The following is a 92,889-nucleotide window of genomic DNA, read 5'->3' as shown; positions in this document are numbered from 1 at the left end:
CGTCCGCAATGAAATGGTGCAACTGGTCGTAGTTGCTCGTGGCAAGGCGTTCCGCCATCGGCTGAACGCTCTTGCGATCGCCCGGACCGATCAATCCCGCAACATACAGAGGACACATCCGCTGCCGGGTCTTATGACCCAGCCGGTCCAAGAACGGCATCAGCCAGCGTTCGAGTTCGTCTTCCCATCCGGGCATGGTCAGCCCTCCCAGAGCCGACCACCCATGAATCATTGAAAAATTGATTCGGGAATCCTATAAAACGCGGCAAAATCAACAATCTGCCAAAGTAGTGCTAGGACGCTGCCCCAGGCCCTGAACTTCTCATGATCGTCGAACGATGGCGGAAACACCTCGGTTGCAGTGTCCGTTCGCAGATCGAGGAAGGTAGGTCCTCCGGTAAGCGTTCCGCTCTTGCTGAAGCGCCACATGAATCCAGTCTGCGGATCGCCCTGCACGCTGCTCGCATTGATGCAATAGTCATTGGTCGCGGAGCGATAGCCGTCGAAGCCCAGATGGATTCGGTCCGCGGCGACCGCGACGTTGCCGGAAACGAGCGACGCCGCGGTCCCCAATAAGAAGGGACGAACTCGCGTCTGCCAGTATCGCTCCGTCGGAGCGGAACATGCGTGCTGTCGGTTGGATCCTACCGAGGCTTCGGTTGGCATCGTTGATGGAATCAAGGCCGAACGAGTTCGCGGTGCATCCATCCGCGGTCTCCACAAATCAGCCCCACTGCACGCTAGCGCTTGGGGATGAAATATTCAGTCACATAATTGCGGCGTGATGAATTGCTACCTGAAATAGTTTCTTGATGTTGCCGCGTGGCAACGATTCACTACAATTTCCACGATAGTTCCTCGCAACCTCGCGCGATCGGCGCCGAACTCTCCGCATCGTCGCGCAAGCTATGGCACAAACTGCACCTTGCTCCCGTGGGCCGCACAACGATCGCGTTCGCGATCCGACTCCAGTTTGTTCGCGAAGAACGAATCGGAATCAGGAAAATCGGCGCGATCCAGATGTTAACAACGCACATACATCGACCGCATCCGAACAATCGATGTTGTATCATGATGGGATTATTGCTCTCGGCGTGCAACACCGCGGCGCATCTCAGGCACACTGCGTTCTCCCGCATCACTGATCGATCGACGAGTCGCACCACGGCCACGTTCCCGATCCGACTCCAGTTTGTTCGCGAGGAACGAATCGGAATCGAAAAATCGACGCAAAACGATTCTTAACAAGACGTTTGCGCGCTCTATACCGCGGCACTTTGTATGGCGGATGAGCGCAAGCGTAATCGGACATCCATCGACGACATCACTGCGTCGGGTTACTCCGCGCCCATTATCGGCCGCGCCTTGCGCGGTCCGGTCGGGTCGCCCGCCCCGCACGCTGCGCAAGCCGCCAGCTCTTGAGGTGAAGCCAGAGCGCTTCGGCGACCGGTCCGTGCGAATGCTGGCGATGGCGGACTGCCGCAAGATTTTCCTCGCGGCCCGGAAAATTCGGTCCGGCGATGCTGATCAGCCTGCCGTCCCGCAGTTCATCCTCGATCAGCCATGCGGGCAGATGGCCCCAGGCGAGACGATGCAGGATCAGTTCCTTCTTCATCATCTGGTCCGGCACGCTACACTGGTGCGCACCTTCGATCAGGAAAAAGTTTTCCGACGACGCTCGCTGCGCCGTGTCGCGGATGACGCACTGCGTGAAGGGGCGCATCTGCTCCGGCGTGATCCGCTTCGTCCACGCAAACGGCAGAAAGCCGGGAGCGACGACCGGCACCATGGTCGTGCTCGAGAGCTTGATCTGTTCGAAGCGCGGATCGGACAGTTCCGCGCGATGAAACACCAGATCGGCGTCATCATCGATCAGGCGCTCGAGCGGCCCGCCGACTGCCTCATATTCCAGGTGCAGGCGCGTGTTGGGATAGCGGGCAAAGAACGCCGAGAGCATCTGCAGCACCAGCGGCCGCGGGCACAGGTCGCCGATGACGACGCGCAGGACGACCTCTTCTCCGCCGGCAAGCTGCTCCGCATAGCTCTGCAGCAGATCGAGCTCGCGCAGCGTCACCTGCGCGCGTGCGTGAAACGTCCGGCCGGCGTCCGTCAGCCCGATACGGTATCCGCTGCGATCGAACAGCGTGAGGCCGAGCTGCTGCTCGAGCCGGGCGACCGCCGCAAACACCGACGGGTGCGACCGGTTCAGCGCCGTGCCGGCGGCCTGAAAGCTTCCCTTGGTCGCGACAGCGTCAAAGCAGCGCAAATCGTGCAGCTTGATCCGATCCATTATCCATAAAACCTACAGAGATTGATCAATCTTAGTAATTTTTCTTCGGAGGTGCGAGTCCTAGCCTGGTTCGACGCGAAGCCTGCCGGCTTTCACCAGCACAAGGGATTGACGAGATGAGCAGCGATCGACACTTCACCACGGCGGATGGCTGCCGGATTGCGTACCGTATCGACGGCCTCGACGATCGGCCGGTGCTCGCGCTGTCGAACTCGATCGCCACCAATCTGCACATGTGGGATCGTTCGATGCCGGCCCTCAGCCGGTCGTTTCGGGTGCTCCGCTACGAAACCCGCGGTCACGGCGGGTCGGACGCACCGGTGGGCGCCTACTCGATCGACCGGCTCGGCCGCGACGTGGTCGAACTGCTCGACGCCCTCGGCATCGATCGCGCGCATTTCCTCGGCCTGTCGCTCGGCGGCTTCGTCGGGCAATGGCTCGGCATCTTCGCGCCTGACCGCATCAACCGCCTGATCCTCTCGAACACCTCGTCCTATCTGGCGTCCGAACTGCCGTTCGACGAGCAGATCCGCGCGGTGCTCGCGGCCAAGGACATGAATGGAATCGCGGACGGCTTCATGCGCAACTGGTTTCCGGCGGCGATGCTGGCCGCGCCGAACGAGATCGTCGACGAATTCCGCAACATGGTGCTGACCACACCGCCGCGCGGTCTCGCCGGATGTTACGCCGCACTGCGCGACGTCGATCTCCGCCGCGTCATCTCGCTGATTGCGGCGCCGACCCTGGTGATCGGCGGCGAGAGCGACACCGTCACGCGGGCCCGTCATAGCGCTGATATCGCCGCGACAATCACCGATGCCAAGCTCGTTCTGCTGCCCGGCGTTCATATCCTCAATATTGAGCAGGCGGATCGATTCAACAGCGAGGTCGTGAGCTTCCTGGCGCTCTCCGCCACATGACTGCGTAGCCCGGATGAGCGAAGCGACATCCGGGACCGCTCCAAGAATACGTGATCGGGCCCCGCATATCGCTTCGCTCATGCGGGCTACATGGATCACGCACCACATGTTCCCCATTCGACTCCATTTTGTTCGCAAAGAACGAATCGGAATCGAACAAATCAGCGCGGAGCGATTCTTAACAACAGGTTTGCGGACCCAATGCCGATCGGCTCTGTGGAGCGAATTAGCGCAAGCGTAATCCGCTCTCTGCCGCCTTGAGACAGCGCCGGGTTACACGGAGCTGACCCGTCCGTGCCGTCCAACGTCGTATCCAAGCTCCGGCCGCAACGCGCGCATCTTCTCCGCCAGCCTTTGGCTCGCCGTCTCCTGCGCCCGCGCAAGGCGATTGACCAGCGCGACATAGTCCGCATCGCTCTTGTGCTGGTTGAGCTTTGACTGGCCCTCGATCTCGTCGACGACGATGTCGATCACCCTGATCCCCGCCAGCATCGCTTCGCGCTTGCCGGGCTCCATCTGCGTCAGGTCCCAGGGCTGCTTTTGCAACCGCGCCTCGGAGACCGCGAGCAGCGCGTCGCCATGGCCGCGGTTCTCGCCGTGATCGCGCAGATGCGCGACGCCGGACAAATGCACCGCCTCGTAGAGCCAGGTCGAAACGTTGTCGGGTGAGACATACCAGTCGTTCGAGATGTAGGCGTCATCGCCGGAGACGATCAGGAGGAAGCGCCTGACACCGTCAGCGAGCTCGACCAGCGGATTCTTCGCGGTGAGATGGATCTGCACGATCACGCGATCGTCGCGCCGCTCGATCACGAACGGCACGTGGGACGCGCGCGGGCCTCGTGCATCGGCGGCGACGATGGCGCCGAAGCCGCGCGCCGCCGCAAAGGCGAGCGCGCGGTCTTGCTCGATGCGAAACTGGGGACGGAGGATGTGCATGGCGGCGGCGCTCGCGAGCTGGAGGGAGACGACCCAGCAAGGCTAGCGCAACTTTCGCCGGAGATCACCGCCATGCACGATCCGGCTCAGCAGATCATGGCATTGTCGCCGTGATCGCAGACGCCGCCGGGCTGGTCGCGAGGCAGCGCCTCGGACTCGCCGAAATGCGGGACTGCCATGCGCGGCGGACCGCCGCTCCAGCGGCCGGCGGCGGCATGGATCTTCGCGAACGCGGATGGGCCCGCCGCCGGCACTTCGTGTGCCATGGCCGACCCCGTCAGCATGGCGAGCGCGGTCAGCGCGGCCGCAACCTGGTTGATCCTGGACATCAGTTGCTCCTGTTGGATTCGGCACGCCGGCACATTGTTCGCCGCCCGCCGATCGGTTCGCGCTCACATCATGATCGATTGCTCTGCCGTCTTATTCCGACGCCATGAGGCAAGCGTTTGGATGCAGGACAGTCCACCCGCGCATCTTCTTCCACGTCGATCCGACACGATCGCTTGATCGCAGCGTGACAGACGAGTCCCGACGCGAACCCGCAAATCAAACCGGGCTCCGCCGCCTGCGACAAAACAGCCCGACGGGCAACTCAGCAAAACCTGTCGATATCAGAATAAGAAAATATTCCGCTTACTGCCCTTTGCTCGCGGCCCTGGGTGCGATCAGACAAAACATGTCGCGAGAATGCGGATATATGACTCGCAGCGAACCACACATTCGATGTCGTCCCGGCGAATGGAGAAAGATGCGCGCACCGACTCCATCACCGTCGTGCCGGCAGCAGAGGCGAAGGCTTTGCCCGGGAATGATCGAGCTTAGCAATGCCGCGGAATTCCAATCCGCCGTTGAACTGACGGCAACTAGCAGGTTACGCTGCCTTCACGCTCACGCCCTCCCGCTGGAAGGATTCCCCATGAACGGCAATCGATATTATGGCGTCCGCGTCGAGGGCGCGAAATACGGCGTGGGGTTCGGCTCGGCGCTGGCGATCGCGATCTCTTACACCAAGAACCATTCGATCCTGTGGGCCATCATCCACGGTATCCTGGGCTGGCTCTACGTCATCTACGCCGCACTGTTCGGGTGATGCGCACAAGATGACGGTCATCTCAATCCAGTCACAGGTCGCCTGGGGCCATGTCGGCAACAGCGCCGCCAGCTTTCCGATCCAGCTGCACGGCATCGATGTCGTCGCCGTGCCGACCACGCTGCTCAGCAATCGGCCGGGCTATCCGACCATCCGCGGCCGGGTGCTCGACGTGCAGCTGGTCGCTGACCTGCTGCGCGGCATCGAGGAGCGCGGCGCGGTCGAGGCCGCGCGGCTGATCCTGTCGGGCTATCTCGGCTCGGCCGACATCGCGATGGACGTGGCCGACTTCGTCGAGCGCGCGAAGGCGACGAACCCGGCCCTGCTCTATTGCTGCGATCCCGTGCTCGGCGACCGCGACCGCGGCATGTTCGTGCGATCGGACATTCCGCCGCTGGTGCGCGACCAGCTCTGCCCGCTCGCCGACATCATCACGCCCAACCATTTCGAGTTCGAATTCCTCTGCGGCGCGCGCGTGACGACGATCGATGACGTCGTCGCGCAGGCGAGCGCGCTGATGGCGCAGGGACCTGCGACCGTCGTCATCACCAGCGCCGAGCTGGCCGGCACGCCGCACAGCGAGATCGAGACGCTGGCGATCGAGCGCACTCAATCCGACAAGACTTGCGCCTGGTGCGTGCGCACGCCACGGATTCCGATCAGCCCGTCCGGCACCGGAGACCTGTTCGCCGCGCTGTTCGTCGCCGCCCGCGCGCGCGGCCTTGCGACGCCGGATGCGCTCAGCCACGCTGCGTCAGGCATCTACGGCGTGCTGGAGCGCACCGCGCAGAGCGGAACCGAGGAAATGCGCATTGTCGAAAGCGCCGGCGTGATGCTTGATCCGAAGCCACGCTTCGCGGCGGTTACCATCGCCGCATCCTGACATCCGAGACAGGTCTTCATGATCGACATCACCACCCTCCTCACCTACGCCGCCGTCGTGCTCGGCCTGTTCCTGATCCCCGGGCCGGCGGTGCTGCTGGTGCTCGCGCGCTCGGTCACCGGCGGAGCGCGCGTCGGCGTCGCGACCGGGTTCGGTATCGCGCTCGGCGATCTCGTCCACACCGCGATGGCGACATTCGGCCTCTCGGCCGTGCTGATGACCTCGGCGCTGGCGTTCTCCGTCGTAAAATATGCCGGCGTGATCTACCTGATCGTGCTCGGCGTCCGGGCCCTGTTCGAGAAGAACGACGACCTGGATTTGCCGGCGGCGCAGCCGGTCGATCCGCGCCGCGCGTTCCGGCAGGCGATCTGGGCGGAAATGCTCAATCCGAAGACCGCGCTGTTCTTCCTCGCCTTCCTGCCGCAGTTCGTGCACCCCGGCCACGGCTCGGCGGTGGCGCAGTTCGCGACCCTCGGCCTGATCTTCGTCGTCATGAGCGCGGTCTACACCTCGCTGCTGGCGCTCGCCGCCGGCCAGATCAGCCCGTGGATCAGGCGGCATCGCCGCATCGGGCAGTGGCAGGGCCGCGTGGTCGGCACGATCTATATCGCGCTCGGCGTCCGCCTTGCGTTCCAGGAGCGCTGATGTCTCCGCTCAAGCCGCAGGCCAGCTACGACGACTTCGCCCGCCTCGATATCCGGATCGGCAAGGTCGTCGAGGTGCAGCCGTTTCCGCGCGCCCGCAATCCGTCTTACAAGGTCGGCGTCGACGTCGGCGCCGGGCGGATCATGTGGTCGAGCGCGCAGATCACGAATTACGAGCCGGCGGCGCTGGTCGGCTCGCTGGTCGTGTGCATCTGCAATCTCGGGCCGAAGAACATCGCGGGTTTCACCTCGGAACTCCTGATCCTCGGCGCCAAGGACGCCAGCGGCGAGGTGATCGTGCTCGGCCCGCGCAGCGAGGTTGCGATCGGCGAGCCGATCTTCTGACGTCGGGCTGATCACGGCCGCGTGATTCAAATCGTCTGGATTCCCCGTAGTTTACCGATGGGGGATCACCCGGATTCTCAGTGCCCGCGCGCGCTGCTATTGCAGCGCGCGAGAATCGCTTCGGCATGGGAATCGGAAGAATGTCCGCAGTTTTCTTTCACTGCTCCGACGACAAGCACGTCATCCTGGATCGCACCGGCGCCGCGATGGATCTGGCGGAGGCGCGCGTGTATGCGGAGCAACTGGCGCGCAGCTTTGTCATGACACCGAGCGTGGAGGACTGGCGCAACTGGGCGGTCCACGTCACCGACGACATCGGAACCGAGATCTTCGAGCTGCCGTTCACCGCCATCCTCGGCGAGCTGCACTGAGGGCATGCCATGAATTCGATGGAACTTGCCCTGCAGCCGTTGCGGCGCCACCTCGCCCGCCTCGTCGCGCGCTGCGTCACGCTGATCGATGGCATCATCAATCCCTATCGTCCCGAACTGTATTACATGCGCGGACCCGGCCCGAAATGCCGCGCCCGGCGGCAGGCTGCCCTGCGCGACTAGCTTCGCGGCATCCACAACGAGAAAAGGCCGGCGGGCGTTACGCCACCGGCCTTCTCCTGCAGCTGCCGGTTCCCGGAGTCCGGTTCCGCTGCGATTCCACTTGGTCCTGAGCTTGCGACGACTGTTTTAATCAAATCTTAACGGCATGGCGGTGAGCTGGTTCAAAAGACTCCTTCGCCGTGCGGCGTGGCTTGGTTCGTTCGTCGTGCTTGATGCGCTGCACATCGTTTTTGCGCCGATCGCACGCCGATTGTGCGCCACGCATCTTAGGGAATGCTCGACTCAGTGTTACCCTGTGATGCAAACCGAAACGGAGACTTCGGAATGCCGTACTACACCTTCGATCTCGTGGTGGGGGACGAGTTCCGCAATCAAGGAACCATCATCCTCGAAGACATCAGCCTCGCCTCCGACCGCGCCGACCAGCTCGCCAACGAGTTGTCGCAGGTCAAGCCGGAGCTGAAGGCGCGCGGCTGCGCCGTGCGCGTCACCGACATCGACCGGCGCGAGCTCTATCGCACGCCGCTCGATCCCGTGCCGCGGTGGCGCCGGGCGGGCTAGCGTCGGCCGGTTAGATCTGCGGCGACCGCGCTCGCGCGGTCCCTGTGTCGTTGCGCGACGGTGGGGTCGTCTGGCCTGCCCGCCGTCAGCTCTGATGCGGTCCGCGCATCATCTTCAGCGCGTCCTCGATATGGCGCCAGTCGCGCGCGTCGTCGGTCTCGCCCTTGCTCTCGCAGGCCACGGCGTTCTGCGCGGCCTGGGCGATCGCCTCCGGACCGTGCTTCAACAGCATCTGCCGCGCGATGGTGTGGATTTGCATCTCGGCTAACATGGCGCTCTCCTCGGCTGTCGACTGCTGACATCAGAAACCACTGAGCGCCGCGTCTGGTTCCAGCAGCGCGCCGGGCACGACACAATCAGCGGTTCCCACACGGTGCGGCGGCGGTTACAGAAAGAGCCATGGCGCAGAACATCTATGACGATCCCGGCTTCTTCGCCGGCTACAGCCAGTTGCCGCGGCAGGTCCGCGGACTGCTCGGCGCGCCGGAATGGCCGGCGATCCGCGCCATGCTGCCCGATGTCGCGGGCAAGCGCGTGGTCGATCTCGGCTGCGGCTTCGGCTGGATGTCGCGCTGGATGCGCGAGCAAGGCGCCTCCGACGTGCTCGGCATCGACCTCTCGCAGAACATGATCGGCCGCGCCACCGCCATGACGCAGGATGCGGCGATCACCTACGAGATCGCCGACCTCGAGACGCTGGAGCTGCCGAAATCGACATTCGATCTCGCCTACTCCGCTCTCGCCTTCCACTACATCAGGGATTTCGATCGCTTGGCGCGTATGCTGTATCGCGCGCTGGTCCCGGAGGGGCATCTGGTCTTCACCGTCGAGCATCCGGTCTACATGGCGGCGGCCCATCCGGACTGGGGGCAGGACGAAGCGGGCCGCAAGACCTGGCCGGTCAACCGCTATTTCATTGAAGGCGAACGCCGGACCGACTGGTATGTGAAGGGCGTGCTGAAATATCACCGCACCATCGGCACCACGCTCAACGCGTTGATCGCCGCCGGCTTCACGCTGCGCCATGTCGAGGAGTTCTGCCCGACGCGGGAGCAGATCAAGGCCGCGCCCGAACTGGCCGACGAGCTCGAACGGCCGATGATGCTGCTGGTGTCAGCGCAACGCTAAAGCATGATCCGGAAAAGTGCGAAGCGGCTTTCCGAAGAGATCATGCTCTAACTGAAGAGCTAAAGCGCGATGAAGCTTCAATCCGAACTCATCGCACTTTGGCGTCAAGCCGCGAGCAGCTTGTCGAACTCCTCGGGCGGGTATGATTTCCCGTCCTTGTCGGTGATGACCACCTGCCACCCTTCGCTCGCCCAGACCTTGGCCTTGGCGATGATGATGAAGGTGCTCTCGCGCTCGATCCTGACCGTTTCGTTCTCGCGTTCTGCGATCATCTTGTAGGCCAACGCTTGTCCCTCGCCGACTTGCTCCATCCGGCGTTTGTTGGCAGCGGCTTTGGGCCGGATTTCGCTGGGACTGTGACAATTTGGTGGAACCGCCGGCGCAGGATCCGCCAGCGCGCAACGTTCGGTCGCGCCTATGCGAGCTTTCCCATCAAGGTCGGCATATCCAGCGCCAATGAGTTGACGCTGCGCGCGAATCGCGTCTGCGGCCCCTCGAAGGTGCAGGTCACGGTGTCGCGAAACGCCGATTCCACGCAGGTCCAGGTCATCACGAACGTGCGCAGGTCGCGCCAGCTGCCGCTCGCGACCACGCGCATCACGTCGGGCTGGTACTCGTGATGCACCTTGTTGCCGGTCATCGTCGCGGTGCCCTCGCGCGGCGCATCGAGGCCGACCTCGATCCGGTGCGTGCCTCTGCCGTCCTCGAGCGTGCGAAGCCGTCAGTTTCTTGATTGTTGTTTGGCATGGCCGCCCTCCAAAGCAGGACGGAGGTTATGGCGCCGGCTCGCCCTGTCAACGCATGCGGCGCGCATGGCGGCCACAAGAAAAACCCCGCCCTGGAGGGACACCAAGGCGGGGAAGGTTCATTGGGTAGAAATCCACGCGCCTGGAAATGGAGAGCGCGGGGAAGTAGCGGCAACAATTCTATTTGCCGCCGTCGTTCGGACAACAGGATTAAAGCGCGCGCAGCGCCGGGACTTTTTCCCGATCCAGCTGGCAAAAATCCCGGACCTCGCCCGTGCAGCGCGATTCACTGCACCACGTCGAGCCTGACATTCGTGATGCCCTTGCCAATCATGCCGAGCGATTGCGCCGCAGAATGAGAGACGTCGACGATGCGCCCGGGGACGTAGGGTCCGCGGTCATTGACGCGCACGGTGACCGAACGACCGCTCTTGACGTCGGTCACGCGCAGCCTGGTGCCGAATGGCAATGTCGGATGCGCGGCGGTCAGTTCGCGCCCGTCGAACTTCTCGCCGCTCGCGGTCGGCTGCTCCTCGCTGTAGAAGCTCGCGACGCCCTGCGACGCAATCTTGGTGTGGCCGGTTCTGCGCGAGGCATACGGCGTATGCTTGCGCGCCGTGGCGACACGTGTGCGTGTCGCAGATGACGCAGCCCGCGTCGGTTCGATCGATGCTGGCCGGCTCGCGAGCGCCTGCGAGCGCTGGCTGACGACGGAGGACTGCGCGCACGCCGCGAGCGACGCCGCGCCGATCATCACGGCAAGCAGCCGGAGCGGCTTTCGGGCATGCGCAAACGGGATCGGGGCCGCAGCACCATGCGCGCTGCATTTGACGCCGACGTACGAGTTGACTGCATCGTCGCGTGACATGTTGCACCCCCAACTTGCGCCCCCAGCCCAAGCCGAAAATCCAACGGCCTATCAGCCGAATCCAATCGGGGCGGAACGGTGGCGGAGCGCGGTCAGACCTGCCGCACGCGATGCGATTTCCCCTCGGATGTGGTGGATGCGCCACACAACCCGGACGCTTCACCCGGAAATGCCGGCTTGAAGCGCCGCACTCGGGCCGTGGATGGCCACGCCCCCTCGCCCCCGGGTTTCGGTTCCCCAAACTCCCCAACCTCTCCACCCTCTCGCCTTGCTTTGGTCAAACCGGACTGGAGTCGTGGGGACAGGGTCAGGGGTCAATACAGAGCGTAAATTTGCCGGCCGCCCATTTGCGGTTGACCTTGGAATGAAACGGGGACCGCCATGCAATCGACACTGAAAGACGCAGATCCACACGATATTTTCGCGATCGAACCGAGCTTCGCTCCGGTACGCCCGGACAACGCCGCAGCGCCTGCCGGAAGGGCAGCGCCGGGGCAGCGCGAGCCCTATTTCGGCTCGAGCCTCGCGCCTACGTCCACACCCCCGGTCGCGGCCGTCGCCTCGGTGCCGCCGGTCACGCCAATGTCAGTGGCGGCCGAGCCGGCCTATAGCGCGCCAAGCCATGACGGCCGACTGGACGACATCAGATTGGACCGCGCGCCGCGCCCCACCAGCAAATGGGCGATCCGCGCCTTCTGGTTCTGCTTCGCGATCGCTGGCGCCATGGGCACCGCGGCGTGGCAGCACTACGGCGATCGCGCCAAGCAGATCGCCGCCGAGTGGGCGCCTCAGATCGCTGCACTGACTTCGCTGATCCCAGGCAAAGCAGCCTCCGCCTCGGATCAGGCGAGTGCGCCGCCAGCACCGGCGGCCACAACCGATCAGGCGGCAGCTGAAGCTGCACCGGCCACTCCGCCACAGGACGTCGCTACGGCCGTGCCCGCCACGGCCGCGCCGGCGCCCGCCCCTGCCGCGGCGCCGGCTGCCGCAGGAGCGCCGGTTGCGCCCGCTACCGCGGCGGCACCAGCCGCAGCGGCACCCGACCAGACGCAATTGCTGCAATCGATGGCGCGCGATCTCGCGTCGATGGGACAGCAGATCGAGCAGTTGAAGACCAGCATCGATCAGCTCAAGGCCGGCCAGGATCAGTTGGCACAGCGCGTCGCGAAGACGACCGAGACCAGGGCCGTCGAGCCGCGGCCGGTCGCTCCGCCGCGCCCACGCGCCGCGGTCACGCCACAGGCGGCGCCGCATGCCGCCGTTGCGCCGCCGCCGGTGCGCCGACCGGCGCAGGCCTATATCCCGCCGCCTCCACCGCCCGCATCAGCAGCGCCGCTGCCGGCTCCCGCCGCCGCGCCACAGGCGGTTGCGGCACCGCGGCCGGTGCAGCAGCAGTCCTCGGTTGTTGATGCGGATGATGGCGGGCCGGTGGTTCGGCCGCCGATGCCGCTGCGCTGAAGCCTGACTGACCGGTAAAAAAAAAGCGTGCGGCCGATCGCGATGACGCGATCGGCCGCAATACACTTCGTATTCGAATTACGCGCTCTGTCCCGGCGGCAGCACGACCACGGTCGCGCCCGGCTTGACCCGCTGATAAAGGTCGATCACGTCGCCATTGGTCATGCGAATGCAGCCCGACGAGATCGCCTGACCGATATATTCGGGCTGGTTGGTGCCATGGATGCGATACAGCGTGTCCTTGTTGCCCTGGTAGAGGTAGATGCCGCGGGCGCCGAGCGGATTGGCCGGTCCACCGGCGACACGCTTCGGATACGGCCCGAGCCGCTCCTGGATATCCTGGGTCGGAACCCAATCCGGCCATTCGGCCAGGCGGCCGACCGTGGCGACGCCGGAGAAGGCCATCGCCTCCTCGCCGACGGCGACGCCGTAACGGATCGCCTTGCCGCCGGGCAGCACGTAATAGAGGTAGCGCGCGTCGGTATCGACCAGGATCGAGCCCGGCTGCTCCCGACGGGTGTACTCGACAATGTGCCGCTGGAACTGCTGCGGGATCTTGGCATCCGCATAGGGCGGATGCGCCAGCAATTGCCGATCGCGCGACGTCATCGCGACATCCGTCGCCGGCGACAGTGTCGCCTGCATGCAGCCGCCAAGCGCAAGCGATCCCACCAGCACCGCAGCAAGCCCCAACTTTGACACGATCATTCTCCCCTGCGTCAACTTGTGCCACATGCTGCCGAAATCGTGCTCAAATCGTGGCAGCGCAGGTTGGAACACGTCCGTTTGATCGGTTCTTTCCGTGAGTGTGTCCTGGCGGTTGCACTCGGTTCCCTTGGACGCTAGCTTCAAAAAAAACGTCCAAAACCTCCGGAGGAAATTCATGCGTTACGCCCTGCTGATCGGCGGCCTGATTGTCGCAGCAACCCCTGCCCATGCCGATCCGCGCGCGGCCTATGTCACGATGGTGCTGCAGGCCTTTGCCGCCAAGGTCGAGTGCCCCGGCACCGATCTGGTTTATCAGGACCTCGTGCAGCGGGCGCAGGACATGCATCTGCCCGACGGCACCACCGAGAAGGTGCGCAAGGCGATCGCCTTCATGCATACCGGCGGCAAGATGGGCGAGAAGCAGGCCGACGACCTGATGACGGAAGTCGCGATCGCAACCCAGACCACCGACCTCGATCAGCGCCGCGCCGGCAGCATGACGACCTGGTGCCAGGACCAGAAGACGCGGCTTGCGGGTTACATCAGGACGAAGGAATAGAAAGCGTTTTCGAGCGAAGCCTGTCCCGCACTTGATGCGGGATGGGCACCGGTTCGCGTGAAGAAAACGCGTCAGACAAGAATCCTCAATCGAGCTCCGGCGGCGCGAACCAGTTGGTCAGCGACAGGCCGCCATCGACCACGATCGACGCCCCGGTGACGTAACCGGAGAGCTTGTGCGAGAGCACGGCAAGCGCCATCGGCGCGAGATCGTCCGCCTGGCCAAGCCGTCCGAGCGGAATATGCTTTGCCAGCGCGGGATCGGCGACGAAGCCGCCGGCCGCGATCGCGCCGGGCACCAGCGCATTGACGCGGATGCCATAGCGGCCCCAGCTCTTGGCAAGCTCCTTCACCAGCATCGCCATGCCGGCCTTCGTGGTCGAGTAGTGCGGCAGGTTGCGCGGCGTGCCGGCATGCAGCGAGGTGAGCAGCAGGAACGAGCCCGGCATCTTCGCTGCGATCAGCCTGCGCGCCAGTTCGCGCGACAAATGAAAGCCGGCATCGAGATTGACCGCATGCATCTGCCGCCAGGTCTCTTCGTCGACGGCCATCGCATGATCGGCTTCGCGGCGCGGCGGCGAAGCACTGTGGACGAAATGGGTCACCTGTCCGAGCGAGGCTTGCGCATGCGCCAGCAGGGCGTCGCACGCCGCGCGCTGCGCGAGATCGCCGACCCAGCCGACCGCGAGTTCGGGACGCGGCGCGGCCTTGATCGCCGCCAGAACCCTGTCCTCATGCAGATCGGCAAACACCGTCCGCACACCTTCGCCGACCAGGGCCTGCGCGATGGCGCGGCCGATTCCGTTGCCCGCGCCGGTCACCAGGGCTGTCTCCCGCGCGGGATCGAACGGCGATGTGAAGAGGCTCATGATCGCGAAACTCCCGGGATTGGCAGACCTGCGCTCAGTATGGCGGCGCCTTGCGCGCCCGCTGTGCCTTGGCGGCTTCGATCCACCAGGAAAAATCCTCGGCAAAGCGCGGAAAGGCGCGTTCGAGCGCCTTGCCGCCTTCGCCGATCGGCTTGCCCTCGGCCGACAGCGTCTGCGCGATCGGCCCCGCACCGATCGTGCTCGATACCACCACCATGCCCATCTCGGACAGCGTGCCGTGCCAGGCGGTCGCGGCGCGCACGCCGGCGAACCGCCCGGCCGAATAGCTTGCGATCGCCGCGGGACGCCAGAACCATTCCTCGAGGAAATGGTCAGTCAGGTTCTTCAGCCCGGGCTGGATGCCCCAATTATATTCGCCGGTGACGAACAGGAAGCCGTCGGCGTCGCGGATTTTTCCGGCGAGCGTTTCGAGCACGGCCGGTGCCTGCCCCTTGGGATGTTCCTTGTACATCCGGTCGAGCATCGGCAGGCCGACCTCCTTGGCATCGATCAACTCGACATCGTCGCCGCGGGCGCGAAGGCCGTCGACGACGAAGTGTGCCAGCCGGATGCCCATGCGATCCGAGCGATAGGAGCCGTAGAACACGAGAATGCGGTGGGTCATGACAAGCCGATCCTAGCACGGTGCGGCAACAGCGTCCTGCGGCGCGGCGCGCGCAAGTGTTAACCGGCATTCCGGCTCGCTTCGCCGGCATTAAGCAATTCGTCGCAGGCCCTTCGCCGTGGCCAAAAATCGCCAGATTTGTTTTCTGGATATGTTTTCGCTTCGAGAAGGAGGAACCGACATGCGGATCGCAAAGCTGGCCTTCGCAGGCTCGCTCGCAGCCGTCGCTGCCGTTGCCACGCCTGCGCTGGCGAAGAGTACCGAGCGGCAGAAGGCCGACGAAAAATCCACGACCACCACCACCTCGTCCGGCTGCCAGGCCTATCAGCAGGCCGCCGATGGCACCTGGAACCAGCTCCCCTGCGGCGAAGCGGGCTCGAACGGCGCCACGCAGCACCGCCCTGCGGCCAAGGGCGCTGACGACGACGAGCACTGACGTGTCACGCCCCGCCGCCCCACGCGGCCGGGCGATGCGGCGCCTTCGACTTTCGGACCAAACTGCTAGGACCGTTGCGGCGGCTCCCGCATCATAAACCCAAGCTTAATGCACGCCCGCTACGGTTGAGGCCTCCCCCCTCTCGTCAAGAATGGCGCGCATCCCATGAAAATCGGTACTCTCCTGACGGCCGCGATCGTCTCATTGTCCGCGGTCGGCGGCGGACTGGCGGCCTATGTCGCGGTGACCAAGTACCAGACCATGGACAAGGTCTCGACCGCGCAAAGCCGGCTCGAAATCGTCCGCGCCGTCGGCGACATCCCGCGCTACATGAATTCCGAGCGCGGCATGTCCACCAACCTCTTGTTCAGTACCGGCGCGATCGACCAGAAGCAGATCGCCGATCTCGACAAACTGCGCAAGCTGACCGACGGCGCGCTCGCCAAGGTCAATCAGGTCCGCGCCACGCTGCCCGGCTCGCTCGACGACGGCGAAGCGGTTGCGAGCGCGATCGATGCGCTGAAGGCCAAGTTCGCCGCGCTCCGCGACGCGATCGAGAAAGCGATCGCAGGTCCGCTCGACGCCCGCCGTCCGGCGGCAACCAAGATTGTCGCCGACAACTCCGTCTTCAACGCCGGCGTCACCGTGCTGCTCGACGAGCAGGTGCGCCGCCTCGCCGGCCTTGACGGCAACGCCTACCGCCAGGCCAGCTACGCCAATGTCGCCTGGACGCTGCGCGACACCGGCGGCCTCAATGCCAGCCTGCACAAGGCGCTGGTCGGCGCCAAGCGTGTCGCGACCGAACAGGAGAAGCTGGAGCTGTTCCGCAGCACCGGCCGCACCGAGCAGATCCTCTCGACGCTGCAGGAGTTGCGCAACAATCCGGCGACATCAGCCAAGGTCCTGACGGCGCTGGGCAAGATGCAGGCCGACTATGTCGAGCGTTTCGGCAAGGCCCTGAAGCTCGCCAAGGAAGGCGCGATCTCCGGCAAGTATGAGCAGGACGTCGAGACCTACTATGCCGAGTCCCAGATCGGGCTCGCCTCCATCATCACCGTGCGCGACGCATTCTACGAGAATGCCGAGCAAGGCCTTGCGGGCGCCTATTCGTCGGCGCGCTTCAGCTTCGTGGTGGCGCTGATCGGGCTGCTCGCGGTCGTTGCCGTCAGCGCCGGCCTGATCGTCATGGTCCGCCGCCGCATCCTCAACCCGATCGCGGCCCTCACCGGCCGGATGTCGCGTCTTGCCGCGGGCGAAGTTGCCGAGACGATCCCGGGCGCCGCGCGCAAGGATGAGATCGGCGCCATGGCCGCCGCCGTGCAGGTGTTCAAGGACAACAAGATCGAAGCCGATCGCCTCGCTGCCGAGAAGGAAGCCGAGAACGACGTCAAGATGCGCCGCGCCCGCGTGCTCGACGACCTGACCCGCACCTTCGAAGCCAAGGTCACCGAGTTGGTCGGCGGATTGTCCGCGGCGTCCTCGGTGATGGAGGACACGGCGCAATCGATGTCGGACACCGCCGCCGCCACCAACCGCCAGGCCGCCGTCGTCGCAGCGGCGTCCGATCAGACCTCGACCAACGTGCAGACGGTGGCGAGCGCCACCGAGGAGCTGACTTCCTCGATCTCGGAGATCGCCCGCCAGGTCGCGACCTCGACCGAGATCGCCGCGCGCGCGGTCGATCATGCCCGGCGCACCGGCGACACCGCGCGCTCGCTGGCCGAGGGCGCGCAGAAGATCGGCGACGTCGTGACGCTGATCCAGAGCATCGCGGCACAGACCAATTTGCTGGCGCTCAACGCCACCATCGAGGCGGCCCGCGCCGGCGAGGCCGGCCGCGGCTTTGCCGTGGTCGCGTCCGAGGTGAAGTCGCTGGCCGGCCAGACCGCGAAGGCAACCACGGAGATCTCCGAGCAAATCACCGCGATCCAGACCGCGAGCGACGAGACCGTGACGGCGATCCGCAGCGTCATCGACGTCATCACCGAGATCGACCAGATCGGCACCGCGATCGCCGCTGCGATCGAGGAACAGGGCTCGGCGACCAAGGAGATCTCACGCAGTGTTCAGGAAGCCGCGCGCGGCACGCAGGAGGTCAATTCCAACATCTCCGGCGTGCAGCGCGCCGCGGACGACACCGGCGGCGCCGCGAACCAGGTGCTCGGCGCAGCCGAACAGCTCTCGACGCAGTCCAAGGACCTCGCCGGCCAGGTCAATCGCTTCCTGTCCGACGTGCGGGCGGCGTAACCGAAAGCACGTGGTGACCACGTGGCAGGTTTTCTCCTCGTCATTGCGAGGAGCGACAGCGACGAAGCAATCCATGTCTCCACTGCGGCACGATGGATTGCTTCGCTTGCGCTCGCAATGACGGGTTTGCCTGAGGGCCGCGCGCCCTGCTAGCCGCCGCGCAGGCCGAGCACGCGGCGGGCGATCGCCTGGCGATGCACCTCGCTCGGGCCTTCGTAGACCCGCATCAGGCGCGCCTTCTGCCACAGCGCGTTGAGCGGCAATTCCAGCGTCACGCCGAGCGCGCCGAGCGTCTGCATGGCGTGGTCGCAGGCGTCATAGGCCATCTCGGTTGCGAACACCTTGATCATCGAAGCCTCGTGGCGGATGTCCTCGCCGCGGTCGGTCTTGTCGGCGGCCTCGCGCACCATCAGCCGGCACGCATGCATGCGCGTGGAGATATCGGCGATCCACCACTGGATCGCCTGGCGCTCGGCGAGCTTGACGCCGAACGTCTCGCGCTGCCTGGCGTGCTCGCACATCATGTCGAGCGCACGCTTGGTGATGCCGACGCAGGTCGATCCCATCTCGAGCCGCCGCGTGCGCAGCCGCAGCTGCATCGGCGCGTAGCCCTTGCCGACCTCGCCCAGCACGGAGTCCTTCGGGATGCGGCAGTCCTCGAACACGATCTCGTAGGTCGAGCCGCCGCCGACCATCGGAATCTCGCGCTCGATGATGAAGCCCGCCGTGCCCTTCTCGACGATGAAGGAGGTGATGCCGCCCTGGCGCTGATCGTTGCCGACCCGCGCCATCACGATGATGAAGTCGGCGGCGCGCGCATTGCTGATCCAGATCTTGCGGCCGTTGAGCACCCACTGTTCGCCTTCGAGCACCGCGCGCGTCTTCATGCCCGCGGGATCGCCGCCGGCTCCGGGCTCGGAGATCGCGATCGCCGAGGCCATCCGACCCTCGATATAGGGCTGCAGATACTTCTTCTTCTGCGCGTCGGTACCGACCGCCTGCAGCATGCGCAGGTTCGGCGAGTCCGGCGGCAGCACGAATGGCACGCAGCTGCGGCCGAGTTCTTCGTGCACCGCAGCCATCGTGCGCGTCGGCAGGTCGTGGCCACCGAGATCCTCGGGCGCATCGAGGCCCCAGAGGCCGAGCTCCTTCGAAACGTCGCGCAGCCGCTTGCGCTGTTCCGACGTGAGCTCGGGGTGATCGCTGCCGGGCAGCTTCGATTTCAGATAGTGCGGCTCAAGCGGGATCAGTTCGCGATCGACGAATCTCGCGACGGTTTCGCGGATCATGGCTGTCTGTTCATCGTCGCTCATCTGAGATTCCTCGCCTGCGCTGTTGTGCTTCAAAAAACCAGTAGCGCATTTTTTACCGGCGGGAATAGCGGAAACGCGCAGCCGCGCTCACGCTCGCGCGATGGTTTCACGGCGCGGAATTCAATATCCCGCGGCGTGGTCGGTGCGTACGCAAATGCGCCGGACACGCCCGTGCATCGCGCAGCCGATCGCGCCGCACGAGGTTGTTGCCCCCGAGCAAGCGAACGACGCCGCGCTAATCGGCAAAGCCGACGTAGCGGACAAAATCGTTGTTGGCCTCGCGGTCGGAGCGTACCGCATTGGCGGCAAAGCCGTCGTCGGCATAGCCCATCGCGACGCAGGTCATGATCACCTCGTCTTCCGGGATGTCGGCGACCTCGCGCACGATGTCGGAGCGCATGATGCCCTGGCCGTTGATCACGCTGCCAAGGCCGCGATCCCAGGCTGCCAGCACGATGCCGTAGCAGAGCGCGCCGAGATCGAAATGGCAGACCGCGCCCGGATCGAGGATCCGGTCGTAGGTCAGGACCAGCGACACCGGGGCGTCGAACTGGCGGAAGCCGCGCAGCACCCAATCCTGCCGCATCGGCTTGTCGTCGCGGGCGATCCCCATCGCGCCGAACAGCTTCTTGGCGATGTCGACCTGGCGGCCGCGATGCACGCCCTGGTACTCGCCGTGGCTGACGATGTCGCGCTTCACCTTGGCGCCGGCGACCATCTCTTCCATGTTGCGGCGGCGCACTTCCTCCAGCGGCGCCCCGGTCAGGACGTGAACGTGCCAGGGCTGGGTGTTCATCGAGGACGGCGCGCGCTTGGCCACCTCGATGATCTCCTCGACCGTCGCCCGCGACACCGGCTGCTTCTTGAACCCGCGCACGCTTTTGCGTGACTGTACCAGCGTCTCGAATTCCATTCCGCGCTTCCCCGATTTTGTTCCGCGCTGCACGCGGAATTTCCTTGATCTGATCGGGGTATTTTATCGACAAAATCGGCCATGGGAACTTGATCGGGCCAAGAATCCCGTATCCAATCCGGCCACTGGTTTGGTTTAGGGAGAACCCAGATGAAGCGGATTTTCTTGGCGGCCGTGATCGCGACCTTTGCCGCCGGTTCGGCATTTGCACAGGACGCCTCCTGCGAGACGAAAGCCGTCGGCAAGGATGGCAAGCCGCTGGCCGGCGCGGCCAAGACCTCGTTCATGAAGAAGTGCACGACGGATGCCTGCGAGACCAAGGCGGTCGGCTCCGACGGCAAGAAGCTCGCCGGCGCGGCCAAAACCTCGTTCATGAAGAAGTGCCAGAGCGGCGCCTGAGCCCCTCGCCGACGCCTTTTCACCCGTCATCGGGACAGACTTCAATCGGGACAAACCATCGGGTCGCGCAGGGCGCGGCCCGAAACGCTATTGGCCGGTGAATCGCCCCTGATCGGCGGGCGCCCTCAGAACGAGACGCCGACCCGCACGCCCCTGCTCCAGACCCGCCGGCAACGCTTCCTGGTGTTGCCGTGAAACATTTCGAAACGCTCCGGCAATTGGGTCGGCTTGGCAAATTCCAGGCACGCTCCGCCGGCGGAATAGTCCACCAGCCGGCATTCGATCAGCGGCGCCTTCGGTTCAAGCTGGAGCTTGACCACGCTGGATACGCATCCGCTCGGACGAACACGCGCAAATCTCCGGGGATGCATCAGGCCGCCTCTGGTGAAATCGTACCCACAGGCTCGTCGGCGGCCGTTAAGATTCCGTTCAGATCGATGGTTACGAACCGTGTCTGCGGGACGGATCGGCGCGGGTGGCGCCCGGACGGCGCGAGGCGGCCAGTGTCTCCGATGGCGCTTCTCCGAACTGCGACCGATAGCTGCGCGAAAAATCGCTTAAGTGCCAAAATCCGTAGGCCAGCGCGCACGTCTTGACGCTCGGCGCACCGGCCAGCAGTTGCTGGCGCACCAGCCAGAGCCGGCGCAACCGCAAATAGCGATGCAGGCTGACGCCCCGGTAGCGCTGGATGGCGTCATGCAGCGTGCGCACCGACACGCCGATCTGCCTGGCGAGTTCGCCGCTGTAGATCGGGTGCGCCACGTCGCCTGCCAGAATTGCGCGCGCGTCGTTGAAGACCTTGAACTGGCGCGTCGTGTTGGCCCGCGTCGTCCACTTGGCCGGTACGATCTCGGCGAAGGCGTTGTCGATCGCCGCAAGCAGCGTCTCCTTGATCGACTCGCCGCTGGCGAACGGGGCATCATCGGTCGGCTGCGAGGTCACGAGCAGGATATGCCTTACCACTTCACGCAGCCGATCCTGCGCGGGTTGAGAAATTTCGTGAATGCTGAAATGAAGACCCGCCTGCGGCCAGCCACGGTCGACAATCTCCGGCGTAAACATCACCGAGGCATATTGGCGGGGCGTCTCCTCCACCGACGAGTAGAACGCGCCGCCGCCACCGAGCACAATGACCGCGCGATCGCGCTCGACGCCGTTGAAGCGGATCGGGACCCCGTCATCCATCGTGAAGCCGACCGCAGTGGTGTGCGGCGCAAGCTGTGCGTCGACGATCCGCGGAAAGGACTGCGTGTAGTTGAGCTCGCATCCCGGCAAACTCAGGATGACCTGCTCGGCCGAAATCTTCCGCGCAAGTGGCGTGAAATCAACATCCAGATTTCGGATCGAACTCCGGAATGCATCAACATCGTCAAAACGAAAGACTCTCGGCACCGGTAATGGCGCCGTCAAATGACCGCTCCCGTGAAATGCTCTTGAAAAATTGCGCGCGACGCGGCGCCTTGCGCGCCGGCCGCATCAATAAATTCCATGCACAAAATGCGAATCGTCCAATAGGTTCAATCAGGAAAAATGCGGTCCGTTCGTCGAACCGGACAATCCGGCAATGTAACGCGGCTGCCGAATTTCGATAGTCTTTGGCGGGATATCCACCGCCGCGATCGGCCCTCCCCATCAATTTCTATACCCCTATTAAAGATTCGAGGAGCAAATTGGCATCGGGAACGATGATGTTCCTCGTCGCGGACCATTTTAGAGACCGCAATGACAGTTATTGCCTCGCCCGATCTTATTGCCAAACTCGACCATGTCTTGAAAGCTGGCTCGCCCGACCTCCGCACGCGCATGCTGCAGGAGGTGACCGGGTTGTTTCTCGAAGACGCTCACCGCCTCAGCGCGCACCACGTCGAGATGTTCGACGGCATCCTGGTTCGCCTGACCGAGAGCGTCGAACTGCGGACCCTGACCACGCTCAGCCGCTCGCTTGCCGATTTGCGCCTGGTGCCGCGGGAACTCGCGCGCCGCCTGGCCAACCACGACGACGCCGACGTCGCCGCTCCGATCTTGCGCAAATGCGAATGCCTCCCCGATGCCGACCTGATCGACATCGCCTGGATGCGGGCCGAGGGACACCTCTGCGCGATTGCAGGACGCAAGGCCGTCAATGCGGAGCTCACGGACATTCTCCTGATGCGCGGCGACAGCAGCGTGCTTCGAGTCCTCGCGCGCAATCCCGGCGCTGATATGACCAGCGCAGGCCTCGCCATGATGGTCGATGCCGCCGAGCGCGACGACGACATCGCCGACGCGCTGATATCGCGCAGCGACCTGCCCCATCGCGTTCTTGTCGACCTCGTGATGCGATCAACGCCGCGCCAACAGGCCCGGCTGCTCAAACGCGCACGCCCCGACATTCAGGACGCGATCCGCGCTGCGATCGATGCCAGCGCAGCCCGCGCCTCCGCAACCCCACCAGCCACAATCGACTATGCGGAGGCGCGGGCCACCGTGCTGGCCTTGAACAGAACGGGGCAGTTGAACGATTCCAGCGTCAACCGTTTCGCGATCAGGCGAGAGGTCCGCAACGTCGTTGCGGCGCTGGCGCAGCTCGCAACCGTTCCGATCGAGACGATCGCACCGCTGATAGAAGCCGCCGACATCAGCGGACTCGTGATCGCCTGCCGCGCATCGCGACTGAACTGGAACACGACGGCTGCCATCGTCAGCTACCGGAAGGCCGGGCTGACGGTTGCACCCGATGAGCTGCAGCGCGCACGGGACATGTTTGAAGGACTGGCGCTATCCAACGCGCAGCGCACGATCCGGTTTGGTTCGCTTAGCGAGCTGACCGCGAAGCGCTCCCAGGCAGTGTGAGTGATGCAATGACGTATGGTGACCGCAGGGCGGAACGCGTGAGGCTCGAGACGCGCTATCCCGTCAACCTCATGGGTGTCGACGGCACATGGCGGCGGAGTTGCATCCTGCTCGACGTCTCGCAGAGCGGGGCCCGGCTCGAGGTCGACGGATCGCTCGATGTGCTGAAGGCCCAGGAGTTCTTCCTGGTGCTGTCCTCGCGTGGACTGGCCTTCCGCCGCTGCGAGCTGGTTCGCGTCGACGGTGCCGAGATCGGCGTGAGGTTCATCGAAGAGAGACGGCGAAAGGGACGCCCCGTCATTCCAAGGTGAGGATTGCAAAATGAGGATTGGCGCAACCGGCCCGAAGGGAAGTTGACGACATGACCGTACAGAGAGCGACCAACATCAGGGTATCGACCGCCTCCGCCTCACCGTTGCGCGGGACCATCGAGATCGACTGCGCCGGCACCGTCGCGACGTTTGCGATCGACGAGGAAATGGCGCATCGCCTGTGCGCCGATCTGGAACGGTTTCTGACCCAGGTCCCGCGCCGGACCCGCGCAGCGCGGTGACCTTGAGCTACCGACTGTCGCGCGCCTACTCCCGCTTGAAGCGATAGTCGAAGCGATCGCCATCCGCCTTGATCAGGCCGACCGTCGGGGCCGGAAAATGGATCGGCAGGATCAGCGTGTCGGTTTCGGCAACGGACGCAAAAAACTTCCGCCGCGATAGTGCCGACTGCTTAGGGTCCCAATCGGGCTTGGCCGACCATTCCGGTTCGCGGCACTGGATCGCATGGTGCATCAGGTCGCCCGCGACCACCGCGCGCTGCCCCTTCGAGAAGATGTTGACGCAGCAATGGCAGGGCGAATGGCCCGGGGTCGGCGTCAGTGTCACGGTGTCGTCGAGCGCGTAGTCGTCATCGACCAGGAGCGCCTGCCCGGCCTCGACGATCGGCAGGCAATTGTCGCGGAACACCGTGCCGGGCGGATTGGCGCCCTTGGCGTTCTCGGCCTCCCAAGCCGCATACTCGCCCTTGTGGAAGACGTATTTCGCGTTCGGGAAGGTCGGCACCCAGCGCCCGTCGCGCAGCGTCGTGTTCCAGCCGGTGTGGTCGATGTGCAGATGGGTGCAGAACACATAATCGATCTGCTCATAGGAGATGCCGAGCGCGAACAGCTCGTTGCGCCAGCGCTCCTTGCCCGGGAAGTCGAACGGCGGCGGGTGGCCCTTGTCCTCGCCGGTGCAGGTATCGACCAGGATGGTGTAGCGCGGCGTCCGCACCACGAAGGTCTGATAGGTGATCACCATCCTGCCGCGCGCGGCATCGAAGACCTCCGGCTCCATCGTCTTCAGATGATGCTTGAACACATCGTCGTTGTAAGTCGGGAAGAAATCCTGCGGCCGCCGCCACGGTCCTTCGCGCTCGATCACCGCGTCGATCGTGATGTCGCCGATCCTGATCTGCTTCATGGTTGTTTCGCTCCCGGTTTTTTGTAAAGCGTAGCGGGCGGCACCCGGCCTCACAAGCCGAGCGCCGTGCAGCGCGCCATGCGGCTTTGCATTGCTGGAAGGAAACAACCATGCCGCAATTCATCCGAAATCCTGCTCATGCTGCGGGAATGACCCATTGCGCGATTCCGATCGTCCTCCTGATGCTCACGACATTGCCGACAGCGGCGGCAGCCGCGCCCGACACCGTTTTCTTTCCGAGCGCCGACGGCAAGACCGAGATCGTCGGCTACCTGTTCAGGTCGCAAACACCGGGTCCGCACCCCGCGATCGTGCTGCTGCACGGCCGCGGCGGCCCCTATTCGATCAACGTCAACAAGGACTGCACGCTGGTGTCGCGGACCAATCCGTCGGCGGCCTGCAATGCCGGCAGCCTGTCCAAGCGCCACGCGATGTGGGGACAGTATTGGGCCGACCACGGCTATTTCGCGCTGCTGCCGGACAGTTTTGGGCCGCGCGGCAAGGCGCACGGCTTCGGCCGCTTCACGCATGACGATCCTGATCGCAGCGACGTCAATGAAAGGACCGTGCGGCCGCTCGACGCCGAGGGCGCGCTGAGCTGGCTGCGCAGCCAGCAGGAGATCAGCGGCAACCGCATCTTCCTGCAGGGATGGTCGAACGGCGGCAGCACCGCGCTGAACGTGATGCAGCGGCAAGGCGCGACGTCGGGCTATCGCGCCGCGCTCGTGTTCTATCCGGGCTGCGGGCCGGCCGCGCTGCTGGCGCAGACGCTCAGCTCGGCAGCACCGATCACGATGTTGCTCGGCACGGACGACGAGGAAGTATCGCCCGACCGCTGCCGGGACGTCGCCAGCCGCTCCGTTGCTGCCGGCAGCAAGATCGACGTCGTGGTTTATCCGGGTGCCACCCACGATTTCGACGATCCCGGCCGTCGCCGCCAGTCGAATCCCGCCAACAGCGCGGCGCTCCAGGACGCGATGGTGCGGGCGATTGCCGCAATCGACGGCTTGAAGGATTAGGCCGCCGCAAATCGACCAGAAAGCACCCCTACCCGGGCCGGCGATCCAGCAAGGAACCGAGTCGCTTGGGCAGGAAACTGAAATACGCGGCAGCGGCGATCGTTGCCGTCGCCGCCGCAATCTACCTCAACAACACGAGCCTTCTCGCAACGCATGCCGGCGGCAAGCCGGTGCTGCTCGCCCATCGCGGCATGGCGCAGCGCTTCGACGAGCGCGACCTCAAGAACGACACCTGCACCGCGGCGCGCATGCTGCCGCCGACCCATGACTATCTCGAGAACACGATCCGCTCGATGCGGGCGAGCTTCGAGCGCGGCGCCGATATCGTCGAGCTCGACGTCCATCCGACGACCGACGGCGAGTTCGCGGTGTTTCACGACTGGACCGTCGATTGCCGCACCGATGGCCAGGGCGTCACCCGCGAACAGCCGATGGCGCGGCTGAAGATGCTCGATATCGGCTATGGCTACACGGCCGATGGCGGCAAGACCTTCCCGTTCCGCGGCAAGGGCATCGGCCTGATGCCGTCGCTGGACGAGGTGCTTAAGACCTTTCCGGATCGCCGGCTCCTGATCAACGTCAAGAGCCGCGATCCCTCCGAAGGCGAGAAGCTCGCAACGGTCTTGAACCGGCTCGCCGCCGAACGGCGCAAGCTGATCATGGTTTATGGCGGCGACGAGCCGATCGAGACGATCCGGCGGCTTGCGCCGGAGACCCGAACCATTTCGCGCGCGACGCTCAAGAGATGCCTCGTCCGCTATATCGGCTATGGCTGGACCGGCATCGTGCCTGATGCCTGCCGCAACGCCATCGTGCTGGTGCCGATCAACTACGCGCCCTGGCTATGGGGATGGCCGGACCGCTTCCTCAACCGCATGGCCGCGGCCAACAGCGCGGTCTTCGTGCTCGGGCCTTATCAGGGCGGCGAATTCTCGACCGGGGTCGACGATGCCGACCTGTTCCGGCGCCTGCCCGAAAGCTATTCCGGCGGGATCTGGACCAACGAAATCGAGACCATCGCCCGCCTCGCCGGGCGTTAGATCCGGCCTCCTCCTGTCATCTCTCCGTCATAGAAATTGTGCGACTGAAGCGGCTCGTCGCATCGAGGACAACGCTATGAACGCACCGAGCCTGACCCGCCCCAAGATCGCCGAAACCGTCATCGAGCCGACGGTCAAGCTGCGCGAGGTCAGGGTCGGACGTTGCTGTGAGGTTCTCGGCGACACCGCGATCGAATACACCGAGCTTGGCGACTACTCCTATCTCGGCAGCGGCTGCATCGTCGCCGACGCCGTGATCGGCCGCTTCTGCGCGATCGCGGCGCAGGTCCGGATCGGCGCGCCCAATCATCCGCTCGAGCGCCCCTCCCAGCATCGCTTCACCTATTGTCCGGAATATTACACCGCCTCAGCCGAGCGCGATCATGACTTCTTCAGGAGCCGACGCGCGGATCGCGTCGTGATCGGTAACGACGTCTGGATCGGCCACGGCGTGATCGTGCTGCCCGGCGTCACCGTCGGAGACGGCGCGGTGCTGGCGGCCGGCGCCGTGGTCTCGCGCGATGTCGCGCCCTACACCATCGTCGGCGGCGTGCCGGCCCGGCCGATCAAGGAGCGGTTCAACCGCAAGATCGCAGCCGAGCTATTGCAGATCGCCTGGTGGAACTGGCCGCCTGAGACCATCTGGGAGCGCCTGCCGGAATTCCAATCGGGCGATGTCGAGGCGTTTTGCGCGCGGTGGAGAGCTTGAGCTAGCTCCGCAGTCCCGGCGCTTCCTGGCCGGTACGCGCGACATATTCAGTGTAGCCGCCGCCATATTGGTGGATGCCGTCGGGGGTCAGCTCCAGCACGCGGTTGGAAAGCGCGGCGAGGAAATGCCGGTCGTGCGAGACGAACAGCATCGTGCCCTCGAACTCGGAGAGCGCTGATATCAGCATCTCCTTGGTGGCGAGATCGAGATGGTTAGTCGGCTCGTCGAGCACCAGGAAGTTCGGCGGATCGAACAGCATCTTCGCCATGACGAGCCGCGCCTTCTCGCCGCCCGAGAGCACCCGGCACTTCTTCTCGACGTCGTCGCCGGAGAAGCCGAAGCAGCCGGCCAGCGCGCGAAGGCTGCCCTGCCCAGCCTGCGGAAACGCGTCCTCCAGCGACTGGAACACGGTGCGCTCGCCATCGAGCAGATCCATCGCATGCTGGGCGAAATAGCCCATCTTGACGCTGCCGCCGACCGCGACCGCGCCGTCGTCGGGCTCGGTTGAACCGGCGACCAGCTTCAGGAGCGTCGACTTGCCGGCACCGTTGATGCCCATCACGCACCAGCGCTCCTTGCGACGGATCATGAAGTCGAGGCCGTCATAAATGCGCTTGCTGCCATAGGCCTTGTGGACATTCTTCAGGCTGACGACATCCTCGCCCGAGCGCGGCGCCGACTGGAATTCGAACGCTACGGTCTGCCGTCGCCGCGGCGGCTCGACCCGCTCGATCTTGTCGAGCTTCTTCACCCGGCTCTGCACCTGGGCCGCGTGCGAGGCGCGCGCCTTGAAGCGCTCGATGAACTTGATCTCCTTGGCGAGCATCGCCTGCTGCCGCTCGAACTGCGCCTGCTGCTGCTTGTCGGAGAGCGCGCGCTGCTGTTCGTAGAACTCGTAATTGCCGGAATAGGTGGTGAGCTGGCCGGCGTCGATCTCGACCACCTTGTTGATGATCCGGTTGATGAACTCGCGGTCATGCGAGGTCATCAAGAGCGCGCCCTCATAACCCTTCAGGAACTGCTCGAGCCAGATCAGGCTTTCGAGATCGAGATGGTTGCTCGGCTCGTCGAGCAGCATGACGTCCGGACGCATCAAGAGGATGCGCGCCAGCGCCACCCGCATCTTCCAGCCGCCGGAGAGTTTGCCGACGTCACCGTCCATCATCTCCTGGCTGAAGCCGAGACCCGCCAGCGCCTCGCGCGCGCGGCCGTCGAGCGCGTAGCCGTCGAGCTCCTCGAACTGATGCTGCACCTCGCCATAGCGCGCGATGATGTCATCCATCTCGTCGGCCTTGTCGGGGTCGGCCATTGCGGCCTCGAGTTCCCTGAGCTCGGCCGCGACCACGCTGACGGGCCCTGCCCCATCCATCACCTCGGCGACCGCGCTGCGGCCGGACATCTCGCCGACATCCTGGCTGAAATAGCCGATCGAAATGCCGCGATCGAGCGAGACCTGGCCCTCGTCCGGGATTTCCCGGCCCGAGATCATCCGGAACAGCGTGGTCTTGCCGGCGCCGTTCGGCCCGACGAGGCCGATCTTCTCGCCCTTCTGGAGCGCAGCGGAAGCTTCGATGAAGAGGATCTGGTGGCCGACTTGCTTGGAGACGTTATCGAGGCGGATCATGCTCTAATACTGGGGAACTGAGGGTTTGCGGCCTCTTATTCGATCTGGGACGTGGGTGGAAGCCCATTCCGCAGGTTCGTGCCGCGTTTCGTGCATGCCACGATCGTTCCCAATCGAATATGACATGAAGCGGTTCGACGATCGGTTTTGGGGCATCTTATGCAAGTCTGGTTTCTCTATCTGCTCGCGCTCGGCGCCGGCATCTGCGTCGCCGTTCAGCAGGTCCTGAACGGCAATCTCAGGTCCGCCCTCAACTCGCCGGCCTGGGCCGGGCTCGTCAGCTATCTCGGCGGGCTCGTGGCGATGGCGGTCGTGCTGGTCGCGACGCGGGAGCCGGTGCCGTCCTGGAAGCTGGTGACGGCTGTGCCGTGGTGGGCCTGGAGCGGCGGCGTCCTCGGCGGCATCTTCATCCTGCTGATGATCCTGCTGCTGCCGCCGCTCGGCGCCGCGACCCTGCTGGCACTGGTGGTTGCGGGTCAAATGCTCGCGGGCATCGCGATGGACCATTTTGGCCTGTTCGGGCTGGCGCAGCACCCCGTGTCGGTTTCACGGCTGGCCGGCATCGCGCTGATCATCGGCGGCGTGCTTCTGATCAAGGATTGACGGGCTCTCGTCAGGCGCGGCGCATCAGCCGCAATTCGGCGGACAGTCGAAGGCTGCGCTTGCCGGCCAGCGCGATGCCTTCGAGTTCGGCACCGTCCGCACGGCACGAACCGGCAAAACCGATGCCGACTTCATAACCGCCGAACACCGGGTACTCGCCCTTCGCCGGCGTATGCTCCTGGTTGACGATCTCGCCTCGCCAGCGGCCATCGGCTGACGAATACGAACCGAGATAGTAGAAGAACGCATCGCCGCCGAGGATGCGGCCGTCCATCAGCAGCATGACCCCGGTGAGCCCGGCATCGACACCGTCGAGCGCGCGCAGATGGATCGAGTACAGTCCGTTGACGATGCCGCCGGGACCGACCGCCCCGCGCGGCGGCAAGGCCTCGTCGTCGAGCGGCGCCAAATTCGCCCAGAACACGCCGTCCGGCATGGCGTCGGCCTTGCCCTCGAGCAGGATGGTGGAACCCTCGCTCCTACCGCGCACCTTGATGACGGTGACGTCGGCGCCCATCAGCGGCTTGAAATTCGGATCGTCATTGTGGCGCTCGGTGATCACCTCGGCGGCGATCTCGCCTTCCGTCACCTGATAGGTGCCGAGATGGGCAAAGGCCGAATTGCCGCCCAGCATCTTGCCGTCATGCATGCACATGATGCTGCGGCCGAATGCGCCGTTGATGCCGTACTCGACCTTGTAAAGTCCGTTGAGCACGCAAAAATCCAAAAAATAAAATTGATTCTGTTCGCCACATAGCACCAGGCCGAACGCCGCACCATTGCGTCTTTTGGCGCAGGCAAGCCCGCAATGTCCGGGTGTGGACAGCGGCCGATTCGTCGCTTAGCTGTAGGCACCGCCCGCGTCGTGCCGCGTCACGCGGGATCCGGTCTGCAGATTCTCTACTCTCCCAGTTCATTGCGTCCAGCATTTGCGCATTCCGCCAATGGTCGCGCGGCCGCACCCGGCCTCGACACAGGCGAGGCTTCGAGGAGCATCACATGATCAATCGCTTTGGCCTGGCCGCCGCGCTGGCGCTGCTGCTCGGCAGCGGCGGCACAGCCCTGGCGCAGTCGCTGCCCGCCGATCTCCGGTAAGACCTTATCAACGCCGGCCGATGTCGCGACCAAGGACGTGCTCGCGCTCAACACCGGCATGTTCGAGCTCTACGGCGATGCGGCGCGGATTTTCCAGAAGAACATCCTCGACAAACACCCTGTGATCCTCGGGCTGTTCTCCGGCGCCGGCGGCCGCCTGATCCTGTACCGGCCGGGCAAGCCGCCGACCGAAGCGCCGCAGGTGCCGATCGTCTATCAGCTGCTGAAGTCGGTCGGCCACAGCACGATGGCGCTGGCCGAGGTGGTCGGCCCCTATGTCAACAATCCCGCCGACAAGGCATGGCGCGGGTCGATGCAGGCCTATCGCAGCCGGATGCAATCGGCGCTCGACGGGCTCGATGCCACGCCGATGCAGGCGGACTGGCGCGACAACAACCGTGCCATCCTCAAGAACAACATCGCCTTCATGGATGAATGCCTCACCGCCGGCGCAATCCCCTTCGCGACGCTCGAGGCGTTCGGCAAGAAGCAGGCGCCGCTGCTCGCCAGGAACGTCGCCTGGGCCGCGCAGACCCAGGTAGCGCACTGGATGACGGTCATGGCCGACTGGAAATCCCAGCTCGGCGCCGACTGGGACAAGACCTACGGCGCGAGCAACACGATCTATGTGGCGCGGCAGAACAACGTGATCTTCAGCGTGCTGGCGCAGTTCTTCGGACCTGACGCCATCAACGGCCGCCTGATGCTGATCGAGACGATCTCCTTCACCACCACGCCGTCGGACATGCTGGAGTCGCTGACCCGGATCATCGCGGACCGCTCGGTCGGCGCGCTGTTTTTCGGCAGCTATCACCTGATGGACTATGAGCTGATGGGGGGCGATGCGCGCGAGGCGATCATCGCCGAGACCAAGAAGCGCGGCATGACGGCCTTCCTGCCGCCGCTGGTGCCGTTCGGTTCCAAGCAGTGGCCGACGCTGATCACGCCGGGTCCGGGACCGGCCACCATCGCCGACCTGAAGTGAGACCAAAGCTACAAGTGAGGCAGCTACGACCTATTGCGGCGTTGCGGTTGCGCTCGCTTTGCCGCAATACCTTCGCGTGTATTGCACCAATTGTTAAACCCCGGCGCGATATGCCGTCGTCGAGGTGTCGATGAAAGATCAGACCATGCGGCCTTCGCGACGCGAATTCGTGAAGTGGTTGTCGGCAGGCGGCATCTCGGTCAGCCTGTCGCATCTGGCGCTGGCGAAGGAACCGGCTTTCGCGACCCGCGAGACGCTGCCCGGCCGCGGCCATTTCAACCCGGCGGAAAAGGGCGCCGGCCGTGTCGACGGCGTCGCCAAGGTCACCGGCGCAAAACTCTACGCGTCCGACTTCCGCGCCGCCGACATGCCGGGCTGGCCCGCGACCACCGCGCACGCCATCCTGGTCCGCGCCGATGACGCGACGCATGTCTATGCCGGCATCGACCTCGCCCGTCTCGATGGTCCGGCAAAGCCGTCGGTTATCGTAACCGCTGCCGATCTCGACCGGATCGGCACGCGGGTCCCGGAGTTCTACACCGGCGACCTGTTCTGCCCGGTCGGCAAGACGCCGCTCTATCTCGGACAACCGGTCGCGCTGTTGATCTTCGAGCAGTTCGACGCCTTCGACCGCGCGCGCCTCGCGCTGCGCGACGGCGGCTTCGTCAAATTCGGCGACGAGACCGGGCCGGTCATCCTGCCGAACTACGGCGCGTATCGCTTCACGCGCGTGGCGGGCGCCTCGCCTGATGCGCCCGACGTCTATTCGCCGATCCAGGCCGGTTGGGTTTCGCCGAGCCGCATCCAGAACGCGGCGCTGCCGGTCTGGCTGCCGCTCGCCAAGGAGACCAAGGCCGACTACGCCAAGGCCGCAACCCATGGCGAAGCGATCCGCGCCCAACTCGCCAAGGACGATCCGACACAGCTCGTGCTCGACCGCGAGTTCGAGACCCAGTCGGTCGATCCGATGTTCCTCGAGCCGGAGAGCGGGCTCGCCTGGTACAGCGACAACAGCGGCAATCTCGAACTGGTGCTCGGCGTGCAGTCGCCCTATGAGGCGACCGAGTCGATCGCCTTCATGCTCGGCAAGGCCCGCGCGCCGTTCCGGCCCACGCACATCAACGCGCAGTTCGCCCATGTCGGCGGCGGCTTCGGCGGCCGCGACCATACACCATTCGTGCTCTACGTTGCGCTGGCGGCGATGTTCTTCCCCGGCCGGCCGGTGCGGCTGGCACAGGACCGCTACCAGCAATTCCAGGGCGGCATCAAACGCCACCCGATCAAGATGCGCTCGCGGATCGGCATCGATCGCGCCAGCGGCAAGATCACGGCATTTGCCGCCGACCATGTGCTCGACGGCGGCGGGCTCGCCAACTTCTCGGCCAATGTCGCGGTCGTTGCCGCGACCGCTGCGATCGGTATCTACGACATCCCGAAAGTCGACGTCACCACCGTGGCGCTGCATTCGCGCGGCGTCACCGCAGGCTCGATGCGCGGCTACGGCACGCTGCAGACCATGACCGCGCTCGAAGTCCTGATCGACGAGGCGGCGAGCGAGCTCAAGGTCGATCCGATCGCATTCCGGCGCAACAATGCGCTGAAGCAGAACGGCCGCACCATGACCGGCAATCCCTACATCGTGTCGGTGCGCACATCAGACATCCTCGACAAGCTCGAGAAGCATCCGATCTGGCGGCAGCGCGCTGACTTCAAGCAGAAGGCGCCGGAGGGGCGGCTGGTCGGCACCGGCGTCGCCTGCGTCACCAAGGATTACGGCTCGGGCGCGGATTGCTCGCTCGGCCGGGTCGAGATCGATGCCGAAGGACGGATCGCGATTCACTGCGACCATGTCGAGATGGGTAATGGCGTCGGCACCGCGCTCGCCAACCGGGTCGCGAGCCATCTCGGCGCCGTCGCCGATGAGGTCGCGGTCTCCCGCGTCGACAGCTATGACGCGCTTGGCCTCGTTACCTCGGGCGATCCCTACACGATGGATCAGAAGACCCAGGATATCGCCGAGAGGAACCCGCGCTGGGTGCCCGCGATCAGCTCGGCGACCAGCGCGTCGATCGGCGCCCATGTCGGCACGCACTCGTCGGCCGAGGCGGCCCGCGTCATCTTCCGCTTCGGCCTGTGGCCGGCGGCGCTCGAGCTTTGGCACATCGCCAAGGCCGATCCCCGTGCTCGCCAATGGGACAAGGCACACTGGAAGGATGGCCAGCTGGTGCTCGACGATCTCGCACCGCTGCCCTTGCCGAAGCTTGCCGCGACCGCGCATGCGCGCGGCTTCGTCACCGGCGCCGTCGCGCACAGCTTCTCGCGCTGGGCCTGGTCGCGCGCCCGCTTCCCTCTGTTCGGCGAACAGTATCGCGCCGAGATCGACGCGCTCGCTGTTCGTCGCGGGCGAAGCCAGTTCGAGCGGATCGACCGAACAAGCGTGAAATTCCCGCCGACCGACAACAACCGGATCGGCACCGCCTACACCTCGATGTGCGGCACGCTGGTCCGCGTCGAGATCGAGCGCGCGACCGGAATCCTGCGCATCGCCAAGGCCTACAGCGTGTTCGAATGCGGCCAGGCGCTGGTGCCTGAAGTGGTGCTCGGCCAGTCGCATGGCGGGTTCGCGATGGGCGTCGGCTACGCCCTGCTGGAAACCCTGCCGCCGTTCGAAGGCGGCCCCGGCAACGGGCAGTGGAATCTCGGCCAGTACCTGATCGCGCGCGGCTCCGACCTGCCGCTGCACGATCTCGAGATCGAGATGCTGCCGCCGCTGACGCCGGACGAGCCGCCGAAGGGCATGGCCGAGGTGGTGATGATCCCGATCGTGCCGGCGCTGCTCAACGCCATCAACGACGCCACCGGTCACCGCTTCCGCTCACTGCCGGTGACAACAAGCCTGCTCAAGGGAGCGCTGGCGTGACGACGCTCAACCTTACCATCAACGGCCAGAAGCACGGCCCGATCGAGGTCCGCGACGACCTCTCGATGAACGATTTCCTTCGGGAAATGCTCGGGATGACCGGCACCAAGTTCGGCTGCGGCGCCGCGCAATGCCTGAGCTGTGCCGTCATCATCGATAATCCCGACGGCACGAGCTACACCACCCCGACCTGCGTGGTGCCGGCCGCGAATTTCGACGGCAAGGCGATCCGCACCATCGAGGGCCACGCCAGGGACGGCGAACTCTCGGCGTTGCAGCGCGCCTTCATCGACCACTTCGCGTTCCAGTGCGGCTATTGCACGGCCGGCTTCCTCAACGAAGGCCAGGTGCTGCTCGAACGGCTGGCGAAGACGCCTGTGGCGCGGGACCAGCTCGAGAGCGTCATTGCGGAGGCGCTCGACGGCCATCTGTGCCGCTGCACCGGCTACATCAAGTATCATCAGGCGGTGCGCGACGTGATCCTCGCCGATTCCAAACGCTATCTGACCGCCAGCAAGTGAGCGCGCGAGCAATGCCATCGGAAACGCGGTTTCGGATCGTTGCGGTGCTGACGGCGCTCGCGACCAGCCTGTGCGCGGGCTACGCGGCGTCGGAAAGCGCGAGCCACGCCCTCGCCTCGCCGGAAAGCTTTGCCGGCATCGAGAATGTCGAGCAGCGCTCGGCGGCGATCTTCACCGAGCTCGGCAAGGTGTTGACGCATCCGCGCTGCACCAATTGCCATCCCGCCGGCGACAGCCCGCGGCAGGGCGACATCAGCCGCATGCATCAGCCGCCGGTGACGCGCGGTGCGGACGGCCACGGCAAGGACGCCATGCGCTGCTCGATCTGTCACCAGCACGCCAATTTCGACCCCGGTCGGGTGCCGGGCCATCCGGAATGGCACCTTGCGCCGCGCGAGATGGCATGGGCCGGCAAGACCGTCGGCGAGATTTGCGCGCAAATCCGCGACCCCGCACGCAATGGCGGCCGCAAGGTCGAGGAGCTGGTCGAGCATATCGGCAAGGACACGCTGGTGGGCTGGGCGTGGCACCCCGGCTTCGGCCGCGCACCGGCACCGGGCACGCAGGCGCAGGCCGGCGCGCTGGTCGAGGCCTGGGTGAAGACCGGCGCGGCCTGCCCAGTGCCTTAAGTCGCGCAACTCCGAACTAGTGGCGCTTGAAATACTGCACGTCGCGCTCGTGCTTCTCCGCCGCCGCGCGCGACTTGAAGGTGCCGAGATTGCGGCGCTTGCCGGTCTTCGGATTGACCTTGCGGGAATAGAGCCGGTACTCGCCGGAACTTAGTTTGCGGATCATCGCAGCACCTCGCCAATGCCTTTCGCATGTCAACGACATGCCGCGGCGAGCGTTCCAGTTCAGTTAGAAGCAGAGATTGGTCACGGTATTGCCGCGCTTGTCCTTGATGACATAAGGACAGCGGGCCCGCTCCAGCGCCTTCTTGGCATCCTCGTCGCCGAGCGCCGCCGCCCGCTCGTAATAGGCTTTCGCGGCATCGCTGTCCTTCGGCCCGCCGCGACCGGCCTGCGCGAAGGCGCCCATCCGCTCCAGCGCGCCCGGATGGTTCTGCGCAGCGGCCTTCTCGAACAGCGCCCGCGCGCCGGCATCGTCCTGCGCGCCGCCCTGGCCTTCGGCCAGCATCATGCCGAGCTGGTACTGCGCTTCGGCATTGGTCTCGGCGGATTTGGCGAGCAATTCGCGCGCGCGTGCCGGATCAGCTGCCGCGCCGCCGCCGCCGAGCGCGGCGAGATTGCTGACGCCGCGCGCGTTGCCGGCCTGCGCCGCGCGCTCGAACAATTTGCGCGCCTGCGCCTCGTCTTTGGCAACGCCGGTGCCGTTGCCGTAGAGCACGCCGAGTTCGACCATCGCCGAGGTCGAGCCCTTGTCGGCCGCCTTGCGCCACGCGCTTGCGGCTTCCGCCGTCTGCCGGTTGGCGGCATAGGCCCGGCCGAGCTGGTACATCGCGCGGCGCGACGATCTTGCGGCCACCGCGCAGTACTTGATCGCGGTCGCAATGTCGGCCGACGCGATGTCGGGCACGCCCTTCACGTCGGCCGGCTTGTCGGGATCGGTGGGATCGGCGGCAAGCCGGTCGCACAGCACGAGGTCGGCCGATTGCGCGTGGGCAAGCACGGGCGCGGCCAGCGCCGCAGCTAAGACAATCGCATGAAGTGGTTTGAACATGACCAGCAGGTTGCGTCGCGGTGCGGGCGAATTCAAGGCTCGAGCCCGGTCTCGCGCAGCACTGGCGCGACATCAGCCGACGACAGATAGCGCAGCAGATGATCGGCGGCCGCTGCGCGCTGCGAGGCTGCCATGCGGCCGGCGGAAAACACCGCCGGGGTCTGCAAATCCAGCGGAATCGGCCCGACGACCTCGATGCCCTCGATCTGCTTCAACTCACTGATCTGCTGGATTGCGAGATCGGCGTCGCCGCTGACGAGCTTTACCGCGGTGAAGCCGCTCGGAATGATCACCGCCCGCGCGTTAATCGCCGCCACAATGCCGAGACGCGCGATCAGCTGCGCGAACAGGATGCCGCTGGCGCCGAGCCGCGAATAGGCCACCGCCCGCGCACCGAGCAGCGCCGCACGCAGCGCGGCTTCAGTTGCGATGTCGGGATGCGCCGCCCCCGCCTTCACCGCGACGCCGACATGGGAACGCGCAAGATCCACTGCGCTCTCCCGCGCAACGCGGCCCTCGCCGATCATCTCATCGAGGCCTTCGCGGGTCAGGATCACGAGGTCGGCGCCCTCGCCGCCGCGCAGGCGTTCGAGCAGCGCCAGCGTCGGGGCGAAATCGGCGTCGATCGCAACGCCGCTCGCCGCCTGATAGGCGGCGGCAAGCCGCGCGACCGCACCCTTGAGCGCCAGCGTCGAAAGCACACGAACCGAACCGCTCATATCGCCTATGCCCGCCGCATCAGCTTGAGCGCGGCCGTGAGGCGCAGGCTGCGCTTGCCGGCAAGCGCGGTCGCCTCCAGCACGGCGCCCTCGGCGTCGCAGGTGCCGGCAAAGCCGATGCCGACCTCGTGGCCGCCAAAGATCGGGTTCTCGCCCATCGCCGAAGTGTGCTCCTGATTGAGGATCTGGCCCTTCCAGCGGCCCTTCTCGGAAGTGTAGGTGCCGAGATAGTAGAAGAAGGCGTCGCCGCCGAGGATGCGGCCGTTATTCAGCAGCATCACGCCGGTGAGGCCGCCGTCGACCCCGTCGAGCACGCGGATGTGGACCGAATAGAGCCCGTTGATGACGCCACCCTCGCCGACCCCGCCGGCGATGGGGATGTCCTCCCCGGTGATCGGCGTCATCACCGACTGGAACGGCACGCCGGGCAACTCCTTCAGCTCGCCCTTGAAGCGGTAGAGGTCGCCGTCCGGCCGGCCTTTGGCAATCAGCGTGGCGTCATCGGTACCGGCCATCGCGCGGTAGTTTGGATCGGGGTTGTGGCGGACGGTCTGGATCTCGACTGCGACCTCGTCGCCGGCTTTCTGGTAGGTGCCGATATGGGCGAACGCCGAATTGCCGCCCAGCATCTTGCCATCGCCGACATACATCACGCTGCGGCCGACGGCGCCGCCGAGTTCGAACCGGACCTTGTAAAACCCCTCAAACAAGCGCCGCGTCCCCGGCAGCCAAGATGCACCCGTTATCTAGCGCGGTTCATAACGCAGCGAAACCGGTTTCGGCGGAACGCCGCCTGCAAAGGGTATCGCTAAATAGCGAAGGTCCGCCAAGGCTGTCGCCCTAGCGGACCCGATTTGCGGTACCGGATGGCTCCATCCGGGTCCGATAGCAGCTTAGGCCGCAGCCTTGGCGCCGGTCGGAACCTCGGAGATCGTCTTCAGGATCTGCGAAGCGATCTGGTAGGGGTCGCCTTGCGAGTTCGGGCGACGGTCTTCCAGATAGCCCTTGTAGCCGTTGTTGACGAAGGAGTGCGGAACGCGGATCGAGGCACCACGGTCAGCCACGCCGTAGCTGAACTTGTTCCACGGCGCGGTCTCGTGCTTGCCGGTCAGGCGCTTGTCGTTGTCCGGACCGTAGACGGCGATGTGATCCATCAGGTTCTTGTCGAAGGCCTTCATCAGGCTCTCGAAGTACTCCTTGCCGCCGACTTCGCGCATGTACTTGGTCGAGAAGTTGGCGTGCATGCCCGAGCCGTTCCAGTCGGTGTCGCCGAGCGGCTTGCAATGGAATTCGATATCGATGCCGTAACTCTCGGTGAGGCGCAGCATCAGGTAGCGGGCCATCCACATCTGGTCAGCGGCGGTCTTGGAGCCCTTGCCGAAGATCTGGAATTCCCACTGGCCCTTCGCCACTTCGGCGTTGATGCCTTCGTGGTTGATGCCGGCGGCGAGGCAGAGATTGAGATGCTCTTCGACGATCTTGCGGGCGACGCTGCCGACGTTCTTGTAGCCGACGCCGGTGTAGTACGGGCCCTGCGGCGCCGGATAACCCTCTTCCGGAAAGCCGAGCGGACGGCCGTCCTTGTAGAAGAAGTATTCCTGCTCGAAGCCGAACCAGGCGCCTTCGTCATCCAGAACGGTGGCGCGCTTGTTCGAGACATGCGGCGTCTTGCCGTCGGGCATCATGACTTCGCACATCACCAGCACGCCGTTCTCGCGCGCGGCGTCGGGATAGCAGGCGACCGGCTTCAGCACGCAGTCAGAGCTGTGGCCTTCAGCCTGCTGGGTGGACGAACCGTCAAAGCCCCACAGCGGAAGCTGTTCGAGGGTCGGGAACGACGCGAATTCCTTGATCTGCGTCTTACCGCGCAGGCTCGGCGTCGGCGTATATCCGTCGAGCCAGATATACTCGAGCTTGTACTTGGTCATTGAACCTCTCTGTTGATGATGCAAAACCGTGAGGAACCGAAAGCCAGTCGGCCGCCGCACGCGTACCCGGCCACCATCGGCCGGCTCTTACTAAGCAATTAAAATGCCAGTCGCTGCACTGCGGCGCCCGCCCGGCCGCGGATGTCCACAGCGGAGATCGCATTTTTTTCTGCGACATAGCAGCGCGGCTGGCATGCGCCGCGGTCAGTCAAAATCTTCTCCCAGCGCCCTCCGCCGCCCGTTTCTGCAGCAAATTCGGCTACGGCATCGCCTGCCGCTTAATGCGGCGGCAGCGCCATGTGACAGTTCGTGTCCAACGATCGGGTGCCCCGCAACCATCGTCGCGGCTCAAGCGTTGGTCAGCCGCATCCTGCCTCACAGGAAGCAAACCCGAATCTGCCCACGAATTGATCAAACAATGACTATTTCTTGGTCACTTGCGCCCCGCCCAGCCCGGTCCGATATCGAAAACACGGTAACCACACGCGAATGAGTCGGGCGCACCATGGAGGCTCGCTCCGGCCAAAGGAGACTTTGACATGATCACCACGGGCCAAAACCAAGGACCGATCCAGGGATCGGCAACAATCTATCAATTCCCGGCAGGGGGCCGCGCGGCTCTCGGCGGACGCCGCTACGGTGAGGCGCGGACCGCGCTCGAACTCGCCGCTGAAGTCGAGACCTCGGCCTGCAGCGAGAGCTGGTACCATCAGGCGGCCATCGACGACGCCAAGCCGGGCCGCGATCACTGATGCCGATGCGATCGAGGGGCGCGACGCAAAAACGTCAGACAGCAGCAGAACAATAACAAGGGTCGGAACGCGAGCGTTTCGGCCCTTTTTTCATGCCAGCTCGCATGCCGTCGCCGGCCGCCTCGCATGCCGGAGCCTGGCAAGCCCGGCCCGGCTGATCTCGAGCGTGACCCCGCCGCCCTTGTAGCGCGTGCCCGTCAGCGACAGGCGCTTCTTCAGCGTCACCGCCTTGCCGTCGAGTTGCAGATGCGCGCGCGTATCCCCGTTGAAGAACCCGGCAATGAACTGCGTGCCGTCAGCGCAATGATAATTCCGGAAGGCGGACTGCGCCGACACGTTCGAGGAACCAAAGAGCTCGAAAAGAATTGCGCCGATGACAATGGCGCCCCCGCGATAAGTCATATTCTCCCCCCAACGGGCCGGTTATAGACCTGTCTGCGCCGCTATTCCTGCGCCAAGACCTCATCAGCTGCAACAGGCCCGCCCGATGTCCGAAGCCCCTGCCCGTCATCTCAATCTCGCCGGCGCCAGCAATTTTCGCGACCTTGGCGGCTACCAGACGCACGACGGGCGGACGGTGCGCTGGCGCCAGATCTTCCGCTCCAACCATCTTGCGCATCTCACCGAGCAGGACGTTGCCGTGGTGCGCTCGCTCGGGGTTAGGAGCGCGTTCGATTTTCGCGGCGTCGCCGAGCGCGCCGAGGCGCTGTGCGGCATGAGCGACGTCACCGTGCATTCGCTTCCCGTCGAGCCGACCGTGGTGGCTTCGCTGCGCGAGATCGCCGGCAACCGTCAGCTCTCGGAAGCCGATGCGATCGACGTGATGCGGGACTCCTACCGGGGCTATGTGCAGGACAACACGGCGCGCTACCGCACGCTGTTTGCTCATCTATTGGAAGACCGGGCGCCGCTCGTGATCCACTGCACCGCCGGCAAGGACCGCACCGGATTTGCCTGCGCGCTGATCCTGCACGCGCTCGGCGTGTCCGAGCAGGTGATCGCGGACGACTATCTCCTGACCAACCAGTTCTACAAGCGCGACCCGGCCCATAGCACCGAGTTGCCTGACGACGTCAAGCAGGTGCTCGGCACCGTGCGCGCGGCGTTTCTGGAGGCTGCATTCGAGGCGATCGATGCCGACTATGGCGGCCTCGACGGTTATTTCCGCGACGGCCTCGGGCTCGGCCAGGCCGAGCGCAAGGCGCTCGAAGGCCGCTATCTGCAGGCCTGATCAGTTCGCCCGACTTTTCGAGCGACGTGCACACCGGTTCGCGTGAAGAAAACGCGGCTGAACTAAAAAAGCTCAGGCCGCTGCGGCCTCGAGCTCGAGCTCCGCATCGAGGTCGGCAATCACATCCTCGAACGCCGAGATCGCCTGCTGGATCGCGGCGATCTGCATCAATTCCCAGCTGCCCACTGGTCCCTTGCGGTTTTGCAGCGCCACCACGAGATCGCGCCGCTGCTCCTTAAGCTGAACCAGCGGTAAACCGTGATCCGGAAGATTTCCCATTCGCATAACCCCTACCTTGGCTGGAGTTCCGCTTCTAAGGAAAGGGTTCTGCAAACGACTTACAGAACTGCTGCAAATTTTATCCAACAAGCCCTACCCCGTAGTCTTACGTAGTCGGGCCGACGTCGTTGGGCTTACGTGATCGCCTCCGGCTTCAAGGCGTCGTCGATCGCGCCGAACAGCGACTGGGTTACGCAATTGGTCGCCCATTCGCTGGTATGAAGCTGCCCGCCATCGTCGAGCTCGGCGAGTGGAATCCCGTCATCGGTCCAGCGCTTCATCAGCGCGAAGCGACTGAACAGATTCACCTTCTTGTTTGCAGTCACTTCGGCGATCATCGGCATGATCACGTTGGCGAGATTGAGCGCAGCTTCCGTGCCGACGATCGCCTGCGTGTACTGGGAATCCATCACGACGACGTCAAGCGGAAGCGCCGCGAGCACGTCGAGCCCGGCCTCCAGCGTCGCGCGCACCTCGGCCGGATTGTAGCTCTTATAGACGGCGTTGGTGCCGACTTGCCAGATCACCAGCACCGGCGCCTCAGCCGTCACGTCGGACTCGATGCGCGAATATTCCTCCGGCGCCTCCTGCCCGCCGATCCCGCGATTGATCACATCGATCATCCGGCCGAAGAAGCGTTGCCGCAGCAGCATCTCGAGCCGCGGCGGGAACGGCAGGATGTTGTCGGCGCCCGCGGTCGACGACGATCCAAGCGCCACCAGCTTGATCTTGCGCTGATGCCGCAGCGCATCCGCGAAGTGCGGCAGCTTATGTCCGAACCTGACGAGGTCGAGATGGGTTTCGCACGGTCTGGGTGTCGGCATCGCAAACATCCTTGAGATGAATGAATTGATGAATACGCGCAGTAGGCGACGAAATTGGCGGCATTGCAAATGAATTCCGCCTGATCATAGTGGGCATTCGTTTGCTCGCGAATGCGGAGACCGCCATGCAAGGAAAAGCCATCGTCATCACGGGCGCCCTCGGCGCGCTTGGCAAAGTGGTCGCCACAGAGGCGCTGGCGCGCGGCGCGCGCGTCGCCGGCATCGATCATGCCGCGTCATCGCTTGCGGCGACGGCCGACCATATCGAGCTGGGCGGCGTCGACCTCACCGACACGGCGCAGGCGACGGCCGCGATCGACAAGGCGGCCTCGCATTTCGGCCGGCTCGACGGGCTGATCAACATCGCCGGCGGCTTTACCTTCGAGGCGGTCGGCGACGGCGATCCGGCGACCTGGCAGCGCATGTATGCGATGAACGTGATGACGGCGCTCAACACCTCGCGCGCCGCCATTCCGCATCTCACCAAGTCGGGCGCCGGGCGGATCATCAATATGGGCGCGCTCGGCGCCTTGCAGGCGGCCTCCGGCATGGGTCCCTATGCCGCCTCGAAGGCCGGCGTGCACCGCCTCACCGAGTCGCTCGCTGCGGAACTGAAGGGCAAGGTCACGGTCAACGCCGTGCTGCCCTCGATCATCGACACCGCCGCCAACCGCGCTGCGATGCCGAAGGCCGACATCTCCAAATGGGTGACGCCGAAAGAACTCACCGAGGTGATCCTGTTCCTCGCCAGCGATGCCGCGAGCGCCGTCACCGGCGCGCTGCTGCCGGTGAACGGGCGGGTTTAGTCCGCGACCAGCAGCCGCAGCTTCGACCTGAAGCGGATGCTCTGCTTGCCGGCGAGCGCCATGCCGTCACCCTCGGCGGTCTGGTCGGTGTAGGTGCCGGTAAAGCCGATCGTGACCACCTTGCGTTCCCACACCGGGCGCTCGCCATAGGTCGGCGAATGCTCCTCGTTGGTGACCTCGCCCTTCCACTTACCATCGGCTGCGGTGTAGCTGCCGTAGGCAAAGAAAAACGAGTCGCCGCCGCGCATCTGTCCGTCGCGCAGCACCATGACGCCCTGGTTGCCGCCAGAGACGCCGTCGAGAAATTCGACGGTGATATGATAGAGCCCGTTCCGGATCATGAGCTGCGCCTGGTCCGGTTCCGACAATAGCCGCTCGGCGGTGCCTTGGGCAAATTCCATCCGCCCTCGGCGGGCCCAATTCCGCGCTATGCTGGCGCACCGAGTCGCGGCCGATGCCGCAGGAGCCTGCCTGTTGGAAACCGCGCTTTATCTGCCCGTCAAACGCTTCCTGGAAAAGCTCGGCTTCACGGTGAAGGGCGAGATCGGCGGCTGCGACCTCGTGGCGCTGAGCGGCGATGATCCACCGGTCGTCGTGATCGGCGAACTCAAGCTCGCCTTCAATCTCGAACTGATCCTGCAGGCGGTCGATCGCGCCGGCGCCGCCGACGAAGTCTGGATCGCGGCAAAGGTGTCGGCCCGCGGCAAGGGCCGCGAGAGCGACGCGCGCTATCGCAATCTGTGCCGGCGGCTCGGCTTCGGCATGCTCGGCGTCACCGATCGCGGCGACGTCGAGGTGCTGGTGCGGCCGCCGACCGCGGCGCCCCGCCGCAATCCGAAGAAGCGTTCACGGCTGATTACCGAGCACCAGAAGCGCAAGGGCGATCCCGCAATGGGCGGATCGACGCGGGCGCCGATCATGACCGCCTACCGGCAGCAGGCGCTGGCCTGCGCCTGTGCGCTTTCCGATGGGCCGCGGCGGGTGCGCGAGCTCCGCGCGGATATTCCCGACGCCGGCAAGATCCTGCTGCATAATGTCTATGGCTGGTTCGATCGCGCCGAACGCGGGATCTATGTGCTGACCGATGCCGGCCGCGCCGCGCTGAAGCGCTGGCCGCAGCAGCAGACGAGTGCATCCGGGGCAGAAGCCACCCCGTAGAGCATGATCCGGAAAAGTGCGAAGCGGTTTTCCGAAAAGATCATGCTCAAACAAGAACCTAAAGCGCGATGATGACTTGGCTTCATCGCGCATTGGAGGGGGAATCATGATCGTCGTTACCGGCAGCGTCACCGCCCGCCCCGACTCGTTCGACGAGGTGCGGCGGCTGAGCCTCGAGCACGTGCATCGCTCTCGCATCGAGCCCGGTTGCATCTCCCACGCGGTCCATGTCGACTGCGAGAATCCGTTCAGACTGATGTTCCTCGAGCAATGGGCCGACCGCGCCGCGCTGGCGGCGCATTTCGCGGTCCCTGCGTCACGCGATTTCGTCCGCTCGCTGCAATCTCTCGCGGCCGCGGCGACCACCATCGAACTTTATGACGCTCACAAGATTGAGAGACTCTAGCTGCATGGCTGGATTGCCATCTCACATTCATATTGCAATGCAACATTGGGGACCTTACGTATCTCCCGCGATTCAATGATGAGGCGGCGATGAGCGGAGACTGGAACACCAAGTATGGCACCCGGCGCGTGCGGCACGATCCGCCGACGCTGGAAGAAGCAATCTTCGCTGCCATCGGCATCACCGATGACGTGGAGGCCCAGGCCGAGATCGCGTCGGCCCTGATGGGGCTGCCCTATGACGACGTGCTCGCCGAGGTGAAGAAGACCGCGCGCGTCAGTGCCCGCACCGGCACGGCAACCCGCGTCATCGCCGGCGAACAGGGCGCACAGCGCTCCGTGGTGGTCGAGCGCCGCGTGGTCCGCCGCTTTGCGACCGACAAGCGCACCGGCACCTGAGACGCACCATCCAATTGCTGAAAGAAAGAGGGCAATCCATTGAGTGGATTGCCCTTTTTCGTTTGATCCGAGATTCTTGTTGGGCGCGTGTCCTTCACGCGAACCGGTATCCACTTCGCTTGGAAACGCTGCCGATTCAGGCCGCCCGGCCCCAGCCGGAGATCTGCATCACCATGCGCCAATACGCGCGGTTCATTTCGACGATCGCGTGCGCAGCCTCGACCGGCGTCACCGCGGCGACAGCCGGCGCCGCTTCGGGCTGCTGCTCGCTCAGGTCGATGCTGCCGGTCGACTCGCCATGACGGAAGGTCAGCTGGGCACCGAACTTGGTGGCGAGCGCCCGCATCGCATCGTTCTGGGCGCCGGTGGTGATGCGCAGGCTGCCGTAGCCCTTGGCATGCGCCTCGGCGATCAGCTTGCGGAACAACGTGCTGCCGACGCCCTTCCGCCGCGCCGACCGCTCGACGCTGAAGGCGATCTCGGGCTGGGCATCCGGTGACTGCTCCGGCGGATGCAACTCGGCCGCGCCGCGGACCACGCCGTCCTCGAAATAGGCGATGATGACCGTGCCGTCATTGGCGCAGCGCTCGGCGTAGCGGCGGATGAAACTGTCGTCGATGAAGCCATGAAAACGATCATGACGGCTGGTGCGATCCAGCCGCAGCAGGTGATCGCGCAGCAGAGGAAGCTCTTCCTGCTGGCTCAACGTCCGCACGGTGCCCTTGGCCGCCGTCGAACGAATGGAATCATAGTTCATTTCATAACTCCTCTTGGTAGCCCTCGAGGAGGCGTCGAGTCCCTAGCAACCCCTATATTGTGCGACGCACCATAAAATTCAAGTACTGAGATTCATTCAATTAAGGCATGTGGTGATTGGTAAATCACATTATCGCCCTATCATAGTACCAGCTGTGTCTGGGTCACCACCGCGACCAGCTTGCCGTCTTCGGTCTCCAGCCTGGTCTGCCACACCTGGGTCCGCCGTCCGCGGTGAACCGGTGTTGCGGTCGCAATCACGGTCGTCCCCTCCTTGGCACCGCCGATGAAGTTGGTCTTGCTCTCCAGCGTCGTGGTGCCCTTGGCGTCCTCAGGCAGGTTGAGCACGGTCGCAGCGGCGCCGACCGAGTCCGCAAAGGCCATTACCGCGCCGCCATGGATCGTGTTGCGGAGGGTGCAGAGGTCCGGCCGCACCACCATTTTCGCGACCACCCGGTCCTGATCGGCCTCGGTGAAGGTAACGCCCTTCAGTTCCGCAAACGGCATCTTCATCGACTGGATCTTTTCGAGCGGCGTCATGGGCACTCCCTGCTTTGTGGCCTTCTTCGAGGTTGATATCGGCATGATGGATTGCCCGAGCGGGCCCGGCAATGACGTCTGAGGTAATGGCGCAAATGACGTCATGACATCAGTGACAATGTGCCTCCGAGCCTGCATATCGCCTGCCATGCGCGACTTCCCTCCCCGTCGGATCGTCTGCCTGACCGAAGAGACGGTCGAGACGCTCTATCTGCTCGGCGAGCAGGACCGCATCGTGGGCGTCTCCGGCTACGCGGTGCGGCCACCGCAGGTCCGCCGCGAGAAGCCGCGCGTGTCGGCGTTCATCTCCGCCGACATGCCAAAAATCCTCGCGCTCGACCCCGATCTGGTGCTCGCCTTCTCCGATCTGCAGGCCGACATCGTGGGCGATCTCGTGCGCGCCGGCGTCGCCGTCCACGTCTTCAACCAGCGCGACGTCGCCGGCATCCTCGCGATGATCCGCACTTTGGGCGCAATGGTCGGTGCCGCCGACCGCGCCGACCGGCTCGCGCAACACCTCGAACAACGGCTGGCCACGATCGCCGCAACGCCGCGTCCGCCACCGCGGCCAAAGGTCTATTTTGAGGAATGGGACGATCCCCTGATCAGCGGCATCGGCTGGGTGTCCGAACTGATCGAGATCGCCGGCGGCGAGGACGCGCTGCCGCACCTGCGCGTTCACAGGGCGGCCAAGGATCGCATCGTCACGCCTGACGCTGTGCGCGCGGCGATGCCCGACGTGATCCTGGCCTCCTGGTGCGGCAAGAAGGTCGTGCCCGACCACATCCGCAAGCGTGAGGGCTGGAGCGACATCCCGGCGGTGCGCAACGGCCGCATCGTCGAGATCAAGTCGCCCATCATCCTGCAGCCCGGCCCCGCGGCGTTGACTGACGGGCTCGATGCGATCGTGAAGGCGTTGTGGCCGGAGCCCCCTTAAGCTCTCGCCGTCGTCATTGCGAGCGAAGCGAAGCAATCCATGTCACCGCTTGCCGAGAAATGGATTGCTTCGTCGCTTCGCTCCTCGCAATGACGGAGAGACTACCTACGCCTTTTCCACGCCGCACCATTCCGCGATGAACAGCGCCATCGCCTTGGTTGCCTTCCGCAGCGAGTCGAGCTCGACATATTCGTTGAAGCCGTGCATCGCCGCGCCGGTGGCGCCGAAGCAGAGGCTCGGGATGTTGTGGTTCAAGCCGTAGAAGCGCGTGTCGGTCAGCGCGGTGAAGGCGCGGTCTTCCACCGCGCCGCCATAGACGACCTGGTGCGCCTTGGCGAAGGCAGCTTCCGGTGCCTCGGAGTTCACCAACTCGTAGCCTTCCGACAGGAAGCCCGACCATTCGACCTGCGGCGGATTGTTGGAGAGGAAGCGATGATCGCGCGCCGCCGCCGACACGCAAGCCAGAATCTCCTTCTGGCACTCGGCGATCGACCAGCCCGGCAAGACCGCGATGCGGCAGTCGACGTCGCACCAGGCCGGCACGCTGGAGGCCCAGTCGCCGCCCTTGATGATGCCCGGATTGAAATTGATCGGGTGATTGACGTCCTTGAAGTGGCGGTCGGCCTTGGCGCGCTCGTTCCAGGCGATCTCGAGTTGCTCCAGCGCGTGCACCAGATGATACGCCGCCATGATTGCGTTCGAGCCCGCGCCGGCCTCGAACACATGCACCGGGAAACCGCGCACCTTCAGGCGGAACCAGATCACGCCGACCTGCGAGCGGATCATCTTGCCGTTGGTCGGCTCCGGGATGAAGCAGGCATCGGCGCGATAGCCGCGCTGCAAGGTCGAGAGCGCGCCGACGCCGGTGCTCTCCTCCTCGATCACGGACTGGAAGTGAATCCGCGCGGTCGGCTTCAGGCCGGCCTTCCCGATCGCATCCAGCGCGTAGAGCGCGGCGATGGTGCCGGACTTCATGTCGCAGGCGCCGCGGCCATACATCCTGCCGTCCTTGATGACGGGCGAGAACGGCGGCGTCTCCCACATCTCGAGCGGACCGGTCGGCACCACGTCGCAGTGGCCCTGCAGGATCAGCGATTTGCCGGCATTGGTGGCCGGGCGGTAGGTGCCGACCACCGTGCGCGCCTTCGAGAAATCATGCTCGATCGGGCCAAAGCCGCGCAAATCCTTCAGTTCGTCGAGATTGATGTGCCAGTCGTCGACCTCGTAGCCGCGCTCGCGCAGGAGATCGCCGATCATGTCCTGGCACGGCCCCTCGGCGCCGCGGGTCGACGGGATCGCGACAAAGGCCTGCGTCGTCGCAAGCTGCGCATCGAATCCCTCGTCAACGGCGGCAAGGATTCGTTGTTGCGTCTCGGCAGTCATGCTTTGGCTCCATCGGGAAAACAGATCAGGCGGGAGCCGCAACGTAGCCCGATTTCACTCCGCGGGGTATTGCGCAAAATGGGCGTCCCGCAATGCATCTTCGAGCAGCCGGCCTTCCGAATAGCCATCGAGCGTCTTCGGCCGCGTCACGCCGTCGAGTAGCCGCGGACACGGCTCGGGCGCGCCGAGCACGGTGCGCACCGGAATGCGCTCGGCATAGATCGGCAACTCGTAATCCTCGTCATCGTCGGCGACGCCCTTGGCGCGAATTTTTGCCGAGGCCTCCTCGATCTCCATCGCGATGAACGAGGTCGCCTTGATCTCCTGCTTGTTGCTGGCACGCAGGCTCGCGGTGCGCTCGGGAAAGAAACGGTCGACCATCGCGACGATCGCGCGTTCCTTCTCTGCGGAGTCGGTGACGAGATAGGCTGACCCGAACGCCATCACCGCGCGATAGTCGGCCGAGTGGTTGAAGCCGCAGCGCGCCAGCACCAGGCTGTCGAGATGGGCGACCGTCAGGCACACGCGTTGCCCTTCGGACTGGTTCTCCAGCATCCGGCTCGCGCTCGAGCCGTGCCAGTAGAGCCTGGTGCCCTCGCGCCAGAAGAAGGTCGGCGTGCAATAGGGCTGGCCGTCGATCACGTAGGAGACGTGGCACAGCATCGAGGCGTCGAGGATCTTGTGCACGGTGGCGTGGTCGTAGAAGCCGCGGTCGTGGCGCCGCTTCACGCGGCTGCGGGACGACATGGGATAGGACGGAGCGGATGCGCCTTCGGTCACGGTGAGCCTTTCGAAATCTGGAATCTGTCCAGAGTTGTAGCTGCTCATTTGGTCTGCGATAGTGCCAATTCCATGCGAAAAATTCCGACCAATTCCCGGGAGCCCGCGGCGCGCAAGGTCGAGCTGCCGCTCGACCTCGGCGGCCCGCACGTGACGCCCGGCGCGGCCTCGCAGCAGCGGCTCTATCAGGCGCTGTGCCACGCGATCGTCGGCGGCCTCGTCAAGCCGGGCGAGCCGCTGCCGCCGTCGCGCGCGCTCGCCAAGCAGACCGGCTTCCGCCGCAACGCCGTCACCACGGCCTATGAGCGGCTGATCGCCGACGGCTTTGCGGTGGCAACCACGGGCTCCGGAACCTTCGTCGCAGCGCGCATTCCGGCTCAGGCCGCCGCGCCGCGCCGCGCAAGGATCGTGATCGAGCCGCCTCAACACAATGCGCTGTCGCTCGGCTGCACCCATATCGACGAGCGCGCGCTGCAGCGCTTCCGCGCCTTCGCCGGCCGCAGGCTGCGCGCGTTCGGGTCCGAGCATCTGCATTACGGCGATCCCCGCGGCAGCAGCGAACTGCGCGCCGCGATATCGGACCATCTGCTGTCGGCGCGCGGGCTGCGCTGCGACCCCGACCAGATCATGCTGGCGTCCGGCACGCTGCATGCCCTGCGCATCGTGCTCGGGGCGATCCTCAAGCCCGGCGACCAGGTCTGGTGCGAAGACCCCGGCTATCCGGCGGCGCGGCGCGCGATCGAGCATTGCGGCTATCGTCCGGTGTCGGTGCCGGTCGACATGTCGGGCATGCGCATCGACAAGGGGCGCGCGTCCGCGCCGCAAGCGCGCGCTGCCTATGTCACGCCCTCGCACCAGTTTCCGCTCGGCGTGCAGATGTCGATGCCGCGCCGGCTCGAGCTGCTCGACTGGGCACGGGATGCCGGCGCCTTCGTGTTCGAAGACGACTACGACAGCGAGTTCCGCTACGACGGCGCGCCGCTGTTGTCGCTGGCCGGCATCGATCATCTGCGCCGCGTGATCTACATGGGCACGTTTGCGAAGACGCTGTTTCCGGGATTGCGGATCGGCTATTGCGCCCTGCCCGAAGCCTTGATCGGTCCGGTAACGGCGGCGCGCGCCGCGCTCGACCGCTTTCCCGCCACGTTGATGGAAGGCGCGGTCGCCGACATGCTGAACTCCGGCGCCTTCGCGGCCAACTTACGCAAATCGCGCAAACTCTATCGCGAGGCGCGCGACGTCCTGGCGTCGACGCTTGCCAACGCATCGGAGGGCGAGCTCACGGTTCCCGTGCCCTCGCAGGGCCTGCACCTCGTGGCGCGGCTCGATCCCGCGACCGATCGGCTGATTGCCGCGCAGGCAAAGGCTAATGCCGGCGTCGGCGGCTGGCTGCTTGCCGAGACCTATCATCGCGCGCCGCCACTGCCCGGCTTCGTGCTGGGATTTTCCGGCCATCCGGTTCCGCAACTCGTTGCATCGGCGGAACGATTGGCGAAGACAACGCTCGCCGCGCTGCGCGCGACGCGCAAGACATCGGTCAAGCCATCCGCCAAGCCGCAGCGCTCTAGGAGAATCGCAGTCACCTGACTAAGGTCGCCCGCGTTCAGTCAGTGTCCGCTTACGGAGATACCGGATGCCAAATCGCAACGTCCTGTATCTCGTGATCGCCGCATTGGTCGTGATCGCAGGCATGCTCGGCTACAATCTTTATCAGGCGAAGAAGCAGCCCGAAGGCCTTCAGATCAATGTCGGCCCCGACGGGCTCAAGATCCAGAACAAGTAAAGGAGGCTGCGATGCTGCGCTTGGGATTCGTCGCGCTGGTCAGCGTCGCAGCCCTTGGCGCGATGGCTCAATCCGCCGCAGCTGAGCAGTCCTACATGCGTGAGGGCGACATCGTCGATCTGCGGGTCGGCCAGCGCGTCCTTGTCGATGACGGCTCGTGCCCGGCCGGGCAGATCAAGCAGGTCGTCGGCTCCAGGCTGAGCCAGAACGGCGTGGTGCGGACCAGCAGCTGCGTGCCGCGCCTCGCCAAAAAGTAAAACGCCCCGCTGTCGCGAGGCGCTGCGGTCCTCATTTGAGGCGCGGCTCAGTTCGAGACCGGCTCGAACATGCATTGCAGGGTCGGCTTGGCGATCTTGGTGAAGGTCGGGCCGATCTCGCCCTGCTTGGACGGGGGCACCCAATCGGTCTCGATGGTCGGCACGCCGGTCTCGCTGATGCCGCGCAGCAGCGCCTGGCGCAGGTCGGGATCGTCCACGGTCGCGGCGGCGTGGTCGTGCAGGCAGCCGCACACCGCCTCGGGATGCGCCCAGCGGCCGAGCATATGCGGCGCGCATTGCCGCACGAACTCGTCGCGCGGTTCAGGCACGCGGTACAGCGAGCGGATCTGCATCGATTCGAGGGGGAGCTGGGATTGGGCCTGCGCGGCGCCCGCCAAGGGCCCCATCAGGACAAGCGATGCCAACATCGCGGCGGAACAGATACGGAGCACCATTGGGAGAGCCTTTACCGGCAGTTCTGTTTTTTGCGTCGCGCTCAGTTGGCCTGCGCTAGCACCATCGGGACCGGGGTGACTACCGGCGAGCCGTTATAGGAGAAGGTGCCGATCCCGGGCAAACCGCTGTCCGGCGAGCCTGCCATCGACGAACCGGCCATCACAAAGGCGAAGGCGAGGATCAGGCGCATGGTTCGCATCTGACAGTCTCCGTTATTCCGCTCGTCGGCGTCCGGCGCCGTTGTGTGACGGTCTGATAACGATCTGCCGTTTCCGGAGTTCTGCGGAACAAGCCGAAAATGGTTTCGTCGGAACTCGAATTGTTTCGTCGACCAGCGGTCCACGAAACATTCGCCGGAAAACACCAATGATTTCAGCGGCAGGAGCGTGACTGAAAAGCTGTTGAAAACTTCGCGCGACAATGCCGGACCCCGGCCACTGCCGAAGCGACGGCCAATTATGCGTGCAAACTGAACGAGCTACCGCGCTTTGTTAACTTTCCTCTGCTGAGAGAGGAAGCAGCACAGCAGGGGCGGCGGTGAACCGGGCGGCGGTTTCGTCGACTCATATCTGGGCGCCGTGCAACCATCATCGTGGTGGCACGTTGTGGTAATCCCTCCCGATCCAACGAAGGATGTCAGTCGTGGGCAATGGCAACATCGGTGTTGGCAATGAATCCGCGGCGAGCAAATCCGGCCAGCAGCAGATGACGGCCGCGATGCCGCAGCAAGGCGCTTATGTCATGGGCGACAATGAGTGCGCGCCGCAGAAGCTGGTCCGCCTCGTCGGCTGCCGCGACTCGAAGGTCAAGCCGGGCCTTGGCATCAGCGCGAAGCAGTTCGGGCAAACCGAGCGCTAGCTCGCCCACCGCCTCAGCCGCCTGGGCCAAGCCCCTGCTCCAGCTATTGAATGAACTCGCCGCACTTCTGCACGGCAGCATCGGCCGCGCCCCACGGCATGATCGGCACCGACGACGTCGAGTTCTTTGGCGAGCCCTCGATCAGGCGGTCCGAATAGACCATGTAGACCAGCACATTGCGCTTGGCGTCGCAGCCGCGCACGATCTGCATCTTCTTGAAGAACAGCGACCGGCGCTTGCTGAACATGTCATCGCCCTGCCCGAGCTTGGTCTTGAAGCGGATCGGCCCGATCTGCCGGCAAGCCAGCGAGATATCGGAGACTTCCTCGGCAAGGCCAAGCCAGCCCTTGAAGCCGCCCCTCTCCGGCACCGTAAAGTGACAGGCGACGCCCTCGACCTCGGGATCGTCGACGCCATAGGTCGCGAGCTTGTCGTTGGGGCTCACCCATTTGAACACGGTGGAGCGGCGGAAGATCAGGTCCGGCTCGTCGGCCGCGACCGCAGGACCTGCCTGCCCCAAAGCCAGCAACATCAGCAGCACCGCGCATCCCCATCGAGACAACCGTCGCAGGTCACACAAGCTCACAGTTCTCGATGTCATTGAGGTCTCCGCGGGGTGGGTCCCGCCTATGTAGTGCGCAAACACCACACAGGAAGGCGCTGACAGTTCGGTGATCGAACGCGGCGCTTTAACCTCTTGTGAGGCTTTTTTGTTACTCTTTCGTCGAAAATACCGCCCTCACGGAAGGGTTAGATCGCTTGCGCTGGTGAACGCGTTGTGCGTCTGCGACAACCAACAGGTAGTTTGGACTGGGATTCGGAATATGCGCGCAGGTGGACGGCGGATTTCGGTTTTTGACTTCGCGAATGAGCGGTTCTGGCAGCTGGCAATTCTGACGACCGCCGGCACCGTCGCCGCCTCCACGCAGGCCGATGCAGCGCTCTATTACTGGAACCGCGACTCCGCCTTCTACGGCGACTACGAGCCGATGCCGCAGCCGCACCGGCAGAAGCCGAAGCGCAACACAGCCAAGAAGAATCCGGCGATCGAGAAGGAGGCCGGCAGCAAGCCGCAAGGTCCCCTGATCATCTCGGTCTCGATCGACCAGCAGCGGGTCAGCCTCTACGACGCCAACGGCCTCTATGCCGAGAGCCCGGTGTCGACCGGCATGAAGGGGCATTCGACCCCGATGGGTGTCTTCAGCGTCATCCAGAAGCAGAAGTACCATCAGTCCAACATCTACAGCGGCGCGCCGATGCCGTATATGCAGCGCATCACCTGGTCGGGCATCGCCATGCATGCCGGCGTGCTGCCCGGCTATCCGGCGTCCCACGGCTGCATCCGCATGCCGATGTCGTTCGCGGTCAAGATGTACAATTGGACGCGGATGGGCGCCCGCGTCTTCGTCACGCCGGGCACGATCTCGCCAGAAAGTTTCTCGCACCCGCTGCTGGTCACGCAAAAGGTGGCGCCGCAGCAGCCGGTCGCCGACGACATTCTGAAGATGGATGCGCCGCTCGGCGTGAAGAGCGACAAGGGCGCCGACAAGCAGTCCAGTCTCGATTTGCGCAGCAGCGTCGGCCATGCCGCCGCGTCGCTGCGCGACAACACCCACACCGCCGACGCCAGCAGCGCGATGCCGGCAGCGAGTGCGTCAGTGACAATGTCCGATGCGTCCTCTTCCACGGCGCGCGACGCCATCGCGGAGAAGATCGCAGCGGACAAGTCCGAGACCGTGAAGCCCGAGACGGCCGCCGCCGACAAGCCGGCCGAGACCAATTCCGCCGGCCACGACAGCAACGCGACCACAGATGACAAGACGGTCGGCGAAACCACCGCCAGCACCGACACGCCAAGGAGCGAGGTCTCCGCAAGCGATCCGGTGAAGGCGGAAGCCAAGGCCGACGAGCCGAAGGCGGACGCCGCCAAGCCCGGTGTTGCCGAGGCGCCCAAGATCGATGCACCGAAGACCGACGCACCGAAGGCCGATGCATCGAAGGCCGCTGACAAGCCCGCCGAGGCAGCGACCGCAGCTGATGCGCCCGACGCCAAGAAGGACCCGGCGCGGCTGCCGGGCACCGCCAGGATCGACGTGCCGAAGCGCGCCGGCCAGATTGCGGTGTTCATCAGCCGCAAGGATTCCAAGCTCTACGTGCGGCAGAATTTTGCACCGCTGTTCGAGGTGCCGGTGACGATCGCGGCAGGCGACCGGCCGCTCGGCACCCATGTGTTCACCGCACAAGCCGACAAGACCGATACGAACCTGCTGCGCTGGTCGGTGGTGACGCTGCCGACCCGCAACGTCGCCCGCATCGACGTCGAGGAGCGTGCCTCGCATCGCCGCAAGGTCGCGGCCGCGGCGGTGGCCGAGGCCAAGCCGCAGCCGGCGACCAACACCCCGGCCGAGGCGCTCGACCGCATCTCGATTCCGGCCGACGTGATGGCGCGGATCAGCGAAGCGCTCGGCACCGGCGGATCGATCATCGTCTCCGACCTCGGTGTGAACCAGGGCGAGACCGGCGAAGGCACTGACTTCATCCTGCCGCTGCGTTGAGGCGATCCGGCGACCCGCTTCCGGCAATAACGCCTTCTTGAAAGCCTGCGCGTCCCCTCCGGATTATGATCCCGACGAACATCTGTTCCGGGGACGAGACCATGATGGACCGCAGGACACTGATCGTGACCGCGATCGCCGCAGCCGCGGCATCCCGCCCGCTTCGTGCCGAGCAGCCCGCGATGAGCCGGATCACCGCCTACGCCTTCTCATTTCCGGCACTCGGCGGCGGCGATATCAGACTTGCCGACTATGCCGGCCGTCCGCTGATGATCGTGAACACGGCCTCGCTCTGTGGCTTCACGCCGCAATATGCCGGCCTGCAGCAACTCTGGACCGAATTCCGCGATCGCGGCTTCGTCATCATTGGCGTCCCCTCCAATGACTTCGGCGGCCAGGAGCCCGGCGGCCCAACCGAGATCGCCGAGACCGCTCAGCATCAATACGGCGTCACCTTCCCGATCGCGGCGAAAGCGATCATCCGCGGAACGAGCGCGCATCCGTTCTACCGCTGGGCGGCGGAGGCTCGGCCGAAGGACGTGCCGCGCTGGAATTTTCACAAATACCTGATCGGCCGCGACGGCTACATCGCCGACGTTTTCGCTGAGTCGGTTGCGCCCGACGACACGCGCATCAAGACCGGGATCGCACGGGCATTGGCGGCCGCCTGAGATATGACGATAATCCCCGGAATTAACTGATCCGGCGAGGATTTTGGACACGCGCTCGCCACGTTCATTGCCTTGGCGTCGCCACTGCGACTAGGGTACGATCGGTTGGGGGCGAAGCGACCCGGTCACGGCAATGCCGGCGCCGGGAGCGCGAGCAGCAGGGAACACGCCATGCGCATTGCGACAGGTCTGATTTTTGCGGGGACCGTATCGTTGCTCGCGTCGAGCGCAGCTTGGTCGCAGACGTCACCCCCCAAGGGCGCCGCTGCGGCACCGGCAGCACCAGCGGCCGCGGCTTCCGCGCCCGCCGCCGCAGCACCGGCCCCGGCAACCGCAACCGCAGCCCCGGTTCCGCCGAAGCAACCGCCGCAGCCGGCGCGCGCCGCCTGCAACAATCCGAACGCCCTCGGCGTCGGCCGCACGGTCGAGATCGATACCACCGGCGGTCCGGGCTTCGGCTTCGAGCATTTCAAGCAGCTCGACTTCCTGCGCGACCATGAGGTGGTGCTGACCTTCGACGACGGCCCGTGGCCGGGCAACACGCCGGCAGTGCTGAAGGCGCTCGCGGATGAATGCACCACGGGCATCTTCTTCCCGATTGGCAAGCACGCGACCTATCACCCTGAAATCCTGCGGCAGGTCTATGCCGCCGGCCACACGGTCGGCGCCCACACCTGGTCGCACGCCAATCTGAATAACAAGAAGCTGACCGAGGATCAGAAGAAGGACGAGATCGAGCGCGGCTACGCCGCGGTCAAGTGGGCGCTCGAGACTTCACCCTCGCCGTTCTTCCGCTTCCCGGCGCTGCAGCATCCGCCGGAGATGGTGACCTATCTCGGCAACCGCAACATCGCGATCTTCTCCTGCGACCTCGACTCCTTCGACTTCAAGGCGAGCAAGCCGCAGCAGGTGATCGACACCGTGATGAAGAAGCTGAACAAGCTCGGCAAGGGCATCATCCTCATGCACGACTTCCAGAAGCACACCGCGGAAGCGCTGCCCACGCTGCTGACGCAGCTCAAGGCCGGCGGCTACAAGGTGGTCGCGATGCGCGCCAAGTTCCCGGTGACAGTGCTGCCGCAATACGAGCAGGAGCTCGCCAAGGACGTCAAGCTGCCGACCGTAAGCTCGCGCCCGGTGAACAGCGTCGTCACCACCGTCGATCAGCAATAACGCCGGCGACAATCCTGGTGCCGGCGCTGCGTATCGAAGGCTTCGTCATCGTCTCCGCCGATGGCCGGCTGGCGAATGCGCGGAACGTAATGCCCGACGACCTCAAGATCGAGGGCGACAAGCGGTTCTTCACCGCGGCCCTCGACCGCGCCGACCTCGTCGTGCATGGTCGTCACTCCCAGGAAGAGCAGCCGAACGCGCCGAAGCGGCGGCGCCTGATCCTGACCAGCAAGGTTGCGGCGACCGCGCCCGCCCCCGACAATCCGAAGGCGCTGTTGTGGAATCCCGCCGGCTGCCCGTTCGAGACCGCGAGCCGCGAGGCCGGCGTGACCTCGGGCACGGTCGCGATCATCGGCGGCCCGGGCGTGTTCGGCATGTTCATGGACCGCTACGACACGTTCTGGCTCTCGGTCGCGCCGAACGTGCGCATCCCCGACGGCGAGCCGTGCTTTCCCGGCGTCCCTGCCTGCACCCCGCAGCAGGTGCTCTCAGCGCACGGCCTACACGCCGGCGCGCCGGAACTGATCGATGCCGCGCATGATGTCAGCGTGACGCCGTGGCGGCGCGTGGGTTGAAAGCGGCAATGCCCGTAGGATGGGTAGAGCGAAGCGAAACCCATCGATTGCTCGGCACAAAGATGATGGGTTTCGCTGCGCTCTACCCATCCTACGCCGTATTGTCCTACACGTCGCCATAGGCCGGGTCGTCGCGGCGCGGGCCGCGGCCGTAGCCGGCGATGATGAACAGCGCGCCGATCAGCGACAGGTTCTTCAGCGCATCGATCAGCGTCCTGAGGTTGTCGGGCGCCGGCTGATTCCAGAAGTCATGGAAGTAGAAGGTGGCGAAGCACACGAAAATGATCAGGAGAATCGCGAAGAACCGCGCCAGCACGTTCACCGCGATCATCAGCCCCGCGACGATCTCGAAGCCGCCGATCGTGACCGCCAGCAGCTGCATGAACGGCATGCCGACGGCGGTTTCGATCTGCTGCGTATAGGGCGCGACCACGGCCGGGATCGTCACCTTCGCCGCCAGCAGATCCGCCGTCGCCTGGATGCCGAACAGCTTGCTCGCTCCCGAATAGAGGAACAGCACGGCGAACAGGATCCGCCCGAAGGTGATGAACGCTGGCATGGGTCGGCCTCACTGGATGGCAGAAATCGGACGAAACAGGCGAAGCGATTATGGTCGCTCCACCTGCCTCGATCAAATCGAATCCATCTCGGTTCAAACACGATGCGGAAAACCGCGCTGCGGTTTTCCGAACATAACGTGCTCAAACAACGGCCGTCAGCCGAACAGCGTCGGTTGCGCGCGGCCGGCGCGTTCCTGGGCTTCGACGGCGGCCACCGCCGTCATGTTGAGGATGCCGCGCGCCGTCACGCCGGGGGTGAGGATGTGCGCCGGGCGCGCCGGACCGATCAGGATCGGTCCCACCGGCAACGCGTTGGCCAGCGATTTGATCATTTGATAGGCGATGTTGGCGGCATCGAGGTTCGGCATGATCAGGATGTTGGCCTCGCCTTCCAGCCGCGACTGCGGCAGCACCAGGCGCCGCGCCGCCGCCGACAGCGCAGTGTCGCCCTGCATCTCGCCATCGGCCTCGATCTCCGGATGCTTGTCCTTCAGGAGCTGGGTCGCCCGCCGCATCTTGCGCGAGGAATCCGTGTCATAGCTGCCGAAGTCGGAGTGTGACACGAAGGCGACCCTCGGCTTGAAGGCGAAGCGCTGGACGTGGATCGCCGCGAGCGATGCCACCTCGGCGAGTTCCTCCGCGCTCGGGTTCGGCCGCACCTGGGTATCGGCCAGGAAATGGGCGCCCGTGGAGGTGATCATCAGCGCCAGCGCGGCATAGTCGCTGACCCCTGGCAGGAAGCCGATGATCTCGCGGACATGGCGCAGATGGCTCATATAGCGGCCCTCAACGCCGCACAGCATCGCGTCAGCCTCGCCGCGCGACACCGCAAGCGCCGCGATCACGGTATTGTTGGTGCGGACCACGGTGCGCGCGGCCTCCGGCGTCACGCCGCGCCGGCCGGCGACGTCGATATAGGACTGCACATAGGAACGGTAGCGCGGATCATCCTCTGGATTGATCAGGTCGAAATCGCGGCCTGCCTTGATCGACAGGCCGAAGCGCTTGATCCTGGTCTCGACCACCGACGGCCGGCCGACCAGGATCGGCCGCGCCAGCTTTTCCTCGAGCACCACCTGTGTCGCGCGCAGCACGCGCTCGTCCTCGCCTTCGGCGTAGATCACGCGCACCGGCTGGGTCTTCGCCTTGGCGAACACCGGCTTCATGGTGAGGCCGGAGCGGAACGCGAAGCGTTCGAGATTGGCAGCGTATTCGTCGAAATTGGTGATCGGCCGGGTCGCGACGCCGGACTCGATCGCGGCCTTGGCCACCGCCGGCGCGATGCGCAGGATCAAGCGCGGATCGAACGGGCTCGGGATCAGCGAACCGGGGCCGAACCCCTGGGTCTCGCCGCTCTCGAAACCATGGGCCACCGCATCCGACGGCGGATCGCGCGCGAGCTGCGCGATCGCGTCCACCGCGGCATGCTTCATCGCCTCGTTGATCGCGGTGGCGCCGACGTCGAGCGCGCCGCGGAAGATGAAGGGGAAGCAGAGCACGTTGTTGACCTGGTTCGGAAAGTCCGACCGTCCGGTGCAGATCATCGCGTCGGGACGCGCCAAACGCGCCTCATCCGGCATGATCTCCGGCACCGGATTGGCAAGCGCCATCACCAGTGGCTTGTCGCCCATCTGCTTGACCATTTCGGGCTTGAGCACACCCGGCGCCGACAGGCCGATGAAGATGTCCGCGCCCGGAATGACGTCGGCGAGCACGCGTGCGTCGGTCTTCTGGGTATAGACCGCCTTCCAGCGATCCATCGTGGTGTTGCGGCCCTCATAGACCACACCGTCGATGTCGCAGACCCAGATGTTTTTGCGCTGCGCCCCCATCGAGACCAGCAGATTGAGGGTTGCGATCGCGGCGGCGCCGGCGCCCGAGCAGACGATCTTCACGTCAGACAGTTGCTTGCCGTTCAACAACAGCCCGTTGACGATCGCGGCGGCGACGATGATGGCGGTGCCGTGCTGGTCGTCGTGGAAGACCGGGATCTTCATGCGCTCCTTGAGCTGCGCCTCGATCTCGAAGCACTCAGGTCCCCGGATGTCTTCGAGATTGATGCCGCCGAAGGTCGGCTCCAGCGCGGCGACGGTCTCGACCACGCGCTCGATCGTGTCGGCCTTGATCTCGATGTCGAACACGTCGATGCCGGCGAATTTCTTGAATAGCACCGCCTTGCCTTCCATGACGGGCTTGGAGGCCAGCGGGCCGATGTTGCCGAGCCCGAGCACCGCGGTGCCGTTCGAGACCACGGCGACCAGATTGGCGCGGGCGGTGAGCGAGGCTGCCTCGGCCGGGTTCTTGGCGATCTCGGTGCAGGCGGCGGCCACGCCCGGCGAATAGGCCAGCGCCAGGTCACGCTGGTTGGCAAGCGGCTTGATCGCCTGGATCTCGAGCTTGCCCGGCCGCGGCAGCCGGTGGTAGGCGAGCGCCGCGTTGTGGAGTTCTTCAGACGATGACGACATGCGTGCTCCCCGCGTTTCCGGCCCAAATTTCTTGTTTCTGTGCTAATCCAGGCAAAAGTCAGTTGTCCGGCAAATCGAGCCGGATGTGAAGCATGTCCAACCACTTGGATGCAACATCCGATAATGTACCCGTCAACAGGCCCGGGCCGGCCGTTCATCGACGCCTGCCCCTCTCCGCGCCATTCGGCCGGGATTGGCAATTTTTTTCCCTTGATGATCCGGAGTTGACCGAATGAAGAAAATTCTGCTCGGCCTGATCGCCGTGGTTGTGATCGCGGCCGCCGGCTTCTTCGGTTTCGACTTTTACGCCCAGCGCCGGGTCACGCGCGACGTCGAGGCCGCCTTCGAGCAGGTCCGTGCCACCGGCGCCAAGGCGAGCCACGGCAAGATCACGTTCGACGTCAAGAGCCGCACCCTGACGATCGCGGACGTCGCCACCGAGTCGGGGACGCAATCCCCGGTCAGCGTCAAGATTGCCAGTCTCACGATGACCGGCCTCGGTCAAACCGACGCGGCACGGGTCTCCGCCGGCAATGTCGAGTTCAGCGATGTCGAGATCGGCGTCGCAGGACCTACCCCGACGATCACCTCACTGACCTACAAGGCGCCGCGGATCACTGTGAAGGATTATTCCGGCCCCGCCAGCCTGCCCCAGCTTCCGGCGTCGTCGTCGATCTTCGAGCTGTACCGGTCCGCGTTCGGACTGCTCGCGAGCATCAACGCATCATCGGTCGCTGCGCCCAGCCTGACCGGAACGATGACCTTCAGCGCCGCCGCAAAAGCCGGCGACGGCGCCGGCGGCGAATTCGCCTATTCGGGCATCGCCATCGAAAACATGAAGGACGGAAAAATCGCGTCCAGCAAAACCGACAAGGTTGTGTTCACGATCAACCAGCAGGCGGCCGGCAAGCCGATCAAAATGACCGGCGAGCTCGCCAACATCGCCGCGACCGATATCGACGTCGGCGCGATGGCGGCGATATTCGATCCAGGCAAGGCCAACGATGACAGGGAGTATCGGGTCCAGGGACACGTTTCGGCCGGTCCTTATGTCATTACCGCCGCGCCCGGTGTGAACATGCGGATCGAGGGAGTGACCGTCGACGACACCAGGATCAATCCGTCACGGATGCAACTGCCGGCGCTGCTGGCAATGATCCCGCCGCAAGGGAGTCCGCCGCCGTCTGCCGCCCAGGCACGCGAACTGCTGGACAAGATCGCCGGCCTCTATTCGGGCATCGGAATTGCAAATGCCGAGATGCATGGGCTCTCGGTCGAGACGCCGCAGGGCCCACTCAAGCTCGCCTCGATGCGGTTCAACTTCGAACACGGCAAGATCGGCGAGCTTGCGGTCGAGGGACTCGATACCCGTGCGCCGAACGGTCCCATCAAGGTCGGACGCTTTGCGCTGAAGTCGCTCGACGTCGCCAGCTTCATGCGGCTCTCGGCGCAGTTCGCCGCGCAGAAGCCGTCGGCCGAACAGGCGCTGGCGCTATTCCCGCTGATCGAAGGCGTCGAGATCAAGGGCGTCGCATCGCCCTACAAGGCCACCGGCAAGCCGGTCAACATCGACGTCCTCAGCCTCGACTGGGGTCAGTTCGTCGGATAGATCCCGAGCAAGCTGCGGCTGACCGCGAAGCTGGCGGCGCCGCTCGATGCGGCCGATCCGCGGCAGCAACCGCTCGTCGCCGCCGGGATCGACCGAATGGCGGTCGACGCCGATCTCGGCGCCGTCTGGACCGAGACCTCACGCGCGTTCGCGCTCGAGCCGGTCAAGCTCGACATGGCGGGCCTGCTGAGCGCGTCGGCGAAGGTCACGCTCGGCAACGTGCCGCGTGAGGCATTCTCGACCAGCGCCGCGGAAGCCATGGGCGCGGCCGCGCAGATCGAAACCGGCACGATCGAGCTCACGGTCCATGACCTGGGCGTCATCGATCTTGCGGTCGCTCAATTTGCGCGCACCCGGAACGTCAGCCGCGACGAGGCGCGCAAGGTCATCCTCGACGCCATCAAGGCGCAAGGCGGCGAGATCGGCGGGGGTAGTCCCGACGCCACCGCGCTCGTCACCGCGATCGGCCAGTTCATCGAGACGCCGGGACAGACGCTGGTCATCAAGCTCACTCCGCGCGCGAAGGCGCCGGCGCTTCAGCTGATGCAGCTCCTCAAGACAGATCCGCAATCGGCGCTGGCGCAGTTCCGGATCGAGGCCTCGACGGGGTTGTGATTGCTGGGCCCTTACCTGCTTTTCCCTCTCCCCGTTCTTACGGGGAGAGGGTCAGGGTGAGGGGCTGCTTCTGCAAAATTGCTGTCGAACGGACTCGCGGAGGCTCCCCCTCACCCGGATTGCATCTAACGATGCAATCCGACCTCTCCCCGCAGGCGGGGCGAGGTGAAGGCCCGCCTAACCCTTCGCCGGCAGGTTGGTGCGGATGTGCAGCTCCTTGAGCTGCTTCGGCGTTGCTTCCGACGGCGCGCCCATCAGCAAGTCCATGGCCTGCTGGTTCATCGGGAACAGCGAGATCTCGCGCAGATTGTTGGTGCCGCAGAGCAGCATCACGATGCGGTCGAGGCCGGCCGCCATGCCGCCATGCGGTGGGGCGCCGTACTGGAACGCACGGTACATGCCGCCGAAGCGGTCGATGACCTCCTGCTCGCCATAGCCTGCGATCTCGAACGCCTTCACCATCGCTTCCGGCTTGTGGTTGCGGATGCCGCCGGAGGCGATCTCGTAGCCGTTGCAGGCGATGTCGTACTGGAACGCCTTGATCGTCAGCGGGTCCTGCGACGTCAGCGCGTCGAGGCCGCCCTGCGGCATCGAGAACGGGTTGTGCGAGAAGTCGACCTTCTTGTTCTCCTCGTCATACTCGTACATCGGGAAGTCGACGATCCAGGCGAGCTCGAACCGGTCCTTGTCGATCAGGTTCAATTCCTCGCCGAGCTTGGTGCGCGCGAGACCCGCAAACTTCCAGAATTTCTCGGGATCGCCGGCGACGAAGAACGCCGCATCGCCTTCCTTGAGGCCGAGCTGGTCGCGGATCGCAGCGGTGCGCTCGGGGCCGATGTTGTTCGCCAAGGGGCCTGCGCCCTCACCGCCCTCGCGCCACATGATGTAGCCGAGGCCGGGCTGGCCTTCGCCCTGCGCCCACGAGTTCATGCGGTCGCAGAACGCGCGGCTGCCGCCGCCGGTACCCGGGATCGCCCAGACCTGGTTCTTCGGGTCTTCGAGCATGCGCGCGAACACCTTGAAGCCGGAGCCGCGGAAATGCTCGGAGACTTCCTGCATCACGATCTTGTTGCGCAAATCGGGCTTGTCGGAACCGTATTTGCGCACGGCTTCCGCGAACGGAATCCGCGGCCAGTTCTTCGTGACCGGCTTGCCCTTGGCAAAGTCCTCGAACACGCCGGTGATGACAGGCTCCATCGCCGCGAACACGTCGTCCTGGGTGACGAAGCTCATCTCGACGTCGAGCTGATAGAACTCGCCCGGCAGGCGGTCGGCGCGCGGGTCCTCGTCGCGGAAGCACGGCGCGATCTGGAAGTAGCGGTCGAAGCCCGACATCATTAGCAGCTGCTTGTACTGCTGCGGCGCCTGCGGCAGCGCGTAGAACTTGCCGGGATGGATGCGCGACGGCACCAGGAAGTCGCGCGCGCCTTCCGGCGAGGATGCCGTCAGGATCGGGGTCTGGAATTCGAAGAAGCCCTGCTCCTTCATCCGCTTGCGCATGGAATCGACCACCGCGCCGCGGGTCATGATGTTCTGGTGCAGCTTCTCGCGACGCAGGTCGAGGAAGCGGTATTTCAGCCTGATATCTTCAGGATATTCCTGCTCGCCGAACACCGGCAGCGGCAGCTCGGCCGCCGGGCCCAGCACCTCGATCTCCTTGATGTAGATCTCGACCATGCCGGTCGGCAGTTCCGGATTGTCGGTGCCGGCGGGACGGCGGCGCACCTTGCCGTCGATCCGCACCACCCACTCGGAGCGGAACTTCTCGACCTCGGCGAACGCCGGCGAGTCCGGATCGGCCACGCATTGGGTGATGCCGTAATGGTCGCGCAGATCGACGAACAGCACGCCGCCATGGTCGCGGACCCGGTGAACCCAACCCGAAAGCCGGACCGTCTGGTCGATATCGCCCTCTCGGAGCGCGCCGCATGTGTGTGACCGGTAGCGATGCATAGTCGTTCCAAAAACTGATGTCGGAGGAGAATCGCGATAGGAAACTTCCTATCCGAAGGCGCAGGGTTTACCCGAGCCCGCTCGGGGCGGCAACCAAGGGAACGCCCGCTTTTGGCCCGAAACCGCAGATTTTGCTGCGATCCGGCGCCAAGTGGGCGCCAATCGTTTGCCTATTCGGCCCGCAGGCCTATCTTCGGGATATGACCATTCATTTCCCGTTCCAGAACACCTATTCGGCGCTGCCGGCGAACTTTTTCGCCCGTGTCGCGCCGACCCCGGTCGCCGCCCCCCGGCTGATCAAGCTGAACCGGCCGCTCGCGATCCAGCTCAGGCTGGACCCGGACCTGCTGTCGACGCCCGAAGGCGCCGAAATCCTTGCCGGAAAGCGGCTGCCTGACGGCGCCGATCCGATCGCCATGGCCTATGCCGGCCATCAATTCGGGCACTTTGTTCCCCAGCTCGGCGACGGCCGCGCCATCCTGCTCGGCGAGGTCATCGACAAGGACGGCGTCCGCCGCGACATCCAACTCAAGGGATCCGGCCCGACCCCGTTCTCCCGCCGCGGCGACGGCCGAGCTGCGCTCGGTCCGGTCTTGCGCGAATACATCGTCAGCGAGGCGATGTTCGCTTTGGGCATCCCGACCACCCGCTCGCTCGCCGCCGTCGTCACCGGCGAGCCCGTGATGCGCGAGACCGCGCTGCCCGGCGCGGTGCTGACCCGCGTCGCCGCGAGCCACATCCGCGTCGGCACCTTCCAGTTCTTCGCCGCCCGCGGCGACACCGACGGCGTGCGCGCGCTCGCCGACCATGTCATCGCCAGGCACTATCCCGAGCTGAAGGACGCCACCCAGCCCTATCACGCCCTGCTCGCCGGCGTGGTGGCACGGCAGGCCGCGCTGGTCGCGCGCTGGCTCCTTGTCGGCTTCATCCACGGCGTGATGAACACCGACAACACCTCGATCTCGGGCGAGACCATCGATTACGGTCCCTGTGCCTTCCTCGATGCCTACAATCCGGCTCAGGTATTCTCATCGATCGACGAGATGGGCCGCTACGCCTATGCCAACCAGCCGCGCATCGCGCTGTGGAATCTGACCCGGCTCGCCGAATGCCTGCTGCCGCTGTTCGCAGACGAGCAGGAGAAGGCCATCGAACAGGCGCAAGTGATCCTCGGCGAATTCCCCGAAAAGTTCACCGCGGCCTACAACGCCGGGCTGCGCGCCAAGGTCGGCCTGTTCACCGTGCGCGACGGTGACGAGGCGCTGATCCAGGATCTGCTCGACGCGATGGCCAAGAACGCAGCCGACTTCACGCTGACCTTCCGCCATCTCGGCGAGGCCGCAAGCGATGACGCCGCGGACGCCCGCGCGCAGTTCACCGATCCCGCGGCGTTCGACGAATGGGCCGCCCGCTGGCGCGCCCGCCTCGCGTTGGAGCCGCAAGCGCCGGCCGAGCGCAAGGCCGCGATGCAGGCGGTCAATCCGGCCTTCATCCCGCGCAACCACCGGATCGAGGCGGTGATTGCGGCTGCGGTGAACTCGAATGACTACGCGCCGTTCGAGGAATTGCTGACGGTGCTGGCAAAACCCTTTGAGGACCAGCCGCAGTTCGCGGCCTACGCCGATCCGCCGCTCCCCGAGCAGCGCGTGACGCAGACGTTCTGCGGGACGTGAGGTCTTTCCGCCGTCATTGCGAGGAGCGCAGCGACGAAGCAATCCATACCTCCGTGCATGCGGGCCGATGGATTGCTTCGCTTCGCTCGCAATGACGTTGGTGCGACCCTCACACCGTCACCACGATCTTGCCGAACTGCGTGTTCGACTCCAGGTACCGGTGCGCCTCGACGATCTCCTCGAACGGAAACGTCCTGGCGATGATCGGCTTCAAGGCGCTGTCCGCAAGCCCGTCGAGGATGAACGCCTTCGCCGCGGTAAGCCGCGCGGGATCGCGCACGATCTCGTGCACGAGGTAGCCGCGCAGGGTCAGGCTCTTGCCGAGCACGTTGGCGAGCGGAAACGGCGTCGGCTCAGGACTGAGTCCACCATATTCGATCAGGATGCCGCCGGGTGCCATCGCCGCCGTCAGCGGTACGAAGGCGGGGCCACCGACGGCATCGAGCACCACGCGCACGCCGTTCGGTCCCGCGATCTGCTCCAGCCTTGATTGCAGATCCTGCTCCGCCGACGCGATCACGTGCGCCGCGCCGGCCTCACGCAGCGCCTGCGCCTTGGCCGATGTCCGCGTCACCGCAATCGGGACCGCGCCGATACGGTTGGCGATCTGGATCGCCGCGAGCCCGACGCTGCTCGACGCCGCTGTGATGACGACGAACTCGCCTCGCCCGAGCCTTGCAAGATCGACCAGCGCACCGAACGCGGTGAGATACTGCATCCACACCGCAGCGGCCGTTTCAAAACCGAGCGCGGGCGGATGCTTGACGACAAGCTCCGCCGGAAAGGTCGCCAGCTCGGCATGGGCCGGCCAGCGCACCATCGAGACCGGCGGCACAATGCTCACGGCATCGCCCGGCGCAAATCCTTCGACGCCTTCACCGATCGCCGCAACAATCCCGGCGGCTTCCAGCCCGAGGCCGGACGGCAGCGTCGCGGTCTCGATATAGCTGCCCCGGCGCAGCGAGGCTTCGGCGCGGTTGAGCCCGAGCGCCTTGACGCGGATCTGAACCTCGCCGCGCACTGGCGGCGCAATCGCGATCTCCTCGATACGCAGCACCTCGGGACCACCATGCTGGTGAAAGCGGACGACGCGGGCCATGGGCGAACTCCAAAACAATTGAATGGAATGCCGCTATGCCCGGCGGCGATCGCGGGATAAATCACCCGGTAGCTCCGACAATCGAAACCAGGAGTTTTGAATTGGATCGCCTCAGCAGCATGGCCGTCTTCGTCAGGGCGGTCGATCTCGGCTCGTTCGCGGCCGCCGCCGATGCCCTCGAGATGTCGGCCCCGATGGTCGGCAAGCATGTGCGCTTCCTCGAACAACGGCTCGGCGTCCGCCTGCTCCATCGCACCACGCGGCGGCAGAGCCTGACCGATTCAGGGCAAGCCTATTACGAGCGCTGCCGCATCGTGCTCGGCGAGGCCGAGGCGGCCGACGCGCTCGCCTCCGATCAATCGTCGCAGCCGCACGGGCGGCTGCGGGTGACGATGCCGGCGCTGCTCGGCCGCTACTGCATCGTCCCTACGCTGCTGAAGCTCGCGCAGAAATATCCGGCGCTCGAGCTCGATCTTTCGTTCGGCGATCCGATCGCCGATCTGATGGAGGGCGGTTACGACCTTGCGATCAGGACCGGCGAGCTTAACGAGCAATCCGGCGTGATCGCGCGGCGCATCGCGCGCCAGCGCATGGTGGTGTGCGGCTCGCGCGCCTATCTGAAAGCCCATGGCAGGCCGCGCACGCTCGACGAGCTCGGCCGGCACCAGGCGATCGTCTACCGCCGCTCGGGCCGCGTTCGCCCCTGGCTGTTCCCGCGCGACGGTCTTGCGCCGCACGAGGTCTGGCCGGCCGGGCGGCTCAGGCTCGACGACCTCGAAGCCATCGCGGATGCCGCAGCGCGCGGCATGGGGCTGGCGTGGCTGCCCTCCTGGCTGGTGCGCGAACGCCTCGACACCGGCGCGCTGGTCCGCGTTCTCGGCGATAACGGCGAATTTCCCTACGATTGCCACGCGCTGTGGCTGCCGACGCCGCGATTGCCACTCAAGGTCCGGCTTGCGGTGGATGCGCTCGCGGCCGCGCTGCCGAAGCTCGTGGCGTAGCGCCGCGCCCCTGATTTGTTTGCAACGATTTCGCGCGCGCATCGTTGGCCGGGCAGCGCGGAACGTGCGGCCTCGTCCGATCCAGGTTCCGTGCCGCCGTGATGATGGAGCGCCAGCATGAACCAGCGCGATGACGACCTGAAAACCGCGATCGAGCGCAGCAACCCGAACGGCGTCGAGCCGCCCTTCTCCGAGGACGATCTGCAGCGCCGGCAACTCGGGCCGCGCGGCGTGCCCGGGCAACCGGACCCGGCGAAGATGACGCCACAACGCGCCAAGAAGACGCCGATCGATTCCGGTTCCGGCGGCCACACCGCCTGAACGCCGAAACAGCGAAGAAACAAGAAGGGTTTCACGATGAGGATCACCAGCTTCAAGGACATGTATGTCGCCGAGCTTCAGGAACTCGCAAGCGTCGAGGAGCAGCTCGCCGTGGCGCTGGCGCGGATGGCGGAGATCGCCTCGCATCCGTCGCTCAAGGATGCATTCAGCCGTCATCACCGCGAGACCATCGTGCAGGGCGAGCGGTTGAAATCGCTGCTGCGGATGCATGGCGCCGATCCGCTGGAGCACACCGACCAGGCCATGCAGGCGCTGATCCACGAGACCGCCAAGATGGTCTCGCTGCTGCCCGACGACAATCTGCGCGATGCCGGCCTCGTCGCGTCGGCGCAGAAGCTCGCGCATTACGAGATCGCCGCCTATGGCAGCGCAGCCGCCCTCGCCGGTCAGCTCAATCTGCGCGACGACCAGCGGCTGCTGCACGACAGTCTCGACGAAGAGCGGCACGTCGACACGCTGCTGACGGCGCTCGCCAAGGGTGAGATCAACCAGGACGCCCTCGCCGCGTGACACGGCAGGATGGGTAGCCCGTAGGATGGGTAGAGCGCAGCGAAACCCATCAGCTCATCTCGCGAGCGGCACCACTATGGGTTTCGCGGAGTTCTATCATCGGGCCGCGCCTTGCGCGGCCCCGTTGGCTCTACTCATCCTACGCATCGACGCGCGCGGGAAAAATGCTGCTGAAAATTTCGCGCTTCGCGGAGCTGCTGTCGTTTTTATCCCGCGACTATTGCCCTGCATGAGCCATTCGATCAGCCTCGCATGATCGATGCCATGGGGAAGACGAACGATGAGCTTCAGGTTCAAGCAGGTTTTCGCAGACACCCAGCAGGAGCTCGGCGCCGATCCGGCGCAGGCGCAGGCCGTGTTCCAGGCGACTTCGCAACTCGGCGACGGCGTCAACAGCCGCGTTGCCGTGCGGCAATTCAATGTCAGCGTCGACGAGCCGCCGGCGCTGGGCGGCTTGGACACCGCACCGAACCCGGTCGAGTACATCCTCGCCGCGCTCGGCTCATGCCAGGAGATCACCTATCGGCTCTATGCCGACGCGCTCGGCATTCCTCTCAACGGCGTGTCCGTCAAGCTGTCGGGCGCCATCGATCTGCGCGGCTTCTTCAGCGTCGATCCAGACGTGCGAGCTGGTTTCCAGCAGATCGAGGCCGAGGTCGCCATCGACAGTCCGGCCTCCGCGGCAGACATCACTCGGCTGAAGGAAACCGTCGACCGTCATTGCCCCGTGCTGGACATCCTGCGCAACCCGACCCCGGTGGATCTGAAGCTGCGCACCGGACCGCTTAGCGTGGCCGCCTAACGCGCCATGTGAGCGTTAACTCACTCTCCACCATGCGCCGAGGCCGGCAGCGGTAACCATAAGGCTTAACAGCGCGTCAACGCTCCCCCAACAAGTCTAACTGTTTCTGATGGGGGAGAATGGCCCGTGGACGCATTTGCATTCGAATTTATGGGATTGGCGATGATCGCGCTCTGTCTCGTCGTGCTGGCGATGCCCGCCGCGCGCCGGCCGTCGAAGAACATCCGCTACGAGTGAGAGCCGCGAGAAATAAGGCGCTCAAACGTCATCGAATGGCGATATACTCGCGCTGACAAGTCCTGACCTGGACACAAGTTGCGGGAATTGACGACGCTTGAACAACACCGACGTCCCGCAGCCCGGCACACCGCCCGCCACCGCGAGCTCGACGCATTCGCCGCTGGAGGTGCTGCTCATCTTCTTCAAGCTCGGCGTCAGCTGCTTCGGCGGCCCGATCGCCCATATCGGCTATTTCCGCGACGAGTTCGTCACCCGCAGGCGCTGGCTTGACGAACAGGCCTATGCGGATCTGGTCGCGCTCTGCCAATTCCTGCCGGGCCCTGCGAGCAGCCAGGTCGGCTTTTCGCTCGGCCTGATGCGCGCCGGGTACCTGGGGGCGCTGGCCGCCTGGACCGGATTCACGCTGCCCTCGGCGATCGCGCTCGTGCTGTTTGCCTTCGGCGCCAGCGGATTGAGCGGCCCTGCGGGTAGTGGCCTGGTGCATGGCCTCAAGCTGGTTGCGGTGGCGATCGTCGCCCAGGCCGTCTGGGGCATGGCGCGCTCGCTCTGCCCCGATCGCGAACGCGCCTCGATCGCGACGGTCGCAGCACTCGTCATCCTCGCCAGTTCGTCGTCGATCGCGCAGATCGGCGCTATCGTGCTCGGCGCCATCGCCGGGCTTTGGTTCTGCCGGGCGCAACCGGCCAACGGAGTCACCCATATCGCGATGCCGGTATCGCGCCGCGTTGGCGTCGCAGCGCTGATCCTGTTCGTCGCGCTATTGGTCGGACTGCCGCTGCTGTCGCGGACATGGCCCGGCCTCGGCCTGTTCGAGGCCTTCTACCGCTCGGGCGCGCTGGTGTTCGGCGGCGGCCACGTCGTGCTGCCGCTGCTGCGCGAAGCCGTGGTGACGCCGGGCTGGATCGGCGACGACGCGTTCCTGACCGGCTACGGCGCCGCGCAGGCCGTGCCGGGCCCGCTATTCACCTTTGCCGCCTATCTCGGCGCCGTGATCGGCGGCCTGCCGGGCGCGATCGTCGGCCTCGTCGGCGTCTTCCTGCCGGGACTTCTCGTGCTGCTCGCGGCGCTGCCGTTCTGGGATAGCTTTCGCAAACGGCCGGCGGCGCAGGCCATGATGCGCGGCGTCAACGCCGCCGTCGTCGGCCTTCTGGGGGCCGCGCTCTACAATCCGGTGTGGACCAGCAGCGTCCACCGTCCGCTCGATTTCGGCATCGCGCTGGCCGGCTTCGTCCTGCTCACGGCATGGCGCGCGCCGCCGCTCGTGGTGGTCGTGCTCAGCGCGGCCGGCGGCATCGCCACGGGGCTCCTGCAATCGTGAACGACCGCGCGGTCGTTTCGCCGGGTGGATTAAGAACGCCTTCATGCCTCGCCGCCACGATAGCGGATATATGCCGAGCGCTTCTAAACAACCGGATCCGACCCGGGTTCCCGTGCTGGACCTGCTGCGGCTTGCCGCGGTCGGGGCCGTGATCCTGTATCACTACGGCTTCTGGGGCGTGGCATCGAACGGCGTGCAAAAGGTGGCAATGCCGTACCTCGCCCCGGTCGCGCAATACGGCTTCCTCGGCGTCCCGGTGTTCTTCGCGATCTCTGGCTTCGTCATTGCCTATTCGGCCGAAAGCCGCACGCCGGTCGGTTTCGCAATCGCCCGCTTCAGCCGCATCTATCCGACCTTCGTCATCTGCATGACGCTGACCTTCCTCGCGACGCTGCTGTTGGGCCACGCGTACTTCCACGTGACGTGGGGGCAATGGCTGGCGAACCTCTTTATCGCGGCCCCGATGCTCGGTCAGCCCTACATGGACGACGCCTACTGGTCGCTGGTGATCGAGGTCGTGTTCTACGTCTGGATCGCGCTGTTCCTGGCCTGGGGCATCTTTCCGCGGCGCATCGACACGATCATCGTGGCGTGGATCGCAATCACCTTCGCCAACGAGCTGACCCTCGACGTTCCCCTGTTCGAAAAGCTGTTCATGGCCGACGACAGCGGCTTCTTCGCCGTCGGGCTCCTGATCTATGAGCATTACCGGGGACGGCGCGACACCAGGCTGTACAGCCTGCTGACGCTGGCGATAGGCACGGCGACGTTCCAGGCCGTGCACAAGCTGGAGCGGCTCGGCGTCCACACCCATGGCAGCTTCGATCCCCGCGTCGTGACGCTGATCAGCATCGTCTCGCTCGGCATCGTGTTCGCCGCCACCCGCATCAAGTCGGTGCCGCTGCCGGCCGGCCTCGTCAGGGCCGTCGGCGGCATCACCTATCCGCTCTATCTGCTGCATCTGCAGCTCGGCTACGTCATCCTCCTCCTGATCACACCAACGCCGGACGCGCTGTCGACCGCGCTGGTCGTGACGGGCATGGTGCTGCTGGCATGGCTCGTCTGGCGCTTCCTCGAAGGCCCCGCGCATTATCTCGTCAGGGACAGGCTGACGACGCTGGCCTCGCGGCACGGATGGCCGTCACGCATTCGCGCGAACGAAGCGCGGATCGATCGGGACGACGTTGCCCCGCCAATCGAGGCCAGCAGCATCGCCAACCGCTGATCAGTCCGGCGCACATCGCCGGAACAGCATCCACCCAACGTTGTCGCCGCCGCGAACCTTGGGCGGAAGCGAACACCGTCATTCATCTGCGATGTGTGGTGACGACGCTCAGGCGTAAGCGGGCGGATGGCGCCCGGGGCGCCTCGGTATCCTCAGACCCGCCCGCTCCATTCATGATCTCCGGGGATTTCCATTGCCAGTTCATTCGCCAGCTCGAGCGCTTCCTTGACGTCAGGCGTAGACAGACCTTCCGTGAACGTTCGGACGACGGGTAGCAACAGCTCGGCCGCTCGTGCCTGTTTGCCGGAATGTCGCCATAGACGCGCCAGGCTGACAGCTGACCGCAATTCTAAGGACCGCGCGCTTTGCCTGCGCGCCAGCTCGATCGAGGCGAGGAACATTCGCTCGGCGGATTCGACGGACGATGATTTCGCGTGATTGAGTGTCATCTCACCTTGCAGACGATAGATCTCGGCTTCGTAAAAATGCTCTCCCGTTCTTCTCCCGATCGCCAATGCGCTGTCGAGTTCGTGCAAGGCAGCATCCGGCAAGCCGGCACTTGCATAAGCCTTCGCGAGCAGGCTCCTGAACCAGCAACTGGCTAGCCGGGCGCTCATGCCCTCGTAACCGTCGATAGCCATTCGCATCTGGTTCAATCCCTCATCGACATTCCCGAGCTCGGTCATCGCCCATCCTCGCAGGATGGTCGTCTGATGCTTCCAATGCAGGAAGCCGTGTTCCGATGAGAGAGCCAGTGCCCTGTTGGTGTAGTCGTGGGTCCCTTCGACATCGCGGAGATGCTGGCAAACGTAAGCGCCGAATGTCAGCGCAAACGACAGCGTGAAGGGGTGGCGAAGGTCTTCCGCTTCCGAAATAGCCTGCTGGCTATATCGGCGCGCCGCGTCAGGACGGCCCAGAAACCACGACACGTACCCGAGATACGAGAGCGAGACGATGCCAGGATGGATGCCATGCGTTGCCGTCAGGGCGCCGTGTAGATCAGGACTGTACAGATTCCTGAAGCGATGAAGGTGATGTTCGGCGGCGACAAACCGCCCGCGGTACAGCATGGTCATCGCGATCGCCCGATGCGCCTCGATCAGATATCCCGTCTGTTGCGTCGCGGACGAACTTTGGTTCGATGCCTCGCGCCTTGCGAACTGCAGGAGCTCCGCGCTCAGCTCATGCGCCCGTGCGAGATCGCCGCGGATGAAGTGGCACACCCAAAGTCCGCGCGTCGCCGCAAAGACCTTCGCCATGTTGCCAAGATTCCGGCCGAGTTCGAGCGCGCGAACATAGTTCTCCTCGACTTCCTGGACCGCGTATCCCTTTGCCGCGATCAGGGCGGTGCCCAGGGCGATGCGAAGCTCAAGCTCGGACTCGTTTCGGCCCTGCATGCCGGGTGAGGCTTGCAGAACCCCGAGCCCACGACGCAAATGACCGATCGCCTCCAGAGTCGCACCCTTCATTGCGGCCTGCTTTCCGGCCTTGAGCCAGAAGCCAGCAGCCGGCTCGCTTTGGCCAGACTCGGTCAGATGGTAGGCAAGAAGCTCCGGTTCGCGCTCGATCTTTTCCGGATATTTTTCGGCCAGCACGCGTGCGATCTTGGCGTGCAGCGTCCGTCTTTCCCTGTGCAACAAGCTTTCATGCGCCGCATTCTGGATCATCACATGCTTGAACGAGTACAGCGCCTCCGGCAGAAAGCCGAAGCGGACGATCAATCCGGCTGCCTCCAGATGGTTCAGGGCGGCTTCGATCTGGTCCGCCGGCGCCTCGGCAACCTCGCGAAGAATCTCATAAGAGAACTCGCGGCCGATGGTGGCGCCGATCTGCGCGATTTTCTTGAACGATCCCATCCGGTCGAGGCGGGCCATCAGGGAATCGTTCAATGTCGCGGGAATAGCGAGCTGATGCCACGGACCGGACAAGACGTAACGTCCATGTTGTTCAGTCAAGACGTCGGATTCGAGAACGGCCTTGGTCAGCTCTTCAAGGAAGAGCGGCACGCCATCGGTTTTGACAATGATGTCCTCAATCACCTCTCTGGGAAGCACCTTTTCTCCAGCCACACGTTCGACCAATATCGTGCGGACCTGTCGGCCGAGACGCTTGAGGTTCGCGCTGATGGTGTGCGCGTGATCCTTCCAGCCCGGCTGAAACTCCGGACGACCGGTGATCACGACAAGGATCGACGTGTTGCGAACGTTCTCCACCAGCAGATCGAGCACGGCCCGCGAGGTGGGATCGATCCAATGTACGTCCTCAAAATCGACCAGGAGCGTCTGCCCGCGTGCTTGCGCGAGCAGATGGTTGACGAGCGTGGCGATCGTCGCATCCTTCAGCTGCTGCGGCGAAAGATCCAGGGCCGCGTAGCGGTCCCCGGTGGGAATTGAAAGCAACGCCGCAAGGATCGGCACCACTGTCGCCGCCTCGCCGTTCGAGGCGGCGACACCGGCTTCAAGCTTTGTCAGCCAAAGCGCAGACGCGTTCTCGCCGTCAAGTCCGAGCGCGAATTTGAGATGCTCGATGAAGGGATGAAAAGCGGTGCTGCTGTAATAGGGAGAGCACTGGAACGAAACTTGTCCGTGCTGATCACCAGCGATCCGCTCTCGCAATTCCTGAACGATCCTGGACTTTCCAATTCCCGGCTCACCCGTCAGCAGCACGACCTGCCCCTCATGGGCTTTCGCTTGCTGCCAACGCGTGAGCAGCAACGCCACCTCTTCGGTGCGGTTGACCAGCGGCGTCAATCGGGAGCCCATGGCTGCGGCAAATCGCGTCTCGGCGCGGCAGGGCCGAACCACGAGCCAGGCCTGGGCCTTCGCGGATATCCCCTTCAGCGCGTGAAATCCGAAGTCCTGGTAGTCGAACTTTCCTCTCAGCAGGGATTGCGTCGAAGACGCAATGACGACGCCGTCCGGAGGCGCCAAGGCCTGCAGACGGGCAGCCAGATTTGGCGTCTCGCCGACTGCGGAATCGTGCTCCTCGGTGTCCTGTCCAACCAGGTCTCCGACGACAACAAGGCCGGTCGCAATCCCGATGCGCACACTGGGCTCATGACTTGTAACGTCGCGGGCGTCGCTCGCTCTCACCGACGACAGGCTCCGTACAATTTCGAGCGCCGCACGCACCGACCGCTCGGCGTCATCCTCATGCGCATTCGGATAGCCAAAATAGACCAGAATGCCGTCCCCGAGGTAGCGGGCCGCGAAGCCTTCGTACCGCTTGACCACGCTGACGCACTTTTCCCTGAAGCTCGCGATCACGTCGCGGACGTCTTCGGGATCGAACTGCTCGGACAGCGAGGTCGAACCGACCATGTCGCAGAACATCACGGTCAGCTGGCGCCGCTCGGCGCTCACCGCCGCGCTTTCCGCGACGCTCCTACCGCCGGCGGGACCTTTTGCCGAACGGGTCAGGGAAGCAACCGCGCGCTGCAAGCGCTTGCGGTCTCCCAGCGGAAGTCCAAGTTCGACCAGATCCTGCTCGGTCAAATCGGGCAGGATGTCCAAACCGATGCGATGCAGGACAAAGAGGTCGCTATACTGGCCGAGATCAACAGTTTCGAGCCAGTGCTTGAGAGCAGCCTCCATATCGGCGCTTGGCTGTTTCTCCGGCATTGTGATCCGTCCGACTGCGGGCCATTGGCGGCAATGGGCCTCGTTCGACGATGCCAAGGGACCTGTTTACCCCAGACTGGACGCGTTCACAAAGTGCGAAAACAAGGAGCAGACCGATCGAAGACGCACTCTGCCCTCGGTCACTCGGATATTCGAGATAGCGCACGCGCTGGTATTTTGGCCCTTCGCCGACTGCGATGACGTTCGCCAAGTCTGTAGGCGAAACCAGAGTCGCCCCTCGGGCGCCACCATCTGACCTCCGGCATGCTCGGCACTCGGCGCGACAAAGGCGCCCGGCGAACGATGGCGTGACGTACGAATTTGCGCGCGGAGCCATTCGATTTTGCGCGCCATGACAGGCCCCCCCCTGCCACTGAGTTGCCCGTCGGCGCAAGCCCAACGCGAAAATATTTCGCTTTATCCGAAAGGAAAACTCAGCGTATGGTTCGCCCGTCTCACCTGATCGAGGGGCGCTTCGCGATCGTCACGAACGCGGGTCGAGATGCGCCGGGCAACTCATGTCCTGAGGATGCGAAGGTGTGACCCACCGGCAGCGCAATACATTCGGTGTCGTCCCGGCGAAGGCCGGGACCCATAACCACGAATGCGAATTGGCTTGCAGAGCTGTGGCCACAGCTCGTTTCAACAACACAGCCCTGTGGTTATGGGTCCCTGCTTTCGTGTTTGGTCCCTGCTGATTGGTTGGATGGAATCGGTGTAGAACGAGGCGTGGCTTTTATCATGGAGCGCTTCGCGTCATGGAACTGAGCCTGCATGCGAACGCCACGACGACACCGAAGACGCGCGCCTACATCCAGCGCAGCAGGAAGTCGGTCGCCCAATTGGCGGCCGAGTTGGGGGTCAGCGAGACCACAATCTATCGCTGGCGCGGTCGCAGCACGGTCGAGGATCGCTCGCATCGGCCGAAGCACCTCACGACCGGCCTGTCCGCCCTTGAGGAACGGGCGGTGTGTGAGCTGCGGACATCGCTGCAGCTGCCGCTGGACGATATCGTCGAGGTGATGCAGCGGTGCATCAATGCCAAGCTGTCCCGCAGCGCGATCCACCGCTGCCTGCAGCGCAACGGCATCAGCCGGCTTGCCAAGCCTGACAAGCCCAGGGCCGGCGTCTTCGAAAGCGCCAGCATCGGCTTCATTCATATCGACGTGAAGTATCTGCCCGCGCTGCAACGCCGCACCAGTTATGCCTTTGTCGCGATCGATCGCGCCACCCGATACGTCTTCGTCGAGATCCATTCCAGGCGAGACGGAACGACCGCGACCGGCTTCCTCGAACGCTTCCTGGCCGACTTTCCGCACGGTGTTCACACCATCCTGACCGACAACGGAGCCGAGTTCACCGACCGCTTCGCCGTCGACAAGAAGAACAAACCGGTCGGGAAGCCTTCCGGCGACCACCCCTTTGATCGGCTCTGCAAGCAGCGCGCAATCGAGCATCGCCTGACCAAGCCCTACCACCCGCAAACCAACGGCCTCGTCGAACGCTTCAACCGGCGCATCGCTGAAGCCATCGGCCGCGAACACAAACGGGGCAGCGCGTGCCGTACCTTTGTCAACCACGCCGACCGCGACGCCTTCATCGCCAAGTTCGTCCACGACTACAATCGGACCCGCCTCAAATGCCTCGGCTACCTGGCGCCAATCCAGGCCCTCGCCAATCACACGGGACCGAACACTTTCGCAGGGACGACGATTGTGGACGTCGGCGGTACCATACGTTCGGTGCCGTCCTAGCGAAGGCCAGAACCCGTTACTCTATGTGAGAATTGTTGCGCGGTGCCGGGGCAGCGATCCCATTCAGTATCAAATTCAATGGCTACGGGCCCCCGCCTTTCGCCCGCACCACGGCCGAATTCCCGGCACGACCGGGCCGAAAACACCCTCGAATCATGCCCAATCAATTCAAAAATGGCCCGTCCCTCACCCCGCGCAGGGCCAAAATCCCTGCAAGACCCTTGACATAGCTGCCCTTTCGGCAGAACGCGTGTGGTCAAGCCGTTATGGACACTTCATGGATTTGATTAGCACGACCTCCGACCTCGCCGCCGCCTGCGACCGGCTCGCCAAACACAAGGTCATCACTGTCGACACCGAGTTCCTGCGGGAGACGACCTACTATCCGCTGCTCTGCGTCGTGCAGATGGCGAGCGCGGACGAAGCCGTCGTGGTCGACGCGCTGGCACCCGGCATCGACCTCAAGCCGTTCTTCGACCTGATGTCGAACGAGGCCGTGCTCAAGGTATTCCACGCCGCGCGGCAGGATATCGAAATCGTCTGGCACCTCTCCGGCACGATCCCGCATCCGATCTTCGACACCCAGGTCGCCGCCATGGTGCTCGGCTATGGCGACAGCATCGCCTATGACCAGCTCGTCGACCGCGTGACCGGCCACCGCCCCGACAAGACCCATCGCTTCACCGACTGGTCGCGCCGCCCGCTGACCGACGAGCAGCTCCACTACGCCGTCTCCGACGTGACCCATCTGCGCGAAGTGTTCGCAGCCCTCGATGCCGATCTGAAGAAGCGCGACCGCAGCGACTGGGTCAGCGAGGAGATGGAGGTTCTGACGTCGCCGAAGACCTACGACTTCCATCCGGAGCGCGCCTGGGAGCGGCTCAAGACCCGCGTGCGTAAGCCGCGCGAGCTCGCGGTGCTGATCGAGGTCGCGGCCTGGCGCGAGCAGGAGGCGCAGAGCCGCGACGTGCCGCGCTCGCGCGTGCTCAAGGACGATGCGGTCGGCGATATCGCCACCCATGCGCCGACCTCGCTGGAGAAGCTCGGCAATCTGCGCTCGCTGCCGAAGGGCTTTGAGCGCTCGAAATGGGGCGCTGACATCATTGCTGCCGTGCAGCGCGGGCTCGCCCGCGACCAGGCCATGCTGCCCAAGCTGGAAAAGCCGAGAAACAATTCCAACGGCGCGGCGACCGTCGAGCTGTTGAAGGTGCTGCTGCGCATGACCTCGGAGCGCCACGGCGTCGCCAGCAAGGTGATCGCCACCGTCGACGACCTCGAGCAGATCGCGGCCAGCGATCAGGCCGAGGTCGGCGCCCTGCACGGCTGGCGCCGCGAACTGTTCGGCGAGGCCGCGCTCAAGCTCAAGCACGGCCAGCTCGCGCTGGCGATCGACAAGGGCCGCGTGGTGCGGGTGGACCGGGGTTAGCGCGTCCGCCTGGTGCGCGACGGGTTCCACCGGCAGTCGGCCAGTGGCCGAACGCGTTGCCCCGGAGTTCGACCGGCACAGGCTGAGGTTGCGTCACGCAAAACCACCGCGCTTGCTAAGGCGCAATTTTCGTGTTGCAATCCGTTCACAATCGGATTTGCGGCCGTTCGACTGTGCGTTTCGCGACGTTGATATCCAAGGCTTCGATGTACAGGGCCTCGAGAGGCGAAACTTCGGACTTGAAGACTTTGGATCTGACGACCCGGGAAGTGAACAGACAGCGCAAAGTCCGCTTGTGGCGTGGCACGTGGAAAACGTGGCCGCGTCTTTTTTATGTCTAAACTGGGAGAGAGACGATGCCGAAGGGTACCGTCAAATGGTTCAACCCGACCAAAGGTTACGGGTTCATCAAGCCAGCCGTCGGCGACAAGGACGTGTTCGTCCACATCTCGGCGGTCGAGCGCGCGGGCCTCAGCACATTGAACGAGAACCAGTCCGTCGAGTACGAGCTGGTGGAGAACCGCGGCAAGGCGTCGGCAGAGAACCTCAAGGTTCACTGAACGCCGCTGCCGGCGGAATTCATCCTGATGCCTCCCCCGGCCGCATCACCCCGGGGGATGTCTCCTGCAACCGCGTGCTAAGGCGCCGGCGCGATCAGCGTATCGTCGGTTGCGCCGCTGCCCAGGGTCCTGCAGAGATCGCCTTCGAGCTTGAGCCGGCCGCTTGCCAGAAGCCGCAGCGCCTCCGGATAGATGCGATGCTCGATGGTGATCACGCGCGCGGCGAGCGTCTCGGCCGTGTCGTCGTCAGCGACCGTGACCGCGCCCTGCATCACGATCGGTCCGGCGTCGGTCTCCGGGATCACGAAATGCACCGTCGCTCCGGACAGCTTGACCCCTGCGCGCAACGCCTGGCCGTGCGGATCGAGACCGGGAAAGCAAGGCAGCAGCGAGGGATGGATGTTGAGCATCCGCCCGTACCAGTGCCGCGCGAACTCGGCGGTGAACAGCCGCATGAAGCCGCCGAGGCAGATCAACTCGACCTGCCTGTCATCGAGCGCGCGCTGCAGCACGGCCTCGAAGCCGGCGCGGTCCTTGCCGAACGGCTTGCTCTCGATGACGATGGTCGCAATGCCGCTGGCGGCCGCCTTCTCGAGCCCGGCGGCATCGGCGCGGTTCGAGATCACGGCCACGATCTCGGCCGGGAAATCCGCAGCCTTCGCAGCCTCGATCAGCGCGGCCATGTTGGAGCCGCGGCCGGAGATCAGGATGGCGACGCGGCGCTTCATCGCGAGAGATCGAGATGACCGTTATAGATCACGCGATGCTCGCCTTTGGCCTCGATCACCTCGCCGAGCAACGTCACGGTCTCGCCGCCGGCGGTGAACGCCTCGGTCACGGCGTCGACCGCATCAGCCTTGACGATCGCGATCATGCCGATGCCGCAGTTGAAGGTGCGCAGCAGCTCGAGCTCGGCGATGCCGCCCTGCTCGGCCAGCCATTTGAACACCGGGAGCACCGGCAGCCGCGCCAGATCGATGCCGACGCCGAGATGCTTCGGCAGCACGCGCGGAATGTTGTCGGTGAAGCCGCCGCCGGTGATGTGGGCGAGGCCCTTCACGGCGCCGGTGTCGCGGATCGCGCTCAGGCAGGATTTCACATAGAGCCTGGTCGGCGTCAGCAGCGCGGCGCCGAGCGTCATGACCGGCGCGAACGGCGCCGGCGCGTCATAGGCAACGCCGGACTGCTCGACGATCTTGCGCACCAGCGAATAGCCGTTGGAGTGCACGCCGGAGGAAGCCAGCCCGATCACGGCATCGCCCGCCGCGATATTCGCGGTCGGCAGCAAGGTGCCGCGCTCGGCCGCGCCGACCGCAAAGCCGCCGAGGTCGTAATCGCCGTCCTTGTAGAGGCCGGGCATCTCGGCGGTTTCGCCGCCGATCAGCGCGCAGCCGGATTCCCGGCAGCCCTCGGCGATGCCGGCGACGATCTGCGCGGTGGCCTCCGGATGCAGCTTGCCGCAGGCGAAATAGTCGAGGAAGAACAGCGGTTCCGCGCCCTGCACGACGAGGTCGTTGACCGACATCGCGACCAGATCGATGCCGATGCCGCCATGAATGCCGGTCTCGATCGCGATCTTCAGCTTGGTGCCGACGCCATCGGTCGCGGCCACCAGGACCGGATCCTTGAAGCCGGCGGCCTTGAGGTCGAACAGCCCGCCGAAACCGCCGATCTCGGCGTCCGCGCCAGGCCGCGCGGTGGCCCGCACCATCGGCTTGATCAGATCGACCAGTCGATTGCCGGCGTCGATATCGACACCCGAATCCGCGTAAGTGAGCCCGTTTTTGCGCTCGGTCATGCCCAATTCCAGATGATCAGGGGCTGGTTACGAGGAATTCCGCCCCCGCGCAATGGCTCGCGGCGCTGCTGCCGCGATACTATGTAGATAACACAAGGCGGCTGCGCAAAAGAGCCGGATATCGAGTAAAATCAGGCTTCTAGCCGGGAAGCGATCCAAGTTGAGCATTCCGAACATCATCACCCTCGGCCGCATCATCCTGGTGCCGGTGATCGTCTGGGCCATCGTGTCCAGCCAGATGGAGATTGCGTTCGCGATCTTCGTGATCGCCGGCGTCTCGGACGCGGTCGACGGTTTCCTCGCCAAGCGCTTCAACATGACGAGCGAGCTCGGCGCCCTGCTCGATCCGCTCGCCGACAAGGCGCTCCTGGTGTCGATCTATGTCGCGCTCGGAATCTGGGGCGCGGTGCCGCGCTGGATCGTGATTCTCGTGGTGTCGCGCGACATCATGATCGTCTCCGCCGTGATTGTGTCATGGTTGTTCGACAAGCCGGTCGAGATGAAGCCGCTGATGGTGTCGAAGCTGAACACGGTGGCGCAGGTCGCGTTCGCAGCGCTGGTGCTGGCCTCGCTCGGCTTCGGCTTTCAGCCGCACCCTTACGACCTGATCCTGATGGGCCTGGTCACGATCTTTACTTTGGGTTCGGTGTCCCTCTATCTCGTGGAGTGGGTGCGGCACATGAGCACGATCGAAGCTCGGTAGGCGGGATCCGGAAAAGTAGAAGCCGGTTTTCCCGCGACAAACGCGACGCGTTTGCGCATGGCTAAAATGAAGTGGTTCGGAGACTTGCGTGGCCAGTAGCGTTCAACCTCGTCAATTGGCCTTGGCCCTGCCGCACGAGGAGAAGCTGACCCGCGACGATTTCCTCGAGGGCCCTGCCAATGAGGCGGCGCTGGCGCTGATCGACGGCTGGCCGGACTGGCCGAACCGAATCATGCTGCTGGTCGGGCCTGACGGCTCCGGCAAAAGCCACCTCGCCGCGATCTGGGCCGAGACCGCCGGTGCGCGCTCGACCGCGGCGCATGCGCTGACCGCCGACACGGTGCCGACCGCGCTTGCGACCGGTGCGCTGGTGGTCGAGGATCTGAGGCCGTCGGATTTCGACGAGCGCGCGATGTTTCATCTGATGAATCTGGCGCGCCAGGACGATGCCTACGTGCTGATCACGGCGCGCATTCCGCCCTCGGCGTTCGAGATCGAATTGCGCGACCTGCGGTCGCGGCTCCGCGCGGTGCCGACCGTGACGCTGCTGCCGCCGGACGACCAGCTGTTCCGCGGCCTGATCGTCAAGTTCTGCGCCGACCGCCAGATGAGCGTGGACGAGCCGCTGGTCAGCTATCTGAGCAGCCGGATCGAGCGTTCCTACGTTGCCGTCCGGCAGGCGGTCGAGCTCCTGGATACCGAGGCACTCCGGCTCGGCCGTCCGGTCACGCGGGCGCTGGCGGCGGAGCTGTTGCGCGATGCCTGATCCATCCCCGCGGCTTGACGGCGCAGGCGAGCGGAACATCAATGTCATCGAAACGTCATCGCAATATCACATGGTCTCTGCGGCTCTCGGCTAGACCGCCCTGGCCCCTGCCCTGAATTGGACCAGCACTTGATGGACTCGGTACAAGCCACTGAAATCAAAGAAAAAGAGGCGGAATTTCCCGCCATTCCCGCAATCGCGACCAGCCCCGAGCGCTTCATTAACCGGGAGCTCTCCTGGCTGCACTTCAACCGGCGGGTGCTCGAGGAATCGGTCAATCTCGGCCATCCCGTGCTGGAGCGGGTCCGCTTCCTGTCGATTTCGGCGAATAACCTCGACGAGTTCTTTATGGTCCGTGTCGCCGGCATCAAGGCGCAGGTCCGCGAGGGCATTACCGAGCGCAGCCCGGACGGCCTACTGCCGGCCGATCAGCTCGTGATGATCAACAAGACAGTCTCGCAGCTCGCCTCCGACCAGCAGGCGATCTGGAGCGACCTGCGGGATATCCTGGCCAAGGTCGGCATCCAGCTGGTCGACGGCCGCGACGTCACCAAGTCCGAGCGCAGCTGGATCGAGGATCACTTCCTCCACAGCATCTTCCCGCTGCTGACGCCGCTGGCGATCGACCCGGCGCATCCCTTCCCGTTCATCCCGAATCTCGGCTTCACGGTGGCGCTGCAATTGTCGCGGATCTCCGACGGCAAGGCGATGAACGCGCTGATCCGCATGCCCGGCAAGATCGACCGCTTCATCCGCATCCCCTCCACCAAGGAAGGCGCGCCGGCGCGGCTGATCACGCTGGAGCAGGCCACCGGTCTCTTCATCGGCCGCCTGTTCCCCGGCTACACTGTCAAGGGCCAAGGCGCATTCCGCATCATCAGGGACTCCGAACTCGAAATCGAGGAAGAGGCCGAAGACCTCGTTCGCCTGTTCGAGACCGCGCTCAAGCGGCGCCGCCGCGGGTCGGTGATCCGGCTCGAGATCGAGGCCACGATGCCAGAGGAGCTGCGCATCTTCGTGCAGCACGCCTTGTCGGCAGCAGACGACGAAGTGATCCTGGTCGACGGCGTGCTGGCGATGAACGAGCTGTCGCAGCTCACCCGCCTCAATCGCCCCGACCTCGAATTCCCGCCCTATGTGCCGCGCCACCCCGAGCGGGTGCGCGATCATGGCGGCGATATCTTCGCCGCCATTCGCCAGAAGGACCTCGTGGTCCATCACCCCTACGAATCCTTCGACGTCGTGGTGCAGTTTCTACAGCAGGCAGCACGCGATCCCGACGTGGTCGCGATCAAGCAGACGCTCTATCGCACCTCGAACAACTCGCCGATCGTGCGGGCGCTGGCGGAAGCCGCCGAAGCCGGCAAATCGGTGACCGCGCTGATCGAGTTGAAGGCGCGCTTCGACGAGGAAGCCAATATCCGCTGGGCCCGAGACCTCGAACGCGCCGGCGTGCAGGTGGTCTACGGCTTCATCGAATTGAAGACGCATGCCAAGCTGTCGATGGTGGTGCGCCGCGAGGGCGGCAATCTCACGACCTATGTGCACACCGGCACCGGCAACTATCACCCGGTCACCGCGCGCATCTACACCGACCTCTCCTACTTCACTTCGGATCCGATCATCGGCCGCGACGTCGCGCGGGTCTTCAACTACATCACCGGCTACGCCGAGCCGAGCGACATCGAGAAGATGGCGGTGTCGCCGCTGACGCTGCGCAAGCGGATCATCGAGCACATCCATGGCGAGATCGCGCACGTCAAACACGGCCGGCCCGGCGCGGTCTGGATGAAGATGAATGCGCTGGTCGACCCCGATATCATCGACGCGCTGTACGAGGCCTCGCAGGCGGGCGTCTCGGTCGAGCTCGTGGTGCGCGGCATCTGCTGCCTGCGACCGGGGCTGCCGGGACTGTCGGAGAACATCCGCGTCAAATCAGTGATCGGCCGGTTCCTGGAACACGGCCGAATCTATTGCTTCGGCATGGGTCAGGGCCTGCCGAGCACAAAAGCTGCTGTGTATATCTCGTCCGCCGACATGATGCCGAGGAACCTCGACCGCCGCGTCGAGGTTCTCTGTCCGCTGCAAAATCCCACGGTGCATCAGCAGGTTCTCGAACAGATCATGGTCGCGAACCTGAAGGACACCGAGCAAAGCTGGCAATTGTTGCCGGATGGGTCGTCAACGCGTATGAAGGCCGCGAAAGGCGAAGAGCCCTTCAATCTGCATGACTACTTCATGACAAATCCGAGTCTGTCCGGCCGTGGCAAGTCTCTCAAGGAATCTTCACCGCGCCGTCTCACGCGTCGCAACGAGCGTCAGCAGCCATCGTCTTAAGGGGGCATTACGGTGAAGCGGCCGCGGAAGCGCGCTTCCAGCGTCGCTGTCATCGATATCGGCTCGAACTCGGTTCGTCTCGTGGTCTACGAGGCGATGGCGCGCAGCCTCATCACCATCTTCAACGAGAAGGCGCTGTGCGGGCTCGGGCGCGAGGTGCAGAGCACCGGCCTGCTCGCAACCGATGCCGTCAACAAGGCGCTCACCGCGCTGCGCCGTTTTCGTGCGCTGTGCAAGATCCAGCAAGTCGGCCGCGTCTACGCGATCGCGACCGCGGCCTGCCGCGACGCCAAGAACGGTCCGGACTTCATCGCCAAGGCCGAGCGCATCTGCGGCGCCAAGATCGAGATCCTCACCGGACCGCGTGAAGCGAAGCTGTCCGCGCTCGGCGTCGTCTCGGGGGTGCACAATCCGAACGGCATCGTCGGCGATCTCGGCGGCGGCTCGCTTGAACTGATCGACGTCAAGGGCAGCCGCGTGCGCAGCGGCGTGACGCTGCCGCTCGGCAGCCTCGCGCTGCAGGACCTCTCCAACAAATCGCTCAAGCGCGCCGAGCGCATCGTCAAGAACGAGCTGCTCGGCGTCGCCCAGCTCAAGACCGGGCGCGGCCGTACCTTCTATGCGGTCGGCGGCACCTGGCGTGCGCTGGCGCGCATTCACATCATCCAGAGCGGCTACCCGCTCAAGGTGATGCACGGCTATTCGATCCCGGCGGCCGACGCACTCGACTTCGCGCAGCGGCTGCGACGGCTGGCGGCCACCAACATGCTGGCCAATATCGAGTCGGTCGCAGATGCGCGGCGGCCGCTCTTGGCCTACGCCGCGCTCGTGCTCGAATACATCATCCGCGTGGCCCAGCCGAAGACCATCGTGTTCTCGACCTTCGGCGTACGCGAGGGCCTGCTCTACGAGATGCTGCCGCAGGCCGAACGCGCCAAGGACGGACTGCTCTGCGCCGCGCAGAACCTCAACGAATTGCTGTCGCGCTCGGCCCGCCACGCCCAGGAGCTGACGGCGTGGACCGACCGGCTGGTGCGCGTCGTCAGGCTGCGCGAGACCGAGGAAGACCGCAGGCTGCGGCACGTCGCCTGCCTGCTCTCCGACATCGGCTGGCGGGTGCATCCCGATCATCGCGGCGAGGAAACCCTCAGCCTGATCATGAACGGCAATTTCGGCTCGATCACGCATCAGGGCCGCGCCTTCGTCGCGCTCTCGGTGTTCTATCGCTACGCCGGGCTCAGCGAGGAAAACGAGCCGCCGCCGCAGATCCGCGCGCTGGTGACGCCGGCGATGGACGAGCGCGCCCGCGTGCTCGGCGCCGCATTCCGCGTCGCGCATCTGATCACGGCGGCGCGCACCGGCGTGCTGCCGGCAACCCATTTCCGCACCCAGGGCCGCAAGCTGATGCTGGTGTTCGAGCACCGGATGGTGGATCTGGTCGCCGACCGCGTCGGCAGCCGCTTCAAGCAATTGGCGCGGCTGGTCGGGCGCGCCGGCTCAATCGTGCGGCGCTAGAGCATGATCCGGAAAAGTGCGAAGCGGTTTTCCCTCGCGACAAACGCGGAATGCGTTTGCGCGGAGATCATGCTCAAACAACGAGCTCGACCAAATCGCATCGCGATTTAGACCTCACGCCGCCTTGGCGGCGTGCTTGGCCTTGCGGAGTGCGTGGCGGCGCCAGATCGACCCCACGACCAGCACCACGATGATACCGAGCACCGCGAGCGCGATCTCGCCGCCATTGCCGCCATGGGCGAATTGCGGCGACATCCCGACCGACGTCAGCCAGGAATCGAGCTTGGTACCGAGCGGTCCGGCGAACAGCGCGTCCAGCTTCGGATGCACGGCGGGATCGGTCGCGATGACGTCGCCCGCGATCCAGCCGAGCAGCGCGGCACCGGCCCAGACCAGGACCGGCAGCTTGGTGAGCAGAGCCATGATCAGCGCCGCGCCGGCAACGATCAGGGGAACGCTGATCGCAAGTCCGAGCACCAGCAGCGGCACGCTGCCGTTGGCGGCGGCGGCCACCGCGATCACATTGTCGAGGCTCATCACGATGTCGGCGACGACGACGATCTGAACCGCGGCCCACAGATGCGCGGCCGCGTGCACGCTGTCCTCGTCCTCCTGCTCCGGCACCAGCAGCTTGGCGGCGATCACGATCAGCGCCAGCCCGCCGACCAGCTTCAAATAGGGAAGCTCCATCAGGCTGGCGACGATGCCGGTGAAGATGACGCGCAGCAGCACCGCCGCGGCGGCGCCGAGAATCATGCCCCACAGGCGCTGGCGCGGCGCGAGCCCGCGGCAGGCGAGCGCGATCACGAGCGCGTTGTCGCCCGACAGCAGGACGTTGATCCAGATGATCTTGCCAACGGCGACCCAGAACGTCGGCGTCGCCATCTCGTTCTTGAATTCGGTGAAGAACGCGCCGATGTACGCCGGATCAAAGATCTGCCACAGCCAGTCCACAGCGAGTCCTATTCGGCCTTGCGGCCGCCCCTGGCGGCGGTCGTCCGCCGCTCCCCGGTTCTACTTCGACGCGGTCTCCTCGGGAGACCGCGCCACTTTCAGCAATACGGCGTCAGCCGACGATCTCGTTGCCGGCGAAGAACTGCGCGATTTCGATCACCGCGGTCTCCGGCGCATCCGAACCGTGCACCGAGTTCTCGCCGATCGACTTCGCATAGAGCTTGCGGATGGTGCCTTCGGCGGCCTTCGACGGGTCGGTCGCGCCCATCACGTCGCGATATTTCAGGATGGCGCCCTCGCCTTCCAGCACCTGGACCACGACCGGGCCCGAGGTCATGAAGTCGACCAGCTCGCCGAAGAACGGACGCGCCTTGTGGACGGCGTAGAAGGTCTCGGCCTCGCCGCGGGTCATGCGGATGCGCTTCTGCGCCACGACCCGCAGGCCCGCCTTCTCGATCACCGCATTGACCGCGCCGGTCAGGTTGCGCTCGGTGGCGTCGGGTTTGATGATCGAAAAGGTGCGTTCAATCGCCATGATTTCGTCCTTGTAAACGGTGGCTGGGAGTTGCCGGGGCTTATATCGGCGCGATGGGGTAACGGCAAGCGACCCTGTGACGCGTTAGCCTTTAGTTTTGACGCATTTTCGCGACGAAAATCGTCGTTTGGGCCCCCTCCAGACAGCGGCCGGCTCGGCCAACTTACCGCGATTTCACCTAGGTGAACCCATTCTGTCAGCGCCGTGCCGCTGCCGTTCAGCTCAAGCCACATAGGCTCTGCAGCGATCGGACGCCTTGCTGGCCCCCATCCGCAAGCCTCACAGGACGTCTCGGGAAATGTCACCGCGGGCGCGTCGCGCGCGCCCATACCTCGAGGAGACGATCATGTTACGCAAACTCTCGCTTGCCGCCGTCGCCGCGGTTTCGCTCGGTGCCGCCGCGCTCGCCCCGACCTCCGCTTCTGCGTGGGGTGGTTGGCATGGCGGCTGGCACGGTGGATGGCACCACGGCTGGTGGGGCGGTCCGCGCGTCATCGTCGGCGGCCCGGCCTATTACGGCGGTTATGGCTACGGCGGCGGCTGCTACGTACGCCGCGTGGTGCCGACGCCGTGGGGCCCCCGCTGGCGCCTGGTCAACCGCTGCTACTGATCCATCGAATCTACGACTGCTCCCCTGACTTGCTTCTCGCCCCGGCCCTCGCGCCGGGGCTTTTTTCAGGCGCGCCGGGGAACCCGGGCATATGAGGGGACCCACTACCTCAAAGCGAGAGCAAGGCGCGGAAACCAAATTCGGGGTCGCGACTTGTCATGGCGAGGAGCTACTCGAACATGCGAGGTGGAACTCGCCAAGAGACATGCCATGACGATGACAATGAGCAAGATCGACAAGGACGCCGATCAGATTGATCACAAGACCTGCCGTTACATCTGCGATGCCGTAGGCGAACGGCTTCAGCAAAGCATGCGGCCAGAGCCCGCACTTTCGTCTCGCCTGCAGCAACTCCTCGACGAGATGCAACGACGGGAAGGCGATCGCCATTAGATGTTGAGGGCTGACAAGCAGCCCAATTGCGTTTTTGCAACAGCCCCGGGAGAGATTTTACGAACAGACGGGGTTGCGTTTGGCGGCGGGTCCGGTGACAACGCTGCATGCTCTCCATCACTGACATCTCGGTCCGGATCGCCGGACGGCTGTTGATCGATCACAGTTCGGTGCAAATTGTACCCGGAGCCCGCGTCGGATTTGTCGGCCGCAACGGCGTCGGCAAATCGACGCTGTTTCACGCCATCCGGGGCGACATCCCGACCGAGAGCGGCAGCATCGCGCTGCCGCCGCGCTGGCGTATCGGCAGCCTCGCGCAGGAAGCGCCCGACGGGCCCGAAAGCCTGATCAATGTCGTGCTGAAGGCCGATCTCGAGCGCGACGCGCTGCTGCGCGAGGCCGAGACGGCGCACGATCCGCACCGGATTGCCGAAATCCAGACCCGGCTGGTCGACATCGACGCCCATTCCGCGCCCGCCCGCGCCGCGGCGATCCTCTCCGGCCTCGGCTTCTCGACATCAGACCAGGCACGGCCGTGCGCGGAATTTTCCGGCGGCTGGCGCATGCGCGTGGCGCTGGCGGCGACGCTGTTCTCCGCGCCCGACCTCCTGCTGCTGGACGAGCCGACCAACTATCTCGATCTCGAAGGCACGTTGTGGCTCGAGAACCACCTCGCCAACTATCCGCGCACGGTGATCGTGATCAGCCACGACCGCGACCTGCTGGACACCTCGGTCGATCAGATCCTGCACCTCGATCGCGGCAAACTGACGCTCTACAAGGGCACCTATTCCTCGTTCGAGGAACAGCGCGCCGCGCGCGAATTGCTCGACGCCAAGCACGCCAAGCGGCAGGCCGATGAGCGCAAGCGCCTGCAGGACTTCGTCGACCGCTTCAAGGCCAAGGCCTCGAAGGCGCGGCAGGCGCAGTCGCGCGTGAAGATGCTGGAGCGGATGAAGCCGATCACCGCGCTGGTGACCCAGGATGTTCATGAGATCTCGTTCCCAGCGCCGGAGAAGCTGCTGTCGCCGCCGATCATTGCGGTCGATGACGTCTCGGTCGGCTACGAACCCGGCAAGCCGGTGCTCAATCGCGTAACGCTGCGCGTCGATACCGACGACCGCATCGCGCTGTTAGGAGCCAACGGCAACGGCAAGTCGACGCTGGTCAAGCTGCTGGCGGGCAAGCTCGCGCCGTTTGCCGGCAGGATCACGAGGGCCGACAAGCTGTCGGTCGGCTATTTCGCCCAACACCAGGTCGACGAGCTCAATCTCGACGGCTCGCCCTATGATCACATCCGCAAGCTGATGCCGGAGGCGCCGGAGAGCAAGGTGCGCGGCCGCGTCGGCGCGATCGGTTTCTCCGGCAAGGCCGGTGACACGCTGGTGAGGAGCCTGTCGGGCGGCGAGAAGGCGCGGCTGCTGCTGGGGCTTGCCACGTTCTACGGCCCGAACATGATCATCCTGGACGAGCCGACCAACCACCTCGATATCGACAGCCGTGCGACGCTCGCGGAGGCGATCAACGAATTCCCCGGCGCCATCATCATGGTCTCGCATGATCGCTATCTGATCGAGGCCTGCGCCGACCGCTTGTGGGTGGTGGCGAACCAGACCGTCACGGCCTATGAGGGCGATCTCGACGAATATCGACGCATGATCCTGTCGGCCAATGACGGCCGGCCGGCCTCGCGCGAGCGCGTCAAGGAGCCCGCCAAGCTGGAGCGCGCCCGCAATGAAAAGCGTGCTTCACCCAGGCAGCGGGTCGCGCAAGCCGAGGCCGAGATCGAGCGCATCAACGGCATCATCGCCAAGATCGATACCGCGCTCGCATTGCCCGATATTTTTACCCGCGACCCCAAGCAGGCCGCGCAACTGACCAAGGCGCGCGCCGGCGCCGAGAGCGCGCTACAGCGCGCCGAGGAAGACTGGCTGGAAGCCAGCGCCGAACTCGACGAAGCGGCGAGTTAGACCGGGCGGAGCCACATATCCGATGTCGTCCCTGCGAAAGCACTAGGTGGTGTGGACATTAGCGCATCCATAGAACAATGGCAGCGAGAGTGACGACGGCGCGATAGTTCCGTGCCGTCTTTTCGAAGCGGGTTGCGACGCGTCGGAACTGCTTGAGCTTTGAGAAGCAGCATTCGACGAGATGACGCTGGGCATAGAGATGCTTATCGAGAGGGTATTTGAGCGCGCGCGACGGATTGTTGGGAATGACGGCGAGCGCGCCTTTGGCGGCGATGGCTTGGCGCAAGTGATCGGCGTCATAGGCGGCGTCGGCCATGACGACTTCGGCGGATAAG

General features: G+C 64.9%; 105 protein-coding genes. 60 read left to right on the top strand and 45 right to left on the bottom strand.

Annotated features, from left to right (window positions below):
• The 3 genes from J6525_RS29290 to J6525_RS29280 form a co-directional block, all read right to left on the bottom strand.
• Nucleotides 1–232, bottom strand: a 232-nt coding sequence (locus J6525_RS29290; RefSeq protein ID WP_196237461.1) for a transposase, incomplete at its 3' end; no start/stop codon positions are given.
• On the bottom strand, nt 229–708 hold the full coding sequence (locus J6525_RS29285) for a hypothetical protein (RefSeq protein ID WP_225647227.1): 480 nt from the start codon (nt 706–708) through the stop codon (nt 229–231). The genes J6525_RS29285 and J6525_RS29290, both read right to left, overlap by 4 nt.
• A gap of 643 nt (nt 709–1,351) precedes the next feature.
• Entirely contained in the window at nt 1,352–2,290 is a 939-nt protein-coding gene (locus tag J6525_RS29280; RefSeq protein WP_225647226.1) for a LysR family transcriptional regulator, read from the bottom strand.
• A 116-nt stretch (nt 2,291–2,406) separates the two neighbouring features.
• On the opposite strand from J6525_RS29280, the gene J6525_RS29275 reads away from it, so the two are divergent.
• Nucleotides 2,407–3,210, top strand: a complete 804-nt coding sequence (locus tag J6525_RS29275; RefSeq protein WP_225647225.1) for an alpha/beta fold hydrolase — start codon at nt 2,407–2,409, stop codon at nt 3,208–3,210.
• Nucleotides 3,211–3,483: 273 nt separating this feature from the next.
• Here J6525_RS29275 and J6525_RS29270 read toward each other — a convergent pair whose 3' ends face one another.
• On the bottom strand, nt 3,484–4,149 hold the full coding sequence (locus J6525_RS29270) for an FMN-binding negative transcriptional regulator (RefSeq protein WP_225647224.1): 666 nt from the start codon (nt 4,147–4,149) through the stop codon (nt 3,484–3,486).
• A gap of 86 nt (nt 4,150–4,235) precedes the next feature.
• The gene (locus tag J6525_RS29265) at nt 4,236–4,478 is read right to left on the bottom strand and encodes a hypothetical protein (RefSeq protein WP_225647223.1); all 243 of its coding nucleotides are present in this window, start codon (nt 4,476–4,478) and stop codon (nt 4,236–4,238) included.
• 587 nt (nt 4,479–5,065) lie between these two features.
• Between J6525_RS29265 and J6525_RS29260 the strand changes: the two genes are divergently transcribed.
• The 7 genes from J6525_RS29260 to J6525_RS29230 all read left to right on the top strand — a co-directional run bounded on the left by J6525_RS29260 (nt 5,066) and on the right by J6525_RS29230 (nt 8,226).
• Nucleotides 5,066–5,239, top strand: a complete 174-nt coding sequence (locus tag J6525_RS29260; protein WP_016840760.1) for a hypothetical protein — start codon at nt 5,066–5,068, stop codon at nt 5,237–5,239.
• Nucleotides 5,240–5,249: 10 nt separating this feature from the next.
• Entirely contained in the window at nt 5,250–6,122 is an 873-nt protein-coding gene (pdxY, locus tag J6525_RS29255) for a pyridoxal kinase PdxY (RefSeq protein WP_225647222.1), read from the top strand.
• Between the two features lie 18 nt (nt 6,123–6,140).
• Nucleotides 6,141–6,767: a LysE family translocator gene (locus tag J6525_RS29250; protein WP_137482703.1), complete on the top strand. Its 627-nt coding sequence runs from the start codon at nt 6,141–6,143 to the stop codon at nt 6,765–6,767.
• On the top strand, nt 6,767–7,111 hold the full coding sequence (locus tag J6525_RS29245) for a tRNA-binding protein (RefSeq protein WP_057019951.1): 345 nt from the start codon (nt 6,767–6,769) through the stop codon (nt 7,109–7,111). Before J6525_RS29250 ends, J6525_RS29245 begins: the two co-directional genes overlap by 1 nt.
• 140 nt (nt 7,112–7,251) lie before the next feature.
• Nucleotides 7,252–7,482: a DUF6894 family protein gene (locus J6525_RS29240; RefSeq protein ID WP_028332292.1), complete on the top strand. Its 231-nt coding sequence runs from the start codon at nt 7,252–7,254 to the stop codon at nt 7,480–7,482.
• Between the two features lie 9 nt (nt 7,483–7,491).
• Nucleotides 7,492–7,665 carry a hypothetical protein gene (locus tag J6525_RS29235; RefSeq protein WP_225647221.1) on the top strand — a complete coding sequence of 58 codons (174 nt, stop codon included), beginning with the start codon at nt 7,492–7,494 and terminating at the stop codon, nt 7,663–7,665.
• Between the two features lie 324 nt (nt 7,666–7,989).
• Nucleotides 7,990–8,226 (top strand): hypothetical protein, encoded by a 237-nt coding sequence (locus tag J6525_RS29230; protein WP_016840755.1) that lies wholly within the window; start codon nt 7,990–7,992, stop codon nt 8,224–8,226.
• Between the two features lie 85 nt (nt 8,227–8,311).
• Here J6525_RS29230 and J6525_RS29225 read toward each other — a convergent pair whose 3' ends face one another.
• Entirely contained in the window at nt 8,312–8,497 is a 186-nt protein-coding gene (locus J6525_RS29225) for a hypothetical protein (protein WP_016840754.1), read from the bottom strand.
• Nucleotides 8,498–8,625: 128 nt separating this feature from the next.
• On the opposite strand from J6525_RS29225, the gene J6525_RS29220 reads away from it, so the two are divergent.
• On the top strand, nt 8,626–9,354 hold the full coding sequence (locus J6525_RS29220; protein ID WP_225647220.1) for a class I SAM-dependent methyltransferase: 729 nt from the start codon (nt 8,626–8,628) through the stop codon (nt 9,352–9,354).
• Nucleotides 9,355–9,458: 104 nt separating this feature from the next.
• Here J6525_RS29220 and J6525_RS29215 read toward each other — a convergent pair whose 3' ends face one another.
• The 3 genes from J6525_RS29215 to J6525_RS29205 all read right to left on the bottom strand — a co-directional run bounded on the left by J6525_RS29215 (nt 9,459) and on the right by J6525_RS29205 (nt 10,968).
• A complete protein-coding gene (locus J6525_RS29215; protein WP_092113623.1) occupies nt 9,459–9,638 on the bottom strand; it encodes a hypothetical protein in 180 nt (59 codons plus the stop codon).
• Between the two features lie 131 nt (nt 9,639–9,769).
• The gene (locus J6525_RS29210; protein WP_225647219.1) at nt 9,770–9,994 is read right to left on the bottom strand and encodes a hypothetical protein; all 225 of its coding nucleotides are present in this window, start codon (nt 9,992–9,994) and stop codon (nt 9,770–9,772) included.
• Between the two features lie 392 nt (nt 9,995–10,386).
• Complete coding sequence (locus tag J6525_RS29205) at nt 10,387–10,968, bottom strand: septal ring lytic transglycosylase RlpA family protein (RefSeq protein ID WP_092086293.1); 582 nt, start codon at nt 10,966–10,968, stop codon at nt 10,387–10,389.
• Nucleotides 10,969–11,349: 381 nt separating this feature from the next.
• Here J6525_RS29205 and J6525_RS29200 point away from each other — a divergent pair, with 381 nt between their 5' ends.
• Nucleotides 11,350–12,426 carry a hypothetical protein gene (locus tag J6525_RS29200; protein WP_176937049.1) on the top strand — a complete coding sequence of 359 codons (1,077 nt, stop codon included), beginning with the start codon at nt 11,350–11,352 and terminating at the stop codon, nt 12,424–12,426.
• A 78-nt stretch (nt 12,427–12,504) separates the two neighbouring features.
• On the opposite strand, the gene J6525_RS29195 is transcribed toward J6525_RS29200, so the two are convergent.
• Nucleotides 12,505–13,134 carry a L,D-transpeptidase gene (locus J6525_RS29195; RefSeq protein WP_016843930.1) on the bottom strand — a complete coding sequence of 210 codons (630 nt, stop codon included), beginning with the start codon at nt 13,132–13,134 and terminating at the stop codon, nt 12,505–12,507.
• Nucleotides 13,135–13,309: 175 nt separating this feature from the next.
• Here J6525_RS29195 and J6525_RS29190 point away from each other — a divergent pair, with 175 nt between their 5' ends.
• Nucleotides 13,310–13,693, top strand: coding sequence for a hypothetical protein (locus J6525_RS29190; protein ID WP_016843931.1), 384 nt, complete (start codon nt 13,310–13,312; stop codon nt 13,691–13,693).
• 85 nt (nt 13,694–13,778) lie between these two features.
• Here J6525_RS29190 and J6525_RS29185 read toward each other — a convergent pair whose 3' ends face one another.
• Together J6525_RS29185 and J6525_RS29180 are read right to left on the bottom strand one after the other, a co-directional pair.
• Nucleotides 13,779–14,561, bottom strand: coding sequence for an SDR family NAD(P)-dependent oxidoreductase (locus J6525_RS29185; protein ID WP_225647218.1), 783 nt, complete (start codon nt 14,559–14,561; stop codon nt 13,779–13,781).
• A gap of 34 nt (nt 14,562–14,595) precedes the next feature.
• A complete protein-coding gene (locus J6525_RS29180) occupies nt 14,596–15,186 on the bottom strand; it encodes an NADPH-dependent FMN reductase (protein WP_225163040.1) in 591 nt (196 codons plus the stop codon).
• Between the two features lie 181 nt (nt 15,187–15,367).
• Here J6525_RS29180 and J6525_RS29175 point away from each other — a divergent pair, with 181 nt between their 5' ends.
• Both J6525_RS29175 and J6525_RS29170 read left to right on the top strand, forming a co-directional pair.
• Entirely contained in the window at nt 15,368–15,622 is a 255-nt protein-coding gene (locus tag J6525_RS29175) for a hypothetical protein (protein WP_092086305.1), read from the top strand.
• Nucleotides 15,623–15,787: 165 nt separating this feature from the next.
• Entirely contained in the window at nt 15,788–17,869 is a 2,082-nt protein-coding gene (locus tag J6525_RS29170) for a methyl-accepting chemotaxis protein (RefSeq protein WP_225647217.1), read from the top strand.
• A gap of 149 nt (nt 17,870–18,018) precedes the next feature.
• Here J6525_RS29170 and J6525_RS29165 read toward each other — a convergent pair whose 3' ends face one another.
• Together J6525_RS29165 and J6525_RS29160 are read right to left on the bottom strand one after the other, a co-directional pair.
• Complete coding sequence (locus J6525_RS29165; protein WP_092086311.1) at nt 18,019–19,182, bottom strand: acyl-CoA dehydrogenase family protein; 1,164 nt, start codon at nt 19,180–19,182, stop codon at nt 18,019–18,021.
• A gap of 235 nt (nt 19,183–19,417) precedes the next feature.
• On the bottom strand, nt 19,418–20,095 hold the full coding sequence (locus tag J6525_RS29160; protein WP_225647216.1) for a nitroreductase: 678 nt from the start codon (nt 20,093–20,095) through the stop codon (nt 19,418–19,420).
• A 150-nt stretch (nt 20,096–20,245) separates the two neighbouring features.
• Here J6525_RS29160 and J6525_RS29155 point away from each other — a divergent pair, with 150 nt between their 5' ends.
• The gene (locus J6525_RS29155) at nt 20,246–20,494 is read left to right on the top strand and encodes a hypothetical protein (protein WP_021079659.1); all 249 of its coding nucleotides are present in this window, start codon (nt 20,246–20,248) and stop codon (nt 20,492–20,494) included.
• Nucleotides 20,495–20,619: 125 nt separating this feature from the next.
• On the opposite strand, the gene J6525_RS29150 is transcribed toward J6525_RS29155, so the two are convergent.
• Together J6525_RS29150 and J6525_RS47305 are read right to left on the bottom strand one after the other, a co-directional pair.
• Entirely contained in the window at nt 20,620–20,865 is a 246-nt protein-coding gene (locus J6525_RS29150) for a hypothetical protein (RefSeq protein WP_076832093.1), read from the bottom strand.
• A gap of 70 nt (nt 20,866–20,935) precedes the next feature.
• Nucleotides 20,936–21,556 (bottom strand): helix-turn-helix domain-containing protein, encoded by a 621-nt coding sequence (locus J6525_RS47305; RefSeq protein ID WP_312009917.1) that lies wholly within the window; start codon nt 21,554–21,556, stop codon nt 20,936–20,938.
• 12 nt (nt 21,557–21,568) lie between these two features.
• On the opposite strand from J6525_RS47305, the gene J6525_RS47300 reads away from it, so the two are divergent.
• The 4 genes from J6525_RS47300 to J6525_RS29130 all read left to right on the top strand — a co-directional run bounded on the left by J6525_RS47300 (nt 21,569) and on the right by J6525_RS29130 (nt 23,879).
• The gene (locus J6525_RS47300) at nt 21,569–21,892 is read left to right on the top strand and encodes a hypothetical protein (RefSeq protein ID WP_312009916.1); all 324 of its coding nucleotides are present in this window, start codon (nt 21,569–21,571) and stop codon (nt 21,890–21,892) included.
• 324 nt (nt 21,893–22,216) lie between these two features.
• Entirely contained in the window at nt 22,217–23,326 is a 1,110-nt protein-coding gene (locus tag J6525_RS29140; RefSeq protein WP_225647214.1) for a DUF2336 domain-containing protein, read from the top strand.
• A gap of 8 nt (nt 23,327–23,334) precedes the next feature.
• Entirely contained in the window at nt 23,335–23,637 is a 303-nt protein-coding gene (locus J6525_RS29135; protein ID WP_057019938.1) for a PilZ domain-containing protein, read from the top strand.
• A gap of 50 nt (nt 23,638–23,687) precedes the next feature.
• Nucleotides 23,688–23,879, top strand: coding sequence for a hypothetical protein (locus tag J6525_RS29130; protein ID WP_092086328.1), 192 nt, complete (start codon nt 23,688–23,690; stop codon nt 23,877–23,879).
• 25 nt (nt 23,880–23,904) lie between these two features.
• Here the strand turns inward: J6525_RS29130 and J6525_RS29125 are convergent, their stop codons facing one another.
• Nucleotides 23,905–24,780 carry an MBL fold metallo-hydrolase gene (locus tag J6525_RS29125; RefSeq protein WP_225647213.1) on the bottom strand — a complete coding sequence of 292 codons (876 nt, stop codon included), beginning with the start codon at nt 24,778–24,780 and terminating at the stop codon, nt 23,905–23,907.
• 110 nt (nt 24,781–24,890) lie between these two features.
• Between J6525_RS29125 and J6525_RS29120 the strand changes: the two genes are divergently transcribed.
• From J6525_RS29120 to J6525_RS29110, 3 genes are all read left to right on the top strand, one after another.
• On the top strand, nt 24,891–25,799 hold the full coding sequence (locus J6525_RS29120; protein ID WP_225647212.1) for a dienelactone hydrolase family protein: 909 nt from the start codon (nt 24,891–24,893) through the stop codon (nt 25,797–25,799).
• A gap of 65 nt (nt 25,800–25,864) precedes the next feature.
• Nucleotides 25,865–26,839, top strand: coding sequence for a glycerophosphodiester phosphodiesterase family protein (locus tag J6525_RS29115; protein ID WP_092086334.1), 975 nt, complete (start codon nt 25,865–25,867; stop codon nt 26,837–26,839).
• A gap of 76 nt (nt 26,840–26,915) precedes the next feature.
• The gene (locus tag J6525_RS29110) at nt 26,916–27,548 is read left to right on the top strand and encodes a DapH/DapD/GlmU-related protein (protein ID WP_225647211.1); all 633 of its coding nucleotides are present in this window, start codon (nt 26,916–26,918) and stop codon (nt 27,546–27,548) included.
• 1 nt (nt 27,549) lies between these two features.
• Here the strand turns inward: J6525_RS29110 and J6525_RS29105 are convergent, their stop codons facing one another.
• Complete coding sequence (locus tag J6525_RS29105; protein WP_225647210.1) at nt 27,550–29,172, bottom strand: ABC-F family ATP-binding cassette domain-containing protein; 1,623 nt, start codon at nt 29,170–29,172, stop codon at nt 27,550–27,552.
• A 159-nt stretch (nt 29,173–29,331) separates the two neighbouring features.
• Here J6525_RS29105 and J6525_RS29100 point away from each other — a divergent pair, with 159 nt between their 5' ends.
• Complete coding sequence (locus tag J6525_RS29100; protein WP_225647209.1) at nt 29,332–29,775, top strand: DMT family transporter; 444 nt, start codon at nt 29,332–29,334, stop codon at nt 29,773–29,775.
• A 10-nt stretch (nt 29,776–29,785) separates the two neighbouring features.
• Here the strand turns inward: J6525_RS29100 and J6525_RS29095 are convergent, their stop codons facing one another.
• Nucleotides 29,786–30,490 carry a GrlR family regulatory protein gene (locus tag J6525_RS29095; protein ID WP_092086343.1) on the bottom strand — a complete coding sequence of 235 codons (705 nt, stop codon included), beginning with the start codon at nt 30,488–30,490 and terminating at the stop codon, nt 29,786–29,788.
• Between the two features lie 417 nt (nt 30,491–30,907).
• Here J6525_RS29095 and J6525_RS29090 point away from each other — a divergent pair, with 417 nt between their 5' ends.
• The 4 genes from J6525_RS29090 to J6525_RS29075 all read left to right on the top strand — a co-directional run bounded on the left by J6525_RS29090 (nt 30,908) and on the right by J6525_RS29075 (nt 35,925).
• Complete coding sequence (locus J6525_RS29090; RefSeq protein WP_225647208.1) at nt 30,908–31,855, top strand: hypothetical protein; 948 nt, start codon at nt 30,908–30,910, stop codon at nt 31,853–31,855.
• Between the two features lie 145 nt (nt 31,856–32,000).
• Nucleotides 32,001–34,775 carry a xanthine dehydrogenase family protein molybdopterin-binding subunit gene (locus tag J6525_RS29085; RefSeq protein WP_225647229.1) on the top strand — a complete coding sequence of 925 codons (2,775 nt, stop codon included), beginning with the start codon at nt 32,001–32,003 and terminating at the stop codon, nt 34,773–34,775.
• Nucleotides 34,772–35,296, top strand: a complete 525-nt coding sequence (locus J6525_RS29080; protein ID WP_225647207.1) for a (2Fe-2S)-binding protein — start codon at nt 34,772–34,774, stop codon at nt 35,294–35,296. Before J6525_RS29085 ends, J6525_RS29080 begins: the two co-directional genes overlap by 4 nt.
• Before the next feature lie 11 nt (nt 35,297–35,307).
• Complete coding sequence (locus tag J6525_RS29075; protein ID WP_225647206.1) at nt 35,308–35,925, top strand: Isoquinoline 1-oxidoreductase subunit; 618 nt, start codon at nt 35,308–35,310, stop codon at nt 35,923–35,925.
• Nucleotides 35,926–35,941: 16 nt separating this feature from the next.
• Here the strand turns inward: J6525_RS29075 and J6525_RS29070 are convergent, their stop codons facing one another.
• The 5 genes from J6525_RS29070 to J6525_RS29050 all read right to left on the bottom strand — a co-directional run bounded on the left by J6525_RS29070 (nt 35,942) and on the right by J6525_RS29050 (nt 39,623).
• Entirely contained in the window at nt 35,942–36,091 is a 150-nt protein-coding gene (locus tag J6525_RS29070) for a hypothetical protein (RefSeq protein WP_092086355.1), read from the bottom strand.
• A gap of 63 nt (nt 36,092–36,154) precedes the next feature.
• The gene (locus J6525_RS29065) at nt 36,155–36,976 is read right to left on the bottom strand and encodes a tetratricopeptide repeat protein (protein WP_225647205.1); all 822 of its coding nucleotides are present in this window, start codon (nt 36,974–36,976) and stop codon (nt 36,155–36,157) included.
• Between the two features lie 32 nt (nt 36,977–37,008).
• A complete protein-coding gene (locus J6525_RS29060) occupies nt 37,009–37,695 on the bottom strand; it encodes a substrate-binding domain-containing protein (protein ID WP_092086358.1) in 687 nt (228 codons plus the stop codon).
• A gap of 5 nt (nt 37,696–37,700) precedes the next feature.
• A complete protein-coding gene (locus tag J6525_RS29055; protein WP_225647204.1) occupies nt 37,701–38,405 on the bottom strand; it encodes a hypothetical protein in 705 nt (234 codons plus the stop codon).
• Nucleotides 38,406–38,588: 183 nt separating this feature from the next.
• Nucleotides 38,589–39,623, bottom strand: coding sequence for a glutamine synthetase beta-grasp domain-containing protein (locus J6525_RS29050; protein WP_024581543.1), 1,035 nt, complete (start codon nt 39,621–39,623; stop codon nt 38,589–38,591).
• A gap of 539 nt (nt 39,624–40,162) precedes the next feature.
• Here J6525_RS29050 and J6525_RS29045 point away from each other — a divergent pair.
• Nucleotides 40,163–40,375 carry a DUF2735 domain-containing protein gene (locus J6525_RS29045; protein WP_050386610.1) on the top strand — a complete coding sequence of 71 codons (213 nt, stop codon included), beginning with the start codon at nt 40,163–40,165 and terminating at the stop codon, nt 40,373–40,375.
• Between the two features lie 90 nt (nt 40,376–40,465).
• Here the strand turns inward: J6525_RS29045 and J6525_RS29040 are convergent, their stop codons facing one another.
• Entirely contained in the window at nt 40,466–40,777 is a 312-nt protein-coding gene (locus tag J6525_RS29040) for an MliC family protein (RefSeq protein ID WP_028332324.1), read from the bottom strand.
• A gap of 85 nt (nt 40,778–40,862) precedes the next feature.
• On the opposite strand from J6525_RS29040, the gene J6525_RS29035 reads away from it, so the two are divergent.
• The gene (locus J6525_RS29035; RefSeq protein ID WP_225647203.1) at nt 40,863–41,606 is read left to right on the top strand and encodes a tyrosine-protein phosphatase; all 744 of its coding nucleotides are present in this window, start codon (nt 40,863–40,865) and stop codon (nt 41,604–41,606) included.
• A gap of 72 nt (nt 41,607–41,678) precedes the next feature.
• Here the strand turns inward: J6525_RS29035 and J6525_RS29030 are convergent, their stop codons facing one another.
• Nucleotides 41,679–41,885 carry a hypothetical protein gene (locus J6525_RS29030; RefSeq protein WP_035634033.1) on the bottom strand — a complete coding sequence of 69 codons (207 nt, stop codon included), beginning with the start codon at nt 41,883–41,885 and terminating at the stop codon, nt 41,679–41,681.
• A 134-nt stretch (nt 41,886–42,019) separates the two neighbouring features.
• Nucleotides 42,020–42,709, bottom strand: a complete 690-nt coding sequence (locus J6525_RS29025) for an SGNH/GDSL hydrolase family protein (RefSeq protein ID WP_092086471.1) — start codon at nt 42,707–42,709, stop codon at nt 42,020–42,022.
• Nucleotides 42,710–42,834: 125 nt separating this feature from the next.
• Here J6525_RS29025 and fabG point away from each other — a divergent pair, with 125 nt between their 5' ends.
• Nucleotides 42,835–43,515: a 3-oxoacyl-ACP reductase FabG gene (gene fabG / locus J6525_RS29020; protein ID WP_225647202.1), complete on the top strand. Its 681-nt coding sequence runs from the start codon at nt 42,835–42,837 to the stop codon at nt 43,513–43,515.
• On the opposite strand, the gene J6525_RS29015 is transcribed toward fabG, so the two are convergent.
• Entirely contained in the window at nt 43,512–43,916 is a 405-nt protein-coding gene (locus J6525_RS29015; RefSeq protein ID WP_225647201.1) for a GrlR family regulatory protein, read from the bottom strand. The genes fabG and J6525_RS29015 overlap by 4 nt on opposite strands.
• Nucleotides 43,917–43,989: 73 nt before the next feature.
• Between J6525_RS29015 and J6525_RS29010 the strand changes: the two genes are divergently transcribed.
• The 3 genes from J6525_RS29010 to J6525_RS29000 all read left to right on the top strand — a co-directional run bounded on the left by J6525_RS29010 (nt 43,990) and on the right by J6525_RS29000 (nt 45,477).
• Nucleotides 43,990–44,673 carry a DUF2161 domain-containing phosphodiesterase gene (locus tag J6525_RS29010; protein ID WP_225647200.1) on the top strand — a complete coding sequence of 228 codons (684 nt, stop codon included), beginning with the start codon at nt 43,990–43,992 and terminating at the stop codon, nt 44,671–44,673.
• A gap of 106 nt (nt 44,674–44,779) precedes the next feature.
• Nucleotides 44,780–45,079 (top strand): putative quinol monooxygenase, encoded by a 300-nt coding sequence (locus J6525_RS29005; RefSeq protein ID WP_225647199.1) that lies wholly within the window; start codon nt 44,780–44,782, stop codon nt 45,077–45,079.
• Nucleotides 45,080–45,168: 89 nt separating this feature from the next.
• Nucleotides 45,169–45,477: a hypothetical protein gene (locus J6525_RS29000; RefSeq protein ID WP_016843036.1), complete on the top strand. Its 309-nt coding sequence runs from the start codon at nt 45,169–45,171 to the stop codon at nt 45,475–45,477.
• 136 nt (nt 45,478–45,613) lie between these two features.
• Here the strand turns inward: J6525_RS29000 and J6525_RS28995 are convergent, their stop codons facing one another.
• Together J6525_RS28995 and J6525_RS28990 are read right to left on the bottom strand one after the other, a co-directional pair.
• Entirely contained in the window at nt 45,614–46,234 is a 621-nt protein-coding gene (locus J6525_RS28995) for a GNAT family N-acetyltransferase (protein WP_225647198.1), read from the bottom strand.
• Between the two features lie 140 nt (nt 46,235–46,374).
• Entirely contained in the window at nt 46,375–46,773 is a 399-nt protein-coding gene (locus tag J6525_RS28990) for a PaaI family thioesterase (RefSeq protein ID WP_092086487.1), read from the bottom strand.
• Between the two features lie 148 nt (nt 46,774–46,921).
• On the opposite strand from J6525_RS28990, the gene J6525_RS28985 reads away from it, so the two are divergent.
• On the top strand, nt 46,922–47,710 hold the full coding sequence (locus J6525_RS28985) for a cobalamin-binding protein (protein ID WP_225647197.1): 789 nt from the start codon (nt 46,922–46,924) through the stop codon (nt 47,708–47,710).
• Between the two features lie 105 nt (nt 47,711–47,815).
• Here the strand turns inward: J6525_RS28985 and J6525_RS28980 are convergent, their stop codons facing one another.
• A complete protein-coding gene (locus J6525_RS28980) occupies nt 47,816–49,093 on the bottom strand; it encodes an ArgE/DapE family deacylase (RefSeq protein WP_225647196.1) in 1,278 nt (425 codons plus the stop codon).
• Nucleotides 49,094–49,147: 54 nt separating this feature from the next.
• On the bottom strand, nt 49,148–49,840 hold the full coding sequence (locus tag J6525_RS28975) for a pyridoxamine 5'-phosphate oxidase family protein (RefSeq protein WP_376708573.1): 693 nt from the start codon (nt 49,838–49,840) through the stop codon (nt 49,148–49,150).
• 105 nt (nt 49,841–49,945) lie between these two features.
• Between J6525_RS28975 and pdxR the strand changes: the two genes are divergently transcribed.
• The 3 genes from pdxR to J6525_RS28960 are packed head-to-tail and all read left to right on the top strand — an operon-like array spanning nt 49,946 to nt 51,913.
• Nucleotides 49,946–51,460: a MocR-like pyridoxine biosynthesis transcription factor PdxR gene (gene pdxR, locus J6525_RS28970; RefSeq protein WP_225647195.1), complete on the top strand. Its 1,515-nt coding sequence runs from the start codon at nt 49,946–49,948 to the stop codon at nt 51,458–51,460.
• 46 nt (nt 51,461–51,506) lie between these two features.
• Nucleotides 51,507–51,656: a hypothetical protein gene (locus tag J6525_RS28965; RefSeq protein WP_016843044.1), complete on the top strand. Its 150-nt coding sequence runs from the start codon at nt 51,507–51,509 to the stop codon at nt 51,654–51,656.
• 11 nt (nt 51,657–51,667) lie between these two features.
• Nucleotides 51,668–51,913: a DUF6719 family protein gene (locus J6525_RS28960; RefSeq protein ID WP_051110164.1), complete on the top strand. Its 246-nt coding sequence runs from the start codon at nt 51,668–51,670 to the stop codon at nt 51,911–51,913.
• 47 nt (nt 51,914–51,960) lie between these two features.
• Here J6525_RS28960 and J6525_RS28955 read toward each other — a convergent pair whose 3' ends face one another.
• Together J6525_RS28955 and J6525_RS28950 are read right to left on the bottom strand one after the other, a co-directional pair.
• Nucleotides 51,961–52,368, bottom strand: coding sequence for a hypothetical protein (locus J6525_RS28955; RefSeq protein WP_018271325.1), 408 nt, complete (start codon nt 52,366–52,368; stop codon nt 51,961–51,963).
• 41 nt (nt 52,369–52,409) lie between these two features.
• A complete protein-coding gene (locus J6525_RS28950; protein WP_225647194.1) occupies nt 52,410–52,790 on the bottom strand; it encodes a hypothetical protein in 381 nt (126 codons plus the stop codon).
• Between the two features lie 212 nt (nt 52,791–53,002).
• On the opposite strand from J6525_RS28950, the gene J6525_RS28945 reads away from it, so the two are divergent.
• On the top strand, nt 53,003–53,227 hold the full coding sequence (locus J6525_RS28945; protein WP_076832039.1) for a hypothetical protein: 225 nt from the start codon (nt 53,003–53,005) through the stop codon (nt 53,225–53,227).
• 43 nt (nt 53,228–53,270) lie between these two features.
• On the opposite strand, the gene J6525_RS28940 is transcribed toward J6525_RS28945, so the two are convergent.
• The gene (locus J6525_RS28940; protein WP_028332339.1) at nt 53,271–53,828 is read right to left on the bottom strand and encodes a CreA family protein; all 558 of its coding nucleotides are present in this window, start codon (nt 53,826–53,828) and stop codon (nt 53,271–53,273) included.
• 223 nt (nt 53,829–54,051) lie between these two features.
• On the opposite strand from J6525_RS28940, the gene J6525_RS28935 reads away from it, so the two are divergent.
• The 4 genes from J6525_RS28935 to J6525_RS28920 all read left to right on the top strand — a co-directional run bounded on the left by J6525_RS28935 (nt 54,052) and on the right by J6525_RS28920 (nt 58,201).
• Entirely contained in the window at nt 54,052–55,782 is a 1,731-nt protein-coding gene (locus J6525_RS28935) for a L,D-transpeptidase (protein ID WP_225647193.1), read from the top strand.
• Nucleotides 55,783–55,883: 101 nt separating this feature from the next.
• Nucleotides 55,884–56,453: a glutathione peroxidase gene (locus J6525_RS28930; protein WP_225647192.1), complete on the top strand. Its 570-nt coding sequence runs from the start codon at nt 55,884–55,886 to the stop codon at nt 56,451–56,453.
• Between the two features lie 171 nt (nt 56,454–56,624).
• Nucleotides 56,625–57,626, top strand: a complete 1,002-nt coding sequence (locus J6525_RS28925) for a polysaccharide deacetylase family protein (protein WP_225647191.1) — start codon at nt 56,625–56,627, stop codon at nt 57,624–57,626.
• 17 nt (nt 57,627–57,643) lie between these two features.
• The gene (locus tag J6525_RS28920; RefSeq protein ID WP_225647190.1) at nt 57,644–58,201 is read left to right on the top strand and encodes a dihydrofolate reductase family protein; all 558 of its coding nucleotides are present in this window, start codon (nt 57,644–57,646) and stop codon (nt 58,199–58,201) included.
• Between the two features lie 106 nt (nt 58,202–58,307).
• Here J6525_RS28920 and J6525_RS28915 read toward each other — a convergent pair whose 3' ends face one another.
• Nucleotides 58,308–58,760, bottom strand: coding sequence for a DoxX family protein (locus J6525_RS28915; RefSeq protein WP_057019907.1), 453 nt, complete (start codon nt 58,758–58,760; stop codon nt 58,308–58,310).
• 156 nt (nt 58,761–58,916) lie between these two features.
• Nucleotides 58,917–61,226, bottom strand: a complete 2,310-nt coding sequence (locus J6525_RS28910; RefSeq protein WP_225647189.1) for an NADP-dependent malic enzyme — start codon at nt 61,224–61,226, stop codon at nt 58,917–58,919.
• 232 nt (nt 61,227–61,458) lie between these two features.
• Between J6525_RS28910 and J6525_RS28905 the strand changes: the two genes are divergently transcribed.
• Complete coding sequence (locus J6525_RS28905; RefSeq protein ID WP_225647188.1) at nt 61,459–62,835, top strand: hypothetical protein; 1,377 nt, start codon at nt 61,459–61,461, stop codon at nt 62,833–62,835.
• A gap of 96 nt (nt 62,836–62,931) precedes the next feature.
• On the top strand, nt 62,932–63,450 hold the full coding sequence (locus J6525_RS28900) for an aq_1923 C-terminal domain (protein WP_225647187.1): 519 nt from the start codon (nt 62,932–62,934) through the stop codon (nt 63,448–63,450).
• A 177-nt stretch (nt 63,451–63,627) separates the two neighbouring features.
• On the opposite strand, the gene aspS is transcribed toward J6525_RS28900, so the two are convergent.
• Nucleotides 63,628–65,403 carry an aspartate--tRNA ligase gene (gene aspS / locus J6525_RS28895; protein WP_212057621.1) on the bottom strand — a complete coding sequence of 592 codons (1,776 nt, stop codon included), beginning with the start codon at nt 65,401–65,403 and terminating at the stop codon, nt 63,628–63,630.
• Between the two features lie 200 nt (nt 65,404–65,603).
• Here aspS and J6525_RS28890 point away from each other — a divergent pair, with 200 nt between their 5' ends.
• Nucleotides 65,604–67,076, top strand: coding sequence for a protein adenylyltransferase SelO (locus J6525_RS28890; protein WP_225647186.1), 1,473 nt, complete (start codon nt 65,604–65,606; stop codon nt 67,074–67,076).
• Between the two features lie 109 nt (nt 67,077–67,185).
• Here the strand turns inward: J6525_RS28890 and J6525_RS28885 are convergent, their stop codons facing one another.
• Nucleotides 67,186–68,175, bottom strand: a complete 990-nt coding sequence (locus J6525_RS28885; protein WP_225647185.1) for a zinc-dependent alcohol dehydrogenase family protein — start codon at nt 68,173–68,175, stop codon at nt 67,186–67,188.
• A gap of 101 nt (nt 68,176–68,276) precedes the next feature.
• Here J6525_RS28885 and J6525_RS28880 point away from each other — a divergent pair, with 101 nt between their 5' ends.
• From J6525_RS28880 to J6525_RS28855, 6 genes are all read left to right on the top strand, one after another.
• A complete protein-coding gene (locus J6525_RS28880; RefSeq protein WP_225647184.1) occupies nt 68,277–69,176 on the top strand; it encodes a LysR family transcriptional regulator in 900 nt (299 codons plus the stop codon).
• A gap of 117 nt (nt 69,177–69,293) precedes the next feature.
• Nucleotides 69,294–69,497, top strand: coding sequence for a hypothetical protein (locus J6525_RS28875; RefSeq protein WP_038377181.1), 204 nt, complete (start codon nt 69,294–69,296; stop codon nt 69,495–69,497).
• A 36-nt stretch (nt 69,498–69,533) separates the two neighbouring features.
• Nucleotides 69,534–70,028, top strand: a complete 495-nt coding sequence (locus J6525_RS28870) for a YciE/YciF ferroxidase family protein (RefSeq protein WP_028344824.1) — start codon at nt 69,534–69,536, stop codon at nt 70,026–70,028.
• A gap of 280 nt (nt 70,029–70,308) precedes the next feature.
• A complete protein-coding gene (locus J6525_RS28865; protein WP_225647183.1) occupies nt 70,309–70,830 on the top strand; it encodes an OsmC family protein in 522 nt (173 codons plus the stop codon).
• Between the two features lie 334 nt (nt 70,831–71,164).
• Nucleotides 71,165–72,388, top strand: a complete 1,224-nt coding sequence (gene chrA, locus J6525_RS28860) for a chromate efflux transporter (protein ID WP_225647182.1) — start codon at nt 71,165–71,167, stop codon at nt 72,386–72,388.
• A 70-nt stretch (nt 72,389–72,458) separates the two neighbouring features.
• Nucleotides 72,459–73,613, top strand: a complete 1,155-nt coding sequence (locus J6525_RS28855) for an acyltransferase family protein (RefSeq protein WP_225647181.1) — start codon at nt 72,459–72,461, stop codon at nt 73,611–73,613.
• A 152-nt stretch (nt 73,614–73,765) separates the two neighbouring features.
• On the opposite strand, the gene J6525_RS28850 is transcribed toward J6525_RS28855, so the two are convergent.
• A complete protein-coding gene (locus J6525_RS28850) occupies nt 73,766–77,233 on the bottom strand; it encodes an adenylate/guanylate cyclase domain-containing protein (RefSeq protein WP_225647180.1) in 3,468 nt (1,155 codons plus the stop codon).
• A gap of 758 nt (nt 77,234–77,991) precedes the next feature.
• Between J6525_RS28850 and J6525_RS28845 the strand changes: the two genes are divergently transcribed.
• From J6525_RS28845 to J6525_RS28835, 3 genes are all read left to right on the top strand, one after another.
• Entirely contained in the window at nt 77,992–78,987 is a 996-nt protein-coding gene (locus J6525_RS28845; protein WP_225647179.1) for an IS481 family transposase, read from the top strand.
• Between the two features lie 277 nt (nt 78,988–79,264).
• Nucleotides 79,265–80,413 (top strand): ribonuclease D, encoded by a 1,149-nt coding sequence (gene rnd, locus J6525_RS28840; protein WP_057019895.1) that lies wholly within the window; start codon nt 79,265–79,267, stop codon nt 80,411–80,413.
• Nucleotides 80,414–80,769: 356 nt separating this feature from the next.
• The gene (locus J6525_RS28835) at nt 80,770–80,973 is read left to right on the top strand and encodes a cold-shock protein (protein ID WP_016847412.1); all 204 of its coding nucleotides are present in this window, start codon (nt 80,770–80,772) and stop codon (nt 80,971–80,973) included.
• 77 nt (nt 80,974–81,050) lie between these two features.
• On the opposite strand, the gene purN is transcribed toward J6525_RS28835, so the two are convergent.
• Nucleotides 81,051–81,701 (bottom strand): phosphoribosylglycinamide formyltransferase, encoded by a 651-nt coding sequence (gene purN, locus J6525_RS28830; protein ID WP_225647178.1) that lies wholly within the window; start codon nt 81,699–81,701, stop codon nt 81,051–81,053.
• Nucleotides 81,698–82,771 carry a phosphoribosylformylglycinamidine cyclo-ligase gene (gene purM, locus J6525_RS28825; protein WP_225647177.1) on the bottom strand — a complete coding sequence of 358 codons (1,074 nt, stop codon included), beginning with the start codon at nt 82,769–82,771 and terminating at the stop codon, nt 81,698–81,700. Before purM ends, purN begins: the two co-directional genes overlap by 4 nt.
• 160 nt (nt 82,772–82,931) lie before the next feature.
• Here purM and J6525_RS28820 point away from each other — a divergent pair, with 160 nt between their 5' ends.
• From J6525_RS28820 to ppx, 4 genes are all read left to right on the top strand, one after another.
• Nucleotides 82,932–83,474, top strand: coding sequence for a CDP-alcohol phosphatidyltransferase family protein (locus tag J6525_RS28820; RefSeq protein WP_028332358.1), 543 nt, complete (start codon nt 82,932–82,934; stop codon nt 83,472–83,474).
• A gap of 88 nt (nt 83,475–83,562) precedes the next feature.
• Entirely contained in the window at nt 83,563–84,240 is a 678-nt protein-coding gene (locus J6525_RS28815; RefSeq protein ID WP_092086444.1) for a P-loop NTPase family protein, read from the top strand.
• Nucleotides 84,241–84,372: 132 nt separating this feature from the next.
• Nucleotides 84,373–86,577: an RNA degradosome polyphosphate kinase gene (locus tag J6525_RS28810; RefSeq protein ID WP_092086447.1), complete on the top strand. Its 2,205-nt coding sequence runs from the start codon at nt 84,373–84,375 to the stop codon at nt 86,575–86,577.
• 12 nt (nt 86,578–86,589) lie between these two features.
• Nucleotides 86,590–88,092 (top strand): exopolyphosphatase, encoded by a 1,503-nt coding sequence (gene ppx / locus J6525_RS28805; RefSeq protein WP_225159070.1) that lies wholly within the window; start codon nt 86,590–86,592, stop codon nt 88,090–88,092.
• Nucleotides 88,093–88,206: 114 nt separating this feature from the next.
• Here ppx and J6525_RS28800 read toward each other — a convergent pair whose 3' ends face one another.
• Nucleotides 88,207–89,046: a TerC family protein gene (locus J6525_RS28800; RefSeq protein WP_076831988.1), complete on the bottom strand. Its 840-nt coding sequence runs from the start codon at nt 89,044–89,046 to the stop codon at nt 88,207–88,209.
• Nucleotides 89,047–89,158: 112 nt separating this feature from the next.
• Nucleotides 89,159–89,581 (bottom strand): nucleoside-diphosphate kinase, encoded by a 423-nt coding sequence (gene ndk, locus J6525_RS28795; RefSeq protein ID WP_225647176.1) that lies wholly within the window; start codon nt 89,579–89,581, stop codon nt 89,159–89,161.
• A gap of 346 nt (nt 89,582–89,927) precedes the next feature.
• Here ndk and J6525_RS28790 point away from each other — a divergent pair, with 346 nt between their 5' ends.
• From J6525_RS28790 to J6525_RS28780, 3 genes are all read left to right on the top strand, one after another.
• The gene (locus tag J6525_RS28790) at nt 89,928–90,191 is read left to right on the top strand and encodes a hypothetical protein (RefSeq protein ID WP_018271306.1); all 264 of its coding nucleotides are present in this window, start codon (nt 89,928–89,930) and stop codon (nt 90,189–90,191) included.
• A 210-nt stretch (nt 90,192–90,401) separates the two neighbouring features.
• Entirely contained in the window at nt 90,402–90,584 is a 183-nt protein-coding gene (locus J6525_RS28785; RefSeq protein ID WP_038377182.1) for a hypothetical protein, read from the top strand.
• Between the two features lie 107 nt (nt 90,585–90,691).
• Complete coding sequence (locus J6525_RS28780) at nt 90,692–92,554, top strand: ABC-F family ATP-binding cassette domain-containing protein (RefSeq protein ID WP_092086453.1); 1,863 nt, start codon at nt 90,692–90,694, stop codon at nt 92,552–92,554.
• A 58-nt stretch (nt 92,555–92,612) separates the two neighbouring features.
• Here J6525_RS28780 and J6525_RS28775 read toward each other — a convergent pair.
• On the bottom strand, nt 92,613–92,889 hold a 277-nt coding region (locus tag J6525_RS28775; RefSeq protein WP_225647175.1), incomplete at its 5' end, for a transposase.

The organism is Bradyrhizobium australafricanum, assembly GCF_020329495.1.
Taxonomy (GTDB): domain Bacteria; phylum Pseudomonadota; class Alphaproteobacteria; order Rhizobiales; family Xanthobacteraceae; genus Bradyrhizobium; species Bradyrhizobium australafricanum.
This window is presented reverse-complemented; position numbering and strand designations above follow the sequence as displayed.

Bases quoted from the DNA above. Each gene is read 5' to 3' on its own strand.
- J6525_RS29205 (WP_092086293.1), bottom strand. From the start codon at position 10,968: ATGTCACGCGACGATGCAGTCAACTCGTACGTCGGCGTCAAATGCAGC.
- J6525_RS28850 (WP_225647180.1), bottom strand. From the start codon at position 77,233: ATGCCGGAGAAACAGCCAAGCGCCGATATGGAGGCTGCTCTCAAGCAC.
- J6525_RS28935 (WP_225647193.1), top strand. From the start codon at position 54,052: ATGCGCGCAGGTGGACGGCGGATTTCGGTTTTTGACTTCGCGAATGAG.
- J6525_RS28875 (WP_038377181.1), top strand. From the start codon at position 69,294: ATGAACCAGCGCGATGACGACCTGAAAACCGCGATCGAGCGCAGCAAC.
- J6525_RS47305 (WP_312009917.1), bottom strand. From the start codon at position 21,556: ATGTTTACGCCGGAGATTGTCGACCGTGGCTGGCCGCAGGCGGGTCTT.
- J6525_RS28940 (WP_028332339.1), bottom strand. From the start codon at position 53,828: ATGACATCGAGAACTGTGAGCTTGTGTGACCTGCGACGGTTGTCTCGA.
- J6525_RS29225 (WP_016840754.1), bottom strand. From the start codon at position 8,497: ATGTTAGCCGAGATGCAAATCCACACCATCGCGCGGCAGATGCTGTTG.
- J6525_RS28945 (WP_076832039.1), top strand. From the start codon at position 53,003: ATGTCAGTCGTGGGCAATGGCAACATCGGTGTTGGCAATGAATCCGCG.
- J6525_RS28905 (WP_225647188.1), top strand. From the start codon at position 61,459: ATGAAGAAAATTCTGCTCGGCCTGATCGCCGTGGTTGTGATCGCGGCC.
- J6525_RS29270 (WP_225647224.1), bottom strand. From the start codon at position 4,149: ATGCACATCCTCCGTCCCCAGTTTCGCATCGAGCAAGACCGCGCGCTC.
- J6525_RS29220 (WP_225647220.1), top strand. From the start codon at position 8,626: ATGGCGCAGAACATCTATGACGATCCCGGCTTCTTCGCCGGCTACAGC.
- J6525_RS28980 (WP_225647196.1), bottom strand. From the start codon at position 49,093: ATGACTGCCGAGACGCAACAACGAATCCTTGCCGCCGTTGACGAGGGA.
- J6525_RS29140 (WP_225647214.1), top strand. From the start codon at position 22,217: ATGACAGTTATTGCCTCGCCCGATCTTATTGCCAAACTCGACCATGTC.
- J6525_RS29260 (WP_016840760.1), top strand. From the start codon at position 5,066: ATGAACGGCAATCGATATTATGGCGTCCGCGTCGAGGGCGCGAAATAC.
- J6525_RS29070 (WP_092086355.1), bottom strand. From the start codon at position 36,091: ATGATCCGCAAACTAAGTTCCGGCGAGTACCGGCTCTATTCCCGCAAG.
- J6525_RS29100 (WP_225647209.1), top strand. From the start codon at position 29,332: ATGCAAGTCTGGTTTCTCTATCTGCTCGCGCTCGGCGCCGGCATCTGC.
- J6525_RS29170 (WP_225647217.1), top strand. From the start codon at position 15,788: ATGAAAATCGGTACTCTCCTGACGGCCGCGATCGTCTCATTGTCCGCG.
- J6525_RS28865 (WP_225647183.1), top strand. From the start codon at position 70,309: ATGAGCTTCAGGTTCAAGCAGGTTTTCGCAGACACCCAGCAGGAGCTC.
- J6525_RS29110 (WP_225647211.1), top strand. From the start codon at position 26,916: ATGAACGCACCGAGCCTGACCCGCCCCAAGATCGCCGAAACCGTCATC.
- J6525_RS29135 (WP_057019938.1), top strand. From the start codon at position 23,335: ATGACGTATGGTGACCGCAGGGCGGAACGCGTGAGGCTCGAGACGCGC.
- J6525_RS29085 (WP_225647229.1), top strand. From the start codon at position 32,001: ATGCGGCCTTCGCGACGCGAATTCGTGAAGTGGTTGTCGGCAGGCGGC.
- J6525_RS29175 (WP_092086305.1), top strand. From the start codon at position 15,368: ATGCGGATCGCAAAGCTGGCCTTCGCAGGCTCGCTCGCAGCCGTCGCT.
- J6525_RS29030 (WP_035634033.1), bottom strand. From the start codon at position 41,885: ATGGGAAATCTTCCGGATCACGGTTTACCGCTGGTTCAGCTTAAGGAG.
- purN (WP_225647178.1), bottom strand. From the start codon at position 81,701: ATGAAGCGCCGCGTCGCCATCCTGATCTCCGGCCGCGGCTCCAACATG.
- J6525_RS28885 (WP_225647185.1), bottom strand. From the start codon at position 68,175: ATGGCCCGCGTCGTCCGCTTTCACCAGCATGGTGGTCCCGAGGTGCTG.
- J6525_RS29230 (WP_016840755.1), top strand. From the start codon at position 7,990: ATGCCGTACTACACCTTCGATCTCGTGGTGGGGGACGAGTTCCGCAAT.
- pdxY (WP_225647222.1), top strand. From the start codon at position 5,250: ATGACGGTCATCTCAATCCAGTCACAGGTCGCCTGGGGCCATGTCGGC.
- J6525_RS29165 (WP_092086311.1), bottom strand. From the start codon at position 19,182: ATGAGCGACGATGAACAGACAGCCATGATCCGCGAAACCGTCGCGAGA.
- J6525_RS28890 (WP_225647186.1), top strand. From the start codon at position 65,604: ATGACCATTCATTTCCCGTTCCAGAACACCTATTCGGCGCTGCCGGCG.
- aspS (WP_212057621.1), bottom strand. From the start codon at position 65,403: ATGCATCGCTACCGGTCACACACATGCGGCGCGCTCCGAGAGGGCGAT.
- J6525_RS29075 (WP_225647206.1), top strand. From the start codon at position 35,308: ATGCCATCGGAAACGCGGTTTCGGATCGTTGCGGTGCTGACGGCGCTC.
- J6525_RS28955 (WP_018271325.1), bottom strand. From the start codon at position 52,368: ATGGTGCTCCGTATCTGTTCCGCCGCGATGTTGGCATCGCTTGTCCTG.
- J6525_RS29000 (WP_016843036.1), top strand. From the start codon at position 45,169: ATGAGCGGAGACTGGAACACCAAGTATGGCACCCGGCGCGTGCGGCAC.
- J6525_RS28845 (WP_225647179.1), top strand. From the start codon at position 77,992: ATGGAACTGAGCCTGCATGCGAACGCCACGACGACACCGAAGACGCGC.
- J6525_RS28785 (WP_038377182.1), top strand. From the start codon at position 90,402: ATGACGATGACAATGAGCAAGATCGACAAGGACGCCGATCAGATTGAT.
- J6525_RS29200 (WP_176937049.1), top strand. From the start codon at position 11,350: ATGCAATCGACACTGAAAGACGCAGATCCACACGATATTTTCGCGATC.
- J6525_RS29275 (WP_225647225.1), top strand. From the start codon at position 2,407: ATGAGCAGCGATCGACACTTCACCACGGCGGATGGCTGCCGGATTGCG.
- J6525_RS29150 (WP_076832093.1), bottom strand. From the start codon at position 20,865: ATGCATCCCCGGAGATTTGCGCGTGTTCGTCCGAGCGGATGCGTATCC.
- J6525_RS29060 (WP_092086358.1), bottom strand. From the start codon at position 37,695: ATGAGCGGTTCGGTTCGTGTGCTTTCGACGCTGGCGCTCAAGGGTGCG.
- J6525_RS28985 (WP_225647197.1), top strand. From the start codon at position 46,922: ATGCGCGACTTCCCTCCCCGTCGGATCGTCTGCCTGACCGAAGAGACG.
- J6525_RS28810 (WP_092086447.1), top strand. From the start codon at position 84,373: ATGGACTCGGTACAAGCCACTGAAATCAAAGAAAAAGAGGCGGAATTT.
- J6525_RS29280 (WP_225647226.1), bottom strand. From the start codon at position 2,290: ATGGATCGGATCAAGCTGCACGATTTGCGCTGCTTTGACGCTGTCGCG.
- J6525_RS29050 (WP_024581543.1), bottom strand. From the start codon at position 39,623: ATGACCAAGTACAAGCTCGAGTATATCTGGCTCGACGGATATACGCCG.
- J6525_RS28910 (WP_225647189.1), bottom strand. From the start codon at position 61,226: ATGTCGTCATCGTCTGAAGAACTCCACAACGCGGCGCTCGCCTACCAC.
- ndk (WP_225647176.1), bottom strand. From the start codon at position 89,581: ATGGCGATTGAACGCACCTTTTCGATCATCAAACCCGACGCCACCGAG.
- J6525_RS28870 (WP_028344824.1), top strand. From the start codon at position 69,534: ATGAGGATCACCAGCTTCAAGGACATGTATGTCGCCGAGCTTCAGGAA.
- J6525_RS29185 (WP_225647218.1), bottom strand. From the start codon at position 14,561: ATGAGCCTCTTCACATCGCCGTTCGATCCCGCGCGGGAGACAGCCCTG.
- J6525_RS29190 (WP_016843931.1), top strand. From the start codon at position 13,310: ATGCGTTACGCCCTGCTGATCGGCGGCCTGATTGTCGCAGCAACCCCT.
- J6525_RS28835 (WP_016847412.1), top strand. From the start codon at position 80,770: ATGCCGAAGGGTACCGTCAAATGGTTCAACCCGACCAAAGGTTACGGG.
- J6525_RS29160 (WP_225647216.1), bottom strand. From the start codon at position 20,095: ATGGAATTCGAGACGCTGGTACAGTCACGCAAAAGCGTGCGCGGGTTC.
- J6525_RS29265 (WP_225647223.1), bottom strand. From the start codon at position 4,478: ATGTCCAGGATCAACCAGGTTGCGGCCGCGCTGACCGCGCTCGCCATG.
- J6525_RS29125 (WP_225647213.1), bottom strand. From the start codon at position 24,780: ATGAAGCAGATCAGGATCGGCGACATCACGATCGACGCGGTGATCGAG.
- J6525_RS29045 (WP_050386610.1), top strand. From the start codon at position 40,163: ATGATCACCACGGGCCAAAACCAAGGACCGATCCAGGGATCGGCAACA.
- J6525_RS28925 (WP_225647191.1), top strand. From the start codon at position 56,625: ATGCGCATTGCGACAGGTCTGATTTTTGCGGGGACCGTATCGTTGCTC.
- J6525_RS29250 (WP_137482703.1), top strand. From the start codon at position 6,141: ATGATCGACATCACCACCCTCCTCACCTACGCCGCCGTCGTGCTCGGC.
- rnd (WP_057019895.1), top strand. From the start codon at position 79,265: ATGGATTTGATTAGCACGACCTCCGACCTCGCCGCCGCCTGCGACCGG.
- J6525_RS28960 (WP_051110164.1), top strand. From the start codon at position 51,668: ATGCTGCGCTTGGGATTCGTCGCGCTGGTCAGCGTCGCAGCCCTTGGC.
- J6525_RS28915 (WP_057019907.1), bottom strand. From the start codon at position 58,760: ATGCCAGCGTTCATCACCTTCGGGCGGATCCTGTTCGCCGTGCTGTTC.
- J6525_RS29195 (WP_016843930.1), bottom strand. From the start codon at position 13,134: ATGATCGTGTCAAAGTTGGGGCTTGCTGCGGTGCTGGTGGGATCGCTT.
- J6525_RS28995 (WP_225647198.1), bottom strand. From the start codon at position 46,234: ATGAACTATGATTCCATTCGTTCGACGGCGGCCAAGGGCACCGTGCGG.
- J6525_RS29130 (WP_092086328.1), top strand. From the start codon at position 23,688: ATGACCGTACAGAGAGCGACCAACATCAGGGTATCGACCGCCTCCGCC.
- purM (WP_225647177.1), bottom strand. From the start codon at position 82,771: ATGACCGAGCGCAAAAACGGGCTCACTTACGCGGATTCGGGTGTCGAT.
- J6525_RS29040 (WP_028332324.1), bottom strand. From the start codon at position 40,777: ATGACTTATCGCGGGGGCGCCATTGTCATCGGCGCAATTCTTTTCGAG.
- J6525_RS29180 (WP_225163040.1), bottom strand. From the start codon at position 15,186: ATGACCCACCGCATTCTCGTGTTCTACGGCTCCTATCGCTCGGATCGC.
- J6525_RS29025 (WP_092086471.1), bottom strand. From the start codon at position 42,709: ATGCCGACACCCAGACCGTGCGAAACCCATCTCGACCTCGTCAGGTTC.
- J6525_RS29015 (WP_225647201.1), bottom strand. From the start codon at position 43,916: ATGGAATTTGCCCAAGGCACCGCCGAGCGGCTATTGTCGGAACCGGAC.
- J6525_RS29210 (WP_225647219.1), bottom strand. From the start codon at position 9,994: ATGACCGGCAACAAGGTGCATCACGAGTACCAGCCCGACGTGATGCGC.
- J6525_RS28990 (WP_092086487.1), bottom strand. From the start codon at position 46,773: ATGACGCCGCTCGAAAAGATCCAGTCGATGAAGATGCCGTTTGCGGAA.
- J6525_RS28930 (WP_225647192.1), top strand. From the start codon at position 55,884: ATGATGGACCGCAGGACACTGATCGTGACCGCGATCGCCGCAGCCGCG.
- fabG (WP_225647202.1), top strand. From the start codon at position 42,835: ATGCAAGGAAAAGCCATCGTCATCACGGGCGCCCTCGGCGCGCTTGGC.
- J6525_RS29245 (WP_057019951.1), top strand. From the start codon at position 6,767: ATGTCTCCGCTCAAGCCGCAGGCCAGCTACGACGACTTCGCCCGCCTC.
- J6525_RS29155 (WP_021079659.1), top strand. From the start codon at position 20,246: ATGAAGCGGATTTTCTTGGCGGCCGTGATCGCGACCTTTGCCGCCGGT.
- J6525_RS29005 (WP_225647199.1), top strand. From the start codon at position 44,780: ATGATCGTCGTTACCGGCAGCGTCACCGCCCGCCCCGACTCGTTCGAC.
- J6525_RS28900 (WP_225647187.1), top strand. From the start codon at position 62,932: ATGGCGGTCGACGCCGATCTCGGCGCCGTCTGGACCGAGACCTCACGC.
- J6525_RS29240 (WP_028332292.1), top strand. From the start codon at position 7,252: ATGTCCGCAGTTTTCTTTCACTGCTCCGACGACAAGCACGTCATCCTG.
- J6525_RS28790 (WP_018271306.1), top strand. From the start codon at position 89,928: ATGTTACGCAAACTCTCGCTTGCCGCCGTCGCCGCGGTTTCGCTCGGT.
- J6525_RS29065 (WP_225647205.1), bottom strand. From the start codon at position 36,976: ATGTTCAAACCACTTCATGCGATTGTCTTAGCTGCGGCGCTGGCCGCG.
- J6525_RS29105 (WP_225647210.1), bottom strand. From the start codon at position 29,172: ATGATCCGCCTCGATAACGTCTCCAAGCAAGTCGGCCACCAGATCCTC.
- J6525_RS28965 (WP_016843044.1), top strand. From the start codon at position 51,507: ATGCCAAATCGCAACGTCCTGTATCTCGTGATCGCCGCATTGGTCGTG.
- J6525_RS28780 (WP_092086453.1), top strand. From the start codon at position 90,692: ATGCTCTCCATCACTGACATCTCGGTCCGGATCGCCGGACGGCTGTTG.
- J6525_RS28855 (WP_225647181.1), top strand. From the start codon at position 72,459: ATGCCGAGCGCTTCTAAACAACCGGATCCGACCCGGGTTCCCGTGCTG.
- J6525_RS29035 (WP_225647203.1), top strand. From the start codon at position 40,863: ATGTCCGAAGCCCCTGCCCGTCATCTCAATCTCGCCGGCGCCAGCAAT.
- J6525_RS29235 (WP_225647221.1), top strand. From the start codon at position 7,492: ATGAATTCGATGGAACTTGCCCTGCAGCCGTTGCGGCGCCACCTCGCC.
- J6525_RS29285 (WP_225647227.1), bottom strand. From the start codon at position 708: ATGGATGCACCGCGAACTCGTTCGGCCTTGATTCCATCAACGATGCCA.
- J6525_RS28975 (WP_376708573.1), bottom strand. From the start codon at position 49,840: ATGTCGTCCCGCAGCCGCGTGAAGCGGCGCCACGACCGCGGCTTCTAC.
- pdxR (WP_225647195.1), top strand. From the start codon at position 49,946: ATGCGAAAAATTCCGACCAATTCCCGGGAGCCCGCGGCGCGCAAGGTC.
- J6525_RS29120 (WP_225647212.1), top strand. From the start codon at position 24,891: ATGCCGCAATTCATCCGAAATCCTGCTCATGCTGCGGGAATGACCCAT.